104 protein-coding genes and 1 pseudogene (1 of these 105 cut by a window edge) are annotated in these 111377 nt (G+C 73.9%); 52 read left to right on the top strand and 53 right to left on the bottom strand.

Annotation, left to right across the window (positions count from 1 at the left end):
* Positions 1–1050: the 5' portion of an ATP-binding protein gene (locus ACZ58X_RS04275; RefSeq protein ID WP_470332150.1), read on the bottom strand. It extends 699 nt beyond the left edge of the window; the window shows 1050 of its 1749 coding nt (coding positions 1–1050); the start codon lies at positions 1048–1050; its stop codon lies beyond the left edge, outside the window.
* A gap of 174 nt (positions 1051–1224) precedes the next feature.
* On the opposite strand from ACZ58X_RS04275, the gene ACZ58X_RS04270 reads away from it, so the two are divergent.
* Complete coding sequence (locus ACZ58X_RS04270; RefSeq protein WP_470332149.1) at positions 1225–2631, top strand: cation:dicarboxylate symporter family transporter; 1407 nt, start codon at positions 1225–1227, stop codon at positions 2629–2631.
* A 186-nt stretch (positions 2632–2817) separates the two neighbouring features.
* Here the strand turns inward: ACZ58X_RS04270 and ACZ58X_RS04265 are convergent, their stop codons facing one another.
* Both ACZ58X_RS04265 and ACZ58X_RS04260 read right to left on the bottom strand, forming a co-directional pair.
* Positions 2818–3783, bottom strand: coding sequence for a hypothetical protein (locus tag ACZ58X_RS04265; RefSeq protein WP_470332148.1), 966 nt, complete (start codon positions 3781–3783; stop codon positions 2818–2820).
* Positions 3784–3970: 187 nt separating this feature from the next.
* Entirely contained in the window at positions 3971–4567 is a 597-nt protein-coding gene (locus tag ACZ58X_RS04260) for an RNA polymerase sigma factor (protein ID WP_470332147.1), read from the bottom strand.
* A 227-nt stretch (positions 4568–4794) separates the two neighbouring features.
* Between ACZ58X_RS04260 and ACZ58X_RS04255 the strand changes: the two genes are divergently transcribed.
* Positions 4795–5163, top strand: a complete 369-nt coding sequence (locus ACZ58X_RS04255; protein WP_470332146.1) for a hypothetical protein — start codon at positions 4795–4797, stop codon at positions 5161–5163.
* Between the two features lie 134 nt (positions 5164–5297).
* Here ACZ58X_RS04255 and ACZ58X_RS04250 read toward each other — a convergent pair whose 3' ends face one another.
* The 7 genes from ACZ58X_RS04250 to ACZ58X_RS04220 form a co-directional block, all read right to left on the bottom strand.
* Positions 5298–5900 (bottom strand): GTP-binding protein, encoded by a 603-nt coding sequence (locus tag ACZ58X_RS04250; protein WP_470332145.1) that lies wholly within the window; start codon positions 5898–5900, stop codon positions 5298–5300.
* A gap of 76 nt (positions 5901–5976) precedes the next feature.
* The gene (locus ACZ58X_RS04245; RefSeq protein ID WP_470332331.1) at positions 5977–6306 is read right to left on the bottom strand and encodes a DUF742 domain-containing protein; all 330 of its coding nucleotides are present in this window, start codon (positions 6304–6306) and stop codon (positions 5977–5979) included.
* Positions 6307–6488: 182 nt separating this feature from the next.
* Positions 6489–6899, bottom strand: a complete 411-nt coding sequence (locus tag ACZ58X_RS04240; protein ID WP_470332144.1) for a roadblock/LC7 domain-containing protein — start codon at positions 6897–6899, stop codon at positions 6489–6491.
* A complete protein-coding gene (locus ACZ58X_RS04235; RefSeq protein ID WP_470332143.1) occupies positions 6896–9865 on the bottom strand; it encodes a sensor histidine kinase in 2970 nt (989 codons plus the stop codon). Before ACZ58X_RS04235 ends, ACZ58X_RS04240 begins: the two co-directional genes overlap by 4 nt.
* Positions 9866–9935: 70 nt before the next feature.
* The gene (locus ACZ58X_RS04230) at positions 9936–10856 is read right to left on the bottom strand and encodes an MHYT domain-containing protein (protein WP_470332142.1); all 921 of its coding nucleotides are present in this window, start codon (positions 10854–10856) and stop codon (positions 9936–9938) included.
* Between the two features lie 352 nt (positions 10857–11208).
* Positions 11209–12573 carry a cytochrome P450 gene (locus tag ACZ58X_RS04225; RefSeq protein ID WP_470332141.1) on the bottom strand — a complete coding sequence of 455 codons (1365 nt, stop codon included), beginning with the start codon at positions 12571–12573 and terminating at the stop codon, positions 11209–11211.
* Between the two features lie 116 nt (positions 12574–12689).
* Positions 12690–13757, bottom strand: a complete 1068-nt coding sequence (locus ACZ58X_RS04220) for an RNA ligase (ATP) (RefSeq protein ID WP_470332140.1) — start codon at positions 13755–13757, stop codon at positions 12690–12692.
* A gap of 415 nt (positions 13758–14172) precedes the next feature.
* On the opposite strand from ACZ58X_RS04220, the gene modA reads away from it, so the two are divergent.
* From modA to ACZ58X_RS04205, 3 genes are read left to right on the top strand one after another with little or no spacing between them, the layout of a single operon-like run.
* Positions 14173–15039 (top strand): molybdate ABC transporter substrate-binding protein, encoded by an 867-nt coding sequence (gene modA / locus ACZ58X_RS04215; protein WP_470332139.1) that lies wholly within the window; start codon positions 14173–14175, stop codon positions 15037–15039.
* A 56-nt stretch (positions 15040–15095) separates the two neighbouring features.
* On the top strand, positions 15096–15911 hold the full coding sequence (locus ACZ58X_RS04210; protein ID WP_470332330.1) for an ABC transporter permease: 816 nt from the start codon (positions 15096–15098) through the stop codon (positions 15909–15911).
* A 56-nt stretch (positions 15912–15967) separates the two neighbouring features.
* Positions 15968–17083, top strand: coding sequence for an ABC transporter ATP-binding protein (locus ACZ58X_RS04205; RefSeq protein ID WP_470332138.1), 1116 nt, complete (start codon positions 15968–15970; stop codon positions 17081–17083).
* A gap of 75 nt (positions 17084–17158) precedes the next feature.
* Here ACZ58X_RS04205 and ACZ58X_RS04200 read toward each other — a convergent pair whose 3' ends face one another.
* Both ACZ58X_RS04200 and ACZ58X_RS04195 read right to left on the bottom strand, forming a co-directional pair.
* Positions 17159–17818: a response regulator transcription factor gene (locus ACZ58X_RS04200; RefSeq protein WP_470332329.1), complete on the bottom strand. Its 660-nt coding sequence runs from the start codon at positions 17816–17818 to the stop codon at positions 17159–17161.
* A gap of 62 nt (positions 17819–17880) precedes the next feature.
* Positions 17881–19152: a sensor histidine kinase gene (locus ACZ58X_RS04195; RefSeq protein ID WP_470332137.1), complete on the bottom strand. Its 1272-nt coding sequence runs from the start codon at positions 19150–19152 to the stop codon at positions 17881–17883.
* A gap of 180 nt (positions 19153–19332) precedes the next feature.
* Between ACZ58X_RS04195 and ACZ58X_RS04190 the strand changes: the two genes are divergently transcribed.
* From ACZ58X_RS04190 to ACZ58X_RS04180, 3 genes are read left to right on the top strand one after another with little or no spacing between them, the layout of a single operon-like run.
* Positions 19333–20250 carry an ABC transporter ATP-binding protein gene (locus tag ACZ58X_RS04190; protein WP_470332136.1) on the top strand — a complete coding sequence of 306 codons (918 nt, stop codon included), beginning with the start codon at positions 19333–19335 and terminating at the stop codon, positions 20248–20250.
* Positions 20247–20981 (top strand): hypothetical protein, encoded by a 735-nt coding sequence (locus tag ACZ58X_RS04185; protein ID WP_470332135.1) that lies wholly within the window; start codon positions 20247–20249, stop codon positions 20979–20981. The genes ACZ58X_RS04190 and ACZ58X_RS04185 overlap by 4 nt, the downstream gene beginning before the upstream one ends.
* 44 nt (positions 20982–21025) lie before the next feature.
* Positions 21026–21772, top strand: a complete 747-nt coding sequence (locus tag ACZ58X_RS04180; protein ID WP_470332134.1) for a hypothetical protein — start codon at positions 21026–21028, stop codon at positions 21770–21772.
* A gap of 173 nt (positions 21773–21945) precedes the next feature.
* On the opposite strand, the gene ACZ58X_RS04175 is transcribed toward ACZ58X_RS04180, so the two are convergent.
* The 3 genes from ACZ58X_RS04175 to ACZ58X_RS04165 all read right to left on the bottom strand — a co-directional run bounded on the left by ACZ58X_RS04175 (position 21946) and on the right by ACZ58X_RS04165 (position 24329).
* Entirely contained in the window at positions 21946–22674 is a 729-nt protein-coding gene (locus ACZ58X_RS04175) for an aminoacyl-tRNA hydrolase (RefSeq protein WP_470332133.1), read from the bottom strand.
* Positions 22675–22772: 98 nt separating this feature from the next.
* Positions 22773–23330: a hypothetical protein gene (locus ACZ58X_RS04170; RefSeq protein WP_470332132.1), complete on the bottom strand. Its 558-nt coding sequence runs from the start codon at positions 23328–23330 to the stop codon at positions 22773–22775.
* Between the two features lie 69 nt (positions 23331–23399).
* On the bottom strand, positions 23400–24329 hold the full coding sequence (locus ACZ58X_RS04165) for a beta/alpha barrel domain-containing protein (RefSeq protein WP_470332131.1): 930 nt from the start codon (positions 24327–24329) through the stop codon (positions 23400–23402).
* A 124-nt stretch (positions 24330–24453) separates the two neighbouring features.
* Between ACZ58X_RS04165 and ACZ58X_RS04160 the strand changes: the two genes are divergently transcribed.
* The gene (locus ACZ58X_RS04160; RefSeq protein ID WP_470332130.1) at positions 24454–24825 is read left to right on the top strand and encodes a YbjQ family protein; all 372 of its coding nucleotides are present in this window, start codon (positions 24454–24456) and stop codon (positions 24823–24825) included.
* Positions 24826–24959: 134 nt separating this feature from the next.
* Complete coding sequence (locus ACZ58X_RS04155) at positions 24960–26117, top strand: NAD(P)-binding domain-containing protein (RefSeq protein ID WP_470332129.1); 1158 nt, start codon at positions 24960–24962, stop codon at positions 26115–26117.
* 9 nt (positions 26118–26126) lie between these two features.
* Here the strand turns inward: ACZ58X_RS04155 and paaE are convergent, their stop codons facing one another.
* From paaE to ACZ58X_RS04115, 8 genes are all read right to left on the bottom strand, one after another.
* Entirely contained in the window at positions 26127–27251 is a 1125-nt protein-coding gene (paaE, locus tag ACZ58X_RS04150; RefSeq protein ID WP_470332128.1) for a 1,2-phenylacetyl-CoA epoxidase subunit PaaE, read from the bottom strand.
* A complete protein-coding gene (gene paaD / locus ACZ58X_RS04145) occupies positions 27252–27800 on the bottom strand; it encodes a 1,2-phenylacetyl-CoA epoxidase subunit PaaD (protein ID WP_470332127.1) in 549 nt (182 codons plus the stop codon). It abuts the gene before it with no gap.
* The gene (paaC, locus tag ACZ58X_RS04140; protein ID WP_470332126.1) at positions 27794–28729 is read right to left on the bottom strand and encodes a 1,2-phenylacetyl-CoA epoxidase subunit PaaC; all 936 of its coding nucleotides are present in this window, start codon (positions 28727–28729) and stop codon (positions 27794–27796) included. Before paaC ends, paaD begins: the two co-directional genes overlap by 7 nt.
* Positions 28713–29018 carry a 1,2-phenylacetyl-CoA epoxidase subunit PaaB gene (paaB, locus tag ACZ58X_RS04135; RefSeq protein WP_360229852.1) on the bottom strand — a complete coding sequence of 102 codons (306 nt, stop codon included), beginning with the start codon at positions 29016–29018 and terminating at the stop codon, positions 28713–28715. Before paaB ends, paaC begins: the two co-directional genes overlap by 17 nt.
* A complete protein-coding gene (paaA, locus tag ACZ58X_RS04130; protein WP_470332125.1) occupies positions 29015–30025 on the bottom strand; it encodes a 1,2-phenylacetyl-CoA epoxidase subunit PaaA in 1011 nt (336 codons plus the stop codon). Before paaA ends, paaB begins: the two co-directional genes overlap by 4 nt.
* Positions 30026–30344: 319 nt before the next feature.
* Positions 30345–31808, bottom strand: a complete 1464-nt coding sequence (locus ACZ58X_RS04125) for a M20 family metallopeptidase (RefSeq protein WP_470332124.1) — start codon at positions 31806–31808, stop codon at positions 30345–30347.
* 719 nt (positions 31809–32527) lie between these two features.
* The gene (locus tag ACZ58X_RS04120; RefSeq protein WP_470332123.1) at positions 32528–33187 is read right to left on the bottom strand and encodes a response regulator; all 660 of its coding nucleotides are present in this window, start codon (positions 33185–33187) and stop codon (positions 32528–32530) included.
* A complete protein-coding gene (locus ACZ58X_RS04115) occupies positions 33184–34593 on the bottom strand; it encodes a sensor histidine kinase (protein WP_470332122.1) in 1410 nt (469 codons plus the stop codon). The genes ACZ58X_RS04120 and ACZ58X_RS04115 overlap by 4 nt, the downstream gene beginning before the upstream one ends.
* 163 nt (positions 34594–34756) lie before the next feature.
* Here ACZ58X_RS04115 and ACZ58X_RS04110 point away from each other — a divergent pair, with 163 nt between their 5' ends.
* The 4 genes from ACZ58X_RS04110 (at position 34757) to ACZ58X_RS04095 (ending at position 38499) form a co-directional block, all read left to right on the top strand.
* Positions 34757–35614 carry a class I SAM-dependent methyltransferase gene (locus ACZ58X_RS04110; protein WP_470332121.1) on the top strand — a complete coding sequence of 286 codons (858 nt, stop codon included), beginning with the start codon at positions 34757–34759 and terminating at the stop codon, positions 35612–35614.
* Between the two features lie 130 nt (positions 35615–35744).
* Positions 35745–36758 (top strand): aldo/keto reductase, encoded by a 1014-nt coding sequence (locus ACZ58X_RS04105; protein WP_470332120.1) that lies wholly within the window; start codon positions 35745–35747, stop codon positions 36756–36758.
* A gap of 66 nt (positions 36759–36824) precedes the next feature.
* On the top strand, positions 36825–37445 hold the full coding sequence (locus ACZ58X_RS04100) for a TetR/AcrR family transcriptional regulator (protein ID WP_470332119.1): 621 nt from the start codon (positions 36825–36827) through the stop codon (positions 37443–37445).
* Between the two features lie 148 nt (positions 37446–37593).
* Positions 37594–38499, top strand: coding sequence for an ADP-ribosylglycohydrolase family protein (locus tag ACZ58X_RS04095; RefSeq protein ID WP_470332118.1), 906 nt, complete (start codon positions 37594–37596; stop codon positions 38497–38499).
* A gap of 56 nt (positions 38500–38555) precedes the next feature.
* Here ACZ58X_RS04095 and ACZ58X_RS04090 read toward each other — a convergent pair whose 3' ends face one another.
* Entirely contained in the window at positions 38556–38819 is a 264-nt protein-coding gene (locus tag ACZ58X_RS04090; RefSeq protein WP_470332117.1) for a GlsB/YeaQ/YmgE family stress response membrane protein, read from the bottom strand.
* A gap of 51 nt (positions 38820–38870) precedes the next feature.
* Positions 38871–39137, bottom strand: coding sequence for a GlsB/YeaQ/YmgE family stress response membrane protein (locus tag ACZ58X_RS04085; protein WP_350504148.1), 267 nt, complete (start codon positions 39135–39137; stop codon positions 38871–38873).
* Positions 39138–39322: 185 nt separating this feature from the next.
* Here ACZ58X_RS04085 and ACZ58X_RS04080 point away from each other — a divergent pair, with 185 nt between their 5' ends.
* On the top strand, positions 39323–40564 hold the full coding sequence (locus ACZ58X_RS04080; protein ID WP_470332116.1) for a glycosyltransferase: 1242 nt from the start codon (positions 39323–39325) through the stop codon (positions 40562–40564).
* A 72-nt stretch (positions 40565–40636) separates the two neighbouring features.
* Here the strand turns inward: ACZ58X_RS04080 and ACZ58X_RS04075 are convergent, their stop codons facing one another.
* The 4 genes from ACZ58X_RS04075 to ACZ58X_RS04060 form a co-directional block, all read right to left on the bottom strand.
* Positions 40637–42238 (bottom strand): NCS1 family nucleobase:cation symporter-1, encoded by a 1602-nt coding sequence (locus ACZ58X_RS04075; RefSeq protein WP_470332115.1) that lies wholly within the window; start codon positions 42236–42238, stop codon positions 40637–40639.
* Between the two features lie 104 nt (positions 42239–42342).
* A complete protein-coding gene (locus ACZ58X_RS04070) occupies positions 42343–43356 on the bottom strand; it encodes a TIGR03842 family LLM class F420-dependent oxidoreductase (RefSeq protein ID WP_470332114.1) in 1014 nt (337 codons plus the stop codon).
* Positions 43357–43529: 173 nt separating this feature from the next.
* Positions 43530–44960, bottom strand: a complete 1431-nt coding sequence (hydA, locus tag ACZ58X_RS04065) for a dihydropyrimidinase (protein WP_470332113.1) — start codon at positions 44958–44960, stop codon at positions 43530–43532.
* Positions 44961–44971: 11 nt separating this feature from the next.
* On the bottom strand, positions 44972–45814 hold the full coding sequence (locus tag ACZ58X_RS04060) for a nitrilase-related carbon-nitrogen hydrolase (protein ID WP_470332112.1): 843 nt from the start codon (positions 45812–45814) through the stop codon (positions 44972–44974).
* A gap of 484 nt (positions 45815–46298) precedes the next feature.
* Here ACZ58X_RS04060 and ACZ58X_RS04055 point away from each other — a divergent pair, with 484 nt between their 5' ends.
* From ACZ58X_RS04055 to ACZ58X_RS04010, 10 genes are all read left to right on the top strand, one after another.
* Positions 46299–49535: a hypothetical protein gene (locus ACZ58X_RS04055; RefSeq protein ID WP_470332111.1), complete on the top strand. Its 3237-nt coding sequence runs from the start codon at positions 46299–46301 to the stop codon at positions 49533–49535.
* 123 nt (positions 49536–49658) lie between these two features.
* Positions 49659–49736: a putative leader peptide gene (locus tag ACZ58X_RS04050; RefSeq protein ID WP_101948289.1), complete on the top strand. Its 78-nt coding sequence runs from the start codon at positions 49659–49661 to the stop codon at positions 49734–49736.
* A 260-nt stretch (positions 49737–49996) separates the two neighbouring features.
* Positions 49997–50572, top strand: coding sequence for a cysteine dioxygenase (locus tag ACZ58X_RS04045; protein ID WP_470332110.1), 576 nt, complete (start codon positions 49997–49999; stop codon positions 50570–50572).
* Positions 50566–50952, top strand: a complete 387-nt coding sequence (locus ACZ58X_RS04040; RefSeq protein ID WP_465651786.1) for a rhodanese-like domain-containing protein — start codon at positions 50566–50568, stop codon at positions 50950–50952. Before ACZ58X_RS04045 ends, ACZ58X_RS04040 begins: the two co-directional genes overlap by 7 nt.
* A 278-nt stretch (positions 50953–51230) precedes the next feature.
* The gene (locus tag ACZ58X_RS04035; RefSeq protein ID WP_470332109.1) at positions 51231–52385 is read left to right on the top strand and encodes an ABC transporter ATP-binding protein; all 1155 of its coding nucleotides are present in this window, start codon (positions 51231–51233) and stop codon (positions 52383–52385) included.
* Positions 52375–53043: an ABC transporter permease gene (locus ACZ58X_RS04030; protein ID WP_188303439.1), complete on the top strand. Its 669-nt coding sequence runs from the start codon at positions 52375–52377 to the stop codon at positions 53041–53043. The genes ACZ58X_RS04035 and ACZ58X_RS04030 overlap by 11 nt, the downstream gene beginning before the upstream one ends.
* The gene (locus tag ACZ58X_RS04025; protein ID WP_470332108.1) at positions 53040–53717 is read left to right on the top strand and encodes an ABC transporter permease; all 678 of its coding nucleotides are present in this window, start codon (positions 53040–53042) and stop codon (positions 53715–53717) included. Before ACZ58X_RS04030 ends, ACZ58X_RS04025 begins: the two co-directional genes overlap by 4 nt.
* A 51-nt stretch (positions 53718–53768) precedes the next feature.
* Positions 53769–54737: an ABC transporter substrate-binding protein gene (locus ACZ58X_RS04020; RefSeq protein ID WP_470332107.1), complete on the top strand. Its 969-nt coding sequence runs from the start codon at positions 53769–53771 to the stop codon at positions 54735–54737.
* Between the two features lie 277 nt (positions 54738–55014).
* Positions 55015–55572, top strand: a complete 558-nt coding sequence (locus ACZ58X_RS04015) for a hypothetical protein (RefSeq protein ID WP_470332106.1) — start codon at positions 55015–55017, stop codon at positions 55570–55572.
* 461 nt (positions 55573–56033) lie between these two features.
* A complete protein-coding gene (locus tag ACZ58X_RS04010) occupies positions 56034–58088 on the top strand; it encodes a glycosyl hydrolase family 18 protein (RefSeq protein WP_470332105.1) in 2055 nt (684 codons plus the stop codon).
* Positions 58089–58230: 142 nt separating this feature from the next.
* Here the strand turns inward: ACZ58X_RS04010 and ACZ58X_RS04005 are convergent, their stop codons facing one another.
* The 6 genes from ACZ58X_RS04005 to ACZ58X_RS03980 all read right to left on the bottom strand — a co-directional run bounded on the left by ACZ58X_RS04005 (position 58231) and on the right by ACZ58X_RS03980 (position 64250).
* A complete protein-coding gene (locus tag ACZ58X_RS04005) occupies positions 58231–59541 on the bottom strand; it encodes a multidrug effflux MFS transporter (RefSeq protein ID WP_470332104.1) in 1311 nt (436 codons plus the stop codon).
* 220 nt (positions 59542–59761) lie between these two features.
* A complete protein-coding gene (locus tag ACZ58X_RS04000; protein WP_470332103.1) occupies positions 59762–60232 on the bottom strand; it encodes a hypothetical protein in 471 nt (156 codons plus the stop codon).
* Positions 60233–60693: 461 nt separating this feature from the next.
* The gene (locus tag ACZ58X_RS03995) at positions 60694–61572 is read right to left on the bottom strand and encodes an alkaline phosphatase family protein (protein WP_470332102.1); all 879 of its coding nucleotides are present in this window, start codon (positions 61570–61572) and stop codon (positions 60694–60696) included.
* A 194-nt stretch (positions 61573–61766) separates the two neighbouring features.
* Entirely contained in the window at positions 61767–62588 is an 822-nt protein-coding gene (locus tag ACZ58X_RS03990) for an ATP-grasp domain-containing protein (RefSeq protein ID WP_470332101.1), read from the bottom strand.
* Between the two features lie 5 nt (positions 62589–62593).
* Positions 62594–62971, bottom strand: coding sequence for a hypothetical protein (locus ACZ58X_RS03985; protein WP_470332100.1), 378 nt, complete (start codon positions 62969–62971; stop codon positions 62594–62596).
* Between the two features lie 73 nt (positions 62972–63044).
* A complete protein-coding gene (locus ACZ58X_RS03980) occupies positions 63045–64250 on the bottom strand; it encodes an acyl-CoA dehydrogenase family protein (protein WP_470332099.1) in 1206 nt (401 codons plus the stop codon).
* 89 nt (positions 64251–64339) lie between these two features.
* Here ACZ58X_RS03980 and ACZ58X_RS03975 point away from each other — a divergent pair, with 89 nt between their 5' ends.
* Both ACZ58X_RS03975 and ACZ58X_RS03970 read left to right on the top strand, forming a co-directional pair.
* Positions 64340–64879, top strand: a complete 540-nt coding sequence (locus ACZ58X_RS03975) for a GNAT family N-acetyltransferase (protein ID WP_470332098.1) — start codon at positions 64340–64342, stop codon at positions 64877–64879.
* Between the two features lie 59 nt (positions 64880–64938).
* Entirely contained in the window at positions 64939–65253 is a 315-nt protein-coding gene (locus ACZ58X_RS03970; RefSeq protein WP_470332097.1) for a hypothetical protein, read from the top strand.
* Positions 65254–65339: 86 nt separating this feature from the next.
* Here ACZ58X_RS03970 and ACZ58X_RS03965 read toward each other — a convergent pair whose 3' ends face one another.
* Together ACZ58X_RS03965 and ACZ58X_RS03960 are read right to left on the bottom strand one after the other, a co-directional pair.
* The gene (locus ACZ58X_RS03965; protein ID WP_470332328.1) at positions 65340–65648 is read right to left on the bottom strand and encodes an AzlD domain-containing protein; all 309 of its coding nucleotides are present in this window, start codon (positions 65646–65648) and stop codon (positions 65340–65342) included.
* Positions 65648–66394: an AzlC family ABC transporter permease gene (locus ACZ58X_RS03960; protein WP_470332096.1), complete on the bottom strand. Its 747-nt coding sequence runs from the start codon at positions 66392–66394 to the stop codon at positions 65648–65650. Before ACZ58X_RS03960 ends, ACZ58X_RS03965 begins: the two co-directional genes overlap by 1 nt.
* A gap of 176 nt (positions 66395–66570) precedes the next feature.
* Here ACZ58X_RS03960 and ACZ58X_RS03955 point away from each other — a divergent pair, with 176 nt between their 5' ends.
* Positions 66571–67161: a helix-turn-helix domain-containing protein gene (locus ACZ58X_RS03955; RefSeq protein WP_375890687.1), complete on the top strand. Its 591-nt coding sequence runs from the start codon at positions 66571–66573 to the stop codon at positions 67159–67161.
* Between the two features lie 217 nt (positions 67162–67378).
* On the opposite strand, the gene ACZ58X_RS03950 is transcribed toward ACZ58X_RS03955, so the two are convergent.
* The gene (locus ACZ58X_RS03950) at positions 67379–69247 is read right to left on the bottom strand and encodes a cholesterol oxidase substrate-binding domain-containing protein (RefSeq protein WP_470332095.1); all 1869 of its coding nucleotides are present in this window, start codon (positions 69245–69247) and stop codon (positions 67379–67381) included.
* Positions 69248–69542: 295 nt separating this feature from the next.
* Between ACZ58X_RS03950 and ACZ58X_RS03945 the strand changes: the two genes are divergently transcribed.
* A complete protein-coding gene (locus ACZ58X_RS03945) occupies positions 69543–70322 on the top strand; it encodes a carbon-nitrogen hydrolase family protein (RefSeq protein WP_470332094.1) in 780 nt (259 codons plus the stop codon).
* Between the two features lie 203 nt (positions 70323–70525).
* Positions 70526–71932 carry a class II fumarate hydratase gene (locus ACZ58X_RS03940; protein ID WP_470332093.1) on the top strand — a complete coding sequence of 469 codons (1407 nt, stop codon included), beginning with the start codon at positions 70526–70528 and terminating at the stop codon, positions 71930–71932.
* A gap of 87 nt (positions 71933–72019) precedes the next feature.
* Here the strand turns inward: ACZ58X_RS03940 and ACZ58X_RS03935 are convergent, their stop codons facing one another.
* Positions 72020–72466 carry an SPW repeat protein gene (locus ACZ58X_RS03935; protein WP_470332092.1) on the bottom strand — a complete coding sequence of 149 codons (447 nt, stop codon included), beginning with the start codon at positions 72464–72466 and terminating at the stop codon, positions 72020–72022.
* 211 nt (positions 72467–72677) lie between these two features.
* Here ACZ58X_RS03935 and ACZ58X_RS03930 point away from each other — a divergent pair, with 211 nt between their 5' ends.
* Entirely contained in the window at positions 72678–73244 is a 567-nt protein-coding gene (locus tag ACZ58X_RS03930; RefSeq protein WP_470332091.1) for a PadR family transcriptional regulator, read from the top strand.
* Positions 73245–73464: 220 nt separating this feature from the next.
* Positions 73465–75165 carry an acyl-CoA dehydrogenase family protein gene (locus ACZ58X_RS03925; protein WP_470332090.1) on the top strand — a complete coding sequence of 567 codons (1701 nt, stop codon included), beginning with the start codon at positions 73465–73467 and terminating at the stop codon, positions 75163–75165.
* A gap of 122 nt (positions 75166–75287) precedes the next feature.
* On the opposite strand, the gene ACZ58X_RS03920 is transcribed toward ACZ58X_RS03925, so the two are convergent.
* Entirely contained in the window at positions 75288–75983 is a 696-nt protein-coding gene (locus ACZ58X_RS03920) for a response regulator (protein WP_470332089.1), read from the bottom strand.
* A 226-nt stretch (positions 75984–76209) separates the two neighbouring features.
* On the opposite strand from ACZ58X_RS03920, the gene ACZ58X_RS03915 reads away from it, so the two are divergent.
* A complete protein-coding gene (locus ACZ58X_RS03915; protein ID WP_470332088.1) occupies positions 76210–78309 on the top strand; it encodes a sensor histidine kinase in 2100 nt (699 codons plus the stop codon).
* A 157-nt stretch (positions 78310–78466) separates the two neighbouring features.
* On the opposite strand, the gene ACZ58X_RS03910 is transcribed toward ACZ58X_RS03915, so the two are convergent.
* Genes ACZ58X_RS03910 through ACZ58X_RS03895 form a run of 4 tightly spaced genes read right to left on the bottom strand, consistent with a single transcriptional unit; the run spans position 78467 to position 80300 of the window.
* Positions 78467–78670, bottom strand: coding sequence for a hypothetical protein (locus tag ACZ58X_RS03910; protein WP_470332087.1), 204 nt, complete (start codon positions 78668–78670; stop codon positions 78467–78469).
* Positions 78671–78712: 42 nt separating this feature from the next.
* Positions 78713–79399 (bottom strand): hypothetical protein, encoded by a 687-nt coding sequence (locus ACZ58X_RS03905; RefSeq protein ID WP_470332086.1) that lies wholly within the window; start codon positions 79397–79399, stop codon positions 78713–78715.
* 26 nt (positions 79400–79425) lie between these two features.
* A complete protein-coding gene (locus tag ACZ58X_RS03900) occupies positions 79426–79836 on the bottom strand; it encodes a hypothetical protein (protein ID WP_470332085.1) in 411 nt (136 codons plus the stop codon).
* Entirely contained in the window at positions 79833–80300 is a 468-nt protein-coding gene (locus ACZ58X_RS03895; RefSeq protein WP_470332084.1) for a hypothetical protein, read from the bottom strand. The genes ACZ58X_RS03900 and ACZ58X_RS03895 overlap by 4 nt, the downstream gene beginning before the upstream one ends.
* A 378-nt stretch (positions 80301–80678) precedes the next feature.
* Here ACZ58X_RS03895 and ACZ58X_RS03890 point away from each other — a divergent pair, with 378 nt between their 5' ends.
* The 5 genes from ACZ58X_RS03890 (at position 80679) to fahA (ending at position 86867) form a co-directional block, all read left to right on the top strand.
* Positions 80679–82046 carry a phosphoribosyltransferase family protein gene (locus tag ACZ58X_RS03890; RefSeq protein WP_470332083.1) on the top strand — a complete coding sequence of 456 codons (1368 nt, stop codon included), beginning with the start codon at positions 80679–80681 and terminating at the stop codon, positions 82044–82046.
* Between the two features lie 269 nt (positions 82047–82315).
* A complete protein-coding gene (gene hppD, locus ACZ58X_RS03885; RefSeq protein ID WP_375890714.1) occupies positions 82316–83530 on the top strand; it encodes a 4-hydroxyphenylpyruvate dioxygenase in 1215 nt (404 codons plus the stop codon).
* Positions 83531–83596: 66 nt separating this feature from the next.
* Positions 83597–84799 carry a cupin domain-containing protein gene (locus ACZ58X_RS03880; protein WP_470332082.1) on the top strand — a complete coding sequence of 401 codons (1203 nt, stop codon included), beginning with the start codon at positions 83597–83599 and terminating at the stop codon, positions 84797–84799.
* Positions 84796–85650 (top strand): hypothetical protein, encoded by an 855-nt coding sequence (locus tag ACZ58X_RS03875; protein ID WP_470332081.1) that lies wholly within the window; start codon positions 84796–84798, stop codon positions 85648–85650. The genes ACZ58X_RS03880 and ACZ58X_RS03875 overlap by 4 nt, the downstream gene beginning before the upstream one ends.
* Positions 85647–86867: a fumarylacetoacetase gene (gene fahA, locus ACZ58X_RS03870; protein ID WP_470332080.1), complete on the top strand. Its 1221-nt coding sequence runs from the start codon at positions 85647–85649 to the stop codon at positions 86865–86867. The genes ACZ58X_RS03875 and fahA overlap by 4 nt, the downstream gene beginning before the upstream one ends.
* A gap of 170 nt (positions 86868–87037) precedes the next feature.
* Here fahA and ACZ58X_RS03865 read toward each other — a convergent pair whose 3' ends face one another.
* A complete protein-coding gene (locus ACZ58X_RS03865; RefSeq protein ID WP_470332079.1) occupies positions 87038–87811 on the bottom strand; it encodes an SDR family oxidoreductase in 774 nt (257 codons plus the stop codon).
* 96 nt (positions 87812–87907) lie between these two features.
* Between ACZ58X_RS03865 and ACZ58X_RS03860 the strand changes: the two genes are divergently transcribed.
* The 5 genes and pseudogenes from ACZ58X_RS03860 to ACZ58X_RS03840 all read left to right on the top strand — a co-directional run bounded on the left by ACZ58X_RS03860 (position 87908) and on the right by ACZ58X_RS03840 (position 92164).
* The gene (locus ACZ58X_RS03860; protein ID WP_470332078.1) at positions 87908–88552 is read left to right on the top strand and encodes a TetR/AcrR family transcriptional regulator; all 645 of its coding nucleotides are present in this window, start codon (positions 87908–87910) and stop codon (positions 88550–88552) included.
* A 180-nt stretch (positions 88553–88732) separates the two neighbouring features.
* Positions 88733–89857, top strand: coding sequence for an enoyl-CoA hydratase/isomerase family protein (locus tag ACZ58X_RS03855; RefSeq protein WP_470332077.1), 1125 nt, complete (start codon positions 88733–88735; stop codon positions 89855–89857).
* 104 nt (positions 89858–89961) lie between these two features.
* Positions 89962–90075: pseudogene (locus tag ACZ58X_RS03850) on the top strand (GntR family transcriptional regulator); the annotation flags it as partial.
* Between the two features lie 72 nt (positions 90076–90147).
* A complete protein-coding gene (locus ACZ58X_RS03845) occupies positions 90148–91230 on the top strand; it encodes a transketolase-like TK C-terminal-containing protein (RefSeq protein WP_470332076.1) in 1083 nt (360 codons plus the stop codon).
* A 142-nt stretch (positions 91231–91372) separates the two neighbouring features.
* Positions 91373–92164, top strand: a complete 792-nt coding sequence (locus ACZ58X_RS03840; protein WP_470332075.1) for an enoyl-CoA hydratase — start codon at positions 91373–91375, stop codon at positions 92162–92164.
* Positions 92165–92288: 124 nt separating this feature from the next.
* Here the strand turns inward: ACZ58X_RS03840 and ACZ58X_RS03835 are convergent, their stop codons facing one another.
* Positions 92289–94175, bottom strand: coding sequence for an NAD-binding protein (locus ACZ58X_RS03835; protein ID WP_470332074.1), 1887 nt, complete (start codon positions 94173–94175; stop codon positions 92289–92291).
* A gap of 149 nt (positions 94176–94324) precedes the next feature.
* On the opposite strand from ACZ58X_RS03835, the gene ACZ58X_RS03830 reads away from it, so the two are divergent.
* On the top strand, positions 94325–94924 hold the full coding sequence (locus ACZ58X_RS03830; protein WP_470332073.1) for an HdeD family acid-resistance protein: 600 nt from the start codon (positions 94325–94327) through the stop codon (positions 94922–94924).
* A 30-nt stretch (positions 94925–94954) separates the two neighbouring features.
* On the opposite strand, the gene ACZ58X_RS03825 is transcribed toward ACZ58X_RS03830, so the two are convergent.
* A complete protein-coding gene (locus tag ACZ58X_RS03825) occupies positions 94955–95593 on the bottom strand; it encodes a DUF6461 domain-containing protein (protein ID WP_470332072.1) in 639 nt (212 codons plus the stop codon).
* A 98-nt stretch (positions 95594–95691) separates the two neighbouring features.
* Positions 95692–97185 (bottom strand): CoA transferase, encoded by a 1494-nt coding sequence (locus ACZ58X_RS03820; protein WP_470332071.1) that lies wholly within the window; start codon positions 97183–97185, stop codon positions 95692–95694.
* A 222-nt stretch (positions 97186–97407) separates the two neighbouring features.
* On the opposite strand from ACZ58X_RS03820, the gene ACZ58X_RS03815 reads away from it, so the two are divergent.
* Positions 97408–98103: an N-acyl homoserine lactonase family protein gene (locus ACZ58X_RS03815; protein WP_470332070.1), complete on the top strand. Its 696-nt coding sequence runs from the start codon at positions 97408–97410 to the stop codon at positions 98101–98103.
* A 30-nt stretch (positions 98104–98133) separates the two neighbouring features.
* On the opposite strand, the gene ACZ58X_RS03810 is transcribed toward ACZ58X_RS03815, so the two are convergent.
* A complete protein-coding gene (locus ACZ58X_RS03810; RefSeq protein WP_470332069.1) occupies positions 98134–99393 on the bottom strand; it encodes a cytochrome P450 in 1260 nt (419 codons plus the stop codon).
* Positions 99394–99667: 274 nt separating this feature from the next.
* On the opposite strand from ACZ58X_RS03810, the gene ACZ58X_RS03805 reads away from it, so the two are divergent.
* On the top strand, positions 99668–100630 hold the full coding sequence (locus tag ACZ58X_RS03805; protein WP_470332068.1) for a hypothetical protein: 963 nt from the start codon (positions 99668–99670) through the stop codon (positions 100628–100630).
* Positions 100631–100967: 337 nt separating this feature from the next.
* Here the strand turns inward: ACZ58X_RS03805 and ACZ58X_RS03800 are convergent, their stop codons facing one another.
* Positions 100968–101234: a zf-HC2 domain-containing protein gene (locus ACZ58X_RS03800; RefSeq protein ID WP_470332067.1), complete on the bottom strand. Its 267-nt coding sequence runs from the start codon at positions 101232–101234 to the stop codon at positions 100968–100970.
* A 115-nt stretch (positions 101235–101349) separates the two neighbouring features.
* Here ACZ58X_RS03800 and ACZ58X_RS03795 point away from each other — a divergent pair, with 115 nt between their 5' ends.
* The 4 genes from ACZ58X_RS03795 (at position 101350) to ACZ58X_RS03780 (ending at position 106070) form a co-directional block, all read left to right on the top strand.
* A complete protein-coding gene (locus ACZ58X_RS03795; RefSeq protein WP_470332066.1) occupies positions 101350–101913 on the top strand; it encodes a sigma-70 family RNA polymerase sigma factor in 564 nt (187 codons plus the stop codon).
* 252 nt (positions 101914–102165) lie between these two features.
* Positions 102166–103542 (top strand): MFS transporter, encoded by a 1377-nt coding sequence (locus tag ACZ58X_RS03790; RefSeq protein WP_470332065.1) that lies wholly within the window; start codon positions 102166–102168, stop codon positions 103540–103542.
* 114 nt (positions 103543–103656) lie between these two features.
* Entirely contained in the window at positions 103657–105009 is a 1353-nt protein-coding gene (locus ACZ58X_RS03785) for a cytochrome P450 family protein (RefSeq protein ID WP_470332064.1), read from the top strand.
* A gap of 89 nt (positions 105010–105098) precedes the next feature.
* Positions 105099–106070, top strand: coding sequence for an L-tyrosine/L-tryptophan isonitrile synthase family protein (locus tag ACZ58X_RS03780; protein WP_470332063.1), 972 nt, complete (start codon positions 105099–105101; stop codon positions 106068–106070).
* Here ACZ58X_RS03780 and ACZ58X_RS03775 read toward each other — a convergent pair.
* The 3 genes from ACZ58X_RS03775 to ACZ58X_RS03765 are packed head-to-tail and all read right to left on the bottom strand — an operon-like array spanning position 106052 to position 109158.
* Positions 106052–106975: an ABC transporter ATP-binding protein gene (locus tag ACZ58X_RS03775; protein WP_470332062.1), complete on the bottom strand. Its 924-nt coding sequence runs from the start codon at positions 106973–106975 to the stop codon at positions 106052–106054. The genes ACZ58X_RS03780 and ACZ58X_RS03775 overlap by 19 nt on opposite strands.
* Positions 106972–108060: a FecCD family ABC transporter permease gene (locus ACZ58X_RS03770; protein WP_470332061.1), complete on the bottom strand. Its 1089-nt coding sequence runs from the start codon at positions 108058–108060 to the stop codon at positions 106972–106974. The genes ACZ58X_RS03775 and ACZ58X_RS03770 overlap by 4 nt, the downstream gene beginning before the upstream one ends.
* 3 nt (positions 108061–108063) lie before the next feature.
* Entirely contained in the window at positions 108064–109158 is a 1095-nt protein-coding gene (locus ACZ58X_RS03765; protein WP_470332060.1) for an ABC transporter substrate-binding protein, read from the bottom strand.
* Positions 109159–109387: 229 nt separating this feature from the next.
* On the opposite strand from ACZ58X_RS03765, the gene ACZ58X_RS03760 reads away from it, so the two are divergent.
* Together ACZ58X_RS03760 and ACZ58X_RS03755 are read left to right on the top strand one after the other, a co-directional pair.
* The gene (locus ACZ58X_RS03760; RefSeq protein ID WP_470332327.1) at positions 109388–110140 is read left to right on the top strand and encodes a helical backbone metal receptor; all 753 of its coding nucleotides are present in this window, start codon (positions 109388–109390) and stop codon (positions 110138–110140) included.
* 57 nt (positions 110141–110197) lie between these two features.
* Positions 110198–111226, top strand: coding sequence for a transglycosylase SLT domain-containing protein (locus ACZ58X_RS03755; protein ID WP_470332059.1), 1029 nt, complete (start codon positions 110198–110200; stop codon positions 111224–111226).
* Positions 111227–111377: the final 151 nt, after the last annotated feature.

Raw genomic sequence — 111377 nt, 5'->3', positions numbered from 1 at the left:
CTCGTGCGCCTGCGCCCCGAGCGCCTCGGTGAAGCCGCGTACGGAGTCCAACTCTCCGCTCAGCGACTGCAGTTCGGTGTGGTCGCGGAGGGTCACCACCCGGCCGAGACCGGTGCCGATGGTGGAGGTGTTGAGCACCACGACCCGCTCGGCGGTCAGGTGCACCTCGTCCCGGACCGGCTCCTCGCCGAGCACGGCGGTCACCAGTGCCTCCGGCAGCCCCAGCTCCGCCACCGGGCGACCGTCCAACTCGCCTTCCAGTCCGAGCAGTTCACGGGCTGCATCGTTGCACAGCACCACCCGGTGCGCCCGGTCGAGCAGGATCAGCCCCTCCCGCACCGAGCGCAGGGTCGCCTGATGGTACTCGTAGAGGTGGCTGAGCTCGTCCGGTCGCATGCCGTGAGTGTGCCGCCGCAGCCGGGAGTTGGCGAGATAGGTGCCGACCCCGCCGAGCGCCAGCGCGGCCACCGCGACCCCGACCAGGGCGAGCAGCGGTCCGCTCAGCTGCGCGGAGATCGACTCCAGCGTCAGCCCCACGCTGACCAGCGCGACCACCCGGTGCTGGTCGTCCCACACCGGGGTGACCACCCGGACGGACGGGCCGAGCGTGCCGGTGTAGGTCTCGCTGCGGGTCTGCCCGGCCAGCGCCCAGTCGATGTGCCCGAGGTAGGGCTTGCCGATCTGCTCGGGCAGCGGGTGGGTCCAGCGCACCCCGTCGGTGTCCATGACGGTGATGAAGGAGACCCGGACGTCCTGGCGCACCTGCTCGACGTACGGCTGGAGCACCGCGGTCGGATCCGGTCCGGCGACAGCGGAGCGGACGGACGGGGAGTCGGCGACGGCGTGGGCGACCGAGGTGACCTCACGGCGGGCCGCGTCCTCGGTGCGCTCGGCGGTGAACAGGTACGCCAGCACCGCGCCGCCCGCCACCACGGCGGCGACGATGACCACCTGGACGACGAACAGCTGCCCGGCCAGGCTGCGGACCAGCCGGCGCGGCAGCGGGAGCCAGCGGCGACGCGAGCGGGTGGGGGCGGTGCTCACGGACATGCCTGCCAGTGTGCACCACGGCCCCGCGCACCCCAGGGCCCCGGGCGCCCCGGGCCGTTCCCGCCCCGCCGTGAACTCTATGAACGCAAACGTGACCTCCGTCACTCCCGGACCTCATAGTCGGATCGGCCCACCACCCGGGGCCGCCAGGACTGCAGGGCGAAGGAGCCGCAGATGTCGACCACCGAGACCGCCACGGCGGGGGGACCCAGACGCAAGGACCGGACCCACTACCTCTACCTCGCCGTGATCGCCGCGGTGGTCGCGGGCGTGGTGGTCGGGCTGGCCGCCCCCGGCTTCGCCGTCGGGTTGAAGCCGATCGGCACCGGGTTCGTCAACCTGATCAAGATGATGATCAGCCCCGTGATCTTCTGCACCATCGTGCTGGGCATCGGCTCGGTCACCAAGGCGGCGAAGGTCGGCAAGGTCGGCGGCCTCGCCATCGGCTACTTCCTCGCCATGTCGACCGTCGCCCTGGCCATCGGCATGGTCGTCGGCAACCTGCTGGAGCCCGGCGGCGGCCTGCACCTGACCGCCGCACTCGCCAAGTCCGGCCACGCCCAGGCGACCGCCGGCGGCGCCCAGTCGACCACCGACTTCCTGCTCGGGATGATCCCCGACACCCTGTTCTCGGCCCTCACCCAGGGCAAGGTGCTGCAGACCCTGCTGGTCGCGCTGCTGGCCGGCTTCGCCCTGCAGGCGCTGGGACCGGTCGGCGCCCCGGTGCTGCGCGGCGTCGAGCACCTGCAGCGGCTGGTGTTCCGGATCATGTCGATGATCATGTGGGTCGCGCCGATCGGCGCCTTCGGGGCGATGGCGGCGGTGGTCGGGGCGACCGGCGTCGACGCGCTGAAGAGCCTCGCAGTGATCATGATCGGCTTCTACGTCACCTGCGCGCTGTTCGTCGTCGTGGTGCTCGGGGCCCTGCTGCGCCTGGTCGCCGGGGTCAACGTGTTCGCGCTGCTCAAGTACCTCGGTCGCGAGTTCCTGCTGATCCTCTCGACCTCCTCCTCCGAGAGCGCGCTGCCCCGCCTGATCGCCAAGATGGAGCACCTGGGCGTCAGCCGCCCGGTCGTCGGCATCACCGTGCCGACCGGCTACAGCTTCAACCTCGACGGCACCGCGATCTACCTCACCATGTCCTCGATCTTCATCTCCGAGGCGATGGACAAGCCGATGTCGATCGGCGAGCAGCTCTCGCTCCTGGTCTTCATGGTGATCGCCAGCAAGGGCGCGGCCGGGGTCACCGGCGCCGGGCTGGCCACCCTCGCGGGCGGACTGCAGTCGCACAAGCCCGCGCTGGTGGACGGGGTCGGCCTGATCGTCGGCATCGACCGGTTCATGTCGGAGGCCCGCGCCCTCACCAACTTCGCGGGCAACGCCGTCGCGACCGTGCTGATCGGGCACTGGACCGGCGAACTGGACGCCGAGCGCGCCCGCCTCGTCCTGGACGGCGAGCTGCCGTTCGACGAGCTGACCCTGGTCGACGGCCACGGCGGCGCCGCCCCCGAGCCGGAGGCCGTCCCCGCAGCGCCCGCGACGGCGGGCACGACGGCGGGCACTACGGCGGCCACCGTCTGAGCGCTCCCACGACTCCCCCGGTCCGGCGCCACCCACCATCCCCCGGAAACGGCGCCGGGCCGGGGGCCTCCCGTTCCCGGCGCCGCCCGCGCCGGGTCGGCGCTCGCGGATGCGCTCGGAACACCTGACAGGCCTCCGGTCAGGACTTCCGCCGGAACCCCGGTCAGAACTCCTGCACAACGCCGGTCAGAACTCCTGCGAGCCGCTGACCGCCCAGGCCACCCCGCTGGCCGGATCCTCCAGCGCCACGTGCAGGTGCCGCAGCCCAGCGGCCGGCTCCTGCCAGGTGAAGCAGCGCATCCGGGCCACCAGGGCGTCCACCTCGCGGCGGTTCGGCCCATCCGCCCCGGCCATCGCGCCCAGCGCCCGCCAGAGCCTCAGCCGCCCGTGCGCGCCACCGTGCGTCCGGCCCACCGCAGCGGCCTGCACGAGCGCCGGGTAGGCGAGCGCGAACGGCAGGAACCCGCCGACCACGCGCCGGGCCCGGGCCAGCACGGCGGCCGCCGACGGGGCCGGACCGCGGACACAGACCACCTCCGCCCAGGGCACCAGCGCGGCCAGCTCCGTCAGGCCCCGGGTGACCCGCTGACCGCCCGGCCGGGCCGTCGACTGCGGCAGGTCGACCTGGCCCAGGCCCTCCCGGCTGGCCGGCAGGGTCAGCACCGCGCTGCGCGCTCCCCCACCGGGCAGGTACTCGCGCACCCGGGCGGCCTCGTCCCAGCCCGCCTTCTCCCAGGGCTCCAGGCGCAGCGGCACGCCGTCGGGGTCGGGCTCGGCACCGTAGGAGAGGTCCTCGCCGAGCAGCACCCGGGTGTGCGCCACCAGGCGGCGCACCGGGGCCGGACCGAGCAGCGGAGCCAGCCGCAGCCAGGAGTGGCGGGTCGCCAGCACCTCCCACAGCGGACCGGCGTCGTGGTCCGCCACCCCGGCGAAGGTCCCCGCACCGCCGTCCGCGTCGAACAGCCGGACGGCCAGCTCGGGCGGCGCCGCGTAGGCGATCAGATGGCCGAGCGGCGCGGTCAGGGCCGCCGCGGCCCGCTCACCGGCCTGCACGACGGCGGCCGCCCGGCCCTGCCGGTAGGCGGCGAGCAGCTCGGGCCAGCGACCGTCCTCGGCCAGGGCGCGGACGCTGTGGTCCTCGTACGTGATCACGATTTTCAGCGTACGGGCCGGGGTGGCGCATCAGCCGACTTGCCGTCGGCTCGGTGCGTCGGAGCCGCTACGGCACGTCGGCGGGCGGCCTCGGCGGGCGGCCTCGGCTGGGGGACTCGGCTGGGGGACTCGGCTGGGGGTCTCGGCGTTCAGGCCCCGCGCTCGGCCCCGGCTGGGGGTCGGGCCCTCAGGAGTCATGACGGCGCTCGTGCTCCAGGACGGCGCGCAGGCGGCCGTGGGCGCGGCGGCGGGTGACGGCCAGGGTACTGCGGTGCAGGCCGAGCAACTCGGCGGCCTCGTCGACGGAGTAGCCGTCGAGGTCCACCAGCACCACGGCGCGGGCCTGCTTGACGGTCAGGAAGCCGAGCAGCCGGACCACCTCCCAGCGCGCCTGCAGCTCGGCCATCCCGCCGGGCGACGGGCCGAACGCCGCCGCGCGGCCGTGCCCCGCGGTCTCGGCCGACTCCGGGAGCTCGCGCAGCGCCGCCCGCCGGCGTTCCCGGCGCCACTGGTCACGCAGGATGTTCGTCATCGTGGTGAACACGTAGGCGTACGGCTGCGGGTGGCTGAGGAAGCGCTCCGGGCTGCGGGCGATCCGCAGGTACGCGTCGTGGACGACGTCACCGGCGGCGAGCGGGCTCCCGGCGAGCATCGCGGCCGCCTGCTGGAGTCTGGGCAGCAGTTCGGTGAACAACCGGTTGAAGTCCGCCGATTGGCGCTCCGTCGGCCCCGGGCCGAAGTCCTTGCGCGGTCCGCCCGCACACCGCTCGTTGCATTCCGCCATGCCGTTCTCCCCGGAAATCGGCACCCCGAACGCCCAGTTGGGGCCGTTTCCCACCCCTACCGGACATGTTGTGACACAGGTCACATCATAAGCCGTCCTCTCACTCTGCGCAGTCATTCGTGTGCAACTCGTCATCGGCCGCACGGGGGCGGGAGTTCACCTCCCCCACCACCGTTGCCGGCCGGGGCACTCCACCCGATCGGAATCGCCGAACGAGGAGCACCATCATGCGAGGCTGCATCGCCAGGAAGATCGCCGCGTTCGGGGTGGCCGGCGCGGCCGCCCTGGGCACGCTCGGGGCCACCACCACGCCGGCCGCCGCGGCGACCATCGACCAGATCGTCACCCCCGGAGAGGCCGAGGCCTCGCCGCACATCACCGCCACCGGCTACCACTGCGTCATCACGGCGAACTACGGCTGGCGCTGGGAGGGTTACTGCAACGTCTACTCCGGCCGACTGCGCACCATCACCTACTGCGCGAACGGCACCTCCTCCGTCGGCCTGTGGATCGGCGCCCGCCCGGAGGCGTGGGACGTCTGGGGCAACTGTCCCGGATCGACCTGGACCAAGGTCGTCTTCCAGTGGCACAGCTGAGCGGGTAGCGGTCACGGAGGCGGGTGACCACTGACAGCTGACGGATGACAGATTTCAAAATCTGTCATCCGTCAGCTGTCATCTGTTCTCTGTCATCTGCTCGCCGTCGTCCGTCTGCCGCCGTCCCCCGTCCGTCAGCCGCCGGCCGCCGCCGCCGGCGAGACCTCCGCCAGCAACCGGGCGGCGTGCACCCGACCGGCGTGCTCGACCAGGTTGATCAGCACCTCCTTTCCGGAGGCGCGCTGCCGGGCGTCGCAGAGCAGCACCGGGGTGCCGGAGTCCAGGTCCAGCGCGCGGGCGACCTCCTCCGAGCCGTACTCGCGCGTCCCGGCGAACCGGTTCACCGCGACGACGAAGGGGATGCCGCGGTGCTCGAAGAAGTCCACGGCCGGGAAGCAGTCGGTCAACCGACGGGTGTCGGCGAGCACCACCGCGCCGAGCGCCCCCTGGGCCAACTCGTCCCAGAGGAACCAGAACCGGTCCTGCCCCGGGGTTCCGAACAGGTAGACGGCCAGGCCCTCGCGGATGGTGATCCGGCCGAAGTCCATCGCCACCGTGGTGCTGGACTTGCGCTCCACACCGTCCAGGTCGTCCACCCCGCGCCCGGCCTCGGTGAGCCGCTCCTCGGTGCGCAGTGGGCGGATCTCGCTGACCGCGCCGACCAGCGTCGTCTTGCCGACCCCGAACCCGCCCGCCACCAGGATCTTGAGCGCGAGCACGGAGTCGGACTGGTCCACCGGACCCACCGGGGCGGACGGCCACCTGCTGATCGGGCGGCCCGGGCCGGCGGGGTGGTGACGACCGGACGGCTGGTCAGAGTGCGCGGAGCCCATGGATGACCTCCTGGAGGATGCGTTCGTCGGGGAGCAGGGCGGGCGGGACGGGGCGGTTGACCCGGATGAGCCCGGCCGCCAGCAGATCGCCGAGCAGCACCCGCACGACGCCCACCGGCAGGTCGAGGTCGGCGGCGAGCTCGGCCACGGACAGCGGCGTGCCCAGGCACCGGCGGAGGATCTGCGCCTGCTCCGGACCGACCGGCAGCTCGGGCGCGCCCGGTGCGAGTGCCGGGTCGGGCAGTTCGGACACCACCACGGCGATCAGGTCGAACTGCTGCTCGCCGCTCCCGGTCCGGCCCCTGGTCATGGTGTACGGGCGGACCAGCGGCCCGGCCTCGTCGTCGTACCAGTGGGCCCGGTGGGCGGCGGCCAGTGGGTTCCGGGGCGGCCGGTCGGGGTCGACCTGCGGGTGCTCCGGATGTCGCTGGTGGTACGGGTGGAAGGCGTGCTCCGCCCGGTGGTGCGGGCGGTCCGGCTGGGGCACCGAGCTCACCCGCCGCGCACCGTGCGGGGCATGGCGCTCAGGTGCTCACCGACCCGGCGGACCAGTCTGGCCATCTCGTAGGCGACCAGCCCGAGATCGGCCCGCGCGGTGGCGAACACGGCCAGGCAGGTACCCTCCCCGGCCGCCGCGACCAGCAGATACCCGCCCTCCAACTCGACCATGGTCTGCCGGACTTCACCCGCACCGAAGTGCCGACCGGCGCCCTTGGCGAGGCTGTGGAACCCGGCCGCGACGGCCGCCAGGTGCTCGCCGTCCTCCCGGGCCAGACCGGCCGAACTGCCCATGGCCAGGCCGTCGGCGGAGAGCATCACGGTGAAGCGGACCTCGGGGGCACGCTGGACCAACTCGTCGAGGAGCCAGTTCAGTTCCCCCGTGCGGTGGGTGGTGCCGATCAAGGCCGGTCTCCTTCGGTTCGGGTGTCTGGTCTCGCTCCGGGCCGGGCTTCCGGCCGGGCGTCGGGCGAGGTGCCGGTCGGGGTGCCGGGACGGACCTCGGGCCGAACATCGGGCCGCAGGCCGCGGGCCCAGCCGTGCTGGAAGGCCGCCATCGCCGCCCGTGCCTCCTCCGGACTGCGGGCCACCGGCCCCGTGCCGGTTCCGAATCCGCCTCCGACTCCGAGTCCGCCTGTGGTTCCAGGTCCGGCACCGGCTACGGCACCGGATCCAGCTCCGCCACCGGCTCCGGTGGTGACTCCGCGGCTGCCGGCGGCGGCCGGCGCCTCCCGCAGCTGCGGGGCGAGACTCGCCCGGCGCACCCGGCGCGGCAACTCCTCCGGTCCGTCCACCGATCCGCGCGCGCCCGGCACCTCACCCGGCACCTCAGCCAGTGGCCCGCCCGGCAACACGTCGGCCGACGGCGCGGTCGCACCGTGCCGGGGCCGCGGCGGACCGGACTGCGGACGGGAGGCCGCACCGGAGCCCCCGTCCGCAGCCGGTCCGGCCGTCCGGGCGCCGGAGGCCCGGAAGGGGGTGCGGCGCGTCGGCCCGGGGTCGACGCCCCGGACTCCGAACGCCAGCAGCGCCCCGCCCTCCGGAACCCGCCCACCCGCCGCCGGAAGCTCTGTCTCCGCCATCCCGCCGCCCGGGAGGGCGGGTTCCGCTCCGACCCCGGCCGGATCCGGACCTGCGGACGGCCACCACGCGGACCCGGCGCCGGGGGCCGCCGCCCGCTCCGGCGCCGGCTCCCATTTCGACGCCGCCTCCCACTTCGACCCCGCCTCCCATTCCGGCAGCGGCTCCCACGCGGGCGCCGGCTCCGTCGTGATGTCCAACTCCGGTACCGGCTCGTAGCCGTGCCCCGGGCCCTCCCGCTCGTCGGCCAGCAGCCCGGTGGGCAGCAGCACCACCGCGGTGGTGCCGCCGTACGCGGAGGTCACCAGGGAGACCCGGACGTCGTGCCGCCGGGCGAGCCGGCTGACCACGAACAGGCCGAGCCGGTCGCTGTCGAACAGGTCGGCCTGTTCGGCCGCGGCGATCCGTCGGTTGGCGGCGGCCAGCGCGGCCGGACCCATCCCGAGGCCGCGGTCCTCGATCTCCAACGCGTAGCCGTTGCCGACCTGTTCACCGCGGATGTGGACCCTGGTGTGCGGCGGGGAGAACCCGGTGGCGTTCTCGACCAGTTCGGCCACCAGGTGGGTGAGGTCGGCGACGGCGTGGCCGACGACGGCGGCGCGCGGCAGCGGGTGCACCTCGACCCGGGCGTACTCCTCGACCTCCGAGACGGCCGCCCGCACCACGTCCACCAGGGGGACGGACCGCCGCCAGGCCCGGCCGGGAGCCGCACCTGAGAGGATGATCAGGCCCTCGGCGTGGCGGCGCATCCGGGTGGTCAGGTGGTCCAGCCGGAACAGGTCGGCGAGCTCGGACGGGTCCTCGGTGCGGCGCTCCATCGTGTCCAGCAGGGTGAGTTGGCGGTGCACCAGGACCTGGCTGCGGCGCGCAAGGTTGACGAACACCCCGGACACCCCGGACAGCACCTCGGCCCGTTCCACCGCCGCCGCGACGGCCGCCCGCTGCACGGCGCCGAGCGCCCGGTGCACCTGGCCGATCTCGTCGTCGCGGCCCACCGTCCTGGGCGCCTCGGCTTCGATGTCCACCTCCTCTCCTGCGCGCAACTTCCGCATTGTGGAAGGGAGTTTGCGACCGGCGAGATCAAGTGCCGTGTTGCGCAGGCCGGCCAGCTCGGTGACCAGGCTGCGGCCGATCCGGACCGAGATCACCAGCGAGGCGACCACCCCGAGCAGCCCGAGCAGTACGGCGATCCCGGCCGGGGTGAACAGGCCCATCGCATAAGGGTTCTGCTGCTCGGCGGCGAGCCGGCCGGCGCGGTCCCCGACGTCGCGCAGCCCGGCGGCGACACTCCCGGCCACCGTCGCCCACCGGTCCGCCGGCACCGCGGCGACGGCCGACCGGCCGTCGGCGGCGGTACGGACCTCCTCCTCGTAACCGACCAGTTCCCGGTGGTCCGGGCCGCCGGTGACGGCGAGCAGTGCTTCCCGGTCGGCGGAGACCAGACCCGCGGCCGCACCCTGCTCGAACGCACGGCGGGCGAAGGCCGTACCGGAGAACTCCCGCAGCCGGTCGTCACCGAGCCCACCGGAGAGCTCGGCGGACCGCAGCAACGCGTCCTCGCGGGACAGGAGTTCGCGGGAGCGGTCCAGCTCCGGCAGCACCCGCGCCTCCGCCCCGGAGCGGCCGTCGCGCGACGCGGCGACGGCACCGGACACGGCCAGCGCCCGGTCCACGGCCGCCCCGTACGCGGCGTACGCCTCGGACCAGCCCACGCTCCGGGTGAGCACCCTGCCGCGCAGTTCGGGCAGGGCGGCGAGCGCGGCGCCGAGGTCGTCCAGGCGGTCGGCGGCGTCGGCTCCGAGGCCCTGGGCGTCGGCCCGGTTGTAGCCCTGGCCGGGGTGGCGCGGGTCGGGGAACAGCGGGGTGAGCGCCCGGTCGGTGGCGGCGGCGGCCTCGCGCAGGGCACTCTCCCGCCCTGCGGCGGGCACCGTCCCCGGGACGAGGCCCGGACCGGCCAACAGCTGCCCGGCGGCGGCGCGTTCGGCCTGCAGGCCGGCGACCGTGTCGGCGACGGGGGTGAGCAGGCTGCGCTGGGCGTCGCGCAGGCGCAGCAGGTCCCAGACGCCCTGGGCGGTGGTGACGGTGGCGAAGCTCCAGAGGGCGATGACGGAGACGACCGGGACCATCAGCAGGGCGACGATCCGGGCGCGCACGCTCCGGGGCCGCAGCCCGTGCAGTCCGAGTAGCCCGTGCAGCCCGCGCAGGCGGGGCCCGGGGCGCGACGAGCGGGCGGGCGGTCCGGCGTGGGCACCCCGGCGGGTACCGGAAGCGGTGCCACGGTCTTCTCGCATGGACGGGGGCCTTTCGGGCGGCGACGACGGGGCTCGGGCGGCGCGGACGGCGCGGACGGCGCGGACGGGCTCAGGCTGCACGGTCCCGGCCGAACGGACCCCGCCCGGCCGGGGCAGGGGCGGCCGGGTCGAAGCCGTCCACCGCCGGGCCGTACGGACTGGTCGGCGCGGGGCCCGAGGGCACGGCGCCCGGGTCGGCGGCCGGCCGGGCGGCGGGGTCGGCGAACTCCTCGATCGCCAGCTCCCCCACCGCCAGGTCGCCGGTCCGCTCCTGGGTGGTCGGGGAGAGCGCGACGAAGGCGGAGGCCAGGAAGAGGAACGAGCCGAGGCCGACGGCGAGCGGGAAGACGAACTCCATCGGGCTGACCCCGCCCAGGCCGGTCCGGGCGGGATCCAGCTGGACGTGGACGGCGGCCATGCCGGTGTAGTGCATGCAGCTGACGGCGAGCCCCATGCCCAGCGAGGCGGCGGCCGCGGCGTACCCGTTGCGGACGGTGACGGCGGCCCAGAGCGCAGCGGTGGCGGCACCGACCGCGACCAGGACGGAGAGTGCGACCGTCCCGCCGTCGTAGCGCAGCCCGCCGTGCATCCGGACGGCGGCCATGCCGAGGTAGTGCATCGCGGCGACGCCGACGCCGGTGGTGCAGCCGCCGCCCAGCAGGGCGAGGCCGCGGTGCCGGCCGTAGCAGACCACGGTCAGGCCGAGGCCGGTGACCAGTACGGCGACCAGCAGGCTCAGCACCGTGAGCGGCACGCTGTAGCGCAGTTCGGTGCCGTCGACGGCGAAGCCGAACATGGCGACGAAGTGCATGGTCCAGATCCCGGAGCCGATCGCGGCGGCCGCGGTGAGCAGCCAGTTCCGGCGGGCGGTGCCGGTGGCGGCCAGGCCGCGCAGGGTGCAGCGCAGCCCGAGGGCGGCACCGGCGCAGGCCATCGCGTAGGAGAGGACGGGGGTCAGCCAGCCGAAGCTGAACTGGTTGAGGGCGCCCATGGGACCTCCGGTCGACCGGTCGGGCCCGGGGCGGAAAGCGGTGCCCCCGGGCACCCCCGGCCGGGCGGACTGCATCCGACAGCATGTAGGCATATGCCTGCCGCATGTGCGCTTCCGGCCTGGGGTGCGTGGGACGCTATCGAGCGGCCGGAATCGGCCAGACGAAGATCTGAAAAGCTGCACGCGCGGCGCGGAGGCTGTGTTCGAATGGCCCGGTCCTGTGCCCGGCGGCGCCCGGACGACTGACAGCGAACAAAAGACAGATGACAGATAACAGATGTTGAAATCTGTTATCTGTCATCTGAAAGTTGAACTCTGAAACCCGTCCGCCCTACCCGTCCACCCTGCGCCGTCAGCCCTGCGCCGTGACCCGCACCCGCATCGCGCTCGCCGCCCGGAGCGTGATCCCCTGCGCGAGCGCCACCCGCCGGTCCACCACCTCCAGGTCGAAGTCCCGCATCAGCACCCCGAGGGTCAGCACCGACTCCAGCATCGAGAAGTGCTGCCCGATGCAGGCCCGCGGCCCGCCGCCGAACGGGAACCACGCGTAGCGGTGCCGCGCCTTCTCCTCCTCCGGCAGGAACCGGTCCGGGTCAAAGCGCTCGGGCTCGGCCCAGTGGTCCGGGTGCCGCTGGGTGACCAGCGGCGCGACCACGACCTGCGCCCCCGCCGGGATCACGTACCCGTCGATGACCGTCTCCTCGACGGCCCGCCGCCCGATCAGCGCCGCCGCCGGGTAGAGCCGCATCGCCTCCTTGATCACCCGGGTGAGGTACGGCAGCCGCTCCAGGTCCGCCGCGGTCGGCGCCCGCCCGGCCAGGACGGTCCGCGCCTCCTCCTGGGCGAGCTTGCGCTGCTCCGGGTGCTTGGCCAGCAGGTGCAGCGCGAAGGCCAGCGAGGTGGCCGTGGTCTCGTGCCCGGCGAGCAGGAACACCAGGACCTGGTCCCGGAGTTCGGCCGGGTCCAGCCGTTCGCCGTCCTCGCCGCGCGCCCGGCCGAGCAGGGTGAGCAGGTCGTCCGCCTCCTCGTCGCCGCCCCCACGCGCGGCCCGCTCCGCGATGATCCGGTCGCAGACCTCGTAGAGCGCCCGCTGCGCCTCCAGCCCGCGCCGGTTGCCCGGCGTCGGCCAGGTGCGCGGGAACCGGACCGGCGCGAAGCCGCGCTCCTTGACGTACTCACCGAGGACCGGGAAGCTGCGGTTCACCACCTCCACCGCCTCCTCCACGTCGGCGCCGAAGAGGATCCGGGCGACGGCCCGCAGCGCGAACCGGGACATCTCCTCCGCCGCGTCCACCACCCCGCCCGGCACCGCCCGCCAGCGCTCGGCGAGCGCCTGCGCCTCCTGGGCGAGCGCCTGCGCGTAGCCGTCGACCCGGCGCCGGGTGAACAGCGGCTGGACCAGCCGGCGTTGGCGCTGGTAGACCTCGTCCTGGCTGGTCAGCAACCCGTTGCCGACACTGGTCCGCAGCTCGTCGTAGAAGCTGTTCTCCTTGCGGAAGTTCGCCGCCTCGCTGCCCAGCACCTGGTGGACGCCCTCCGGCGAGAACACCCCGTAGAACTCGACGCGCACCCCGGGCGGCCCGGCCACCACGCGCACCACGTCGCCGTGGTCCCGCCGGGCCGCGAGGTAGGTGCGCAGCGGACGGCGGGTGAGGTCGAAGAGCGACCCGACCAGGGGGTTCCCGGCCGGTCCGGGTATGGCGGCTGCGGTGGCCATCGGCACTCCTTCTGGACTTCCTCGGCGCTGACGCGCGCTCGGTGACCCTTCAACCTTACTGACGGGTATTCAGCCGAGGAAGCCACGCGGAAGGACCGGCCGCCGCCCCGGTCCGCTCACTCATACTCGGTGCCGCCCTTGCGGGTCAGGTAGGCGTCGCTGACCACCTTGGCGATCGCCCGCCCGCCGAGCACCGGACTCCAGCGCTCGACCACCGGCCGGACCACCACGCCCTCACGCAGGTGGAGTTCGCGCCCGGAGTGGGCCTCCTTACCCTGCGCGTGGGCCAGCACCGTCGCGATGTCGAACGGCCCGCGCCACAGTTCGGTCACCAACGGCAGTTCGCCGTCCAGGAGTTCGGCGGCCGGCAGCCAGGTCAGCTGCCCGTCCACGACGGCCGACACGTCGAAGGCCGCGTACCCGGGGCGCTCGGTGCGCGCGGAGGCGCCGTACGTCAGGTCCTGCACGCCCTCGCCGAACACCTCGCCGAAGATGCCGATCCGCTCGGCACCCAGCCGCTCGGCCAGCCGGGCCGCCACCGCCGGGATGTCGTACGCGCGCACCGCCCGCCAGTACAGGTTGCGCTCGTCCTCGGCGAGCGCCAGCCCCTGTGCGCCGATCCCCTTTGACGAGACGTGCACCTCGCCGGTGGCGGCGGTGTACGTGACCAGGCAGCAGCTGCCGTGCAGCTTCTCGGTCAGCACCACGGGCTCGCCGGGCTCGAAGATGTCCGGGTGGCGCTTGAGGTTCTCGATGTCCACCCAGGGCAGCAGGTCGGGCGCGCCGAGGACGTCACCGTTCATCGAGGTCGGCACCGGCGGCTGCCACTTGACGATCCCGAGCTGTTCGGCGAAGTCCTCGCCCCGCTCGGCCGCCCCGGCCAGGTCGGTTCCGGCCAGCGCGCCGGGCCGGCAGACGATGCCCTGGGACAGCTCCCCGCGCAGCCGTACCGCCTTCACCCGGTTCGCCGCACTGCCCGCCAGCTTGCCGGTCAGCCCCAGCTCCTCGATCAACTCCTCGGGCAGGACGGCCTGTTCGGGGATGTAGACGGCGTGGTCGCCGGTCCGGTAGGAGCCCTTGGCCACCACCGCGCGATAGAGGCCGACCTGGGCCAACTCCAGTGCGTCGGCGTTCGGGTGCTCCAGGATGACCAGCTTCTCGGCGGTGACGCGCAGCGTGGACATGGGCGGACTCCTCCCCGTGGATCCGTTCGGATCGACCTTCGGGCCCGGGCGGCCGACGGTCGGCCGCGCCTACGGGCTGCCGCCCACTCTGACCGCTCCACCTGCCCGGATGCGAAGGGTTTTCCACCGGCCGGCCGTCCACCAACCGCGCGCCGACCACACGGCAGCCGTACGACAGCCGCAACCGCACGGCGGCCGCGCACCGGCCACCGGACCGGCCCGCCCTTTCGGGCCGAACCGTCCGTGCACGTTTGAGCCTTCGCACAGCAGCCCCGAGACCGTCACCCCACTCCCGCTGTGCGATGTGACAGGGGATTTATCGCTCGCATCTGCGGCACTATGATCGCCGTAATGGCCGCACCTGCGGCCACACCTCCGCGCCCCTCCCGGCGCGAACCCTGGAGGGGAAGCACCGATGAGCACCCGCACCACCCCGACCCGCAGACTCGCCGTCGCCGCCGCGGCGGCCCTCGTCCTCAGCCTCGGGGTCACCGCCTGCGGCAGCGACGGCGGCACGTCCTCCGGCTCCGCTTCCTCGGCCGCGACCGCCGCCGCCACCGGCGCCACCGGCTCGGCGGGCACCGCCGGCGCCACCGCCCCGAAGGCCAAGGGCGCCATCACCGTGTTCGCCGCCGCCTCCCTCAAGGAGACCTTCACCGAGCTCGGCAAGAAGTTCGAGGCCGCCAACCCGGGCACCAAGGTCACCTTCAACTTCGGCGGCAGCTCCGCCCTCGCCACCAGCATCAACTCCGGTGCGCCGGCGGACGTCTTCGCCGCGGCCAGCCCGGCCACCATGAAGACGGTCACCGACGCGGGCGGCGCGAGCGGCCAGCCGACGACCTTCGTCAAGAACACCCTCGCCATCGCCGTGCCCAAGGGCAACCCCAAGCACCTCGCGGGGCTCAAGGACCTCACCGGATCCGGCGTGAAGGTCGCGCTCTGCGCGAAGGAGGTGCCCTGTGGCGCCGCCGCCCTCACCGCGTTGAAGGCGGCCGGCGTCGACCTCACCCCGGTCACCCTGGAGCAGGACGTCAAGGGCGCGCTCACCAAGGTCGAGCTCGGCGAGGTCGACGCCTCGCTGGTGTACAGGACCGATGTGCAGGCCGATGCTGCGAAGATCGACGGCGTGGACTTCCCCGAGGCCGCCAAGGCCGTGAACGACTACCCGATCGCCGCGCTCGCCAAGGCGCCGAACAAGGACGGCGCGGCCGCCTTCGTCGCCTACGTCCAGTCGCCCGAGGCCAAGCAGGTGCTGACCGCGGCGGGCTTCCAGGCGCCGTGACGGACCGCACCACCCGGGACGACGCGGCCCCGGCACCGACAGGATCCGCGCACGCCCTGCCGGGCCGCCGCCGGGGCGCACGCCGCCCCGGCGCCCAGCGCGTCCCGGTCACGCTGCTGCTCCCGGCGCTGCTCGGCCTGGCGTTCCTGATCCTCCCGCTGGTCGGGCTGCTCGTCCGGGCGCCATGGAGCGGCCTGTCCGACCAGCTGACCAGCGCCGCCGTCTGGGACGCCCTGCGGCTCTCGCTGATCTGCGCGACGGCCGCCACGGCGGTGTCGCTGGTGCTCGGGGTCCCGCTGGCCTGGCTGCTCGCGCGCACCGAGCTGCCCGGCCGGCGGGTGATCCGGGCGCTGGTCACCCTGCCGCTGGTGCTGCCACCGGTGGTGGGCGGTGTGGCGCTGCTGCTGGTGCTCGGCCGACGCGGCATCGTCGGCTCCTGGCTGGACTCGGCGTTCGGCATCACCCTGCCCTTCACCACCACCGGGGTGGTGATCGCCGAGGCCTTCGTGGCGATGCCCTTCCTGGTGATCAGCGTGGAGGGCGCGCTGCGGGCGGCCGATCCCCGCTTCGAGGAGGCGGCCGCGACCCTGGGCGCCTCCCGGCTGACCGCGTTCCGCCGGGTCACCCTGCCGATGATCGCCCCGGGGATCGCCGCCGGCGCCGTCCTGGCCTGGGCCAGGGCACTCGGCGAGTTCGGCGCGACGATCACCTTCGCCGGCAACTTCCCGGGCCGCACCCAGACCATGCCGCTGGCCGTCTACCTGGCCATGGAGTCCGACCCGGAGGCGGCGATCGCGCTGTCGCTGGTGCTGCTGGTGGTCTCCGTCGCCGTCCTGGTCGGCCTGCGCGACCGCTGGATGTCGACCCCGTGACCCCGGCCCCGGACGGACGCCCCCGCCCCCAGGACGCCGACAGGACGGCCGAACCGATGACCCCCGCACCGCCCGCCGCCGCCACGCCCGCCCCCGCACCGGGGGTCGGAGCCGCGCCCGCCGCCCTCGACGCCCACCTGCGGGTCGACCGCGCCGCGTTCGCCCTCGACCTCGGGCTGACCGCCGCCCCCGGCGAGGTGATCGCCCTGCTCGGCCCGAACGGCGCCGGCAAGTCCACCGCGCTGCGCGCCCTCGCCGGCCTGCTCCCGCTCACCGGCGGCCACCTGCGCCTGGACGGCCACGTCCTGGAGGAACCGGCCCGGCGCCTGCACACCCCCGCCGAGCAGCGGCCGGTCGGCGTGGTGTTCCAGGACTACCTGCTGTTCCCGCACCTCAGCGCGCTCGACAACGTCGCCTTCGGCCCGCGCTGCCAGGGCCGCCCCAAGCGCGAGGCCAGGGCCGAGGCGGCGGCCTGGCTGGAACGGATGGGCCTGACCGGCCACGCCTCGGTGCGCCCCGGGCGGCTCTCCGGCGGCCAGGCCCAGCGGGTGGCGCTGGCCCGGGCGCTGGCCGTCCGCCCCCGGCTGCTCCTGCTGGACGAGCCGCTGGCCGCCCTGGATGCCCGCACCCGGCTCGACGTACGGTCCCAACTGCGCCGCCATCTGGCCGAGTTCGAGGCCGTGGCGGTGCTGGTGACGCACGACCCGCTGGACGCGATGGTGCTGGCCGACCGGCTGGTGGTGATCGAGGACGGCCACGAGGTGCAGTCCGGCAGCCCGGCGGAGGTCGCCCGGCGGCCGCGCACCGACTACATCGCCCGCCTGGTCGGCCTCAACCTGTACCAGGGACGGGCCGAGGGCACCCTGGTCACCCTCCCGGACGGCACCGTCCTGACCACCGCCGAGGAGCTGTCCGGACCGGCGTTCGTGGCCTTCCCGCCCGCCGCCGTCACCCTGTACCGGGAGCGGCCGCAGTCCAGCGCCCGCAACCTGTGGCAGGCCGAGGTCACCGGCCTGGACCTGCACGGCGACCAGGTGCGCGCCGAACTCGCCGGAGCCCTGCCGATGGCCGCCGACCTCACCCCGGCCGCTGTCGCCGAACTGGGGCTGGCACCGGGAACACCGGTCTGGGCCTCGGTCAAGGCCACCCAGACCCACGCCTACCCGGCCTGACCGGGCCCGACCCCGTCGCGGGACCGCCCCGGACCGCCCCGAACTGCACCGCGCCACCGGGCACGACCCCGCCGGCTACTCCGCCGGCTCGACGAACCCCGACTCGTACGCGGCGATCACCGCCTGGGTGCGGTCCCGCGCCCCGAGCTTCGCCAGCACGCTGCTGACGTGCGTCTTCACCGTCTGCACCCCGAGCACCAGCTGCTCGGCGATCTCCCCGTTGCTGAGCCCGCGCGCCATCATCCGCAGCACCTCGGCCTCGCGCCCGGTCAGCGCCGCCCGGTCCATGGCCGCGCGCGCGGCGGGGTTGCCGTGCCCGGCGGCCAGCCGCCGGATCGCGACCGGGAAGAGCAGCGACTCGCCGGCCGCCGCCAGCCGTACCGCGTGGACGATCTCGGCCGGACGGCTGCGCTTGAGCAGGAAGCCGTCGGCGCCCGCGCGCAGCGCCTGGTAGACGTAGTCGTCGTTCTCGAAGGTGGTGACGACCAGGATCCGCGGCGGCAACTCCCCCGGCGGGCCGGGGCGCAGCAGTTCGCGGGTGGCCGCCAGGCCGTCCAGGACGGGCATCCGGACGTCCATCAGCACCACCCGCGGGCGCAGCGCGCGGGCCAGGGCCACCGCCTCCGCGCCGTCGCCCGCCTCCCCGACCACCCGCAGGTCGCCCTGGGCCTCCAGGACGGCCCGCAGCCCGGCCCGGACCAGTTCCTCGTCGTCGGCGAGCAGGACGTCGGTCATCCCGGCCGCACCGGCAGCCGCACCGGAGCCGACGCCTCCGCCTCCACTCGCAAGATCATTCGTCACGAGCCCAAGCGTAGGGGCAGCCGGACGTCGAGCACCCACTCCGCTCCGCCGTCGCCGCCCGCCCCGACCGTGGCCTCGCCGCCGAGCAGCGCGGCCCGCTCCCGGATGCCGCGCAGCCCCTTGCCGCCCTTGCGCGAGCCGACCCGGCCGGGGCCGCCCCGGCCCGGCGCCGCCAGCCGGTTGGCGCAGCGCAGCTCCAACCGCCCGTCCCGAACGGCGATCCGGACGCCGACCGGCTCACCCGGTGCGTACTTGAGCGCGTTGGTGACGCCCTCCTGGACGATCCGGTAGGACTCGCGCGAGAGCACCCCGGGCAGCACCCCGGGCGGCACGTCGATCCGCGCGTCGACCGGGCTGCCCGCCGCGCGGGCGGTGTCGAAGAGCGCGGACAGCTGGTCGATCCCGGGCTGTTCGGTGGCCGTACCGTTGCCCGTCGTCGTACCGTTCCCCGCCCCGCCCCCCGCTGCCCCGCCCCCCGCCGGTGTCTCGCGCAGCAGCACCAGGGTGCGTTCGAGGTCCTCCATCGCCCGCCGCCCGGTCTCCTCGATGACTTCGAGCGCCTTGGCGACGAAGGCCGGGTCCCCGACCTCGCGCGCCGCACCCGCCTGGAGGACCGTCACCGTCAGGGCGTGGCCGATGGAGTCGTGCAGCTCGCGGGCCAACCGGTTGCGCTCCAGCAGCCGCTCGGCCCGCAGTTCGGCCTCGGCCAGCCGCTCCGCCGGGGAGGGTCCCAACAGCCCTTTGGCCATGGCCAGTTGGAGCCGTCCCGCGCCGATCACCAGCCAGCCGTAGCCGAGCACCACCAGCGGCGCGGACAGCAGGTACCGGGCGGCGTCCGAACCGGTCAGCAGGTCGTACGCACCGGTGAGCCCGAAGACCGTCACGAAGCCGATCGCCGAGCCGAGCGCCACCCGGCCGATCAGCCAGCCGGCCATCCGCCGCCGGTCGGCCCAGTTGCCGGAGGGCTCGACCCCGATGTCCTCCTCGCGGTCGGGCACCAGCAGCAGCCGGGCCTGCACGCCCTCGGCCCGCCGCGCCGCCGGGACGAGCGCGACCAGCGCCAGCAGCACCACATCCGTCGCGGTGGCCTGCAGCACGATCGTGCCGAGGGTCTTGTGGTAGGTCCCCGGATAGACCAGCAGGACGACGCCCGCGAAGATCCACCCGACCAGCAGGTGCAAGAGCCGGGCGTACGTGACGCCGGCCACCAGCGGGGCGAGGATCGCGGTCGCTCCGTCCCTGAGCCGGGACGCGGTCGTTCGTGGCATCCGGCCATCCTGCCAGCCCGGTGGCCGCCCCGGCTCCCCCGCCGGGCCGCCGCACCCCTCCCTCCCGGGAGGGAGGCGGATCCCCGCTGCGGCGGGATCCGCCCGGCCCACCCGCTCCGGTCGAATGGGACCACCGTCCGGGGAGAGCGACGGTGAGCACCTGCGAGGAGGGAGACGGCCGTGATCGAGATCCAGGGCCTGACCAAGGAGTACGACGGCCGGCGGGTCGTCGACGAGTTGTCCTTCGAGGTCCGGCCCGGCGTGGTGACCGGCTTCCTCGGCCCGAACGGCGCCGGGAAGAGCACCACCATGCGGCTGATCCTCGGCCTGGACCGCCCCACCGCCGGGCGCGCCCTGGTCGGCGGCCACCCGTACGCCGAACTCGCCCAGCCGCTGCGGCAGGTGGGCGCGCTGCTGGACGCCCAGGCCCTGCACGGCGGCCGCACGGCGCAGGGCCACCTGCGCTGGCTCGCCGCGAGCAACGGCCTGTCGGAGCGGCGGGTCGGCGAGGTGCTCGCCCAGGTCGGGCTGGCCGAGGCCGCGCGGCGGCGGATCCGGGGGTTCTCGCTCGGCATGCGCCAGCGCCTCGGGGTGGCCGCCGCGCTGCTCGGCGACCCGCCGGTACTGCTGCTGGACGAGCCGGTCAACGGCCTGGACCCGGAGGGCATCCGCTGGATCCGCACCCTGCTGCGCGATCTGGCCGCCGAGGGCCGGGCGGTGCTGGTCTCCTCCCACCTGATGACCGAAATGGCGCTCACCGCCGACCACTTGGTGGTGATCGGTCGCGGCCGACTGCTCGCGGACGCCGCCACCGCCGAGTTCATCGACCGGCACGGCCGTCCCCGGATCCGGGTGCGGGCCGTCGACCCGACCAAGCTGGCCGCCCTGCTCCGCACCGGCGACCACGGCCTCGACGCGACCGAAGTCGCCGACGGGGCCTGGGAGGTGACCGGCGCCGAGCCCGAGCGGATCGCCGCGCTCGCCGCCGCCAACGGCGTGGTGCTGTACGAGATCGCGGTCCAACAGGACTCCCTGGAGGAGGCGTTCATGCGGATGACCGCCGACAGCGTCGAGTACCGCGCCGAGGCCGCCGCATGAACCTCACCGTCCTGCGCGCCGAGCGGATCAAGCTCACCACCCTCCGCTCGCTCTGGCTCCCGCCATTGATCGCCGTCCTGCTCATCGCCGGTGTCACCACGGCCGTCGGCGCGGCGCTCGGCAACGCCGACCACAACATCATCGACGACCCGGGCGTCGGCGTCTTCTACGGGCTCAACTTCGGCCAGGCCGCGCTGGTCTCCTTCGGAGTCCTGCTGATCGGCCAGGAGTTCAACACCCGGATGCTCGACGTCTCGCTCACCGCCGTCCCCCGGCGCGGCCGACTGTACGGCGCCAAGCTGGCGTTGGGCGCGCTGGTCGGCCTCGGCGTGGGAGCGGTCGGCACAGCGGGCGCCTTCGCCGGGTACGCGGCCACCGTCCCCGCCGAGTGGCACGGACCGGGCTTCGCCCGCGCGGCCACGGCCGGAGTGCTCTACCCGGCACTGCTGGTGGTGTTCTGCCTCGGGGTCACCGCCCAACTCGGCAACCTCACAGCCGCCTTGGGCCTGCTGACCCCGACCGTCTTCCTGCTCTCGCCCCTGCTCTCCGGGGTGCCGGGGGTGCGGAGCGTCGTCCAGTTCCTGCCCGACCGGGCCGGCCAGTACGCGCTGCGCTACGCCGACGACCCGCAGACCGTGTACGGCCACTGGACCGGGCTGCTCATCATGGCGCTCTGGACGGCCCTGGCCGCCTACGGCGGACTGCGCGCCCTGCAACGCACCGGCCGGTGAACCGGGCACCGGCTCAAGTACCCCTGGACGAAGGAGAGAAGGCGATGGCCTTCGGCAACGCCCTACGGGCCGAACGCATCAAGTTCACCACCCTGCCCTCACAGTGGGCGGCACCGCTCACCGCGCTGGCGCTGACCGTCGGCATCACCACGGTCGTCGGCGCCGGCGAGGGCCCCCCGGCACCGGGCTCCGGCAAGGACCCGGCTGACATGATCTACTTCGGGCTGCTGTTCGGCCACGTCGCCGTGGCCTGCCTCGGAATCCTGCTGATCGGGCAGGAGTTCAACACCCGGATGCTCGGCACCTCGCTCACGGCGGTGCCCCGGCGCGGGCGGCTGTACGGCGCCAAGCTCGCGCTCGGCGCCGGGCTGGGCCTGCTGCTCGGCCTGGTGTCGACGACGAGTTGCTTCCTCGCCGTCCGCGCCACCGCGGACCTGGACCTCTCGACCCCGGGCCTGGCCCGCAGCTTCCTGGCGGGAGTGCTCTACCACCCGCTGATGGTGCTGCTCTGCCTCGGACTGACCGCGATGCTCGGCAACTTCAGCGCGGCCCTCGGCCTGCTCACCCCGATGGTGTTCCTCGGCACCACCTGGCTGGCGGCGATCCCCGGCGTCCGCGAGATCGGCCAGTTCCTGCCCGACCGGGGCGGCCTGTACGCGATGCGCACCCGGACCGAACCCGGCATCCACTACGGGCACTGGACGGGGCTGCTGATCATGGCACTCTGGACGGCCGCGGCCGTCTACGGCGGACTACGGGCGATGCAGCGGCACCAGGCCTCGGACGGGTAGTGGGCGAGAGCAGGAGGCGGGGACGGCAGGCGGGGGCAGGGCAGGGCAGGCGACGGGTAACAGATGACAACAAACAGATGACAGATAACAGCGAACAGATTTCGAAATCTGTTCGCTGTTATCTGTCATCTGTTACCCGCCATCCGCCATCCGTCCGCCGCCGGCCCGCGCCGTCACCGCAGCGCCGGATGCTCCGCGATCACCGTGCAGCTCCCCGGGGCGATCTCCGTGAAGCCCGCGTCCCTGACCACCGGCAGCCCGCTGCCGACCAGTTCCTCCCACGACGCCGGCTCCGCCGTGCGGACGGCGAGCGCGAAGCCCGACTCCGCCCACTCCTTGCGCTGCGCCTCGTCCAGCCGCCACCAGGCGAGCTGCGCCGCGTGGCCGGTCTGGGCCATGGTCTTGCCCGCGCTCATCTCCAGCTCCGGGTTGAGCCACAGCACCGGCACCCCCGGCCCGGGCGCGCCGACCTCGGCGGTCTCCTCCAGGTCCGTACCGGAGACCTGCAGCTTCGCGAGGTCCTTCGGCCAACCGTCCAGGGGGATCGGCGGGAACACCCGCACCTCCGCCTCCCGCCCCTGCACCGTGATCCCCGGCAGCTCCCCGGCCCGGCGCCACTCCCCACCCCGGGCCCGCCGGACCACCTTGCGGATCCGGGCGTCCTCCCAGGCCTCGACCCGCTCCGCCCACTCCCCGTCCGGCCCGGTCGCCCGGGGGTCGGCGAGCAGCGTCAGCACCGCCCGCGCCGAGGTCTCCAGCGCGTCCGTCCGCCCGGGCGGCGTGGCCTTCTCCAGTCGGACGACCAGCGGCAGCACGTACTGCGGCCGCGCGTCACGGTCCTCGGGGTCGGGAAGGTCGCCGGGGGCGGGAGCGGGAGCCGGGGCATCGAACGGAGAAGTCACCCATCCAGCATGCCAGCCCCGCCAGCACCGCCCCGGCCCGCCCCCGTGCCCTCGCACCGCGCCCCGATCCGGCCGGCCCGCCGCCCGGCCGACTCAGCTCAGCGCAGCCGCTGCCGCAGTTCGTCCACCGCCGCCCGGATCCCCGCGCTGTAGGCGTCCTCCGGCAGCGCGTCCAGGCTCCGGACCGCCCGTTCCAGCTGTTCGCGCGCGAGATCGGGCTCCCCGAGCTTGAGGTGGTCGGAGGCCAGGTTGAGGTGCAGCGACGGGTAGAAGGCCCGCACTTGGAGCGCGGACTCGTAGGTCTGGGCACGCTCGGCGGTCAGCGAGTCGGCGGCCGCGAGGGCCCGCCGGTCCCACTCCAGTTCGTCCCGGGGGTCGTCCTGCAGGTCGGCCAGATAGTGCGCCAGGACGCAGCGGTGGAAGACGTCCCGCTCGCCCAGTTCGTCCCAGAGGGCCTCGAAGCTGGCCCGTGCCTCGGCGGTCTGCCCGCGCTGCGCCGCCCGGACACCGTCCAGTCCGAGCGCGATCCGGCCGAGCGCCGACTCGTCCGCACCCGTAGCACCCGTAGCACCCGCACCGAACCCGCCCCCGGCACCGCCCCCGTCCGGGCCGGACTCCGCCGAGGACACACCGCACACACCAGACACATCGGACATGCCCGCAGCCTAGGGCCAGTCCGCCGGATCCCGCCCGGCAAGGTCCGCCGGACAGGCCCGGCCGCCCGCTCAGCGCCGGTAGCCGCGCTGCGGGTCCCGCTCCTCGGCGTCCTCGTACATCAGGAACCAGCCCTCGGGGTGCGTCGCGGCCAGCAGCAGTTCGGTGCGCTGCTCCGCGCCGAGCTCCGGGTCGCCGTCGTCCGGCCCGTACACGCCGAACAGTTCGTCGTGGCAGCCGTCCCAGTCGTAGTCGTACAGGTCGGCGGGCAGGTCGCCCATCATGTCGGCCACCGACTCGGGCTGTGAGCCCAGCAGGGTCCGGCCGTCCACCAGTGCCATCCGCAGCGCGAGCTCCTCGGCGAGGCAGCGCGGCAGCGGCCATTCGCCGAGCGCGAGGTCGTCGGCCAGGTCGTCGAAGGCCCGGGCCATGGTGCGCCGCCAGCCTCGGTGGAGCCGCCAAGTGCGCTGGGGCAGCCGGGCGAAGACCGTCCAGTCGACGTCCTCGCCGTCGACCACCGGGTCGTCCCCGTGCTCGTCGAGGTCGTCGTAGGCGGCGTCGGCCAGGCCGAGCAGCTGGGCGTGCAGCAGGCAGGCGGTGCGCGGGGTGAGGGTCCAGTCGGCGCCCGCGCCGGCCTCCTCGTCCTCGCCGTCCAGCGGGAACAGTTCGGCGAAGTCCGGGGTGAAGTCCTCGGTGACGCTGATCTCCAGCGTGCCGCCGATCGCCTCGACGCCGGGGATGGCGGCCACCAGCCGGTCCGGGTGGAGCAGCGCGCCGAGCGCCGCGTTGGCGTCCTCGGCCACCTCGCGCAGCAGTTCACGGCGCTGGCCGGCCGGGTCGATGCCGTCGAAGTCCAGCTCCTCGACGGCCCTGATCGCGGCCGCGCGCAGCGCCGGCCAGTCGTTGATCCGCAGGCCCAGCACCACCGTCGCCTCGATCTCCGGTGCGCCGGAGTACTCTGCCGCGCCCGGCCCCTGCGGATGATCGCTTCGCTCGCCCATGGGGCTACGGTACGGCTTTTCGGCCGCCCGATCACCGGTCCGGACCAGCTTCCGGAGAGCTTCTCGGCCACCGCCCGGCCGCGCCTCTGTCACTCGGACGCACGACACGGGCAGGATGGCCCCCATGGCTGACATCAACGAGTACGGCGGCGGGCAGGGCCCGAACGCCGACGTCATGGTCGTGACCACGAACGACATCCCCGGCTTCCGGGTCGACCACGTGATCGGCGAGGTCTTCGGATTGACCGTGCGCAGCCGCCACATCGGCAGCCAGATCGGTGCCGGACTCAAGTCGCTGATCGGCGGCGAGCTGCGGGGTCTGACGAAGACCCTGGTCGAGAGCCGCAACGAGGCGATGCAGCGGCTGATCGAGCAGACCAAGGCACGCGGCGGCAACGCCGTCCTGATGATGCGCTTCGACGTGACGGAGGCGGCGGACGTCGGCACCGAGGTCTGCGCGTACGGCACCGCCGTGGTGATCTCGCCGATCGGCTGAGGCCCCGCCACGCCCCGCGTCGCTCCGCGCGGGAACAGCCACCGACCCCCCGATGTTTCACGTGCGTGACTGTTTACGGTGCAACAGGTGCAGCGGCTGCAACGGGTGCGACGGGCGAGGCCGGCGCGCGGCGCGTGGACGTCCTGGTGGTGGGTGCCGGACAGGCCGGACTGTCCGCCGCCTACCACCTCGGCCGCCGCGGCTTCGCCCGCTACCGGGCGGGAGTCGACGGCGGCCTCGTCGTGCTCGACGCCAACCCCGCCCCCGGCGGCGCCTGGGCCCACCGCTCGCCGTCCCTGCGGATGGCCACCGTGCACGGCTTCCACGACCTCCCGGACGCCGAGCTCCCCGCGCCCGACCCGGAGGCCCGCGCGCGGGAGGTGGTGCCGGGGTACTTCACGGCGTACGAGGACCGGCACGCGCTCCCGGTCGTGCGCCCGGTCGCGGTGCGCACCGTACGCGCCGAGTCCGAGCGCCCCGACTCCCGGCTGCTGGTCGAGACCGACCGCGGCACCTGGTCCACCCGCGCGCTGATCAACGCCACCGGCACCTGGACCCGCCCCTTCCTCCCCCACTACCCCGGCCACTTCGCGGGCCGTCAGCTGCACTACGCCGAGTACCGCGGCCCCGAGGAGTTCGCCGGCCGGCGCGTCCTGGTGGTGGGCGGCGGCGCCTCGGCGATCCAGGTGCTGTCCGAGGTGGCCGCGGTCGGCGAGACGGTCTGGGTCACCCGCTCCGAACCCGTCTTCCACCAGGGCCCGTTCACCCCCGAGTACGGGCGGGCGGTGGTCGCCAAGGTCGAGGAGCGGGTGCGCCAGGGCCTACCGGTGCGCAGCGTGGTGAGCGTGACCGGCCTCGGCCCGTCCGTCGCCTACCGCCGTGCCGAGGAGCTGGGCGCGCTGCACCGCCGCCCGATGTTCGACCGGCTCACCGAGCACGGAGTCGCCTGGGGCGACGAGGAGTTGGCGGTGGACGCGATCGTCTGGGCGACCGGCTTCCGCCCCGAGGTCGGCCACCTCGCCCCGCTCGGCCTGCGCTCCCCCGGCGGCGGCATCGCGCTCACCGGCACCCGCGCCACCGCCGACCCGCGCGTCCACCTGGTCGGCTACGGACCGTCCGCCAGCACCATCGGCGCCAACCGGGCGGGCCGCGCCGCCGTCAACGACCTGGTCGAGCTGCTCGGGGACCCGACCGGGCGGGCCGGGCAGGCCGGGCAGGCCGGGCACGGGACCGAACCCGTCGCCGACCTTGTCCCCGCAGCCGCAGCCGCAGCCGCCCCTGTCCCGGTCTGACAGCCCGGGTCAGCGGTCGTAGTCGACGGTGACCCGGTCGGTGACCGGCCGGGCCTGGCAGGTGAGGACGTAGCCGGCCGCCAGCTCCTTCTCCTCCAGCGCGAAGTTGCGGCGCATCTCCACCTCTCCCTCGGTGACCAGGGCCCGGCAGGTACCGCAGACCCCGCCCTTGCAGGCGAAGGGCAGGTCGGGACGAGAGCGCTGGGCGCCGTCCAGGATCGAGCGGTCGCGCGGGAGGGTGAGGGTGCTGCCGCGGCCGTCGAGGACGACGGTGACTTCGCTGCGCTCACCGGGCCCGGCCGCGACCGCACCGTCGGGGCCGTCCAGGTCCTCGTCCCGCTCGACGAGCGGCTCGTCCTCGGCGTGGAACAGCTCCTGGTGCACCCGCTCCCCGGGCACGGCCAGTTCGGCGAGCAGCTCCTTGGCCCCGGCGACCATGCCGAACGGCCCGCACAGCCACCAGTGCCCGACGGCACCGACGTCCACCAGCGCCGCCAGCAGCGCCCGGACCCGTTCCGGGTCCAGTCGGCCGCTGAGCAGTTCGGCGTCCCTGGTCTCCCGGGAGAGCACGTGGACCAGCTGGAACCGGCCGAGGTAGCGGTCCTTGAGGTCGGCCAGCTCGTCCGCGAACATCACGGTGTCGCTGCGCCGGTTGCCGTAGAGCAGGGTGACGGTGGAGCGGCGGTCGGCGGCCAGCACGGAGGCGGCGATCGACAGCATCGGGGTGATGCCGGATCCCGCCGCGAGCAGCACGTGGTCGGCGGGGACACCGAGTTCGGGGGTGAACAGGCCGGAGGGGGTCAGCACCTCGACCTCCTCGCCGGGCCGGGCCTCGCGCACCAGCCAGCGCGAGAACAGCCCACCGGGCACCTCGCGGACGGCGATCCGCAGCGGGCCGCCGACGGGCGCGCAGATCGAGTACGAGCGGCGCTCGTCGGTGCCGTCCACCAGCTTGCGCAGGGTCAGGGTCTGGCCGGGACGGAACGCGAACTCGGCCGCCAGGGCGTCCGGCACCGCGAAGGTCACCGCCACGGCGTCCTCGCAGAGCCGCTCCACCCGGTCGATCCGCAGCCGGTGGAAGCTCGGCCGGCGGGCCGGGCGGACGGGGTCCGTCACAGGGGTCGCGGCGGGCATTCAGATCTCCTTGACGCGTTCGAACGGCTCGCGGCAGGCGCGGCAGCGCCAGAGCGCCTTGCAGGCGGTGGAGCCGAAGCGGGACAGCTCCTCCGTGTCGGCGTCGCCGCAGTGCGGGCAGGGCACGGGGGCGGGGGCCGCGGCGCCCGCACGGGTGGGGCCGAGGGTGAGCGGAACCGGCCCGGGCGCGGGCGCGAGGGCCGAGGCCGGGCGCGGCGGGGCGATGCCCGCCTCGGCGAGCTTGCGGCGGCCGTCGGCGGTGATCAGGTCGGTGGACCACGGCGGGTCCAGCCGCAGCCGCACCCGGACGTCCGGGTACCCGGCGGCGCGCAGCCGGCGGTCGACGTCGGCGGCCATCTCGGCGACGGCCGGGCAGCCCGAGTAGGTCGGCGTCAGCCAGGCGGTCACCGTGCCGCTGCCGTCGTCCACCTCGACCCCGGCGAGCACGCCCAGGTCGGCCAGGGTGAGCATGGGCAGCTCCGGGTCCGGGACGGCCGCGGCGACCGACCAGGCCGTCGCGCGGACGGTGCCCGCGGTGCCCGTCACCACGTCGCCCCCGGGTGGGCGCGGGCCACCACCTGGAGCTCGGCGAGCAGCGGGCCGAGCGCCTCGGTGTGCACCCCGTCGCGGCCGGCCCGGCCCAGGACGGTGGCCAGCGGCGGAAGGTCCGGCACGGTCAGCCCGGCCTCGGCGACGACGGCGGCGAGCTCGCGCAGCACCGGTTCGCGCAGGGCGTCCGGGTCGACGCCGACCCGCAGCTCCACCGGGTGCGCCGTGAACAGCTCCTCCAGCAGCGGCCAGACCGCGTCCAGAGCGGCCTGCATCCGCTCCGCCGAGTACGGCGTGCCGTCGCCGAGCCGCAGCGTCCAGGCGGTGGCGTACTCACGGTGGTACGCCAGTTCCTTGACGCCCCGGGCCGCGACCGCGGCCAGCACCGGGTCCGGGTGGGCGCTCAGCGCCTCGTAGAGCGCGCCACGGACGGTGGCGAACAGCAGCAGCCGGGCGATCGTGTACGCGAAGTCGCCGTTCGGGGTCTCCACCAGACGGACGTTGCGGAACTCGTGCTCCTCCCGCCAGTAGGCCAGGTCGTCCTCGGTGCGGCCGGAACCGTCCGCCTGGCCGGCCCGGGTGAGCAGCAGCCGGGCCTGGCCGAGCAGGTCGAGGCCCAGGTTGGCGAGCGCGACCTCCTCCTCCAGCTCGGGCGCCCGGGTGCACCACTCGATCAGCCGCTGGGAGAGCACCAGGGCGTCGTCGCCGAGCATCTGGCAGTAGGCGGCGAGGTCGGCGCCGTCCAGGCCGGCGGGCAGGGCGGTGTCCACGCCGAGCAGCGGGTCGGCGAAGCCCGTCCCGTACGCCCAGCGGCCCTCGCCCTCGGGGCCGGGGGTGGCCCCGGCGAGGCTGAGGTAGACGTGGTCGTCCTCGGTGGCGGACGTGGTGTGGTCGTGCACGGTGGCTCCCCCGTCAGATGTGCGGGACATCCTCGGGGATGTCGTAGAAGGTCGGGTGGCGGTAGACCTTGTCGCCGCTGGGCTCGAAGAACGGGTCGCGCTCGTCCGGGGTGGAGGCGGTGATCGCGTCCGAGCGGACCACCCAGAGGCTGACACCCTCGTTGCGGCGGGTGTACAGGTCGCGGGCGGCGAGCAGCGCCATCCGGTCGTCGGAGGCGTGCAGCGAGCCGACGTGGACGTGGTTCAGGCCGCGCCGGGGGCGCACGAACACCTCGTACAGCGGCCAGCCGGCCTTGGGCCCTGCCTCGGACTCGGTCACTTCTGGTTCTCCTGTTCGGGGGTGGGCCGCTCGGCGGCCGCGGCGTGTTCGGCGTCGGCGGCACGCTTGGCGGCGTAGGCGACGGCCGCCTCGCGTACCCAGGCACCCTCCTCGTGCGCGGCCCGGCGGCGGTCGACCCGCTGGGCGTTGCACGGGCCCTGACCGTGGATGACCCTGGTCAGCTCGGACCAGTCCGGCTCGCCGAAGTCCCAGCCGCCGCGCTCCTCGTTCCAGCGCAGCTCGGGGTCGGGGAGGGTGACGCCCAGGTGCTCGGCCTGCGGGAGGGTCATGTCGACGAAGCGCTGCCGGAGCTCGTCGTTGGTGTGGCGCTTGATCCGCCAGGCCATCGAGCGGGCGGTGTTCGGCGAGTCGGCGTCCGGCGGGCCGAACATCATCAGCGACGGCCACCACCAGCGGTCGACCGCGTCCTGGACCATCCGGCGCTGGCCCTCGGTGCCGCGCATCAGGGTCATCAGGAGCTCGTAGCCCTGGCGCTGGTGGAAGGACTCCTCCTTGCAGATCCGCACCATCGCGCGGGCGTACGGACCGTAGCTGCAGCGGCAGAGCGGGACCTGGTTGCAGATCGCGGCACCGTCCACCAGCCAGCCGATCACGCCGACGTCGGCGAAGGTGAGGGTGGGGTAGTTGAAGATCGAGGAGTACTTCTGGCGGCCGCTGATCAGCTTCTCGGTGAGCTCGGCGCGGTCGACGCCGAGGGTCTCGGCGGCAGCGTAGAGGTAGAGGCCGTGACCCGCCTCGTCCTGGGCCTTGGCCAGCAGGATCGCCTTGCGGCGCAGCGAGGGGGCACGGGTGAGCCAGTTGCCCTCGGGCTGCATGCCGATGATCTCGGAGTGGGCGTGCTGGGCGATCTGGCGGATCAGGGTGGCCCGGTAGGCGTCGGGCATCCAGTCCCGGGGCTCGATCCGCTGCTCGGCGGCGATCACCGCGTCGAACCGGTCCTCCGGCGTCTGCGCGGGGACCGCCTCTGCCACCTCTGTTGTCACCACGGTCCCCTCTCGTGTTCCCTGCTCCGGCGTCCGGGGCTCCGGCACCTCGGCTTCGCGGCCCTGGCACCGGCGCACCAACCGACTGACCGTTCGGTCGGTACCATTCTGCGCGGCGGGACGGAGGGATGGCAAGGGAGGTCGACGAATGGGTGGGCGCGCGGGGCGGGGAGTGGGCAGCGGCGAACAGAAAACAGATAACAGCTGACAGATTCTGAAATCTGTCAGCTGTTATCTGTTCGCTGTTGCCTGTCCGTCGTCAGCCGTCAGCCGTCAGCCGCCAGCCGCCAGCCGCCAGCCGCCAGCCGCCAGCCGCCGAGGATCACCCTTCCGCGCGGTCCCGCAGCCGCGGCAACGGCACCGCGAGCAGCGCCGCCAGCAGGGCGATCCGCGGTGCGAGCTGGTCCAGCCTGATGTACTCGTGCCGGGCGTGGGCGCCGGCGCCGACCGCGCCGAAACCGTCCAGCGTCGGCAGTCCGCGCGAGCCGGGCAGGTTGGTGTCCCCGGCACCGCCGGCCGGGGCGCCGTCGAGCTGCTGCCCGAGCACCGCGGCGAGCGAACGCACGTGCCTGAGCAGCGGGTTACCGGTGCGCTCGGGCCAGGCCGGCCGGCTGGACAGCACCTCCGTCCGCACCCGCGCCCCCGGCCGCAAGGCGGTCAGCCGGGCGAGGTTGTCGAGCGTGCGGCGCTGCGCCTCGGTGGTGGAGAAGCGCAGCCCGAGCTCCGCCTCGGCCCGTCCGGCGATCACGTTGGCCCGTGAACCCCCGCTGATCCGACCGGTGTTGAGCTCCGTACCGGGCTGGCCCGCGAGGCCGCGGACGAGCACCAGCTGGTCGACCAGCTCGTCCACCGCCGACACCCCGTCGTGGGCGTCGTTGCCCGCGTGGGCCTCCCGGCCGGTGACCGTGAGTCGCACCCGGGTACTGCCGCGCCGCGCGGTCTTCAACCGCCCGTCCGGATGCGGCGGTTCCAGCCCCAGAACGGCCGCCGCGCCCCGCAGTTGGCGCTCGACCAGGCCCCGCCCGTCCGGACTGCCGACCTCCTCGTCGGACACCACGACCAGCCGTACGGTGCGGTGCGGCCGCTGCCCCAGGTCGGCGAGCAGCGCCAAGGCGCCCTCCAGGACGGCGAGTCCGCCCTTCATGTCGACCACGCCGGGGCCGGTGAGCCGCCCGTCCTGCTCGGTCACCGGCCAGTCGGCCAGGGTGCCGGCGGGCCAGACGGTGTCGTGGTGCCCCACGATCAGCAGGTGGGGCAGGGTCTCGTCCCGCCCCTCCCACTCCAGCACCAGGTGGTCACCGGCCGGTCCGGGTTCGCGGCGGGCGGTCGCCCCGGTGGCCCGGAATCCGGACTCCAATTCCTCGGCGAGCGCGTCGAGTCGGGGCGCGTCACCACTGGGCGATTCGATCCGGGCCAGGTCCGCGCACCGCCGCCGGACGGCACCGGCGAGGGTACGGGCCCGGGCGCTGAGCGCCTGCGGGAGTCCGGGCAGTGCTGCGGCGATGCCCGTCGCAGCGGTACCGGCAGTGGCGGATCCGACCGCCGCGGCAGCGGACTTCACCACCACACCGGACTTCGCCGTGGCACCGAGCTTCATCGCGGCCACCGACGCGGCCGCGGCGCCGGACTTGACCGTGGCACCGGTCGTGGACGTAGCCGCCGGGGGGCTCTCGACGGCGGAACCAACGGTGGAACCGACGGCGGAACCGATGGTGGACGAACCGGCCTTGGCGGGGAGGCCCAGGGCGACCAGGGCCTCACCGTCGGCCGCGGTGGGAACGGTCACGGGTACGCGGTCGGGTTCCGCGGCGCTGCCCGGTGCGGCCGGCGCCCCGACGATCTGGGGACTCAACGCTCGCCTCCGCGGCCGCAGCCGGTATTCAGCGGCCGCACCGGCCGACCGCTCCCGCCCGGGTGCCAGCCCCGGCCGGAGCGCACCGGTCGGCCGGGGGGTCGGACGGCCCGTCGGAACGGCCCGTCTGGCCCAAGTGCGGTGGAACGGTTGGGCGGCGTGCTTGGCATCTGCGTCCTCCTCGCTCGATCCGGTGGCCCCGGTTCCGCCCGGAGCCCCGTGGACGGCGGCTTCCTGGTGGCGGGCGCAAGGGCCGGACCGCCGCAGGGAAGCCGAGATGTGAGCCTAGAAGAACCGTTCGGTTTCCTGCGAGGTGGCCCTGCTCCCAGCGTGCCGGTACGGGCCCCGGGGGCCGGGCACCCGTCGGCGGAAGCGGCGGGCGCTCGGCGGGCGGGCCCGGATCGACGCGCGGGCGCGGTCGCCGGATCGCGCCCATCTCCACCATGGACCCGCCGCCCGGGTTCGGCAGCGCAAACCGCCAAGGCACGGCATTTCCACGCCGGATGGGTGACAGCGGCTCAGCGGGCGGTACCAACCGGAGGCACGCGACGGCTCAGGGAAGCCCGTGGCGAAGCCCGGACCGACGCCCGGGGAACATCCGTGTGAACACCGTCCGACGCTGCGCCCCGCCCTGCCCTCGCGAGCGCCCGTGGTCAGGCGCCGTCCCCGACCAGCCCCGCATCGCGTGCGAGCAGCGCCGCCTGGACCCGGTTGGCCACGCCGAGCGCGGTCAGGATCCGACTGACGTGCGCCTTGACGGTGCTCTCCCGCATCCCCAGGACGCCCGCGATCTCGGCGTTGGACAGCCCGTCGGCGAGCTCCCGCAGCACGTCGGACTCGCGCGGGGTGAGCCCGGCGATCCGGCTCCGGGCGGCGACGGAGCGCGGCGCGCCGACCCGGTGGTACCGGTCGATCAGCCGTCGCGCGGCGGCGGGGTGCAGCATCCCCTGCCCGGCGGCGACCACGTGGACGGCGCGGGCGATCTCGGCGGGCGGGGTGTCCTTGAGCAGGAAGCCGTCCGCCCCGGCGGCGAGCGCCTGGTACACGTACTCGTCCAGGTCGAAGGTGGTGAGCGCGATGACGCGCGGGGCATCGGGGAGTTGGCGCAGTCGCCGGGTCGCGGCGATCCCGTCGAGCCGGGGCATCCGGATGTCCATCAGCGCGACGTCGATCCGGCGGCCGCGGGCGAACTCGACGGCCTGCAGCCCGTCGGCGGCCTCGGCGACCACGGTCAGGGCCGGGTCCTGGGCGAGGAGGTCGACCAGGCCGAGGCGTACCAGCGCGTCGTCGTCGACCACCATCGTGCGGATCATGCGGCGTCCTTCGGCAGCGGGGGCTTCTTCCGGTACTGGCTCCTCGGCGACGGGACCTCCGTAGGGTCTGCGGACTCCGACGGGTCTGCGGGCTCCGACGGGGCCACGGAGTCCGGCGGGGCCACGGAGTCCGGCGACATCGCGGACTTCGCCGGCCGGTCCGGCGCGGGCAGCCGGGCGGAGAGCCGGAAGCCGCCGGCGCCGTCCGGCCCGGCGTCCAGGTGGCCGCCCAGCGCGCCGACCCGTTCGCCGAGGCCAACCAGCCCGTACCCGCCGACGGTGACCGGCCCGTTCGGCGTCGACGCGCCCGGGCCGTTGCGGACCTCGACGGTGGTCGTCGGCGCCCCGTAGCCGACCCGGACGGTGACGGGCGCGGCGTGGGCGTGCTTGCGGGCGTTGGTCAGCGCCTCCTGGACCACCCGGTGCACGGCGAGCCGGTGGGTGGTGGGCACGGCCTCCGGGTCTCCCGCCAGGGCGAGTTCGACCTGCTGCCCGGCCTGGTTCGCCTCGTCGATCAGGTCGGTGAGGTCGCGCAGGGCGGGCGCCGGGACGGGCGGCGGGGCGGGCGCCGGGGCGGGCGACGGCCCTTCCCGCGATCCGGACGACGCGCTGCCCCGCGACCCGGACGGTACGGGCGCGTCGGCCTGGGCGGCGGGCCGCTCCGCCGGGTCGGCGCGCAGGGCGCCCAGGACGTCACGCAGGTCGTCGAGCGAGCGGGCGGCGGTGGTGCGCAGGAGTTCGAGGCGATGGGTGAGCCGGTCCGGGTCGGCGGCGACCGTACCGGCCCGGGCCTGGTCGCGGAGCACTCCGGCGTGCAGCACCAGCAGGCTCAGCCGGTGGGCCAGCACGTCGTGCATCTCCCGGGCGATCCGGGCGCGTTCGGCGGATCGGGCCTGCTCGGCGCGCAACTCCCGCTCCCGCCGCAGGGTTTCGACCTGGGCGTGCAGCGCCCGGATCAGCACCCGGCGGCCGTGCAGCCACAACCCGAAGGACAAGGTGGCCGCCTGGAGGAGGAGTTGGGAACCGGTCGTACCGGCCCAGTCGACCAGCGAGTCCGCGGCGATCGCGCTGCCCACGGCGATCACCGCGCCGCCGGCCGCCGCCGGACCGACCCGGCCGAGGGAGGCCAGGTAGTAGACGCTGATCAAGCCCGGGAAGGCCCGGTTGAGCAGACCGCCGGTGAGCACCGGCAGGACGGCCGAGGCTATGGGGTGACGGCGGGCGAGCACCAGCGAGAGCGCGGCGAGTACGGCCGCCGCCGCCCGGGGCAGGCGCAGCGGACCGTCGACGTGCAGCCACTGGAAGACGCCCTCCTCGACGGCGAGGCCGAGGATCCCGAACAGCAACAGGCTGTCGGTCCAGGGCCGGTGGTCCGGGCCGTACCACCCGAGCAGGCCTGTGCGCATGGAGCTCCTCCCACCCGGGGTCCCGTCCGCCTGCTCGATGCTACGGGCGGACGGCGGCGCGCCACCCCCTCCTCCCGGACGTCGGCACCCTCGACTTTCGTCGGGGGTCGGCGCCGCTCACCGGCCGATCCGCGGCGCTCCCGCGCTCCCTAGCGTCGTCGGCATGACGACCGAACAGCTCCACCCGAGCCCCGATTCCCCGCCACAGCACCGCAGTTCGCCCGACACCCGCGACCAGCGCCGCGCGCACGGTTCTCCGCACGGCGGGGACCACCTGCTGTTCCTCGCCGAGGCCCTGCGCACCTTCCACGACACCGGCGCGCTGGCGCCGAGCGGGCCCGCACTGGTGAACGCCCTGGTGGTACCGGCCACCAGTCGCCCGAACCGGCCGATCTCGGTGCTGGAGGTCGGCGCCGGCACGGGCGTGGTGACCCGCCGGCTGGCCCAGGTGCTGCGCCCCGGCGACCGGCTGCACGTGGTCGAGGCGAACCCGCGGTTCGCCGACCGGCTGCGGGAGGACCCGGTCCTGGCCGCGCGCCGGCCGGGGGTGGGGCTGCGCCTGTCGAGCTGCCGGGTGGAGGAGCTGCCGGAGGCATCCGCCCCGGCAGGGCCCGAGAACGGGGGCGGCGCCGCAACCGACACCGGGGCCGGCGCCGAACCCGGGGCCAAACCCGGGCCCGGGTCCGAAGCCGAGGCCAAGGCGGGGCCCGCGGGCGAGCGGTACGACGTGATCGTGTCCGGGCTGCCGTTCACCAACTTCGAGCCGGCCCTGGTCCGGCGCATCCTCGACCTCTACCTGCGCCTGCTGACCCCGGGCGGCGAGCTGACCTACTTCGGGTACCTCGGCACCACGACGGCCCGCACCCTCACCTCGGGCCCCCGTCGGGGCGCCCGGCACCGGGCGGTGGTGCGGCTGCTGCGGCGCTTCGAGGCGACGTACGGGCTGGGTGAGCGCACGGTGTGGCGCAATCTGCCGCCCGCCCGGGCCCACCTGCTGCGCTCGCCGGGGCCGTACTCCTAGCGGAGTATCGCTACGAACAAATGACAAAAGACAGCTAACAGATTTTGAAATCTGTTAGCTGTCGTGCCATAGTGAGATCCGGGTCACACTGCCCTCGCCCTCCGGCGCCGCACTCGCCCCTGGAGCTCCCATGGCCTCGACCACCCGCCCCGCCCAGCGTCCGCTCGGCGCCTCCGGTCTCGTCACCTCCGCCCTCGGCCTCGGCTGCATGGGCATGTCCGACCTCTACGGCCCGGCCGACGAGGCCGAGAGCATCGCCACCATCCACGCCGCCGTGGACGCCGGGATCACCCTCCTCGACACCGGCGACTTCTACGGCATGGGCCACAACGAGTTGCTGATCCACGAAGCCCTGCGCGGCCGCGATCGCGACAGAGTCCAGATCAGCGTCAAGTTCGGCGCCCAGCGCGGCCCCGACGGCCAGTGGCTCGGCTACGACACCAGCCCGGCCGCCACCAAGACCGCGCTGACGTACACCCTGCGCCGGCTGCGCACCGACCACATCGACGTCTACCGCCCCGCCCGGCTCGACCCGAAGGTCCCGATCGAGGAGACCGTCGGCGCCATCGCGGACCTGGTGAAGGGCGGCTACGTCCGCCACATCGGCCTGTCCGAGGTCGGCGCCGACACCCTGCGCCGCGCCGCCGCCGTCCACCCGATCAGCGACCTGCAGATCGAGTACTCGCTGCTCAGCCGCTCCATCGAGGCGGCCGTCCTGCCCACCGCCCGCGAGCTCGGCATCGGCATCACCGCGTACGGCGTGCTCTCCCGCGGCCTGCTCAGCGGTCACTGGAACCCGGACCGCTCGCTCGCCGGCACCGACTTCCGCACCGACAGCCCCCGCTTCCAGGGCGACAACCTGGCCCACAACCTCTCCCTGGTCGAGGCGCTGCGCGCGGTCGCCGACGCCAAGGGAGCCAGCGTCGCCCAGATCGCCATCGCCTGGGTGGCCTCGCGCGGCGAGGACGTCGTCACGCTGGTCGGCGCCCGCCGCCGCGACCGGCTGACCGAGGCGCTCGGCTCGCTGGACGTCACCCTCACCCCGACCGACCTGGCCGCCATCGAGGCCGCGGTCCCCGCCGGGGCCGCCGCCGGCGACCGGTACGCTGCCGCGCAGATGGCGCGCCTGGACAGCGAGCGCTGATCGAGCCCGCGCTGACCAGCGAGAACCCTCCGCACCACCCGACCGCACGACCCTAAGGACGGCCCCGTGACCACGGACACCGCACTCACCGCCGAGCAGATCCTGATCGCGGCGGAGGAAGCCCTCCGGCGGTTCGGGCCGGCCAAGGCCACCGTCGTGGACGTCGCCCGGGAACTCGGCGTCAGCCACAGCAGCGTCTACCGCCACTTCACCAGCAAGGCGGCGCTGCGGGAGGCGGTCACCCAACGCTGGCTGAACCAGGCGCACTACGACCTGGAGATGGTCGCGAACGACATCGGCGGCGCCGTCGAGCGCCTCCACCGCTGGCTGACCACGCTGCTCGAGGCCAAGCGGAAGAAGGCACTGGACGACCCGGAGCTGTTCGCCACCTACCTGGTGCTGGCCGAGGAGAACAGCACGGTCGTCGACGCGCACGTCGAGACCCTGGTCAAGCAGATCGCCCAGATCGTCCACGACGGCATGGACGCCAGGGAGTTCCAGCTCGCCCACGTCCCCTCCACCGCCCGCGCGGTCTTCGACGCCACGGCCCCCTTCCACAACCCGGTCTTCGCCCACACCTGGTCCGAGCCGACCGCGGACGAGCGCTTCGCGGCGGTCTGGAAGCTCGTGCTCGGCGGCTTGAAGGGCCAGCCCGTCAAGCCGGTCCCCGAGTCGGCTGCGTCCTGAACGGCGCGCGCCCTGAGCGGAGCGCGCCCTGAGCGGAGCGCCCCGCGCGAGGGCGTGAGGCGTCGGCAGCCGGAGCGAAATCCGGTCGTCGGCGCCTCACTCTTTCCGGCAGACTGTCGCACCCAGTTGATCTCACTCGGAGGATGACATGCGTGCGGCCGGTCCGGTCCTGAACAGCCTGCGAGGACTCGCGCTCGGCGACGCCTTCGGCGACCGCTGGTTCTCCGTCCCGGTGGACGAGGCACCCGCCGCCCTGGCGGCCCGCCTGGTCCGCCCGGCGCCCTGGCACTGGACCGACGACACGGCGATGGCGCTCGTCCTGGACCGCCACCTCACCGCCCACGGCGAGGTCCGGCAGGACGCGCTGGCCGCCGAGTTCGCGGCCGAGTACGCCCGCGAGTACCAGCGCAAGTACGGCCCGTCGATGCACCGGGTGCTGCGCGGGATCGGCGCCGGCGGGCACTGGCGCGCCATCACCTCGGGCCAGTTCGAGGGCCAGGGCTCGTACGGGAACGGCGCCGCGATGCGGGTCGCCCCGCTGGGCGCCAGATTCGCCGAGGACCTCGACGAGGTCGCCCGGCAGGCCGAACTCCAGGCGCTCACCACCCACTTCCACCCCGAGGCGGTCACCGGGGCGGTGGCGGTGGCACTCGCCGCGGCGCTCGCCGTCCGCAGCCGGGGCCGCCGGGCGCCGGGCCGGACCGAGCTGCTCACCGAGGTCGCCGACCGGCTGCCGGAGAGCGACGTCCGCTCCGGCCTGCGGATCGCCGCCCGGCTGCCGGAGCACACCAGCGTCCGGCACGCCGCCAACGTGCTGGGCTCGGGGCTGATGATCTCCGCCCCGGACACCGTCCCGTTCGCCCTCTGGTCCGCCGCCGGGCACCTGGACTCGCTGCCCGACGCGATCTGGCACACCCTGGAGGGCTGGGGCGACATGGACACCACCTGCGCCATCGCCGCCGGCGTGGTGGCCGCCCGCACCGGGCTCGCGGACGTACCGGCCGACTGGCTCGCGGCCTGCGAGGAGCTGCCGGACCAGGCCACCGACCGGTGACCGGCGCCCGACAGCCATCGCCCGACAGCCAGCACCCGGCGGTCAACGCCCGGCAGTCAGCGCCGCGCGAGGAAGCGGAGCACCCGGTAGGCGATGAGCAGGACCATCGCACCGCCGATCGCCGACACCCAGGTCGTGACGTCGAGCAGGCCCACCCGCACCGTCCCGTGCATCCAGTGCAGGACGATCCAGGTGCCGATGTAGGAGCCGGTGATCCCGATCAAGGTACTGCCGATCAGACCGCGCTCCCCCCTCGACATCGCCATCCGGGCCAGCGTCCCCGACACCAGGCCCAGCACGATCCACTCCAGCCAGCTCATCCGCCGCCCCCTTGCGTCATCGGTGTGACGAGCCCCCGTCGAGCCCGTCCGTCAGCGGCGGGAGTTGCCGAACAGCAGCCGGTAGACGATCAGCAGCACCAACGCGCCGCCGATCGCCGCCACCCAGGTCGGCCCGTCGAAGAAGCGCGCCGTGATCGACCGGTGCAGGAAGTGCGACGCGATCCAGCCGCCGACGAAGGAGCCGGCGATCCCGATCAGGGTGGTCACGATCAGACCGCCCGGGTCCCTCCCGGGCAGCAGCAGCTTGGCCAGGGCTCCGGCCACCAGGCCCAGCACGATCCACGCGATGACGCTCATCCGAACCCGTCCCTCCCGTCCATGGCGCGACGGCCCCGTTCCGCGCGCTCTGCCGCAGAGGACGCCGACGCCCGGCCGGGTGGTTCCGGCCGACCCCGGCGGGCGGCGGGATCCGGCCACCCGGAGCCGACCGGTCCGCGCGTGGCGTCCTTCCGGTCGGTCGTGCCCGCCGAAATACTGCGGCCATGCGCATCCTGATCGCCACCGCCGGCTCCCGGGGCGACGTCGCACCCTTCACCGGGCTCGGCGTCCGCCTGCGGGCGGCCGGACATCAGGTGGCCGTCGCCACCCACGCCACCTTCGCCGACTCGGTACGGGCCGCCGGACTGGAGTTCCGTCCGCTGCCCGTCGACCCGCGGACCGAACTCGCCTCCGCCGAGGGCCGGCGACTGCTGCGGGCCGGCAGCGGGCCCGGCGTAGTCCTGCAACTCCTGCGCCTGGGGCGGAGGTTCATGCCCGCGCTCGGCGACGGCATCGCGGACGCGACGGCACTCGGCACCGACCTGCTGCTCACCACCAGCACCACCAGTGCGCTCGGCCAGGTCGCGGCCGAGGCGGCCGGCATCCCCACCATCGGGCTGTACCTCCAACCCCTCTCCCCCACCCGCGAGTTCGCCCCGGCGGTGACCGGCGCACGCTCGCTCGGACGGCCCGGCAACCTGCTCGCCGGCCACGCCGTCCAGGCGGCCACCGACCAGCTGTTCGTCCCGGCCGTCCGCGGACTGCGCCGCCGGCTCGGGCTGCCGCGGCTGGGCATCGCCCGCGCCCGGCACGACCACCCCGTCCTGCACGGCTTCTCGCCGCGAGTCGTCCCCCGGCCGACGGACTGGCACCCCCGACTGGACGTGGCCGGGTACTGGTGGCCCGCCGAGCACGCGGACTGGCAGCCCCCGCAGCGGCTGCTCGACTTCCTGGCCGCCGGGCCGCCCCCGGTCTTCGTCGGCTTCGGCAGCCTGGTCGTGCCCGATCCCGACCGGCTCACCGCGACCGTCCTCGCCGCCGCCCGCGCCGCCCGGGTCCGCCTCCTGCTGCAGTCCGGCTGGAGCGGCCTGGCCGCCGAGGACTCGGAGACCGTACTGACCATCGGCGACACCCCGCACGACTGGCTGTTCCCGCGCACCGCGGCCGTCGTCCACCACGCGGGCGCGGGCACCACGGCGGCCACCCTGCGCTCCGGCACCCCCGCCGTCCCGGTGCCCGCCCAGCTGGACGCCCCGTTCTGGTCCGCCCGGCTGACCGCGCTCGGCGTCTCGCCCGGCCCGGTACCCCTGCGCGCCCTGTCAGCCGCCCACCTCGCCGCCTCCATCCGCCAAGCCCTGGACGACCCCCACTACCGCACCCGCGCCCGGTCGGTCGCAGCCGCCCTCGCCACCGAGGACGGCGCCGCCAAGGTCCTGGCCGCGGTGGAGGCGACGGGTGACAGATGACGGGTAACAGATGTCAGCGAACAGATTTCAAAATCTGTTCGCTGACATCTGTTATCTGTTCGCTGACATCTGTTACCCGCCAGTCGTCCCCCGTCCGATGCTCCCGACCCCCTCCGTCCCGCCCCGAGCCTTCGCGCTCCCCTTCCCGCCGCGCCCCGCGCTCAGCACCAGGTACACCACCGCCGACGACGCGAGCCCCACGGCCCACCCGTAGTCCGCCAGCGGCTGGAGGAACGGCACCAACCCGTCCACCGGGAATGGCCCCTGCTTCACCCCGTGCGCGTCCACCGTCGAGTACGACCCCCCGACCGCCAGCAGACCGCCGACCAGCAGCGCGGCAACGGCCCGCCAGTTCCATCCGCCCACGTACCAGTAGGCGCCGAACGGCCGGTAGAGATCGGCGAGTTGCAGCCTGGTGCGGCGCAGCAGCCAGTAGTCGGCGATCAACACCCCGGCAACCGTCCCGAGCAAGCCGCCGACCACGCCCAGCCAGACGTAGATGTAGACGTGCGGGTCGGCGGTCAGCCTCCACGGGAAGATGGCGATCCCGAGCACGCCGGTGATCAGCGCCCCGGTGCGGAAGTCGACGAACCGGGGCACCAGGTTGGCCAGGTCGTAGGCCGGGGATACGACGTTGGCCGCGACGTTCACCGACAGCGTCGCGATCAGGACGGTCAGCAGCGCGAACAGGAGCGCCACCGGACTCTCCATCTTCGCGGCGAGCTTGATCGGGTCCCACACCGGTTCGCCGTACACCGCCGCGGAGCCCGAGGTGACCAGCACCGACAGCAGCGCGAAGAGCGTCATCGTCGTCGGCAGGCCGAGGGCCTGGCCGCGGATCTGGGCCCGCTGGCTGCCGCCGAAGCGGGTGAAGTCGGGGATGTTGAGCGCCAGCGTGGACCAGAAGCCGATCATCCCCATCAGCGACGGGAAGAAGACCTTCCAGAACCCGCCGCCCCAGCCCAGTGCGGACGGCTGGTCGAGCAGCGGCCCCAGCCCGCCGGCCTTGACGCCGATCCAGACCAGCAGGGCGAGCGCGCCGACGATGACGAACGGCGCCGCCCAGTTCTCGAAGCGCCGCAGCGCGTCCATCCCCCGGGCGATGATGACCAGCTCGAGCAGCCAGAACAGCAGGAAGGAGACCCACTGCGTCCACGGGTAGCCGCCGAACTCCGTTGCGGTCCGCCAGGATTCGCCGAGGAGCCGACCGGCCAGCAGGAAGATCCCCTCGCCCCCGATCCAGGTCTGGATGCCGAACCAGGCGCAGGCCACCGCCGCTCGGATGAGCGCGGGCAGGTTGGCGCCGCGCAGCCCGAACGAGGCCCGCGCGAACACCGGGAAGGGGATGCCGTACTTCGTCCCGGCGTGCCCGGTGAGGAGCATCGGTGCGAGCACGATCAGGTTGGCGAGCGCGATGGTGAGCACCGCCTGCTTCCAGTCCATCCCGAGCGCGACCAGGCCCGAAGCCAGGGTCCAGGAGGGGATGTTGTGGGCCATGCCGACCCAGAGCGCGAGGAAGTTGTAGGTGGTCCAGGTGCGCCGCCGCACCGGGACCGGCCGGAGGTCGTCACTGGTGAAGCCGTTGGGAGGCAACAGCCCTTCGACCGGGTCGAGTTCGACCCGGCCGTCGGAATGCTGCCACTGTCCGCCGCCGCCGGTCGCGGTGTCGGCCATGGGCAACTCCCTTCTGCCACAAGCGGGGCCAGGGGATCACGGGTGCAGGGACCACGGAGTCAGGGATCACGGGCGCAGGGACCACGGATGCAGGGACCACGGGATCAGAGGTGCGGGATGACGTCCGCCCCGTAGGCGTCGATGGTGGCCTCGACCGCGTCGTGCATGGCGTAGACGGCGAACTGGTCGACGCCGAGCGAGCGGAGCTCGGCGAGCCGGGCGCGCTGGGCCTCGACCGGTCCGATCAGGCAGAAGCGGTCGACGATCGCGTCCGGGACGAAGGCGGTGTCGGGGTTCCCGGCCCGGCCGTGGTGACTGTAGTCGTAGCCCTGGCGGTCCTTGATGTACTCGGTGAGGGCGTCAGGCACCAGGTCGGAGTGTTCGCCGTAGTGGCTGACCAGGTCGGCGACGTGGTTGCCGACCATCCCGCCGAACCAGCGGCACTGCTCCCGGGCATGGGCGAGCGCGGCGGGCGAGTCGTCGGCGGTGACGTACGCGGGCGCGGCGACGCAGATGGTGACGTCGGCCGGGTCCCGCCCCGCCTCGACGGCGGCCGCCCGGACGGCCTTGATCATGTACTCGGTGAGGTAGGGGTCGGCCAACTGGAGGATGAAGCCATCCGCCTGACGACCGGTCAGCGCGAGTGCCTTGGGCCCGTAAGCGCCCATCCAGATCGGCAGCGAGGCGCCGGGGCCGACCCACGGCAGGTGCATCTCGGTGCCGTCCACCTCGGCGGTGCGCCCCTCGGCCAACTCCTTGACGGCGTGCATGGCTTGGGAGAGCCGGTCGAGGGTGGCGGGGCGGCGGCCGGCGACCCGCATGGCGGAGTCGCCGCGGCCGATGCCGCACACGGTCCGGTTGCCGAACATGTCGTTGAGGGTGGCGAACAGGGAGGCGGTGACCTCCCAGGTGCGGGTGGAGGGGTTGGTGACCATCGGGCCGACGGTGAGGCGCTCGGTCTCGGCCAGGATGCGGCTGTAGATCACGAAGGGCTCCTGCCACAGCACGCAGGAGTCGAAGGTCCAGCCGTGGCTGAACCCGGCCTGTTCGGCGCGGATCATCCGGTCGATGAGCAGGCGGGCCGGCGGGTCGGTCTGCAGGACGAGGCCGATGTCCATGGGGTGCTCCGGGAGGGGTGGGAGGGCGGCCCGGGGCCGAGGCGCTCGGCGCGGGCCCCGGGCGACGGAGGAAGGACGAAGGAAAGACGGACGAAGGACGGAGGGAGGGCAACCGGCAGGCGAGGGGGAAGACGGAGGAGAACGGAGGGAGGGCGAAGGGAGAACGAAGCGGATCAGGTCAGGTACTGACAGGTGTCACGGCGCAGGAAGGCGCCGTGTCCGGCCCGGCCGAGCCAGCGGCCGTCGTCCAGCACCACGGTGCCGCGCGAGAGCACCGTCCGGGCCCGGCCGGTGAGCCTGCGGCCCTCGTAGGCCGAGTAGTCCACGTTCATGTGGTGGGTGGCGGCGGAGACGGTCTGGACGGCGGTGGGGTCGTAGACCACGAGGTCGGCGTCGGCGCCGGGCGCGATGGTGCCCTTGCGCGGGTGCAGCCCGAACATTCGGGCCGGGGTGGTGCAGGCGATCTCGATCCAGCGGCGCCGGCTGATCCGCCCGTCCACCACGGCCTGGTGCAGCAGGTCCATCCGGTTCTCCACGCCCGGGAGGCCGTTGGGGATCTTCGAGAAGTCGCCGCGGCCGAGTTCCTTCTGTCCGACGTAGCAGAACGGGCAGTGGTCGGTGGAGACCACCTGGAGGTCGTTGGTGCGCAGCCCGCGCCAGAGCGCCTCCTGGTGCTCGCGCGGCCGCAGCGGCGTGCTGCACACGTACTTGGCGCCCTCGAAGCCGTCCGCGCCCTCCTCGGCGAGGTTGTCGGTGGAGAGGAAGAGGTACTGGGGGCAGGTCTCGCCGAAGACGGGGAGCCCGGCGTCGCGGGCCCGGGCGAGTTCGTCGAGGGCCGAGGCGGCGGAGACGTGCACCACGTAGAGCGGGCTGCCGGCCACCTGGGCGAGCTTGATCGCCCGGTGGGTGGCCTCGGCCTCCAGGAGTTCGCGCCGGACCTCGCCGTGGTAGCGGGGGGCGGTGCGCCCGGCGGCGAGGGCCTGTTCGACCAGGACGTCGATGGCGATGCCGTTCTCGGCGTGCATCATGATCAGCCCGCCGTTGGCCGCACCGCGCTGCATGGCGCGCAGGATGCGGCCGTCGTCGCTGTAGAAGACGCCGGGGTAGGCCATGAAGAGCTTGAAGGAGGTGGACTCGCCGGAGTCGACCAGCGCGTCCATCTCCTTGAGGACGGCGTCGTTGACGTCCGAGACGATGGTGTGGAAGGCGTAGTCGATCGCGCAGTTGCCCTCGACTTTGGCGTGCCAGGCGTCCAGGCCCTCGCGCAGCGCCCCGCCGACGGGTTGGACGGCGAAGTCGACGATGGTGGTGGTGCCGCCCCAGGCGGCTGCGCGGGTGCCGGTCTCGAAGGTGTCGGAGGCGGCGGTGCCGCCGAACGGCAGCTCCATGTGGGTGTGGGCGTCGACGCCGCCCGGGATGACGTAGTGGCCGGTGGCGTCGATGACGGTGTCGGCGGTCCAGGCCTCGGCGGCGGCGCTGCCGGTGAGGGCCAGGGCGGCGACGCGCTCGCCCTCGATCAGGACGTCGGCGTGGAGTTCGTCGGTGGCGGTGATGACGAGGCCGCCGCGGACGACGGTGCGCTGCTGCGGGTCACGGGTGGTCATCGTGGTGCTCCTCAGGCCTCGGCGAGCGGTCCGTAGGCGTCGGGCCGGCGGTCGCGGTAGAACGCCCACTGCTGGCGGACCTCTTCGATCAGGCCGAGGTCGAGGTCGCGGACGACCAGTTCCTCCTCCTTGTCGGAGGCGACCTCGCCGACGAACTGGCCGCGCGGGTCGACGAAGTAGGAGGTGCCGTAGAAGTCGTTGTCGCCGTACTCCTCGGTGCCGACCCGGTTGATGGCGGCGACGAAGTACTCGTTGGCGACGGCGGCGGCGGGCTGTTCGAGCTGCCAGAGGTAGGCGGACAGGCCGCGGCTGGTGGCGGAGGGGTTGTAGACGATCTGCGCGCCGGCCAGGCCCAGGGCGCGCCAGCCCTCGGGGAAGTGCCGGTCGTAGCAGATGTAGACGCCGACCTTGCCGACGGCGGTGTCGAAGACGGGCCAGCCGAGGTTGCCGGGCTTGAAGTAGTACTTCTCCCAGAAGCCCTTGACCTGCGGGATGTGGTGCTTGCGGTACTTGCCGAGGTAGCTGCCGTCCGCGTCGATCACCGCGGCGGTGTTGTAGTAGACGCCGGCCTGCTCCTCCTCGTAGACCGGTACGACGATCACCATGCCGAGTTCGCGGGCGAGGTCCTGCATCCGGCGCACGGTCGGCCCGTCCGGGACGGCCTCGGCCCAGCGGTAGTGCTCGGGTTCCTGGACCTGACAGAAGTACGGGGAGTTGAACACCTCCTGGAAGCCGATGATCTTCGCGCCCCGGGCGGCGGCCTCGCGGGCGTAGCGCTCGTGGAGCGCGATCATGCTCTCCTGGTCGCCGGTCCAGCGGGTCTGGACGAGCGCGGCACGGACGATCTGCGACATGGGTACCTCCGCAACTCCGCGTCCCGGCCGTGCGGTCGGGCCCGCGGTCTGAGGGTTGACGGGGCGGGTCTCGCCTGCGGCTCCGCTCGGGGGCCGCGGGGGTCTACGGGAAGGGTCTACGTGCGTAGAAAGCGATCTGTAGACGGTAGGCCGGGCTTTGGTCGCCTGACAATACGTCGGCGGTAACGCCTAAGGGGCGATCTTGTTACGCGGACACGCGGATGGCTCTGGGTGGGATGAAATGCTCATCTACCCCATTGGTGGCCTCCTTACTCATTCGAGTGAAAGCGGGCACCGGGGGTGCGGACTCGGCCACGGCAGGGTAGAACGCGCCTTGACGGTGCGACGGATCGTCATCCGGCGCACGTACGGGGCGACTTCGGTGATCATGCGCTGATCGTCCGAGGCCGGATGCGGTGACCGGACACCGGGTTCGGACACGGGGATCGACGGTCGGCAGGGGGCCGAACGGGGGGTGGCACTGATGACAGCGACGGACGAGCGCGCGGAGCGCGCGACGGGTACGTCGGCGCCGGCGGGGCGGCCGCCCGCCCTGCCCGCCTGGGCGGGCCTGCTGCTCGCCCTCGGAGCCCTGCTGCCGCTCGCCGTCGGCCTCCTCCTCGCCCCCGGGCAGGTGCCGCGCGCCGGGCTGACGGCCCTGCGCCTGGCGGGCTCCCGGGCCGCCGCCGAGGCGGTGGTCGGCGGGAGCTCCGCAGCGTACCGGGCCGCCCTGGGCGGCGAGCCCTGGCCGATCGCCGGCTACGGGCTGACGCTGACGGCCGCGGCCCTGCTGGGCGGGTACGTGCTCGGGCGGCGCCGTCGGCTCGGGCCGGCCCTGGTGGTCGGGGTCGCCGGGCTGCTCGCCGCCGGCTGCGACCTCGCCGCCGACGTCCTGCTGCGCCTGGGGCTCGACCACGCCGACTCCGACACCCCCTTCGCGGTGGCGGCGGCGCTCACCACCGTCAGCCGGCTGCTGCTCCTGCCCGCCGGGGTGACGGCCGCGGCGCTGGTCGCGGTGACGGCCGCCAGGGCCGCCCGCGGGCTGCGCGCCACCGCGGGGAAACCCGGTGACGACACCGACCCGGACCGCCCGGCGCTGATACCGCCCTGGCCCGTCCTCACCCGGCACGGCCACCCGCTGCACGGCCACCCGCTGCACGGGCCCCGGCACGTGCCCCGGCCCGAACCACCACCCGAGGCACCACCCGAGTCACCGCACTCGTCGCCGCACTCGTCGCCGCAGGGCTCCCGGTCCGGGCCCCCGCGGCAGGCGGCAGCCACGCAGCCCGACGCTCCCGGCGCCCACGCCCACTGGCGGGACGCCGGCCGGGTGCCGCCCGGTCGCGAGCCCGCCGAGCTGGGCTTCTGCGCCTCGGGCGGCGGCATCCGCTCGGCCTGCGTCACGCTCGGCGCGCTCCAGGCCCTGCGCCCGTGGCTGAAACGGGCCCGCTACCTGGTCTCCGTCTCCGGCGGCGGGTACACCGTGGGCGCGCTGCAACTCGCGCTCAGCGACGCCGCGCCCGGCAGCCCGGTGCGCGCCGTCTCGGGCCTGACGGCCGACACGGTACTGGAGCCCGGCTCCCCGGAGGAGGACCACCTCCGCCGCCACAGCAAGTACATCGCCGACGGCACCGGCGAGTGGCTGGTCGCCCTCGGCACCCTGCTGCGCGGCGTGCTCTCGGCGCTCACCCTGCTGCTGGCCGCCGTCCTGGCGCTCGGCCTCGGCCTCAGCCGCTTCTACCACGCCGTCCCGCTGACCGACCTGGACGCACTGGCCGCCGCCGGCCTGCGCCACCCGGGCGCCGTGCCGGGCGGGTTGGAGTTCCGCGCCCCCGCGCTGGCCGCCCTCGGCGTGGTGCTGGGCGCGGCGGCCTGCTGCTGGCTGCTGTGGCTGCTGGCCTTCCCGCCGCTCGGCTGGCACGCGCTGCTGCCGCGCGCGCTGCGCCGGCTCAACTACGCCGCTCTCGCGCTGGCCGGGCTGCTGGCCCTCGGAGTGCTGGCGTTGCCGGGCCTGGCCTGGGGCGCGGTCCGGCTCCAGCAGGCGCTGGCGGCCGGCCCGCAACTGACCGGCGCGGGGCTCAGCCTGACCGTGGTCCTCAGCTACCTCGCCCTGCTGCTCGGCATACTCTGGCGCGACCGCCGGGCGATCGGTAGCGGCGTTCACGCGGCCGCCGGAGCCCTGCGCGGCGCCGGCCGGCTCGGCGGCGGGCTGACCGCCAACCTCCCGCAGTACCTGGTGGTCTGGGCCGCCCTCAGCACCCTGGCGGCCGGCGCGCTGCTGGCCCTCGGCTGGGCGGTCGCCACCGGGTACGCCTGGCCGACGGCGGTCCAGGTGCTGCTGCCGCTGGTGCTCGGCGCGGTCGGGCTCAACCTCGACCAGACCTGGATGAGCCTGCACCCGTTCTACCGGCTGCGCCTGGCCTCCGCCTTCGCCGTCCGCCGGGTCACCGAGGGCGGCCGCTCGCTCGCCCGCCGGTACGACTTCCACCGGGAGCAGACCTGGCTGAGCCACTACGGCGCCCGGCACCCCGACTTCCCCCAGGTGATCTTCTCGGCGGCGGCCAACCTGTCCGGCAACTCCCGTACCCCGCCCGGCCGTCGGGCGGTCTCCTTCACCCTCTCGTACGACTACGTCGGTGGCCCGGACATCGGCTACGCGCGCACCGACCTGCTGGAGCGGCGGACGCGGCGGCACATCGCCCGGGACCTCACCGTGCAGTCCGCGATGGCCGTCTCCGGCGCCGCCTTCTCCTCCGCGATGGGCCGCCAGTCCCGCGTCTACCAGGGCCTGTTCGCGGTCACCAACGCCCGGCTCGGGACGTGGCTGCCCAACCCGGCGGAGCTCGGCCCGGCCTGGTCCGGCACGCCCGACTGGCGCCGCGCCGGGCAGCCCGCCGTGCGCCGACTGCCCTACCAACTCCGCGAGCTGACCGGCCGGTTCCCGGCGGACGACCGCTTCCTGCTCACCACCGACGGCGGGCACTACGAGAACCTCGGGCTGGTCGAACTGCTGCGGCACCGGGTCCGGACGGCGGTGAGCATCGACGCCAGCGGGGACTCCGGCTACGCCGCCAACCTGGCCGCCGCGATCACCCTGGCCCGCGAGGAGCTCGGCATCGTCATCACCCTGCACCGGCCGGAGCTGCTGATCCCGGGCAGCGCCACCACCGGCCGCGCCCCTGAGGGGGGCCACGACGGTGACCACGGCAATGACCACGGCAATGACCACGACGGGGCCGGCGCCGATGGCGGCACTCCCCTGCGCGGGCTGGCGGCCCAGCTCGCCGAGCGGCTCTCGGCCCGGGGCGTGATCACCGGGGACGTCCACTACCCTGCCATCGCCGGCGAGCCCGACTCCGAACGGCTCGGCACGCTGATCGTCCTCCAGGCGGTGCTGACCGCCGACATGCCGTACGAGCTGCAGTCGTACGCGGTGGCCCACCCGGCCTTCCCGAACGACGGCACCAGCGACCAGTGGTTCGACCACCAGCAGTTCGACGCCTACCAGACGCTCGGCCGCTACCTGGGCGAGCGGGCCGACCCGGTGATCGAACAGGCGCTGTCCGCCGCTGCGGCCGCCACCGCACCCGTGCCCGCACCCGTGCCCGCGCAGCCGCGCGGCGGACCGCCCGCAGCACCCGAGCTGCCCGCCGAGGACCGGACCGACGGCCAGGCCGACGAGCAGGCCGATGACCAGGCCGCGGACCGGACCGAGAGCTGAGGCGGAGGGCTGAGCCGGCGCCCCTGGCGGGCGTCGCGCCGCCCGTTCACGGGGCGCAACAGGCCGCAACAAACGGGCGTCCCGGCTTGACTTCGTCCGACCGGCTCGGAAAGGATCCGGGGCATGGACTCCGGCACCACTCTGGTTTGCCGCCTGCACGTCGATCTGCGACGCCAGGCGAGTTCCATCTGTGCCTGTTGACCCTGCTCCACTTCGCCGGTTCCGCCCTGTGACCACTGCCGGGGCCCGCGCCGCGCACCCGTACCCGCAGTCCTGAAACCCGCCCGCCCGGCGGCACCGCACGTGCCGTGCCCGGCCGGGCACGGGCCGCTCCGCCGGTCCGCGCCCGTCACCGCCACGTCCCAGCAGCCGCAAGCACAGCCGCGACAGCCGCACCCCGCGGTCCCGCCGCCGGATCCGAGCGCCCCTCCCGACGTTCCCGCCGCACCCGAGGACGCCCCATGAGCCTGGACCTCGCAACCGAGAACCCGACCCGCAGCCCCGAGCAACCCCCAGCCTCCGCCCCAGCCACCGGCCCCACCGCCGCCCCGGCCGCCCACCCCGCCGCCGACCCCGCACGGCCCCCGCTCAGCCCGAGCACCCTGCGCACCGTGGTCCGCGAGTTGGCCGAGCGGCCCGACCAGTGGATCCACCTGGTCCGGCTCTCCACCGAGGAGCGCTGGTACCAACGGCTGGTCGCCGACGACGACCACGAGGTCTGGCTGATCAGCTGGCTGCCCGGCCAGTCGACCGGCTTCCACGACCACGGCGGCTCGCGCGGCGCGTTCACCGTCGCGCTCGGCGAGCTGGAGGAGCTGTCCCTGGGCGGCCCGGACCAGGGCCTGCTGATCCGCAGGGTCCCGGCCGGCACGGCCCGCGCCTTCGGCCCGGAGTACGTGCACGACGTGCGGAACACCGCCTCGGGCCCGGCCGTCACCCTGCACGCCTACTCGCCCCCGCTGAGTTCGATGGCGCACTACGACCTGCGGGCCGGCGGGCTCGTCCGCACCTCTGAGGAAGGACCGGAGCAATGGTGACCACGATCGACGACCTGGTGGAGCGGGCCCGCGAGGGCGTCCACCGCCCGCGCGCCCGGGAGGCGTACCAGGCCCAGCTGGACGGCGCGCTGCTGGTGGACATCCGTCCAGCGGCGCAGCGGGCCGCCGAGGGCGGGATCCCGGGCGCGCTGGTGATCGAGCGCAATGTGCTGGAGTGGCGGCTGGACCCTACGGGCAGTCACCGGATCCCCGAGGCCTCGGGCTATGACGTCGAGGTGATCGTGGTCTGCTCCGAGGGCTACGCCTCCAGCCTGGCCGCGGCCTCGCTGCGCGAGCTCGGGCTGCACCGGGCGACCGACCTCGACGGCGGTTTCGTCGGCTGGGCGGCGTCCGGGCTGCCGACCCGTCCGGGCGACTGAACCCGAGGTCACGCGGGGTGTTCCCGGGCGGCTGAGCCCGGGTCACCTCACTGGGCACCGGGCCGCCGGGTCGGGGGTCACACCGCGTGCCGGGCGGTAAATCAGGGACAGGAGATGATGCAGGTCATAGTCTGATCAGAGTTTCCGCCGGTCCGAAGCTGGGCAGCCAGGCGGGCGGAAGAACGCCCGGGCGGTGCGACCACCGCCAACCGAACGACCCGAAAGACCGACCGACACAGGCGCCGCCTCCCCGGGGCGCCCTGACGAGGAAACACTCCGTGATCAGATTCGAGGGCGCCGGCAAGCGCCACCCAGACGGCACCATCGCGGTCGAGGGACTGGACCTGGAAGTCCCGACCGGTCGGATAACCGTCCTGGTCGGGCCCTCCGGGTGCGGCAAGACCACCCTTCTGCGCATGGTCAACCGGATGGTCGAGCCCACCTCGGGCCGGGTGCTGCTGGACGGCACCGACGTCGCCGAACTGGAACCCGCCAAGCTGCGCCGAGGCATCGGGTACGTGATCCAGCAGGCGGGGCTGTTCCCGCACCGCAAGGTGATCGACAACATCGCCACCGTCCCCTACCTGCTCGGCTGGGACCGCAAGAAGGCCCGGGCCCGCGCCGCCGAACTGCTGGAGCTGGTCGGTCTCGCCCCCGAGACCGCCAAGCGCTACCCGTTCCAGCTGTCCGGCGGCCAGCAGCAGCGGGTCGGCGTGGCCCGGGCGCTGGCCGCCGACCCGCCGGTGCTGCTGATGGACGAACCGTTCAGCGCCGTCGACCCGGTGGTGCGGGCCGGGCTCCAGGAGGAGCTGCTGCGCCTGCAGTCCGAGCTGCACAAGACCGTGCTGTTCGTCACCCACGACATCGAGGAGGCCGTCCGGCTCGGCGACCAGGTCGTGGTGCTGCGCGAGCACGGCCGGATCGCCCAGCTGGCCGACCCGCACACCCTGCTGACCGCCCCCGCGGACGACGGCGTGGCCGCCTTCCTCGGCCGCGACCGGGGCCTGCGCGGCCTGGGCCTGCGGCCCGCGAAGGCCGTCGAGCTCCGCCCGATCCAGGACGGACTCCACCACGGGGGCTGGGAGTTGGCCCTGGACGACGAGCGCCGCCCGATCGGCTGGATCGACCGCGCCGCCGGCGCCACCGAACTGCGGCCAGCCGCCGGCTACCGCCCGGACACCGACACCCTGCGCGCCGCCCTGGACGCCGCCGTACTCTCCCCCGCCGGGGTCGCGGTCGCGCTGGACGCCGACGGCCGGGCGATCGGCACCGCGGGCCGGGAGGCCGTCCTGGCCGCGCTCACGCCGGTCGCCCTCACCAAGGCGGACCGGGCGCACCGGGCAGCCGTGGCAGGCGAGACCGACGAGACGGACGAGACGCTCCCGCAGCCACCCACGCAGGCCCCGGCGGACGGAGCCGACGGTGGACGATGAACCGATCGTCCGCTGGTACTGGATCGGCGACCACCTCGGCTACCTCGGCAACCTGCTCGCCGACCACGCCGTGATCGCCCTGGTCCCGGTGCTCATCGGCCTGCTGCTGGCGGTCCCGCTCGGCCTGGCCTGCGCCCGCTTCCCCCGGCTGTACCAGCCGCTGTCCGCCGTCTTCAACATCGTCTACGCGCTGCCCTCGCTGGCGGTCTTCGTGGTGCTGATCCCGTACACCGGGCTCGCCACCCAGGCGACCGTGATGATCCCGCTCACCTTCTACGCCCTCGCCGTCCTGCTGCCGACCACGGTGGACGGACTGCGCGCCGTCCCGGACTCCGTCCGGCAGGCCGCCACCGCGATGGGGTACGGGCCCTGGCACCGGCTGACCGCCGTCGAGCTGCCCGCCGCCGTGCCGTACCTGATCGCCGGGCTGCGGGTCGCGGCAGTGTCCAGCATCTCGCTGGCCAGCGTCGGCGCGCTGATCGGCCGCGGCGGGCTGGGCTACCTGTTCATCGACGGCTTCCAGCGGACCTTCCCGACCCCGATCGTGGCCGGGATCGTGCTGATCGCCGTACTGGCGCTGGCCGTCGACCTGCTGCTGGTGGCCGCCCGCCGGCTGCTCGCGCCGTGGGCCGTCCGGGAACAGGGGGCGGGCTCGTGAACTGGCTGAACTGGCTGGGCGACTTCTTCTCCGCCCCGGACCGCCGCAGCGGCCCGGACTCGATCGTGCACCGGGTCTCCGAGCACCTGCTGCTCTCCGGCGAGGCCCTGCTCTTCGCGGCCCTGCTGGCCGTCCCGCTCGGGCTGCTGATCGGCTACACCGGACGCGGCGTCACGGTGGTCACCGCGCTGGCGGGGGCCGCCCGCGCCCTGCCCACCCTGGGCCTGGTCACGCTCGCGGTGCTGCTCGCCGGGGTCGGCGACACCGCCGTCCTGTTCCCGCTGGTCGCCCTGGCCGCACCACCACTGCTGGTGGCGGCCGTCGAGGGGGTGCGCGGCACCGACCCGGACGTCCGGGACGCCGCGCGCGGGATCGGCCTGACCCACCCGCAGGTGCTGTTCCAGGTCTGCCTGCCCTCCGCAGCGCCGACCCTGCTGGCGGGCTTCCGGACCGCGACCGTCCAGGTGATCGCGACCGCCACGGTGGCCGCCTACGTCGGGCTGGGCGGCCTGGGCCGCTACGTCATCGACGGGCTGGCCACCCGGCAGTACGCGGTGACCGTGGGCGGCGCACTGCTGGTGGTGCTGCTCGCGGTCGGCGCCCAACTGTTCTTCGCCCTGCTCGCCCGGTTCGCGCTCCCGCCCGGGGTGCGCGCCCAGCGCCGGACCCGCTGAGGCCCCTCCCTACTTCTCTCTCCCATTCGCTCCGGAAGGACAACTGTCACCATGTCGACATTCAACGGAAGCCGTCGCGCCGTACTCCTCGGCACCCTCGCCGCTCTCGCCCTGGGCGCCACCGCCTGCGGCTCCTCGGGCAGCAGCGACCCGCTCGGCGGCGGGTCGAGCGCCTCCTCCGGCGCCACGGCCTCCGGCAGCGGTGCCGCCTCGGGCGGCTCCGGCGGTTCCGGCGGGACCGTGGTGGTCGGCTCGGCGAACTTCCCGGAGAACGTGCTGCTCGGCTCGATCTACTCGCAGGCCCTCAAGGCCAAGGGCGTCAAGGTCCAGGAGAAGTTCAACATCGGCAGCCGCGAGGTGCTCTACGGGCAGCTGCAGAGCGGCAACCTGACCGTCCTGCCCGAGTACAACGGCGCACTGCTCGCCTACCTCGACGCCAAGAACACCGCCGTCACCACCCCGGACGTGAACGCGGCCCTGACCAAGGCGCTGCCCGCCTCGCTGGCGATCCTCGACTCCTCCCCCGCGGAGGACAAGGACTCGCTCAGCGTCACCCAGGAGACCGCCGACAAGTACGGCCTCAAGAGCATCGCGGACCTCGCGGCCAAGGCCGGCGAGTTCACCATCGGCGGCCCGCCGGAGTTCAAGACCCGCCGCGAGCAGCAGTTCAAGGACGTCTACGGGCTGACCTTCAAGGAGTGGAAGCCCACCGCCGACACCACCGCGAACGCGCTCAAGGACGGCAGCATCCAGGTCGGCAACGTGTTCACCACCGACCCGAAGATCGTCCAGTACAAGCTGGTGCCGCTGAGCGACCCGAAGAACGTCTTCGGTGCGCAGAACGTCACCCCGCTGGTCAACAAGGCGGGCGTGGACGCCAACGCGACGGCGGCGCTCAACGCGGTGTCGGCCAAGCTCGACACGGCCGGGCTGACGGCGCTGATGAAGCGGGTCTCGGTCGACAAGGAGGACCCGTCGGCGGTGGCCAAGGACTGGTTGAAGAGCAACGGTCTCGGCTGACGGTCCGACCCCGACCCCGGCCCGAACCGACCCCGGCCCGAACCGACCCCGGCCCGACCCGGCCCGGGAATCGACGGGCAGCGGACGGAAGCACGGCGGAGCGCGGCACCGCGGACAGCAGCATGGCGAACGGCGGCATCGCGGACGGCGGCACGGAGGGGCTCCCTCCGGGGCCGTCGTTCGCCGTTTCCGCACCGTTTCCGCGCCGCTTCCGCGCCCTTCGCGGCCTTCCCCCGGGACCTTCCCTTCTACGCCGCGAACATGACAGTGTGGCGCCATGCGCACTCGTCTCCTCGCCGCCTCCCTCACGGCACTCACCGCGGTGAGCCTCGCTGCCTGCTCCAGCTCCGGTTCGGGCTCGGGCTCCGGCTCGAGCTCGGCCAAGGCCACCGTCGCGGCCGGCTCCCCCACCGCCGCCGCCACCACCGCCGACGCCACGGCCTCGGCAGGCGCCCCGGCACCCAGCACGGCCGCACCGTCCGCACCCGCCGACCCCGGCTCCACGCCCGGCGCGGACGGCTCGGCCCCGGCCAAGCCCGCACCGCCCGCCGACGCCGGCCTGCCCGCCAAGCCGGACGCCGACCTGACCGGCAAGGTGGTCGCCGCACTGAACGCGATCGACCCGGCGATCGTCGGCGGCAAGCCCGACCAGGTGGTGGACCAGGCCCGCAAGCAGTGCCAGGCGCTGTACCAGTTCCCCAAGGACAAGGCGAAGCTGGCCCAACTGGCCGACCAGCACTTCACCTCGCCCGAGCATCCGCAGGGCTTCGGACCGGACACCGCCGCGAAGATCGACGACGCGCTGCGCGCCACCCTCTGCCCGGCGGCGCGCTGACGTCGCCCGCACCACCCCCGAACCGCCCGGCGTCCTGAGCTCCGGGCAGCCGTGGCCGCGCCCCGCCCGCCGGGTGCGCGGCCATCGGCGTCTCCGCCCTTCGGCAACCAGGGCCGTCCGCTGACGAACTGTTAGGTCTCTTGACAGACCAGTGGTCTAGTCCAAACATAAGCATGTCGATCCGACCGGGATGCACTGTGGGGGTGTGACCACCGGCGGCTGAGGCACTGCCCTGCCCTGCTCCGCTCCACCCCCGCTCCGTACGGCGTGCACAGCGTCGCGCCACCGCCCGCCTCCACGCGAGGCGGTGGGCTCCGCGCGCCCTTGTGTCCGCATCGAACGCCCCCCCGCACCCGACCACCGGCCCCGGACGTCCGCACGGTCGACCCCACGCGACCACTGGACGCCCCATGGCCCGCACGCCCCCAACGTCCTGCCCCACCAAGTCTGTTGGAGAATCCATGCGTCTTCGCAGAACCGTCCAGGCCGCGCTGACGGCCTGCGCCACACTGGCCGCATCGGCCGGTCTGGTCGCCGCCGGGACGGGCTCCGCCCAGGCCGCCACCCCGCTCCCCACCCGGGTCTTCGCGCCCTACTTCGAGTCCTGGACCGGCCAGAGCCCCGCCACCCTGGCCGCCCAGTCCGGCGCCAAGTACCTGACGATGGCCTTCCTCCAGGCCGCCACCAAGGGCTCCTGCACCCCGTACTGGAACGGCGACACCTCGAAGCCGGTGTCCTCCTCCACCTTCGGCGCCGACATCGCCACCATCCGCGCCAACGGCGGGGACGTGATCCCCTCCTTCGGCGGCTACACCGCCGACAACACCGGCACCGAACTGGCCGACAGCTGCACCGACGTCAACCAGATCGCGGCCGCCTACGAGAACCTGATCACCACCTACGACATCAGCCGGATCGACCTCGACATCGAGGACAACTCGCTGACCAACACGGCCGGCATCGACCGCCGCAACAAGGCGATCAAGGTCGTGCAGGACTGGGCCACCGCCAACGGGCGCACCGTCCAGTTCTCCTACACGCTGCCGACCACCACCAGCGGGCTGGCCGACAACGGCCTCGCGGTACTGCGCAACGCCGTCAGCAACAAGGCGCGGATCGACGTCGTCAACATGATGACCTTCGACTACTACGACAACGCCACCCACGACATGGCGGCGGACACCCAGACCTCGGCACAGGGCCTGTACAACCAGCTGGCCCAGCTCTACCCGGCCAAGTCCCCCTCCCAGCTGTGGGGTTCGATCGGGATCACCGAGATGCCCGGCATCGACGACTTCGGCGCGGCCGAGACCTTCACGGTCGCCAACGCCACCACCGTGTACAACTGGGCGGTGTCGAAGGGCATCAACACCCTGTCCTTCTGGGCGCTCCAGCGCGACAACGGCAGCTGCCCGGGCAAGGGCGGGGACGACTCCTGCTCCGGGATCAACCAGAACACCTGGGACTTCACCCACATCTTCGCGCCCTTCACCAGCGGCTCGACGGTGACGAACGACTTCTCGGTCGCGGTGAACCCGAACTCCGCCACGGTGAAGGCGGGTTCGTCGACCTCGGCGGCGATCGCGACGGCGGTCACGGCGGGCTCCGCACAGAGCGTCAACCTCTCGGTCAGCGGCGCCCCGGCCGGCGTCACCGCCTCCGTCACCCCCGGCAGCGTCACCGCCGGCAACAGCGCCACCCTGAACGTCACCACCACCTCGTCGGTGGCGCCCGGGAGTTACCCGCTGACGGTCACCGGCAGCGCGGCCTCCGGCAGCCACACCGGCGTCTTCACGCTGAACGTCACGGGCAACCAGCCGGGCAATGACTTCTCGGTGGCGGTGAACCCGAACTCCGGTACCGTTGCGGCCGGTTCGTCCGCCTCGGCGGCGATCGCGACGGCGGTCACGGCGGGCTCGACACAGAGCGTCAACCTCTCGGTCAGCGGCGCCCCGGCCGGCGTCACCGCCACCGTCACCCCCGGCAGCGTCACCGCCGGCAACAGCGCCACCCTGAACATCGCCACCACCTCGGCCGCGGCGGCGGGCACCTACCCGCTGACCGTGACGGCCACCGCGCCCTCCGGCAGCCACACGGCGACCTACTCGCTGACCGTCACCGGCACAACCCCGTCGACCGGCCTGGTCAACGGAGACCTGGAGACCGGCAAGGCGGCCCCCTGGACCTGCCAGAGCGGTGGCGGCATCGTGACCACTCCGGTCCACTCCGGCTCGTACGCGCTGCAGGCCGCGGCCTCAGCAAGCCAGACCGGCGACTGCACCCAGACCGTGAAGCTCAAGCCCAACACCAGCTACACGCTGAGCGGTTGGGTGCAGGGCAACTACGCGTACCTGGGTGTCAGCGGTGGCGCCAACGCCAGCACCTGGACCATCTCCTCGGGCTGGACCAAGCTCTCCGTGCCCTTCACCACCGACGCCTCCGGCAGCGTCACGGTGTACCTGCACGGCTGGTACGGGCAGGGCAGCGTGTACGGGGACGACTTCTCGATCACCTGAGCGACGGACGACCGACAGCTGGCGGACGACGGACGACGGCTGACAGCTGACAAGTAACAGATAACGGATAACAGCTGACAGATTTCAACATCTGTCAGCTGTTATCCGTTTGTTGTCATATGTCAGGCCCGCTCAGGCCCGCTCAGACCCCCTTCGGCACCTCCGCCGCCTCCCGCAGCTGCCCCGGCCGGCACAGCATCGCGTACGCCGCCAGCGCCAGCACACCGCAGCCCAGCACCACCAGCGCCAGCAGGGTCGACGACGGTCGCCCGCCGAGGCTGCTCAACGGCGCGACCACCGCGCCGCACAGGAAGTTGCCCGTCCCCAGCAGCGCCGAGGCCGTCCCGGCCGCCTGCGGCTCCACCAGGCTCAGTGCCTGCGCCGCCGTGTTCGGCAGCACCACCCCGAGGCTGCCCATCAGCACGAACAACGGCGGGCAGAACCCGGCCAGCCCGAAGTCCCACACCGTGGTCAGCAGGACGAGCGCCGCCCCGGCCGCAACCGCCGTCCCGAGCCCGGCCAGCATCAGCGACCGCGCGGCGAAGCGCGGCGCCAGCACCCGCCCGTTCAGCTGGGTCATCACCACGATGGAGAGCGAGTTCAGCCCGAACAGCAGGCTGTAGGTCTGCGGCGACACCTGGTAGACGTGCTGGAGCACCGTCGACGACCCGCTGATGTACCCGAACAGCGCGCCGAACGCCAGCGAGCTGGTCAACGCCAGCCCCAGGAAGGGCAGGTGGCGCAGCAGCCGCGCCATCGTGCGCAGCGTCGCGCCCACCCCGCCACCGTCCCGGGCCTGCGCTGGCAGGCTCTCGCGCAGCGCGCCGAAGGCGGCCAGGGTGAGCAGCAGCCCGAGCGCCGTGAGCGCCCCGAAGGTGCCGCGCCAGGAGGTGAAGCGCATCAGCTGCGCCCCGATGATCGGGGCGAGGATCGGTGCCAGCCCGGAGATCAGCGCGATCGAGGCGAGGAAGCGCAGCATCGCCACGCCCTGGAAGCGGTCCCGGGCGACGGCCCGGCCGATGACCAGTCCGGCCGACCCGGCCGCGCCCTGGACGAAGCGGGCCGCGATCAGCACGGACAGGTTCGGCGCGAACACGCACACCACGCTGGACAGGGTGTAGACGACCAGACCGGCGAGCAGGGGCGGTCGGCGCCCGAAGCGGTCGCTGAGCGGCCCGAACAGCAGTTGCCCGGCCGCGACCCCGATCATCGAGAAGGTGAGGGTGAGCTGGACGGCCGCCGGTTCGGCGACCAGGTCGTCGGCGATCGCGGGCAGGCCGGGCAGGTAGAGGTCGGTGGTGAGCGGGCCGAGCGCGGTGAGGCCGCCGAGGACGACGACGGTGGCCCGGCCGGCGGCTGCCGACCTGCCGGACGTCGGGTCCGGGACTGGGGCTGGGGCTGGGGCTGGATCGGTCGACGTGTCGTCGGTGGGACCGACGGTCGGGCCGGGCATGGCTCTCCTAACGGACGCGGTGACGTGGGGTTCGTTCGCGATCCGTCCTATCGCAGCCCCGCTGGCGCGACGACGGCAGGGGTGCACCGGGACGGATCCGCCCACCGGCCGATCCACAGCACGCGCACGACGAAGGCCCGCCCGCACCTTCCGGTGCCCGGCGGGCCGTTCGTTCCCTGGTCAGGACGGCTGATCCGGGATCAGCGCCCGGTCAGCACCCTCAGTGCTTGGCGACGTGCTCGGCGCGAAGGGCCGCCTGCAGCGTCGCGCCGTCCTGCCACGCGTAGAGCTGGTTGCCGGTGAGCGTCACATTGTAGTGCCCGCAGGTGCCGCTGGCCTTGGCCGCGATGCCCTCCGGGAACCAGCCCGCCTTGAGCGAGACCGGCACCGGGTGCGGCCCCTTGCCCGGCACCCCGGTGTTGCAGCCGGCGGGCAGCCGGCCCTCGGGGAGGGTGGCCCGCAGCAACCGGTCGTCGCCGGTGGTGGACATCAGGTACCTGACCGAGGAGGCGTTGTCGGGCAGCCAGGTCGGCATCGAGCGACGCTCGGCCTTGGCCTGCGAGCCGCTGTCGAACGCCGCCTGCTCCTGGTGGCGCCCGTCGTACCACTCGGACACCCGCGGGCCGATTGCCACCGCTGCCACGGCGACGGCCATGCCGGTGCCCGCGACTCCCAGCGCGACCTTGCTCACGATGCCCTTCATACCTGGCTGCCCTCTCCGTGTGCGGTGCCGATGCGTCCGGTACGTCCGGTACGTCCGATGCCTGTGCTGCGTGCGGTGCCTGTGCGGCGTCCGGTGCGGCCGGGGCCGTTGCCGGACCGTCCGCGATCCGTCCGGGCTGAACGGTCCGCCGTCCGGGTGTATCCATGGTGGCGCGGGCCGACCTTCCGGATCGTCACCACCAGGTCGCGATCGTGCATCCAACCCACGGGGTACCGTCTCCACCTTCTGGCGTATGTCCGTGGGGCCGGCCCCGGAGGTAGGTCCCGCTCCGGCGCTCGGGCCGCCACGCCGAGCCCGGGTACGTCCCGAGCCCCGATCGAGCCTGACGCAGCCGGGGCCCCGCCGCAGCCCGGCGTGCTGCACCCGGGGCACCGGGCCTCGGCGGGCCTGCGCCGGGCGGGCTGGCGGACGGGGGGCGGGGCGCCGGGTCAGACGGTCGCGGGGACCGGCCGGGCGACGGGGAAGGGGCGGCCGTCCAGGGTCCAGTGCGGGTCGATCGGGCGCAGCAGTGAGGCGTACACCTGGGCGGCGACGTCGGGGTGGCGGATCTCGCCGGTGGGCGGGCCGGCCGGGATGTCGTGCCCGGCACAGGCGACCCAGGCGGTCCGCTCCTCGACGGTGCGGCCGCCGTGGCCGCCCGCGTCGACGTGCCCGTGGTCGGTGACCACGATGACGGTCCACTGCTCCTGCGGGTAGCCCTCCCGGCCGCGGACCGCGTCGAGCAGACGGCCGAGGCGCTCGTCGGCGGTGCGCATCGAGGCGCGGTACTCCTCGCCGCAGCCGAGGAAGTGGGCGGTCTCGTCGACGGCGCCCAGGTAGACGAAGGAGGCCTCGGGGTCGGCGGTGGCGAGGACGTGGACGGCCTCCCGGGTGACCTCCTCGTCGACGGCTTCCCAGGCCTCGGGGGTGTCCTCGGCGGGGGCCACGTAGGAGAGCCGGCCGGGGGCGCGGAACAGCGGGCCGCCGGCCTCGTTGATCATCAGCGGGTCCCAGCCGGCCGCGACGAAGGTGCGGCGGCGGTCACCGCGGTTGAGGCGGGTGGCGAAGTCGGGGAAGACGTCCAGCCGGTTGCCGCCGAGGTGGTTGCCCCAGACGCCGTGCTTGGCGGGCTCGACGCCGGTCACGATGGTGGCCCAGCACGGTCCGGACATGGTCGGGGTGGAGTCCGCGACGGTGACCGGCACCAGGAACCCGGCCTCGGCGACCTCCTGGAGGCGCGGCATCGGCACCTGGGCGAGGTAGTCGTGGCGGACTCCGTCGATCCCGACCACGAGGACGCGGGGGCGGGGCCACTGAGCTGCGGACATGGTGGGGCTTCCTTTCGGTCGTGCGCACCCGGCCGCGCCCGCCGAGGGCGCCGCCGACCGCGCCATGCTTCACGGCCGGCCGTACCGGTCGGCGACGGGGTGCCGAACGGCGGGTGTCCGTGAGGTGTCGGGAGGTGTCCCGAGGTGTCGGGAGGTGTCGGGAGGTCGACCCTCCGCGGGCGCCCGGCCGACCCTCAGCCCGCCGGTCGTCCGTGGCACCGACCCGCCGCCCGGACGAAGCGGCGGTCGGGCTCGGCGAGGTCGGCGGCCGGTCCGGCCGCGCGCAGGACGACGTCCAGGACGCGGTCCGGGTCGGCTGCGTAGCAGTTCGCGAACCAGGGCAGGTCGGCCTCGACCACGGCCCAGTGCTCGGCCGGGTCGTACGGGTCGGCGATCGGGCCGACGTCCAGCGCGACGGCGCTGGGCAGGACCAGCGGCCCGGTGTCCCCGACGGCGGCGAGCAGTCGGCGGGCGAAGGCGGTGGCCTCGGCGGTGAGCGGAGCCGGGTCGAGCCGGCCGAAGCGGGCGTAGCGGCTGCCGGTGCGCACCTCCCCGTCGAGCAGGAACAGCCGGTACTCGGCCGCGAAGGTGACCGGCTCGCTGACCAGGACGGGCGTGTCCGGGCCGATCCGCTCGCCGGTGCGGGGCAGCCGGGAGCCGTCCGGGTGGACGGCGGGTGGGAAGGACTTGTCGGCGGGCGGTTTGACGAAGGCCGGGTGGCGCAGCGTCCAGGCCTCGGAGAGGGTGGTGAGTTCGATCCGGCGGCGGGTGAACTCCTCGGGGAGGCGGGCCAGCCAGTCGTCCTCGGGTTCGAGCAGGGCGAGCCCGAGTGGCCCCGCGATCCGGGCGGCCGCGAGCGGCCCGCCGTACCAGTGGACGGGCCGTCCGGCGAGCCGCCCGACGGTGTCCGGCCCGGCCAGTACGGCGGTGGCCAGGCCTCGGCGGGCGGCGGCCGCAGTGAGCAGGCCGGTGGTACCGGTCGGCTGGGCGGAGGTGAGCAGGACGGGCGCGCGCACGGCCGTCAGCCCTCCGGCCGGAACTCGTGGACGACCTCGATCCGGCCGACGATATGCCGGTTGAACTCGTCCAACTCCTCTGCCGGAACCCAGAGTTCGAGGATCGTCCGGCCGCCGGCCCGCTGCACCGGGTAGCGGGCGAGGAAGTCCGTCTCCACCTCGAAGCGGGTGACGTAGCCGACGCCGGAGGCGGGCACGTTCCAGTCGCGGGCGATCCGGACCGCGTAGTCCTCGTTCAGCACGGGATAGAAGATCGGCTGCTCGGGCAGCCGGGGCGGCCAGGCGCGCCGGTCGGCGGCCTCGACCAGGGCCAGCTCCTGCGGGCCGGTGGGGCGCCAGAGGGTGGTGGTCGGGGGCTGCTGCCGGGCGGGCTGACTGGTCATGGCGGGACGGTAGCCGGGCCGTGAGGGACCCGGCCACCGGTTATCGGCCGCTCGGGGCGGGGCGGACGGTTCGTCAGCGGTAGGCGGACTCGCCGGTGATGGCCTCGCCGAGGACCAGGGTGTGGATCTCGCTGGTGCCCTCGTAGGTGAGCACCGACTCCAAGTTGTTGGCGTGCCGCAGCACCGGGTACTCGGTGGTGATGCCGTTGGCACCGAGGACGGTCCGGGCGCTGCGGGCGATCTCCAGCGCGGTGCGCACGTTGTTGAGCTTGCCGAAGCTGACGTGCGGCGGGCGGGCCGCGCCCTCCTCCTTGAGCCGGCCGATCCGCAGGGCCACCAGGTACGCCTTCTCGACCTCCAGCATCATCTCGACCAGCTTCTGCTGGGTCAGCTGGAAGCCCGCGATCGGACGGTCGAACTGGATCCGGGTCTTCGCGTAGTCCAGGGCGGCGGTGTAGCAGTCGCGGGCGGCGCCGACGGTGCCCCAGAGGATGCCGTAGCGGGCCTCGTTGAGGGAGGAGAGCGGGCCGCGCAGGCCGATGACGCCGGGCAGCGCGGCGTCGGCGGGCAGCACCACCTCGTCGAAGGCCAGCTCGCTGGTGACGGAGGCACGCAGGGAGAGCTTGCCGTGCACGTCGGTCGCGGTCAGGCCGCGGGTGCCGCGCTCGACCAGGAAGCCGCGTACGCCCTCCTCGGTCTGCGCCCAGACCACGGCGACGTCGGCGATGCTGCCGTTGGTGATCCACATCTTGCTGCCGGACAGCACCCAGTCGCCGCCCTCGCCGCCGTTGCCTCCCGTGCCGCCCTTGCGGACCGCCCGGGTGCGCATGTTCGCCGGGTCCGAGCCGAAGTCGGGCTCGGTGAGGCCGAAGCAGCCGATCAGCTCACCGGCCGCCATCCCGGGCAGCCAGCGCTGCTTCTGCTCCTCCGAGCCGAAGGCGTGGATCGAGCGCATCGCCAGCGAGCCCTGGACCGAGACGAAGCTGCGCAGCCCCGAGTCGGCCGCCTCCAGCTCCATGCAGGCGACCCCGTACGCCACCGCGTCGGCGCCCGCGCAGCCGTAGCCGTCGAGGTGCATGCCGAGCACGCCCAGCGCGCCGAGTTCGGGGGCGAGTTCGCGGGCCGGGAAGACACCGCGCTCGAACCAGTCGCCGATGTGGGGGCGGATCCGCTCCTCGGTGAACCGGCGGACGGTGTCACGGACCAGCCGCTCCTCGTCGGTGAGGAGGTCGCCGACCGCGAGCAGGTCGGACGGGTCGATCCGGGTCGGCTTCGGCATGGAAGCTCCTTGTAGTCTCGGCGGGACATCGGCGAGTATTCCGCAACCCGCCCGGTCAGGGACCGACGGGAGCGAGTGAGGAAGGCGACATGTCCGGCACCGGGTACGTGGTCGACGAGGTGACGGCCGAGGAACTGGAGTCCTCGGTGGCCGAGTTCGCCGGGCTGCTGACGGCGACCGTCGACGGCGGTGCCTCGGTCGGCTTCCTCGCCCCGCTGGAGCCGGGCGAGTCCGCGGCGTGGTGGCGGGCACTGGTCCCGGAGCTCACGGCCGGACGGCTGGTGCTGTGGACCGCCCGGGCGGCGGCCGACGGGCGGCTCGCCGGGACGGTGCAGCTGCGGCCGGCCACGACGGCGAACGGGCGGCACCGGGGCGAGGTGGCCAAGCTGATGGTGCACCCGGCGGATCGCGGGCAGCGGCTGGCCGGGCGGCTGCTGGGGGCACTGGAGGAGCGGGCGGCGGGGTCGGGGATCCGGCTGCTGGTACTGGACACCGTGACGGGCAGCCCGGCCGAGCGGATGTACGAGGCACAGGGCTGGACCCGGGTCGGCTCGGTGCCCGACTACGCGGCCGACACGGCCGGCGCACTGCAGCCGACCACCATCTTCTTCAAGTCGCTGGTGCGCTGACGGGAACGGCCTGGCGCGACGGGCACAGTCGGTACGGAACACGGAAGGGGAGGCGGGACATGGCGCGTTGGGCGCTGGTCGTCGAGGAGACGGTGGGCATCGGCAAGGACCGGACCTGGGGCAGCAAGGTGCTCGGCGAGGTCGAGGGCACCCGGGAGGAGGCCGTCGCGGAACTGCGCCGGATCGTCCCCACCTACACCCCGGAGCACCCCATGAGCAGTCGGCAGCAGACACTGCTGCGGGACGGGGACACCTACCTGCTGATCTCTCGGGGGAGCATGCGGGACTACCACTGCGTGTTCAAGGTGTGGGAGCTGCTGTGGGACAGCAAGCGGCCCGAGGTGCAGGCGGAGCGGTTGACGAGTGACGACTGACAGATGACAGCGAACAGATAACAGATAACAGATTTCGACATCTGTCATCTGTTCGCTGAACGCTGCCCGCCGCCCGCCGCCCGCCGTCACCCCACCCCGCACAGCCTCAGCACCGCCGCCGTCGCCGCCCCGGCCACGACCACCACCGGGAACGGTGCCCGGCGCCAGGCGAGCACGCCCGCGACCAGCACCCCCGCCGGACGGGCCCACCCGGCGAAGCCGTGCCCCTGGGTCAGCGCACCGGTCGCCACCAGTGCGACCAGCAGCACCGCCGCCGCGACGGCCAGCAGGTGCCGGATCCGCGCCGAGAGCGCGAGTCGATGCCCGAGCAGTGGACCGGCCACCCGGTAGGCGTACGTCCCGGCGGCCAGCAGCAGGATCGCGTACAGCGGCATCATCGGACCTCCTCCTTCGCGGCCACCGGGACGGCCTCCCGCTCCCCCGGTTCACCCGGCTCCCCCGACCCGGGCCCCGATCCGGGCCGCCCGGCGAACAGCAGCCCGACCAGAGCCAGCAGCACCGGCAGCCCGCCCGGCACGAAGGGCGTGGCCGCGACGGCCACCACCGCGCCCACCACTGCGGCCGTACGAGTCGCCCGGTCGGCGAGCGAGGGCAGCACCAGCGCGAGCAACACGGCCGGAAAGGCCGCGTCCAGCCCGAGCGCGTCGGTGTTCCCGATCAGCCCGCCGGCGAGGCCTCCGAGCAGCACCGCCACGTTCCACACCACGAACAGCGAGACCCCGCAGACCCAGAACGCCGCCCGGCGGCGGCGCGGTTCGTGCTGCTGCAGCGCGAAGGCGGCACTCTCGTCGGTGAGCATCTGCGCCCCGAACAGCCGTTGCCACCAGGGGCCCTGGAGCACGTCGGCGACCGCGAACCCGAACGGCAGCAGCCGGGCATTGAGCACCAGCCCGGTGGCGACGGCCGCGAGCACGCCGCCCCCGGACAGCACCACGCCGACGGCCGCGAACTGCGAGCCGCCCGCGAAGACCAGGACGGACAGGGCTGTCGGCACCCAGAGCGGCAGGCCGCCGGACACGCTGATCGCACCGAAGGAGGCGCCGACGAGCGCGTCGGCGAGACAGACCAGGGCGATGTCGCGGAGGGTCGCATGTTCGAGTGTTCGGAGTAGCGAACGCATGTTCATCAGAGTGAACCCGAGAGCCGGTGTTCGTCAAGGCGAACAGAAGGACCGATGCGACGAACGCTACCGAGCCCCGCAGCCCCGACCGCCCCGAGGGCCGGCCATGGCAGCATGAACGGCACCACCAGCGGGAAGCCGACCGAAGGAGCCTGGAGAAAGCGTGAGTGGCGAGCATGAGTGACCGGACCACCCGGCCCGAGGGCGCCAACGGCTCCGGCGCGGAGCTGATCGGCCAGATCGCCGCGTCCATCCGGCGCGAACGCGAACGCAGCGGACTGTCGATGGCCGAGCTGGCCCGCCGCGCCGGCATCGCCAAGTCGACGCTCTCGCAGCTGGAGTCGGGCGCGGGCAACCCCAGCGTGGAAACACTCTGGGCCCTGGGGGTCGCGCTGAACGTGCCGTTCAGCCGACTGGTCGACCCGCCGCGCCCCACCGTCAAGGTGCTCCGGGCCGGCGAGGGGCCGGTGACCCACTCCGAGCAGGCCAACTACGCGGCCACGGTGCTCTCCTCCTGCCCGCCGAACGCCCGGCGCGACATCTACCGGATCGAGGCCCAGCCGGGCGACACCCGGGCTTCCGAGCCCCACATGCCCGGCACCGTCGAGCACGTGTTGATCGGCTCGGGCCGGGCCCTGGTCGGCCCGACCGAGACGCCGGTCGAACTCGGCCCGGGCGACTACATCAGCTATCCCGGGGACGCCCCCCACGTCTTCCGCGCGCTGGCCCCGGACACCCTCGCGGTGATCGTGATGGAGCACATCTGACGCACCACCGCCGGGCTGCGGCAGCCAGTCGCCGACGAGCGGCAGGTAGCGAGTGGCGGACGACGAGCGGCGGACGGCTGCTGGCTTCCGGCCATCGCGAACAGATGACAGCAAACAGATAACAGCTGACAGATTTCGAAATCTGTCAGCTGTTATCTGTTATCCGTCACCCTTCAGCGTCAGCCGCCCACCGCCGCCTCCCGACCCCGGGACCGCCCTACTTCAACAGCCCGTCCAGGAAAGGGTTCCCGAACACCCGGTACGGGTCGTACCGGTCGAGCGTGGCGACCGCCTCGTCCCAGCCGGGCCCGCCCCCGGCGCGCAGGCTGTCGGGAATGACCCGGCCGAGCAGGTCCTGGTCGGACCAGGCCGCGTCCGCCGTGTACGCCCACCCCTTGGACCACTCGACCCGCATCCCGGCCCGGGTGCCGTCGAAGGTGCGCAGCAGCCACTGCTCCAAGTCCCGGGCGAAGCGCTCCAGTCCGGGCGTACCGGGGAAGGCGAGGACGTCGAGCCAGACCGCGGTGTCCCAGTCCGGGCGGTCCGCCCGGGGGCGCAGCGCGGACAGCAGCGGGGGCCGGGCGCCGGGGACGCCGGAGTAGGACGGGTCGTCCAGGCCGGTGACCCGGATCTCCACCGCGCCGTTCACCGGGAACTCGCCCCTGGCCTGGTACTCGCCGAGCAACTGCCGGTAGTAGGCGGCGAATTCGCTGACCACCCACTGCAGGTCGGCGCGCTTGGTCAGGATTGCGTAGCCGTTCGCGGTGACCCGTAGCGTGGTGGGCCGGACGTACTGCAGCAGGGCGCGCGAGGGGCCCCAGAGGTCGGAGCGCAGGCCGCCGGCGAGCAGGTGGGTGATCAGGTCGCCGGTGAGCAGGTCACGCAGCAGTCCGCCGGAGAGCAGGACGTCGGTGAGGTCGCCGGTGAGCGCCACCTTGGCGACCAGGTACTGGAGTTGACCGAACAGCGGGGCCGATCCCCAGGCGCCGGAGACGATTTGGCCGGCCAGTCGGGCGACCGGTTCCGGAATGCTGTCCGAGAAGGGGTAGTTGTAGGGCTGGTCGACGGCACGGGAGGCGATCGGCTTGCTCGGGGCGACGGTCCAGGTCTTGAGCCACGGGTAGTCGGTGTAGGCGAACCAGATCGCCTCGACCCGGCCGTCGCGCTCGACGAAGTCGGCGAGGGTGCGCGGGCCTCCGCCGCCGCCCAGCAGTCCGCCGAGCAGCCCGCCGCCCCCGGTGGCGGTGCCGGGGCGGGCAAACAAGTCGCTCGCCGGGATGTCCAGCCGGCTGACGCAGCGCAGCGGGCGGTCGGCTCCGACGCGCAGCACGACCTCGGTGAGGAAGGCGCGGCCGAGGTGCACCAGGAACGCGGCGCTGTCGGCCTCGGCGCGGTCGAAGGTGCGCAGCGCGTAGCGGCCGGTCGCCGGGTCGAGGACGACGGCGGTGAGCTTGACCACCTGGTTGCTGACCGAGCCGTAGCCGTGCCCGTCCGGGCGCAGTTCGCCGCCGGCGCCGGTGGCGGTGCCGTGGCCGCCGATGGCGAGCACTCCGCCGACGGTGAGGTCGCCCGGCGCCGGGCAGGCCGTCAGGCCGAGGCCCCGGTCGGACAGGTGGGCGAGCAGCGCCTCCATGCTCGCGCCGGTCTGTGCCCGCACGGTGGTGGGCGAGTCGGCGGTGACGGCGGTGAGGTACCGGTTGGTGTCCACGAGCAGGACGCGGGCGTCGGCCGGGGTGCCGTTGGCGACGGTGAGCGGTGCCCAGGTGTGCCGGTAGCCGGTGGCGCGCAGTCGCCAGCCGTTGGCGTGCGCCCAGTCGGCGAGGGCCGGGACCTCCTCGGGGGTGCGCGGCGCGCAGGTCCACAGCTGGTCGGTGCGGATCTCGCCGGACCAGTTCTGGAACACCCGCTGGTACAGCTCGGTGCCGGCGGGAAGGCCGGGCGGTGCGGGTGTGGCCGCCTCGGCGCTGTCCGGGCCGATGGTGCCGCGCAGCAGCCAGGCGGCGCCGCCGAGCGCCGCGGAGGCGCCGAGCAGTTGCCGCCTGGTCAGGCCGCGGTGGGTGTCGTTGCCGTCGTGTTCTGTGGTCATCCGGTCCGCCCCCTGCGTCGGTTCCCCGGGCCGGATCGCGGCGCTCCGGGGCGGTCGGCATCCGCCCGACCCGGTCAGGAGCGTACGAAGTGGCGTACGACCGTTTGAAGCGTTCCGGCCGGGATCTCACTCGTTCGAGTGATCATGGCGCGAACGGCCGAGGGCCGTCCACCCGATGAGGCGGGCGGGGCGGGGGCGGCGCGGTTTCGGCGGTCGCCGAACTGTTGCCCGGCCGTCCGGCCGCCGCATAGGTTGATCTTGCCCACCGACTCCCACCCCTGCCGGAGGCTCCGCCGTGCCCTCGTCCGCGCCGTCGGCCGACGCCGTCACCACGCCCGCCGCCCCCGCCGTCCCGCCCGCCGTCACGGTCACCGTCGCCCAGCCCGTCTGCGCCGCCCCCGGCCGTCCGGACACCCTGGCCGTCAACGCCGAACGGCACGCCGCGGCCGTCCGGGAGGCGGGGACGCGACTGGTGGTGTTCCCCGAGCTGTCCCTGACCGGCTACGACCTGACCGCCCCCGCCGTCGACCCGGCGGACACCCGGCTCGCCCCGCTGGTCGAGGCCTGCGGCGCCACCGGTGCCCTGGCGCTGGTCGGCGCGCCGATCGCGGAGGCCGACGGGCGCGAGTCCATCGCCACCCTGGCGGTCACCGGCGGGGGTGCCACGGTCGTCTACCGCAAGATGCGCCTGCACGGGCCGGAGCTCGACCGGTTCAGCCCCGGCGAGAAGCCCGTCGTGCTGGAGCTGGACGGCCTGCGGCTCGGCCTGGCGGTGTGCGCCGACGCCGCCGACCCGGCCCACGCCGAGGAGACCGCCGCCCTCGGCATCGACGCCTACGTCGCCTCCACCCTGTACGGCCCCGGCCCCGCGCAGGCCGAGCGGCTGTCCGGGCACCTGCGGGCGCGGACCGGCGCGCACGGGGTCTGGGGCGTACTGTCCACCAGTGCCGGGGCCAGCGGTGAGTTCCCGGAGACTTCGGGCCGCTCCGGCGTGTGGGCCCCGGACGGCTCGGTCGTCGGACAGCTCGGCGCCGAACCGGGCGGGCTGCTGCGCGCCGAGCTGTCCCGCCGGTAGCCGGGGACCTCGTCGCCCGCTGCGGTCTGCGTGTGCGCCTGCGTCTGTGCCTGAGCCTGGGCCTGGGCCTGCGAGACGGACCCGCGGATCGGCGGATCGGATCAACGGCCGCGGGTGGAAATACCCGGGGCCCGCGAGCGGCTGTGGTGATCGGAAGTCCCGTGACCGGGCCGGACCGGCCCGTACAGGAGGTGCAGCGCGCGATGGGTGACGAGCGGGAGAAGCCGCAGGAGTACCGGATCGAGCACGACTCGATGGGCGAGGTGCGGGTGCCGGCCGCCGCGAAGTGGCAGGCGCAGACGCAGCGGGCGGTGGAGAACTTCCCGGTGTCCGGCCAACGGCTGGAGCGCGCGCACATCGCCGCGCTGGCCCGGGTCAAGGCGGCCGCGGCGCGGGTGAACGCCCGGCTCGGGGTCCTGGACGAGGAGACGGCCGGGGCGATCGCGGCGGCCGCCGAGGAGGTCGCGGAGGGCCGCTGGGACGACGAGTTCCCGGTGGACGTGTTCCAGACCGGTTCGGGCACCTCGTCCAACATGAACGCCAACGAGGTGATCGCCACCCTGGCCGGTGAACGGCTGGGGCGGCCGGTGCACCCGAACGACCAGGTGAACGCCAGCCAGTCGTCCAACGACGTGTTCCCGTCCTCGATCCACATCGCCGCCACCGCCGCCGTCACCCACGACCTGATCCCGGCGCTGGAGCACCTGGCAGAGGCGCTGGAGCGCAAGTCGGTCGAGTTCACGCAGGTGGTCAAGTCCGGCCGCACGCATCTGATGGACGCCACGCCCGTCACCCTCGGCCAGGAGTTCGGCGGCTACGCGGCCCAGGTGCGGCACGGGCGGGAGCGGCTGCTGGCAACCCTCCCCCGGGTCGCCGAACTGCCGCTCGGCGGAACGGCGGTGGGCACCGGCATCAACACCCCGCCCGGGTTCCCGGCGGCCGTGATCGAGGAGGTCGCCCGGGCCACCGGGCTGCCGCTGACCGAGGCCCGCGACCACTTCGAGGCGCAGGGCGCGCGGGACGCGCTGGTCGAGCTCAGCGGCCAACTGCGCACGGTGGCGGTCGGGTTCACGAAGATCGCGAACGACCTGCGGTGGATGGGCTCCGGTCCGCGCACCGGCCTGGGCGAGATCAACCTGCCGGACCTGCAGCCCGGTTCGTCCATCATGCCGGGCAAGGTGAACCCGGTGCTGCCCGAGGTGGTGCTGATGGTCGCCGCCCAGGTGGTGGGCAACGACGCGACGGTGACGCTGGCCGGCGCGAGCGGCAACTTCGAGCTGAACGTGATGCTCCCGGTGATCGCCCGCAACGTGCTGGAGTCGGTGCGGCTGCTGGCCAACAGCGCCCGGCTGCTGGCGGACCGGACGGTGGACGGCATCACCGCGAACGTCGAGCGGGCCCGCGAGTACGCGGAGTCCTCGCCCTCGGTGGTGACGCCGCTGAACCGGTACATCGGCTACGAGGAGGCGGCGAAGGTCGCCAAGCAGGCGCTGGCCGAACGGAAGACCATCCGCCAGGTGGTGCTGGAACGCGGGTACGTGGAGCGGGGCGCGCTCACCGAGGAGGAACTGGACCGGGCGCTGGACGTGCTGCGGATGACGCACCCGTAACCGGTCGGTGCGCCGGGTGCAGTCGGTGCGCCGGGGCGCGGCGGGCACGAGTGCCCTCCGTGCCCCGGACGCGGGCTGCGGGGAAGGTCAGCCCTTGGCGCGGCCGGCCCGGCCGAGCCGCATCGATGCTCCGTTCGACGTGATCGTGGCCATCGAGATCGCCGCGAGTCCGAGCAGGAACATCACGGCACCGACGATGACGCAGGTGACGATGTTCTTGCCGTGCGCGACGGACCCGGAGACGGCCCAGGGAGAGATGATCGTCCAGATGCCGAGCGCGGCGGCGGCCCAGGCCCTCGCGTGGGTGCGCTCGTAGGCCGAGCCGTAGCCGGCCATCAGGGCCGTGTAGGCCAGCCCGACGATCAGGCAGGTCACGGTCAGGGTGCTGAACGCGGTGAAGCCGACGATCCACGGCGATGCCGCGAGGAACAGGCCGGCCAGGACGGCCAGGGCTTCGACGCCCTGGGCGCGGGGGGTCGAGGTGACCCGCTCGTAGTGTTCCCGGAGTTCGACGATGTCCGGGTGGTGCTCCATGCCTGTCGGCATATGGGTTGCCACCGATACCACCTCCTGTGGTTCGGACCATGAAAAGGGGCAAGCCCCGTACCTATTCTGGCGCTTCTCCAAGGTTTTGCACCTGATAGTCCGGAATGACCGATAACCATCTGATCACGCCGGTGACCTGCGTCTCAACACTCCGAGGGCCCATTGCCTATGCAACTCGTTGCATAGCAGGATGCGGGGCATGGCACTGGAGCACGCGATCCTCGTCTCGCTGCTGGAGCAGCCCGGTTCCGGGTACGAACTGGCCCGGCGCTTCGACCGCTCCATCGGACGCTTCTGGACCGCCACCCACCAGCAGATCTACCGGGTGCTGCGGCGGATGGAGGCGGACGGCTGGGTCGCCGCCGAGGAGGTCGCGCAGGACGCCCGCCCGGACAAGAAGGTCTACTCGGCGGCCGGTCCCGGACGGGCCGCGCTGGCCGACTGGCTGCGCGAACCGGTCGAACCGGAGACCGTGCGGCACGAGCTCGCGGTCAAGATCCGGGCCGCCGCCTTCGACGACCCGGCCGCGCTGATCTCCGAGGTCGAGCGGCACCGCGAGAGCCACGCCGCCCTCCTCGCCCGCTACCTGCACGGCGAGCAGCGGGACTTCCCCGACCTCACCGCGCTGGACAGCCGGCAGGAGCTCCAGCACGTCGTGCTGCGCGGCGGCATCGAGTTCGAACGGATGACCCTCGCCTGGCTGGACGACGTGCTCGCCACCCTGCGCCGGCTCGCGGAGGACGGACGGGGAAGAGCGGACGAATGACGGCGGACGGACGACCGGCGGCGGAGACGGACGACAGACGACGGATAACAGATCACGGATAACAGATGACAGAGTTTGAAATCTGAAATCTGTTCGCTGAAATCTGTCATCTGAACTCTGTTCGCCGCCATCCGCTCGCCCGCCCGCCCGCCCCGGCCCTCCGCCCCGCCGCACCCCGCCCCGCCGAGTCCTCACACCCTCGACACCCTGGGAGCCCCCGATGCTCTTCAACCCGCGCACCTACGACCCCGCACAGTTCGACGAGCCGACCCGCCGGCTGCTGCGCGCGACCGTCGACTGGTTCGAGTCCCGCGGCAAGAAGGCGCTCATCGACACCTACATCGACCGCGCCTGGTACGGCGACTTCCTCGAATTCGCCGCTCAGGAAGGCCTGTTCGCGGAGTTCCTGACCCCGTCCGCGGCCGATGCCGACAAGCGCTGGGACACCGCGCGGATCGCCGAGCTGAACGAGATCCTCGGCTTCTACGGCCTCGGCTACTGGTACACCTGGCAGGTCACCATCCTGGGCCTCGGCCCGGTCTGGCAGAGCGAGAACGAGGCCGTCCGGGCCCGCGCCGCCAAGCTCCTCGCCGAGGGCCACGTGATGGCCTTCGGCCTGTCCGAGCGCACCCACGGCGCCGACATCTACTCCACCGACATGGTCCTCACCCCGGACGGCGAGGGCGGCTTCACCGCGACCGGCCCCAAGTACTACATCGGCAACGGCAACGTGGCCGGCCTGGTCTCGGTGTTCGGCCGCCGCTCGGACGTCGAGGGCCCCGAGGGCTACGTCTTCTTCGCCGCCGACAGTCGCCACGACGCGTACCACCTGGTCAAGAACGTGGTGAACGCGCAGATGTACGTCAGCGAGTTCCGCCTGGAGGACTACCCGGTCCGGGCCGAGGACGTGCTGCACACCGGGCAGGCCGCCTTCGACGCCGCGCTGAACACCGTCAACGTCGGCAAGTTCAACCTCTGCACCGCCTCGGTCGGCATCTGCGAGCACGCGATGTACGAGGCCGTCACGCACGCCCAGAACCGGGTGCTGTACGGCCGCAAGGTCACCGACTTCCCGCACGTGCGCCGGGAGTTGACCGACGCGTACGCCCGCCTGGTGGCGATGAAGCTGTTCAGCGCGCGGGCCGTGGACTACTTCCGCACCGCCTCCGCCGAGGACCGCCGCTACCTGCTCTTCAACCCGATGACCAAGATGAAGGTCACCACCGAGGGCGAGAAGGTCATCGACCTGATGTGGGACGTCATCGCGGCCAAGGGCTTCGAGGCGGACACCTACTTCGACAAGGCCGCCAAGGACATCCGCGGCCTGCCGAAGCTGGAGGGCACGGTCCACGTCAACCTGGCGCTGATCCTCAAGTTCATGGGCAACTACCTGTTCGCGCCCGCCGAGTACGCGCCGGTGCCGACCCGGCTGGACGCCGCGGACGACGCCTTCCTGTTCCACCAGGGCCCGGCCCGCGGCCTCGGCGCGATCCGCTTCCACGACTGGCGCGCCGCCTACGACCGGCACGCCCAGCTGCCGAACGTCGCCCGTTTCCGCGAGCAGGCCGACGGCTTCTGCGAGCTGCTGCTCAAGCACGCGCCGAGCAAGGAGCAGCAGGCCGACCTGGACTTCCTGCTGGAGATCGGCCAGCTGTTCGCGCTGATCGTCTACGGCCAGCTGGTGCTGGAGCAGGCCGAGCTGACCGGCCTCGACGCCGACGTCCTGGACCAGGTTTTCGACGCGCTGGTCCGCGACTTCTCCGCGCACGCGACCGAGCTGCACGGCAAGGCCTCCGCCACCGAGGAGCAGGCCGCCTGGGCGCTGGCCAACGTGCGCCGCCCGGTGGCGGACGCCGAGCGCGCCGCGAAGGTGTGGGCGCGGGTCGAGGCGCTCTCGGGCGCGTACGAGATGCAGCCGTGACGCAGCCGTAGGTCCGGCCGGACCAGTACGACTCCGGGGGTGCCGGTCGGCGGACCGGCGCCCCCGGACACTTCCGGAGCCCCCTCCGGCCCGTGGAGCTCCCCCGCGCCGGGGCGGCGGGTTCAGCTGTCGCCGAGGCCCATGTCGCGGGCCCGGGCGACCGCCTCCGCGCGGGTGGCGACGTGCAGCTTCTCGAAGATGTGGGTCACGTGGTTGCGGACGGTCTTCTCCGCGACCACCAGCTCCCGGGCGATCCGCCGGTTGTCGTGTCCGCGCGCGACCAGGTCCAGCACCTCGGCCTCGCGGGCGGTGAGGTCGGGGAAGAGCTGCCCGGCCTCACGCATCTTCGCCCCGGCCAGGAGGGCGGTGATCCGCCCGGCGACCTCGCCGCCGAACACCGCGCCGCCCGCGGCGACCGTCCGGACGGCGTGCAGCACCTCCTCGCGCCCCGCGCCCTTGACCAGGTAGCCGCGGGCGCCCGCCTGGAGCGCGGCGAGCAGGTTGCCGTCGTCGTCCGACATGGTCAGCATCAGCACCGGCGGGGACTGGTCCTGGGTGGAGAGCCGGCGGACGGCCTCCAGTCCGGAGCCGTCGGGCAGGGACAGGTCCATGATCACCACGTTCGGGCTGTGCCGGGCGACCGCGTCCGGGACGTCGGCGACCCGCTCGGCCTCGGCCACCACGGTGACGCCCTCGGCACTCTCCAGCGCCGCCTTGAGCCCCTCGCGGAAGAGGGGATGGTCATCGACGATCAGTACCCGAACGGGCGCGGCCCCGCCCGCCGGGCCGGAGGGTGCGACCAGCTGGTGTTCATCCACCCGGCCGACACTAGCAGCGGCCATCACGTGACTCTCCGTGACATGCCCGGAGGTCGTCCGCACGGCGGCGGCGCCCACGGCCGTCCCACCCGGAATGCGTGACCGCTGCCTCAGGCGACCGGGACACCGGGCCGACCAAACTGGGAGCGTACGCCCTGGGGACGAGGCGCCGGCGGACCACGTCGCGGCCGGCGGAACACCCGCTGTCGAGAACCGAGGTGGTGCCATGATCACGGTCTCCTCTCCCCCGCACCGCACCCGGGCCGAGCGGCAACTGACCGCCGCCGCGGTCGTCACCGCGCTCTGCTTCGTCTCCGCGACGGTGTGGATCTGCTACGTGCTCGTCCACCTCGGCGAACCGGGCGTCTCCCACCCCCGCGACGAACTCGCCATCCTGGTCTACGCCCTGCCGACCGCCGGAGCGGGCATGCTGCTGCACGCGCACCGCCCGGGCAGTCCGCTCGGCTGGGTGATGCTCGTCTACGCGCTCACCAACATCCTTCCCCGGGTGGCGGCCGCACCGCTGTGGGTCGAGGTCCGCGACCCGGGCATCGCCGGCGCCGTGCTGGCCTTCGACACACTGCTCAGCGCGGTCAGGACGACGCTCATCTACGCGCTGCCGCTCTGGCTGCCGGGCGGACGGCTGACGACGCGGCGATGGTGGTGGTTCATCGGGGCCGTCGGCGTGTGGGTGACCGCCGAGGTGGCCCAGGGCCTCGCCCACCCGACGACCTACGGGCGGACCAATCCGCTGGCCGACAGCCCGCCGGCGCACCTCGCCGTGACCGTGGTCGACGGACTGGGCGGCCACGACCTGCTGATCAGCGAGTGCGTGCTCGGGTTCGTCACGCTGGTCCTGCTGTCCCGGCTGCTGCGGCCGGCGGCCGTCCCGGGGCGCGACGCGGACGGAACCCGTCGGCACCGGCTGCGGGTGGCGGGCATGCTCGGGGCGTACGTGCTCTGGGTCGCGCTGCAGGACTTCTACATGCGCAACCGCGCCGACCACTACTGGCTCAGCTACTGGCTGTTCACCGCGGCGGGGGCGGTCTGGGCCGTCGCGATCGGCTTCCTGGTGATCCGGGACCACGGCTGGCGGCTCGACCGGGCGGCCCGCAGCGTCCTGATCGGGCTGTTGCTGGGCACCGGCGTCACCGGACTGTTCGTGGTGGCCGCCGCCGTACTGTCCAACTCGCTGCTACCGGGGCGCGGTGGGGCCGCCCTGCTGCTGATCGCCCTGGTGTACGCACTCGGCGCCACCCTGCCGAAGGCGGCGCGACGGGCCGTCGCCGTGGTGGACCGGCTGTACTACGGCGAACGGGCGCAGCCGTACCAGGTGCTGCGCACGCTCGCGGGGCGGGTACGGCAGGTCGTCGACCCGGAGCAGCTGCCGGCGGCGCTGTGCGCGACGGTCGCCGAGGAACTCAAGCTGCCCGGCGTCACGCTGGCCGTCGCCACCCGGGCCGGACGGCGCACACTGGCCACCGCCGGGCGGCTGAACGGCCGCAGCCAGGGCTTCGCGCTCGTCCACAACGGGCTGCCGATCGGCGAGTTGACCGTCGGACTGCGGACCGGCGAGGAGCGGCTGGCGGCGACCGACGTCGACATCCTGCGCTCGCTCGCCGACCAGGCCTCGCCCGCCGTCGCCTCCCTCCAGCTCCAGGAGGACCTGCTGGCCAGCCGCGAGCAGATCATCGCCGCCCGGGAGGAGGAACGACGGTGGCTACGGCGGGACATCCACGACGGGCTCGGGCCGGCCCTGGCCGGCCTGCGACTGCGGGTGGACAACGCGGCCTCGACGGCGGACGGCGGGCTCGCGGATCCGCTGCACACCGTCTCCGAGGGGCTGGGGATGGCGATCCAGGAGGTCCGCCGGATCACCGACCGGCTCGGGCCGGCGCCGCTGGGCGAACTCGGACTGGCCCGGGCGGTTCGGCAGCTGGCGGACAACTTCAGCGGGGCGGGGCTGGCCGTGACGGTGGAGGTCTCGCCGGAACCGCTGCCGGAACTGGCGGCGGCGGTGGAGGTCGCGGCCTACCGCATCACCGCGGAGGCGCTCAACAACGTGCTGCGGCACGCCCGGGCCCGGACCGTGCGGGTGACGCTCCGGGTGGACGACGAGGCGCTGACCCTGACCGTGCAGGACGACGGGGTCGGGTACCGGGAGGCGGAGACCACCGAAGAACCGCAGGGCGGCGGGGTCGGCCTGCGGTCGATGGCCGACCGGGCGGCGGAGATCGGCGGCCGCTGCACCGTCGGACCGCTGCCCCAGCAGCACGGCACGCAGGTGCTGGCGGTGCTGCCGCGCTCGGCGGCGGCCAACCGGTAGCGGGCTCGGGGGGCGGCGGGCGCGGCGGTGGCGGGCGAGCGGGCGACAGCTGACGGGTAGCAGTTGACAACTGACAGCGAACAGCTGACAGATGTTGAAATCTGTCAGCTGTTCGCTGTCAGTTGTCAGTAGGGAGGAGGGTGGCGGCGGAGGTGAACTACTGGCCGGGCCCGCATCCGAACGGGCAATCCTTCGGCGTGACCGTGCCGGGCTTCGACTCGGAACGCCCGATCGACTCCGCGACGGAGCCGGAACAGGCCTTGCGCAGTGCCAGGGCTGCCGCGATCACGCCCGCCAGCGCTCCGGCCGTACAGATCACCTTGGTCGCAGTCGTCGAGGCAGTCGCGGTGTTCGTGGACATGAGGTGGTACTCCTGATTCTTCCGAGCGGCCGATCCGATCGATCAATCGCTCTGCCCACCACTGTGCGGACGGACCTGCCCCGTTTGCATGGGTTCGAGGTCCTGTTCAGGTCCCAGAACCGCGCCGACCCGGCCGCGCACGGCGGTCACCGGCCCGCCCCCACCGGCCCGCAGGACGTACCGCTCACCGGCTCGGAGGTAGACCAAGTCACCTGGGAATAGCAGCACTTCACGTTCATCGAGAACGAGGCGGGCGTCGGCGCCGGAGAGCACCACCAGGAACGCGTCCACCGCTGCCACGGCGTACGGCCCGTGCTGCTGCCCGCCGGGGGCGAGGAGCAGGGTGTCGACGGCGATCCGCCGGGCGGACCGGACCGGACCGAGGAGTCGCGAACCGGCGCGCTGGGCGGGGATGTTGGCGGCGGGCGGGACGGGTCGGACGGTGAGCACGGCGGTCGGTGCGCCACGGACGGCGGTGAGCCGGTGACCGATGCCGGGCGGGTGGTGCAGCGCCTCGCCCGGGGACAGGATCCGGCCGGCCGCGGACAGCCGTCCGGCCAGCACCACGGTGACCGATTCGGCCGACTCGCAAGGGAGTTGCTCGAACCGGACGCCGGGCGGCAGGGTCTCGACGGTCAGCGCGGCACGGACGGACGGGCGGCGCTCGGGGTCGATCAGCCGCTGGAAGACGGGCGCGGTGCGCGGGACGGCAGCGGGGACGAGGATCACAAGTGACTCCCGGAGAACGGTGAAGGTCAGGGCCGGTCGCAGCGTTCGGCACGGCGGCGGGCGAAGGAGGCCCGGGTGCGGGCACGATGGCGGGGCACGGCCAGGGTGAGGCAGAGCAGCTCGGCGCCGAGCGGGCCGGCCTCGATCCGCAGGGTGCGGCCCTTGCGGGCCAGCAGCAGGTCGCCGTCCGAGGCCAAGTGGTCCGGCTGGCCGGCGAGTTGCCCGATGACGGCGGCACCGCGCAGCACGTGCAGCACGGTCTCGGCGTCGGGCCGCCCGGGCAGGACGTGGTGGGCGCCCGGGCTCAGCCGCAGGTGGTCGAAGGCCTCGCAGGCACTGGCGAGCATGGCGCGACGGGCCAGTGATCGGATCCGGATCCGCTCCCCGTTCGGGCCGATCAGGACCATCGCGGAGCCGGTGTCGGTGGTGACGATCACCACTGGTCACCTTCTTCGGGTTGTTCGGGCTGTTCGGGTTCTTCGACGGAGGTCTCGGCTTCTCCGGCGGCCGGTTCGGCGAACGGCTCTGCGGCTGGCTCGGCGAACGGCTCTGCGGCCGGGGGAACCGCCAGGACGGCGTGGAAGTACTCCAGTCCAGCCGTTCCGGCGGTCAGGACGGTCCGCGCGCCGAGCGGCAGCACGACGGCGGTGCCCTCGACCAGCGGCAGGCCGGTGTCGGCGCGCTCGGGGTGGTCGGGGTGCACGACGTCCTCGGGCAGGGTGGCGAGGCCGGAGCCCGCGGTGACGTACAGCGCGTGCTCGACGCCCTCGGCGGTCACCTCGGCGCTCCGTCCCGGTTCGAGCCACTGCAGGCCGACGGCGCGCAGTGGTCCCGCGAGCAGGCGTCCGGGGTCGACGGCGGAGCCGCGGCGGCGCAGGTCGGTGATGACGGTGCCCGGCATGTCGGACGCTCCTTCGGTGCTGGGCGGGCTCTGCGGACCGCCTCTGCGCACCACGTTCCGCCGCCTGCCGTCCCGGTCGCACGGGGGTGACGTCCCGTCCCGGGCCCGGCCGCGCGGCCGTACCGTCCCGGGCCCCGTGCCCGCGAAGTCCCGGGCGGCGCCCGTCGCGGTCCCGGGCGCGTGGCCGCCCCGGTCCCGCCCCGGTCCCGTCCTGGTCCCGCCCTGTCCCACCGGCCCCCACCCAGAGCCCCGTACGGGCCCCGCCCGGGCCTCGGCAGGCGGTCGCCGGACAGCCCCACCCGACCCGGGGCGACGCCCGGAGGGACGCCCGGGACCGGTGCACCGGACCGGCGTACGGTGGAACCCGGAGGCCGTGGAATGCACGTCACCGGAACCCCCTTCACCGACCGCACCGAGGCGGGCCGCCGCCTGGCCGGCCGGCTGGGCCACCTCGCCGGCCCCGGCACCGTGGTGGTCGCCCTGCCCCGGGGCGGCGTACCGGTGGCGGCCGAGGTGGCGGCGGCGCTCGGTGCGCCGCTGGACATCTGCGTGATCCGCAAGCTGGGCGTGCCGTACCAGCCCGAGCTGGGCATGGGGGCGATCGGCGAGGACGGCGTCCGGGTGCTGAACGAGCAGGTCATCCGGCTCGCCGGGGTGGGTGACGGGCAGCTGGCGCAGGTGGAGCGGCGTGAGCGCGCCGAGTTGGAGCGCCGGGCGCGGCGCTACCGGGGCGACCGCCCGGCGGCCGATCTGCGAGGGCGCACGGTGGTCGTGGTGGACGACGGCGTCGCCACCGGCTCGACCGCCCGGGCCGCCTGCCGGATCGTCCGGGCACGCGGGGCGGCGCGGGTGGTGCTGGCCGTCCCGGTGGCGCCACGGGACTGGACGGAGCGGCTGTCCGAGGTCGCCGACGAGCTGGTCTGCGTCGACACGCCGTCGCCGTTCTTCGCGATCGGCGAGTTCTACGCCGACTTCACGCAGACCGGCGACGACGAGGTGCTGCGGCTGCTGGCCGAGGCCCGGCACGAACCGCCCGCCGGGGAACCGCCCGTCGGGGAGCCGCTCGCCGGGGCGCCGACCGGCATCGACCGCGAGCTGCCGCTGGCCGTCGCCGGGGTACGGCTGACCGGTCGGCTGACCGTGCCGGCCGGGGCGCGCGCGGCGGTGGTCTTCGCGCACGGCAGCGGCAGCGGCCGGCGCAGTCCGCGCAACCGGCACCTCGCCCGCCACCTGAACCGCCGCGGGCTGGGCACCCTGCTGTTCGACCTGCTCACCGAGGCCGAGGAGCCGGACCGGCGCAAGGTGTTCGACGTCGCCCTGCTCGGTTCGCGGCTGACCGCCGTGGCCGAGGAGCTGGGGCGCACCGAGGGGGCCCGCGGGCTGCCGCTGGGGCTGTTCGGTGCCAGCACCGGCGCGGCCGCCGCGCTGTACACGGCCGCCGATCTGGGCTCCGCGGTACGCGCCGTGGTCTCCCGGGGCGGGCGGCCGGACCTCGCCGGGCCGGACGTGCTGGCCCGGGTGGAGGCGCCGACGCTGCTCGTGGTCGGCGCGCTGGACACCACCGTGCTGGACCTCAACCGGCGGGCCCTGGCCCGGCTGGGCGGCGCGGGCGAGCTGGTGGTGGTGCCGCGCGCGAGCCATCTGTTCGAGGAGCCCGGCACCCTCGACCAGGCCGCTGAGCTGGCCGGGGACTGGTTCCTGCGCCACCTCCCGCCCGCCGACGGGCCCGGTCCCGAGGGCCGGTAGGTGCGGCTGCACAGAATTCGGGCGATGACCGCCCGGAGGCAGCGCATTTTGCGCAGCCGAAGCCGGGATTTCCTGGCCAGCTTGTACACATTGAGCAGTGAAAAACCGACCTGTTGCCCAACCCCCAGGACAGGAGCAAGCTCTCCGCAACCGCACCGCCCACCCGTCGCCGTGCGGCCGCGATCCACGCGATCCGACCCGGCGGGCCGTAAGGCCCCCGAACACCCCCGGAAGCCTCAACGCCGAGGCCCTGACTGGAGGAACGAGCGATGACCCCGCAGTCCCACGCCCTTGAGCTGACCCCCGAGGAGCGCGAGGCCGGCCTCGACGCCGACCAGCTGCGCCGCCTCGTCGGCCTCGTCGAGCACGACCAGGCCTCCGACCCGTTCCCGGTCACCGCCCAGGACGCGGTCGTCTTCGTGGTCGGCAACGCCACCCAGACGGCCCAGTTCTACCAGGTCGTGTTCGGCATGGAGCTGGTCGCCTACTCCGGCCCGGAGACCGGCCGCCGCGACCGCAAGGCCTACGTGCTGCGCTCCGGCTCCTGCCGCTTCGTGATCAAGGGCGGCGTCCAGCCGGACAGCGCGCTGCTGGACCACCACCGCCGGCACGGCGACGGCGTGGTCGACCTCGCCCTGGAGGTCCCGGACGTCGACAAGTGCATCGAGCACGCCCGGGCCAGCGGCGCCACCGTCCTGGAGGAGCCGAACGACGTCTCGGACGAGAACGGCACCGTGCGCCGCGCGGCCATCGCCACCTACGGCGAGACCCGCCACACCCTGATCGACCGCTCCCGCTACCAGGGCCCGTACCTGCCGGGCTACGTCGTGGCGAAGAGCAGCGTCACCCGCCCGGAGGGCACCCCCAAGCGGCTGTTCCAGGCCCTCGACCACGCCGTCGGCAACGTCGAGCTGGGCCGGATGGACGAGTGGGTCCAGTTCTACAACCGGGTCATGGGCTTCGTGAACATGGCCGAGTTCGTCGGCGACGACATCGCCACCGAGTACTCCGCCCTGATGTCCAAGGTCGTCGCCAGCGGCAACCACCGGGTGAAGTTCCCGCTCAACGAGCCGGCCATCGCCAAGAAGAAGTCCCAGATCGACGAGTACCTGGAGTTCTACACCGGCCCCGGCTGCCAGCACATGGCGCTCGCCACCAACGACATCCTCACCACCGTCGACGTGCTGCGCTCGCGCGGCGTCGAGTTCCTCAACACCCCGGACGCCTACTACGACGACCCGGAGCTGCGGGAGCGGATCGGCAAGGTGCGGGTCCCGATCGAGGAGTTGAAGAAGCGCGGCATCCTGGTCGACCGCGACGAGGACGGCTACCTGCTGCAGATCTTCACCAAGCCGATCGGCGACCGCCCGACCGTCTTCTACGAGTTCATCGAGCGGCACGGTTCGCTGGGCTTCGGCAAGGGCAACTTCAAGGCGCTGTTCGAGTCCATCGAGCGCGAGCAGGACCGTCGCGGCAACCTGTGAGCGTCGGCCTACCCTGATTGACGGCGGCCCTGACGGACGTTCGAGGCGTCGAGGAGGAGCACGGAGATGGCGTACTACCGGCAGCTGGGCAGCATCCCGCCCAAGCGGCACACCCAGCACCGCACACCCGAAGGCGGGCTGTACTACGAGGAGTTGATGGGTGAGGAGGGATTCTCCTCCGATTCCTCGCTGCTCTACCACCGGGGCATCCCCTCGGCGGTGGTCAACGCGGTGCCGTGGGAGCTGCCCGACCAGTCCACGGTGCCCAACCATCCCCTGCTCCCCCGCCACCTCAAGCTGCACGAGCTGTTCGCGGACCAGGAGTGGAAGTCCGCGGACGTCGTCGGCAGCCGCCGGCTCGTCCTCGGCAACGGCGACGTGCGGATCTCGTACGTCGCCGCCGGGGCCCCGAGCGAGCTGTACCGCAACGGGCTCGGCGACGAGTGCGTGTACGTGGAGTCCGGCGCGGGCACGGTCGAGACGGTGTTCGGTTCGATCGAGGTCGGCCAGGGCGACTACGTGATCATCCCGCGTGCCACCACCCACCGCTGGGTGCCGACCGGGGACGAACCCCTGCGCGCCTACTGCATCGAGGCCAACAGCCACATCACCCCGGTCAAGCGCTACCTCTCCAAGTACGGGCAGCTGCTGGAGCACGCGCCGTACTGCGAGCGGGACTTCCGCGGACCGGTCGGGCCGCTGGTGGTCGACGCCGACGGCGACGTCGACGTGCTGGTCAAGCACCGCGGCCCGAACGGGATCTCGGGCACCCGCTACACCGTGCCGCACCACCCCTTCGACGTGGTCGGCTGGGACGGCTGCCTGTACCCGTACGCCTTCAACATCCGGGACTTCGAGCCGATCACCGGGCGGATCCACCAGCCGCCGCCGGCCCACCAGGTGTTCGAGGGCAACAACTTCGTGATCTGCAACTTCGTTCCCCGCAAGGTGGACTACCACCCGCTGTCGATCCCGGTGCCGTACTACCACGCCAACGTCGACAGCGACGAGGTGATGTTCTACTGCGGCGGCGACTACGCGGCCCGCAAGGGCTCCGGCATCGCCCAGGGCTCGATCTCGCTGCACCCGGGCGGGCACACCCACGGACCGCAGCCGGGCGCCTACGAGCGCAGCATCGGCGCGGAGTTCTTCGACGAACTGGCCGTCATGGTGGACACCTTCCGCCCGCTGGAGCTCGGCGAGGGCGGGCGGGCCAGCGAGGACGCCAACTACGCCTGGACCTGGGCGGGTCGGGGGCCCGCGCGATGAGCGCCGACGGCTCGCCGGTCCCGGAGCTGTTCCGCGGACTGTTCGACGACGCGGCGGTGTTCCCCCCGGGGAACCTGCCGGTCGTCGAGGCGGTGCCCGCGCACCGCGTCCACCGCACGGCCTGGTACGCCGACGCGGTCGGCCCGTTCCTGTGCGGGGCGGGCCGGTTGGGCGAACTGGCCGCGGCGGTGGCGGGCACCGGGCCGCTCAGGGTCGGGCTCGTGCTGCCGGGGGGCAGCGCCGAGCTCGGGCCGGCGCTCACCGCCGCCGCGCCGTTCGAGCTCGCGGGCGTCGAACTCGCCACCCGGGACGTGCAGGAGGCTGTGACCGAACTGGACCGGCTGCTGCCGCCGGACGTGCCGGCCGCCGTCGAGCTGCCGCGCGAACTCCTGCGCGGGGACGGCCTGGACGAAACTCTGGACGCCCTCGTCGACAGCGCCTACCGGGCCAAGTTCCGCACCGGCGGGGTCGTGGCGGAGGCCTTCCCGGACGAGGACGAACTGGCCGCCTTCCTCACCGGCTGCGCCCGCCGCGGCCTGCCGTACAAGTGCACGGCCGGACTGCACAACGCCGTCCGGCACACCGACCCGGTGACCGGCTTCGAGCACCACGGCTTCCTCAACGTGCTGCTGGCCGCCCAGGAGACGGACCGCGCGGCGGCGGCCGAGGTGCTGGCCGAACGCGACGGCGAGGCGCTGGCCAAGGCCGTCCGCGCCCTGACCGGGCACCAGGTTACGGTGATCCGCAACTCGTTCACCGCGTTCGGCACCTGCAGCGTCGCCGAACCCCTGGACGACCTGGCCGCGCTCGGCCTGCTGTCGCCCAGTCCACTCCTCCAGGAGGACCGTTGAGCACCCCCCGCAGCTGGCTGGCCAGCGCCCAGGACTCGCCGTTCGGCGTGCACAACCTGCCGTACGGCGTCTTCACCGCGGCCGACCGGCCCGGGCGGCGCCGAATCGGCGTGCGCGTCGGGGACTTCGTGCTGGACGCCGGGGCCGCCGCCCGCGCGGCCGGGGCGCCGTCCGTCCTCCTGGACGCGGACTCGCTCAACCCGCTGATGGCGGCCGGGCGTTCGGTCTGGACGCAGGTGCGCGCCGACCTCACCACCTGGCTGACCGACGAGTCCTTCCGGGAGGCGCTGTCCCCGGCCCTGCTGCCGGCCGACGAGGTCGAACTGCACCTGCCGTTCGAGGTCGCGGACTACGTCGACTTCTACGCCTCCGAGCACCACGCCACCAACCTGGGCCGGATCTTCCGCCCGGGCTCGGAGCCGCTCACGCCCAACTGGAAGCACCTGCCCATCGGTTACCACGGGCGGGCGGGCACGGTCGTGGTCTCCGGCACGCCGGTGCTGCGTCCGCACGGGCAGCGCAAGGCGCCCGCCGACGCCGCGCCCAGCTTCGGGCCGACCCGGCGGCTGGACATCGAGGCCGAGGTCGGCTTCGTCGTCGGCACGCCGTCCGAGCTGGGCCGACCGGTGGTACTGGACGACTTCCGCGAGCACGTCTTCGGCGTCTGCCTGCTCAACGACTGGTCGGCGCGCGACATCCAGGCCTGGGAGTACGTGCCGCTCGGCCCCTTCCTGGGCAAGTCCTTCGCGACCTCGGTCTCGCCGTGGATCGTGCCGCTGGACGCCCTCCAGCACGCCCGGGTCACGCCGCCGGAGCGCGACGTCGAGCCGCTGGCGTACCTGGACGACCGCGGCCGCGAGCCGTGGGGCCTGGACCTGGCCATGGAGGTCCGGCTGAACGGGCACCTGGTGTCGCGGCCGCCGTTCGCCTCCATGTACTGGACGGCGCAGCAGCAGCTGACCCACATGACCGTCAACGGCGCCTCGCTGCGCACCGGCGACCTGTTCGCCTCGGGGACGGTCAGCGGGCCGGAGCCGGACACCCGCGGCGCGCTGATCGAGCTCACCTGGAACGGCGAGGAACCGCTCAAGCTGCCGGACGGCACCACCCGGACCTTCCTGGAGGACGGCGACGAGGTCGTCATCACGGCGACGGCCCCGGGGCCGGACGGCGTGGTGGTCGGCTTCGGCGAGGTCTCGGGGCGGGTGCGGGGCTGACGGCCGACCGCTGACGGCTGACCGCTGACCGCTGACGGGCAACGGCGGGCAGGTAACAGGTAACAGACGACGGATAACAGCTGACAGATTTCATCATCTGAAATCTGTCAGCTGTTCGTCGTTCGCCCACCCCCGTCTCGCCCGCCCCGCCCCGCCCGGCTCCGTCCCGCCTACAGCCCGGCGCCGCCCGTGGCGTCGATGACCCGCCCGGTGACCCAGCGCGCATCGTCCGAGGCCAGGAAGGAGACGATGTCCGCGATGTCCTCCGGCTGCCCGACCCGGCCGAGCGCGGCGAGCGAGGCCGCGTGCGCCTGTGCCTCCGGGTTGCCGCGCAGCCAGCCCGCGTTGACGTCGGTGTCCACCACTCCGGGTGCGACCGAGTTCGCCGTGATCCCGCGCGGGCCCAGTTGCTTGGCCAGGTTGAGCGTGAAGGTGTCGAGCGCGCCCTTGGTCGCGCCGTAGGCGATGATCTCCGGCATCGCGAGCCGGGCGGCCCCGCTGGAGATGTTGATGATCCGGCCGCCGTCCCGCATCCGCTCCAGCCCGTGCCGGACCACGAAGAACGGTGCCCGGACGTTCACCGCGAACACCTCGTCGAAACCCTCCTCGGTCAGTGCCGCGAGGTCCGAACTGCGCCCGATCCCGGCGTTGTTCACGATGATGTCGACCCCGCCGCCGGGCGCGTGCGCCCCGACCTCCGCGTCGAAGGCCGTCCAGAGCGCGGCCGCGTCCCCGTGCCGCCCGAGTTCGGCGCGCAGCGCGAAGGCCCGCCCGCCGTCGGCCCGGATCCCGTCGACCACCTCCCGTGCCGCCGTCTCGTCCCGGGCGTAGCCGACCGCGACGACGGCGCCGTCCCGTCCGAGCCGGCGGGCGATCGCCCGACCGATCCCCCTGCTGCCGCCGGTGACCAGCGCCACCTTGCCCTCGAGTCCGTACGTACCCATGACCGAGCCCCTCCTGCTGCGTCCACATTTCTTGAGCGATCGCTCAATAAAGAACCTAGCACACACTTCTTGAGTGACTGCTCTAAAATTCGATCCATGACCGAGGCAGCGACACCCGACAGCGCGCCGGCGGCCGGCCCGGCCCCCCGCCCCCGACGCGGACGGCCACCCGCCTTCGACCGGGACGAGGCCCTGTCCGCCGCGACCCGGCTGTTCTGGGAACGCGGCTACGAGGCCACCTCCGTCACCGACCTGACCACCGCCATGGGCATCCGCCCCGGCAGCCTCTACGCCGCCTTCGGCGACAAGCGCTCGCTCTTCGAGGAGGTCGTCCGCCGGTACGGACACTCCCCGGTCGGCGCGTTCGTCGGCGTCGCGCTGGCCGAGGAGACCGGCGCCCGGGCCGCCTTCGCCCGGATCCTGCGCGAGGCCGCCGCGATCTACCCGGACCCGTCCCACCCGGCGGGCTGCCTGGTGATCAGCGCCGCCACCAACGTCACCCCGCAGGACGCCGGGGTCCAGGCCCTCCTGCGCGACCTGCGCAACCGGAACCGGCAGGTCTTCGAGGACCGGTTGCTCGCCGCCCGGCAGGACGGCGAACTGCCGCCCGGGTCCGACCCGAAGGCGCTGGCCGGGTACCTCGCCACGGTCATCCAAGGGATGTCCCAGCAGGCCCGCGACGGCGCCACCGCCGAGGAGCTCGGCCGCGTCGCCGAACTCGCCCTGCGCGCCTGGCCCTAGCCACCCGCCGCCGTCGCCCGCCGCAGCCGTCCGCCACGACCGCGGCCACAACCGCCACCCCTGCCACCCCGCTCCCGAGGCCCCGGCGGGCCCGGGCGGCCTCGTGATCACAACGGCCCGACCGCCCCGGTACGGTGGACCGCGGCAGGCGAGATCACCGAGGGAACGGGAGCGGTTCCGATGAGCGCAGCGGCGGCAGAGGCGGCGGCGGTCCAGAAGACCCAGGAGGTCCAGGAGGTCCAGGCCGTCCTGGACGGCGACGGCGGCCTCGGGCGGATCGTGCTGAACCGCCCGCGGGCCCTCAACTCCCTGACCCACGGCATGATCACCGCCATCCGGGCGACGCTGGACGACTGGGCCGCCGACGACCGGGTTCGCGCTGTCGTCCTGACCGGTGCCGGTGAGCGCGGCCTGTGCGCGGGGGCGGACCTGCGCGCGATGCACGCCGACGTCACGGCCGGCGGCGCCGGCACCCGCGCCTTCTTCCGCGACGAGTACCGGGTGAACGCGCTGATCGCCCGCTACCCGAAGCCCTTCGTCGCGATCATGGACGGCATCACCATGGGCGGCGGCATCGGCCTGTCCGCCCACGCCGCACTGCGGATCGTCACCGAGCGCTCCGTGATCGCGATGCCCGAGACCCGGATCGGGCTCGTCCCGGACGTCGGTGGCAGCCTCCTGCTCGCCCGCACCCCGGGCGAGTTCGGCACCCACCTCGGGCTCACCTCGGCCTCGATCGGCCCCGCCGACGCGCTGCTGTGCGGTTTCGCGGACCACTACGTCCCGTCCTCCCGCCTACCCGAGCTGCTCGACGCCCTCGCCGGTGGCGCCGACCCGGCCGCGACCGTCGCCGCCCACGCCGAGCCCGCGCCGACCGCCGGAACCACCGGGGCCGCAGGAACCGCAGGCCCCGCCGGATTGGCCGCTCAGCGGGAGTGGATCGACGCCTGCTACGCGGCCGACACCGTCGAGGAGATCGTCCGGCGCCTGCTCGACTCCGGCGTGCCGGAGGCGAAGGAGGCCGCCGAGCTGCTCCTCGGGAACTCCCCCACCGCCGTCAAGGTCACCCTGGCCGCGCTGCGCCGCGCCCGTACGCTGCCGACGCTGGAGGCCGCGCTCGACCAGGAGTACCGCATCTCCTGTGCCGCACTGGACCGGCCGGACCTCGCCGAGGGCATCCGCGCCCAGGTGATCAACAAGGACCGCGATCCGCAGTGGTCGCCGCGCACACTCGCCGAGGTGACGGAGGCCTCGGTCGCGAGCTTCCTCGCCCCGCGCGAGGGCGACGAGTTGGGCCTCGCCTGAGCGGCCACCCCCGCCGAACGCCTGGCCCTCGGAACACCCGCCCACGGAACGTCTGGAGAACGCCATGACCGCGGGCTGCTGCTGGAGGGGTCGGCGGTCGGTAGCAGCCCGGTGACCGGATCGTCGAGCGGCGCCTGGCGGCCGAGTTGAACGTCAGCCAGGCGCCGGTGCGCGAGGCGCTGCGCTCGCTGCAGACCCTCGGACTCTTCCCGACGGCCGGAATCCACTCCCCGCTCGGGCAGACCTACGACCCGGTCGACCGCGACCAACTCCTGCACTAGAAGGAGTCGGTGAGCGGACAGATTCTCAACGATGGCATCACCGAAGCCGGTTCGATGGCCTCGTTGACCGCTGCGGCCACCTCGTACGCCACCCACGGCGAGCCGGTCGTCCCCTTCTACATCTTCTACTCGATGTTCGGCTGGCAGCGCACCGCCGACCAGATGTGGGCCCTGGCCGACCAGTTGGGCCGCGGCTTCCTGATCGGCGCCACCGCCGGGCGCACCACCATGACCGGCGAGGGCCTGCAACACGCCGACGGGCACTCCCCGTTGATCGCCTCCACCAACCCGGCCGCGCTCTCCTACGACCCGGCCTTCGGCTACGAGCTCGCCGTGATCGTCCGCGAGGGACTGCGCCGGATGTACGGCCGCAGCGAGCAACACCCGGACGGCGAGGACGTGTTCTACTACCTGACCGTCTACAACGAGCCACTGCCCCAGCCCGCGCTCCCGGGCGGCCCGGCGGCCGGGGGCGAGGTCGTCGGGGGCGAGGTCGTCGGGGAGGGAGCGACCAGGAAGGGCGTGGCCGGGGAGGCAGTGGTCGACGGCATCCTGCGCGGGCTCTACCGCTACCGCGCGGCCGACCCCGGCGCCCTGCCCGCCGACGCGCCACGGCTCCAACTCCTCGCCTCCGGCACCGCCGTGCACTGGGCGCTCGCCGCACAGCGGCTGCTCGGTGAGGAGTGGGGCATGGCGGCCGACGTCTGGTCCGCACCGTCCTGGACGGAGCTGCGCCGGGAGGCGCTCGACTGCGACGCCGCCAACCTGGCCCGGGCCGCGGCCGGCACCGGCGCGGCGGACCGCGTCCCGTACGTCACCCGGGCACTGGCCGGGGCGCCCGGCCCGGTGCTGGCGGTCAGCGACTGGATGCGCGCGGTGCCGGACCAGATCCGCCCCTGGGTCGAGCAGGACTGGACCTCCCTGGGCACCGACGGCTTCGGCCTCTCGGACAGCCGGGCGGCCACCCGGCGGCGCTTCGGGGTCGACGCCGAGTCGGTCACCGTCGCCGCGCTGGCCGCGCTCGCCCGCCGGGGCGAGGTCAAGGCCGAAACCGTACAGCAGGCCGCGAAACGGTACGGCGTCCGGTTCTGAACCCCCCGCTGCCCTGGTGACCGGCGTCTCGCATACCAAGACTGGCGCGGGACGGGGCGCGTCGTAGATCGTTGGGTGGTCAGGGCGCGCCCCTACGGCGGCGAGCAGTGGAATGGCCGAGCAGCGGATTGGAAGTACGGCGATGACCGAGAGCGAGACCGAGACCTACGAGACGATCCTGGTCGAGCGCAAGGGCCGGGTCGGGCTGATCACGCTCAACCGGCCGAAGGCTCTGAACGCGCTGAACACCCAGCTGATGAACGAGGTCGTGGCGGCCGCCACCGCGTTCGACCGGGACCCGGAGATCGGCTGTCTGGTGATCACCGGCTCGGAGAAGGCCTTCGCGGCCGGCGCCGACATCAAGGAGATGCAGGGAAACCGGTTCCCGGACGTCTACCTCGACGATTGGCTGGGCCCGTGGGACCGCTTCGGCGCGCTGCGCAAGCCCGTGGTCGCGGCGGTCGCCGGGTTCGCGCTGGGCGGCGGCTGCGAGCTGGCGATGATGTGCGACATCCTGCTGGCCGCGGACACCGCGAAGTTCGGCCAGCCGGAGATCAAGCTCGGCGTCCTCCCGGGCATCGGCGGCTCGCAGCGCCTCACCCGCGCCATCGGCAAGGCCAAGGCGATGGACCTCTGCCTCACCGGCCGGATGATGGGCGCCGAGGAGGCCGAGCGGGCCGGCCTGGTCGCCCGGATCGTCCCGGCCGACCAGCTGCTCACCGAGGCGCTGGCCACCGCCGAGACCGTCGCGGCGATGTCCACCCCGGCGGCGGTCATGCTCAAGGAGAGCGTCAACCGCTCCTTCGAGACGACGCTCGCCGAGGGCGTCCGCTTCGAGCGCCGGCTGTTCCACTCGGTGTTCGCCACGGCGGACCAGAAGGAGGGCATGGCCGCCTTCGCCGAGAAGCGGGCGCCGAAGTTCGAGAACCGCTGACGACCGGCCGCAGCTGACGGGTGACGGCGAACAGATGACAGATGACAGCGAACAGATTTCATCATCTGAAATCTGTTCGCTGTCATCTGTTTGTTGTCATCTGTTTGTTGTCAGCTGATCGCCGTCAGCCCTCCTCCACCAGCACCGTGTTCAGCCGCGCCAGCCCGCTGCGGGTGGCGGCGACCACGATGCGGTCGCCCGGGGCCAGTCGCCGGGTGCGGTCGGCGAAGCCCCAGTGCAGCTGGTCGCTGCGGGCGAAGCGGACCGCGATGATCCGGACGCCGCCCGGATCCTCCAGGTCGTGCCGGTTCAGGCCGATCAGCCCGCTGCCGTCCTCCACCGTCAGCTCGGCGATCAGTAGCGCGTGCCGGAACACCGAGAGCGTCCCGCGCACCTCACTGCCCATCAGCGCGGCAGCGAAGGCGGGCGCGGCCAGGTAGGAGACCGAGCGGGAGGCCGCGTTGTCCAGCGTCTTGTAGAAGTGGCCGGCGAAGTTGTCGTCGAACAGCCGGACCACCACCCGGACCTCGGGGTTGCCGTGGCGCGCCTCCAGCGCCGCCTCCAGGTTGGTGGCGTCGTCCCCGCTGACCGCGACCACCGCCCGGCTGTGCTTCAACCGGGCCCGGCGCAGCTGCTCCTCGAACGGCCCGTCCCCCAGCACGACCGGGATGCCGAGCGCCCGGGCGGCGGCGATGCCGCGGGCCTGCGGGTCGCGCTCCAGGCAGACCACCGGCACCCCCATCTCGTGCAGCTGGGTCGCGACCCGGGTGCCGACGTTGCCGAGCCCGACGACGATCACGTGGTCCCTGGTGCCGGCGCTCGGGTTGCGCGGCAGTCCGCGCCGTCCGGAGCCGAGCACCTCGACGACGATGGCGGTGGCGACCGGTGCGAAGGTGATCCCGCAGAGGGTGATCACCACCTGGGCGCCCCGCTGCCAAGCCCCGCCCGTACCCGTCCCGGCGGCGATGTCGGCCTGCTGGTCGGGCTGGGCGGCGCCGGCCAGGTCGAGCAGGGAGATGTAGACCGTCCAGCCGAAGTCCCGGCTGAGGTACCAGAGCACACTGAACGCCAGCAGCACGGCGGCGAGCGCGGTGAGCAGCACCAGCCGCATCCGGGCGCTGGTGAAGAAGCGCATGGTGTCGAGCACCCGCCAGCGCAGCCGCCGCGCCCAGCTGATCGGCTCCCCGGGCTCCATCCGCAGCGCCTGGAGGGCGGCGATCCCGCCCGGCGACTCCCCGGCCCCGGGCTCGGGCTCGGGCTCGGGCTCGGGCGCAACGCCAGGTCCCGGCCCCGGCTCGGGCCCCGGCTCGGGCCCAGGCCCAAGCACCGTCTCGCGGTGGACCCCGCCGGGCCGGACCGGTCCGTCGTCACCGAACTCCCTGGCGAGCCGGACGAACTCGGCCGAGTCGCCCTCCTGTTCCGGCAGTAGGCGGATCTTGCTGAGGTCCTGCCGGTCGATGTGGTCGGCGACCACACAGATCCGGTCCGTGGTGATGGCGTCGTCGAACGCGATGTGCAGGTAACGGCCGCCGATCTCCACCGAGTTGGGCCGGCCGAGCGCCGCTGCGGCGAAGGCCGGTGCGGCGGTGGCGGAGCCGGAGAGCGCGGCGCCGTTCCTGAGCAGCCGTTCGATGTTCTCGCCGAGGCGCTGGTTGAACATCCGGAAGACGATCCGGATGTCCGGGTTGTGGCCCTGGGCGCTGAGCGCGGCGTGGATGTTCTCCTGGTCGCTCCCCTCGACCAGGGCCAGGCCGCGGGCGGTGTCGACGGAGACCGCGCGCAGCGCTTCCTCGGTGATGTTCGGGTATTCGACGACGGCGGCGACGCCGGCGATCTCTTCGATCCGCGGTGCGTGGTCACGGGTGCGGTCGGTGACCAGGACGACGACCGGGACTTCGTAGTGCTCGACGAGTTCCAGGACCAGCCGGTGGGCCAGGGCGTTGCCCCCGCACACGATGTAGTGCTGGCTGATCGGCTCGACCGGAGGGGTCCCCCACCCTTCAGAAGTCATACCGACGGATGGTATCGATGGCAGGTGGCCGGTGGGTGTCGGTTCGGAGACCGTGGTGACTCGAACGGACGTACCCGGCGGGCGGTACGGTGACGGTGCGCGGAGGCTGGGGTTCGTTCTCCGCCCCCGACCACGAGGAGTACGCCGCCGTGGCCCCTCCGATCATCACCCCCGACGGAACCCCGGTCCAGGGCCCGCTCGGCCTGCTCGCCAAGGCCGCCTGGCAGGTGCTGCTGGCCGCAGGAGTGGCCTCGCTCGGACTGGGGATCGTCGTCTTCGCCTGGCCACGGGAGACGCTGCTGGTGGTGGGCGTGCTGTTCGGCCTCTACCTGCTGGTCATCGGCGTCGTGCAACTGGTCGCCGCGTTCGGCACCCACGCCACCACCGCCCTGCGGGTGCTGGCCTTCATCAGCGGCGCGATCAGCGTGCTGCTCGGGCTGCTCTGCTTCCGCAGTGCGGTGCAGTCACTGCTGCTGCTCGCGCTCTGGATCGGGATCGGCTGGCTGTTCCGCGGCATCACCCAGCTCGCCGCCGCGATCTCCGACCCGCTGATGCCCGCCCGCGGCTGGCAGGCCTTCGCGGGCGTGGCCAACACCCTGGCCGGCGTGCTGCTGATGGTCTGGCCGGTCGGCTCGATCGCGGCGCTGACCGTGCTGGCCGGGTGCTGGCTGGTGATCCTGGGCGTGGTCGAGATCGCGACCGCCGTCCAGGTGCGCGGCCGGGCCAAGCGGATCCCCTCCGGGGTCTGACCCGCCGCCACCGCCGGGGAGGCCGCGGCCTTACGGTCGGCGCGCGTAGCCGAGCCGGAAGGTGGCGGCCTCCAGCCGTTCGGGGGTGAGCCGCACGTCGGTGAGCCGCTCGGCGAGCGCGAACGCGGCCTCGGTGTGCAGTTCGCCGCGCTCGCCGTCCAGCCGGAAGCCGCAGGCCGTCAGCAGTTCGGGGATGCCGGGGGCGTCGGCGTCGTCGCCGTGCCGCTGGTCCGGGAAGAGCGGCTCGAACTGCAGGCGGCAGTCGGCGCGTTCCCACCAGTTGAAGTGGTCCGCCGCGTTGACGTTGCGGAAGTGCGAGACCAATCGGGTGCCCTCGGTGAGCCGGGAGATGACCTCGGGCAGGCTGCCGAGGTAGCCGTACGGTTCGATCGCGAGGGCCCAGCCGTCGAGCTCGGTGACGGCGACGAGCAGCCGGTCCTCGTCCGGGCCGAGGAGCTGCTCGGCCTCCTCGTCCTCGCCGTCGTCGAAGGTCTCCCAGGCGGCGACGACCGCGTTCAGCCCGGTCACCTCCCGGCCGGTCAGGGCGTCGAAGCGGGGCAGCAGTTCCTCACCGGTCATCGCCTGGACGTGGGTGAGGCAGTAGGCCTCGCCCAGGACGGGGTAGCGCTGTTCGAACCAGGTGAAATCGGTGGCGTGTGAGGCGGTCATGCGGTGATGCTGTCAGACCGCACCGACACCGCTCACCCCGGCCCAGCCCACCGCCCCGGATCGCTCCGCCCCGCCCCGCCCGTCACGGACGGCCCCGCTCAGCGCCAGACCGGCGCGTCCGTCCCCCAACGCCCGGGCGGGCCGGCCCAGTCCGTGGGGGCGCCGACATAGCCGATCGGCGGCAGGGCGTACCGCAGCCGCCCGTACGCCGAGTCGGTCTCGGTGAGCCAGCGTGCCGGGTCGTACGGCTCGGTGCCCGCGAGCCCCGGTTCGGCCGGGCCGACCGGCGCGGCCGGGCCAGCCGGTTCGGCCGGGATGCCGTGCATCAGCCAGGAGGCCGAGCCGGCGAGGGAGAAGCGCAGGTGGCGGCCGCCGGGGCGGTGGGTGCGCTGCTCGGTGAGGGCGCGCAGGACGGCGGCGGCGAGGAGGTAGCCGGTGCCGTGGTCGAGTGCCTGGGCGGGCAGCGCGCCGGGCCGGCCGTCGGGTCCCGCCTCGTGGGCGGCGATCCCGACACCGGCCTGGACCAGGCTGTCGAAGCCGCGGCGTCCGGCCCACGGGCCGGTCCAGCCCCAGGCGCTGATCCGGGCGAGGATCAGGTCGGGCCGGCGGGCGAACAGCGTCTCGGGGGCGAGGCCGTGGGCGTCGAGGGAGCCGGGCCGGTAGGCGTTGACGACGACGTCGGCGGTGTCGAGCAGGCCCTCGAACGTGGCGCGGTCGGCCGGGTCGGCGAGGTCGAGGCGGGTGGAGCGCTTGCCGAAACCGGTGTCGGTGTGGGCGTCCTCGGCCTCGGGCAGCCGGGGCGAGTCGATCCGCAGCACGTCGGCGCCGAGCAGGGCAAGGGTGCGGGTGGCGACCGGTCCGGAGATCACCCGGCTGAGGTCGAGGACGCGGATCCCGGCGGCGGGCTGGTCCACCGGGGCCGGGGCGAGCGGGCGCACGGGCGCGGCGCCGATCTCCCGGCACTCCACCAGGGGGTGCGCGGCCGTGCTCACCGGCGCGACCGCCACGGCGAGCGCCCCGGCCGCGTAGGCGCGCTCCTGCACCTGCTCACCCGGCATCCTGCTGAGCGTCTCGGCGAGTTGCTCGGGCCCGGCGTCGGGGGCGAGTCCGAGGACGGCGAGCAGCCGGTCCCGGTGGTGCGGGTAGTTGGCGTGGGTGCGGATCCAGCCGTCGGCGGTGCGCCAGAAGCCGGAGAGTGGGGCGAAGCCGACCGGCTTGCGGCCGTCGATCTCCAGGTGCCGCTCACTGACGAAGGAGGTGGCGACCGCCCCCTCGTCCACCCGGACCGCGGGGACCGGCCCGCCACTGCGGAGCGCGCCGAGTTCGGCGGCGGCCAGTGAGCAGGCGGCCACCGTGGCCCGGGCGAACCGGCTCACCGGCAGGCCCGACGGCAGGCCGCCCTGCGGGCCGTGGAAGGCCACCCGGTCGAGGAGCTCGGCCGGCCCGCCGAGGGCGGCCCAGACCTCCGCGGTGGGGCGGTCGGCGGTGGGGCTGCCTGCGGCCCGGGACTCGGGCCGGGCCCCGAGCCGGGCCCCGGGCTGCTGGGACCCGCGCCCGGGCACGGACTCGGGCGGTGTCGGACGATCGGTCATGCCGCGCATTGTGCTCCGTATCCGGACCGCCCGCCGTGACGCACGCCACCGCAGCCACCCGGCCGTCCGCCCGGCCGCCCACGCCGCCCCGCATTCCCGCTGGCCGGAGCAGGCCTGACGGACAAGCAGGCGAAGTCCCGCCGGCGGCTTCCGGGCGCCGGGTAGGGTGCGAACGGCGGCCACCACGGCCGACACACGGGGGCTGAGCGACAAGGGGGACGCATGCACACGATCCGCCGTCTGGACCTGGGCCACATCGTCCGGCCGGCCGCCGAGGTGGGCGGCCCCGAACCGCGGGTGGAGCCGGTGCTCGCGTACCTGGTCCGCGGCCCGGGGTCGCTGCTGCTGTTCGACACCGGGATCGGCGCGGGCTCGCCGGAGACCGAGGCGCACTACCGCCCGTCCCGCCGCCCGCTGCCGGAGGCGCTCGCGGCCGCCGGCGTCGCGGTCTCGGACATCGACCTGGTGGTCAACTGCCACCTGCACTTCGACCACTGCGGCGGCAATCCGCTGTTCGCCGGGACGCCGGTGCTCGTCCAGGCCGAGGAACTGGCCACCGCCCAGCGCGGCGGTTACACCATCGACGCCCTGGTCGACTTCCCCGGCGCCGTCTACCAGGAGCTCGACGGCGAGACCGAACTCTGGCCCGGCGTCCGGGTGCTGCCCACGCCCGGCCACACCGCGGGGCACCAGTCCCTGCTGGTCGAGCGCTTGGACGGTTCCCGGGTGCTGCTGGCCGGGCAGGCGTACGACTTCGCCTCCGAGTACGGGCAGGCGGTGCTGGCCCGGCAGGCCGCGCGCGACGGGGTGGCGGCGCCGCTGCCCGGCTACCGGGCCTGGCTGGACCGGGTCGCGGAGCACCGGCCGTGCCATGCGATGTTCGCGCACGACCATGCGGTGTGGGAGCTGTCCGTCTGAGCGACGTGGAGCGGTGCGGGTTCAGAAGGTTCAGAAGGTGAAGCCCAGTGCGCGCACCCGGTGGTCGAAGCTGGACGGGACGAGCACCGGCTCGCCGACCGACCGCGCCCCGGGCAGCCGGGTGAACAGCTCGCGGAACAGCGCCGTCATCTCCTGCCGGGCCAGGTGCGCGCCCAGGCAGTAGTGCGGCCCGCCGCCGCCGTAGCCGAGGTGGGGGTTGGGGGTGCGGGTGATGTCGAAGGCCTCCGGATCGGGGAAGACCGTCTCGTCCCGGTTCGCCGAGCCGTAGTACAGCGTGACCTTCTCCCCCGCCCGCAACAGCGGGCCGCCGGGGCCACCGAGCTCGTGGTCGACGGCGACGGTCCGGCGGAACTGGACGATCGGGGTGGCGTGGCGGACCATCTCGTCCACCGCCCCTGGGAGCCGGCCGTCCAGGTCGGCGAGCAGCAGCGCGCGCTGCTCGGGGTGGACGGTCAGCAGGTGCAGCCCGTGGGCGAGCGCGTTGCGGGTGGTCTCGACCCCGGCGACCAGCAGCAGCGAGAAGAAGGCGCCCAGCTCGCGACCGGTGAGCCGACGGCCGTCCACGTCGGCGGCGACCAGCGCGGAGATCAGGTCCTCGGCGGGACGGCGCCGGCGCTCGCGGCCGACCGCGGCCACGATGCCCTGCATCCGGGCGAGCGCCGCCAGGCCGCGCCCGGGCACCCGGAACCGTCGGCGCAGCGGCCGCGCCACGCCGACGTCCGCGGAGTTGCGGTCGACCAGCTCGAGGATCGTGCGGCGGGGCTGCTCGGGGATGCCCATCATGGTGCAGATCACCTGGAACGGGAGCTGGGCGGCGACCGGGCGGACGAAGTCCTCGGGCCGGTCGCGCTCGACCGCGTCCACCAGGGCGGCGCAGACGCGCCGGACGTCCTCCTCGACCCGGCCGAGCAGACGCGGGGAGAAGGCCCGGGAGACGATCCGGCGCAGCTGGGCGTGCCGGGGGTCGTCGAGGTTGACCATCGAGTCGCCGAACAGCAGGCGGACCCAGCGGGCCGGTTCGGGGGTGGTCACGCCGGGGGCGGAGCGGAAGACCGCGGGGTTGCGGCTCGCCTCGACCACGTCGGCGTGCCGGACCAGGGCGTGGAAGCCCCGGCCGGTGGCGCGGTCGCCGAAGTAGACGGGGGCGGGGCGGCGGCGCAGTTCGGCGAAGGCGGCGGCGCGGGCGGGGGCGGGTAGCTGCCAGAAGCGGGGGTCGGTGAGGTCGGGGGTGCCTGCCGCCGGGGCGGGGACCTCCGTCGGGGTGTCCATGGCCGTGCCTCCTGCTTCCGGTCGGGTTCGCTCCGACTCGTGCCGGTTCGGTCAGGGTTCAGTCCGACCAGGATTCAGTCCGACACGCACGCTCCGTGCCGGAGTGTGCACATTTAGTGAGCGAAGGGTGTGCTTGTCAAGCCGGTTGGACCGTGGCGCGAACCGGTGCTAGGAGCGGCTGACCGCTCGGCCCGACGGGCCGGGCATGGTCTCACGGACCGGAACCGGCCATCACCGGAGGGTGCGGTACGGGCGGGGCGTGGCGAGTGCGACGATGAGTGCCATCGTGATGACCGACCGGATCCGCCTGCTGCGCGCCGCGGTCTTCGCCGCGCTGTGCGTGGCGATGGCCGCCGCGGCGCACGTCGCCATGGCCGGGGCCGGGGTCTCGGCGCCGGTCCTGCTCGGCGCGTTCGGGGCGGTCCTCGGACTGACCTGGCTGCTGGCCGGGAAGCGGCGCGGGCTCGCGGTCATCAGCGCCTGGATGGTCTCGGCGCAGGCCGCCTTGCACCTGCTCTTCGAACACGCCGCGACGCTCGGCCGCGGGGGCGGGGGTCTGGGCCGGCTCGCCGACACGGACTGGGCCGCCCTGCTGCTCTGCAACCCGGACCGGACGGCCGGCGGGCTCTCACCCGCCGAGCTGGCCCGGATGGCGGGCATCGACCCGGGCGTCCCCCCGACCGCGGGCAGCCTGCGGCCGATGGCGGGCATGCACCACGGGGCGGCGGCGGGGACCGGAGTCGGGACCGGGAGCGGGATGGCCGACGGCGCGGCCATGGACGTGGGAATGCCCGGGATGCCGGGGATGCCCGGGGTGGCGGGCTCGCCGGGGACGGCGGGCATGCCCGGGACCGTGGACATGCCCGGGACCACGGACATGCCGGGGATGTCGCACCCGCTGCCGACGGGCCCGGCCCACGGGATGGCCCATGACATGGCGCACGGCATGTCGCCCGGGATGGCCCTCGCCCACGTCCTGGCGGCACTGGCCTGCGCGCTGCTGCTCTGGCGCGGTGACGCCGCGCTGGTCCGGGTCTTCGAGCTGCTCGCCGCCCTCGGGGCGGTCGTCGCCGGGGCGCTGCTGCTCCCGCTGCTGACGCTGTTCGCCCGCCCCTTCGGGTACCGGCCGCCGGTCGTCACCCGGCCCGCCGACCGGCCGGACGGCCTGGCCCGGTCGGTGCTGCTCACCCATGCCGTCGTCCGGCGCGGCCCACCGGCGTTCGCCCTCGCCTGCTGACGCGCCCGACGCACTCCTCCCCATCCGGCCGATGACCGGCCGATGACCGGCCCGCTGCCGGAACCTCCGGGAGCTCGACGTCGGGCAGGTCGCCCTGCCGCCCCGCCGCGCCCTGCGCCGACACGTCCCGTGTCGTCGCGCCCCGCGCCGCGCGGGCCGTCGGGGCCCGGGCCCGCATCCGCGACCGCCGACGCCTCCACGGGAGGTGCGGAGCGCCGCGCGGCCGGCCCATGGACGCCTGCGGTGCCGCTGCGCGCGGCGCCGCTCCCTGCCTTCCCCTCGGGACCTTCCCATGCCTCACTTCGACGGCGCACCGGTTCGCACCGGCGCCACCGTCCTACCGTTTCGTGGCCCGCGGCGCCTCCGGCGCGGGGCCGACCGGGCCCTCCAGTCCCAGCCGGGCGGACAGTCCGGCCGCCCACTCCGGCGCCGGCCCGTCGGCGGCGGCCGCCCGCACCTGGGCGCGCAGTCGCTCGGCCCGGTCCAGCCAGTCCCGGCAGCCGGCACAGCGCGCCAGGTGCTTGTCCAGGCGGGTGCCGGTCAGGCCGCTCGGTTCGCCGTCGAGCCGGGCGGACAGAGCGGTACGGAACTGCGCGCATCTCATATGACCATCGTCCCGCACGGCGACCAGGGCGGTACCGGCCGGGGCGGTACCGGCCCGGCCGGCGGAGGCTGGGCCAGCGGAGGCCGGGCCGACGCGGGCCGGATCGGGGGCCGCCGTGGATGACGACCAGCTCACCGCACTCGCGCTGACCGCCCGCTCGGGCCGGGCGGCGGACGTCGAGGCCTTCGTCCGGGCGACCCAGCGGGACGTCTGGCGATTCGTCGCCCACCTGACCGACGTACAGTCCGCCGACGACCTCGCCCAGGAGACCTTCCTACGGGCCCTGCGCGGCCTACCCGCCTTCGCCGGCCGCTCCTCGGCCCGCACCTGGCTGCTGTCGATCGCCCGGCGCACGGTCATCGACCGGTACCGGATGGCCGCCGCCCGGCCGCGCTGCGCGGCGCTGCCGGACTGGCAGGAGGCAGCGGAACGGCAGGGCGGCACCCCGGCGGCCGGGTTCGAGGACGGCATCGCCCTCGGGGACCTGCTCGAACGGGTGCCCGCCCAGCGACGGGAGGCCTTCGTCCTGACCCAGGTGGTCGGCCTGAGCTACGCGGAGGCGGCCGAGGTCGCCGGATGCCCGGTCGGCACCGTCCGCTCCCGGGTCGCCCGGGCACGGGAGGAACTGGTCGCGCGCCTGCGGGCCGCCGAGGCGGGGGAACTCGCGACGGCCTGCTGATAGGCGGGCGGGCGACCTCCGATCTCCGACGGCTGACGACTGACAGATAACAGCGAACAGATAACGGATAACAGATGACAGATTTCGAAATCTGTCATCTGTTATCTGTCTGTTGTCATCTGTTCGCCGCCACCGGCCCCCGCCGAAAAATCCCCCAAGTGTTCGGAACTGGAGCCCTCCCGCCTCCGACTGCTGTACCGGACGCCGCCGCCGCGGCGGTGCCGGTACAGCAGCGGGGAACGGAGGACCTTCATGCGAGCGCAACGCTCCTCGACCACGAATGACCTGACGGACCATCAGGTCGAACCGGTGGACCGGTGGAGCCTGGTCGTGGCCGCAGGGATGCTCTCGTTCGTCGCGATGCTCGACATGAACGTGGTCAACCTGGCGCTCACCGACCTGGCCTCCGGCCTGCACGTCTCCGCCGGGGTCGCGCAGTGGGCCGCTCTCGGCTACCAACTCCCCCTCGTGGCACTGCTGTTGCCTGCCGGTCGATGGCTGGACCAGGTCGGCACCCGGTCCGCGCTGCTGCTCGCCGTCAGCTGCTTCGCGGCCTGCAGCGTGCTGGCCGCCCTTGCCCCGTGGGCGAGTTGGCTGATAGCCGCACGGCTGCTGCAAGGCGCCTTCGGGGCCGTCCTGTTCGTCCTGATGCCGGTCCTGGCGGCGACCTCCGTCCGGCCCGAGCTGCGCGGGCGGGCGATGAGCGTCCCCGCGACGCTGGGGCCGCTCGGCGCCGTCACCGGGCCGGTGGTGGGCGGCCTGCTGCTGGACCACTTCGGGTGGCGGGCGGTCTTCCTGGTGAAGCTGCCGGTCTGCCTGGCAGCCGTGCTGATCGTGCACCGCCACGCCCCGCGGCGCGGTGGGCTCCGCCTGCCCGACCGGGGCTCGCTCGGCGACGCCGCCCTGATCGGCGCGGCCGTGGCCGCCGTGCTGCTCGGCCTCACCCTGGCACCGACGGCCCCGGCGTGGCTTCTGCTCACGCTGCCCGCCGTCCCCCTGGCACTGCGGTGGCTGCGCCGCCCGGGCGGGCGCCCGGTCGCCGAGGTGCTGCGGGCCGCCCGAACCACCGGGGTGAACGCCTCGGTACTGGCGCTCGCCGCCGGTTTCGCGGCCTGCCAGTACCTGCTGGTCCAGCAGCTGCGCGGCCCCCGGGGCGAGAGCGCCACCGCCACCGCGCTGACCATGCTGGCCTTCCCGCTCGGCATGGTGCTGGCCGGCCGGGTCGGCGGGCGGCTGGCCGACCGCTGGGGCGCCCGGCCGACGGCACTCACCGGCGCCGTCGTCACCACCTTCGGCCTGGCCTCGCTCATCCCGGTGAGCGGAGACTGGCCCGCCCTCGACATCGCCGTCCGGCTGGCCGTCGCGGGCGCCGGCATGGGCCTCAACGGCGGTCCGACCCAGGCCCTGGTGATGACCGCCGCCCCGCCCGGGAAGCTCGCCACCGCCGGGTCCGCCGTCCAACTCTCCCGCAGCCTGGGCTTCGCCCTCGGCCCGGCCCTGGCCACCGCCGCCGCCCTGGCGGGCGACCGCGCCACCACCGGCACCCACGCGGGCATCGCCCTGGCCACCGTGGCCGCGGCCACCGCCGTACTGCTGCTCGCCCTGCACGGTCACCGCCCGCGGCCGTAGGGCCCTGCGGAGGCCGAACACGGGACCGCTGAACACCGGAACACCGAACACCGGGACGCCGGAACGCCGAGCACCGGACACCGCACACATCCGCCCCTTCGGAGGAGCACACCCATGACCGACACCGCCCCCGCCCCTGCCCCCGCAGCACCCGAGGCCGAGCCCCCGGCCGAACCCGCGCGCTGCCCGTACGGGCACGACCGGCTCCCCAGCCCCGTCCCGCTGTACGGCGAGGCCTACAAGACCGACCCGTATCCGCTCTACGCCCGGATGCGCGAGGCCGGGCCGGTGCACCGGGTGGAGTTCCCGAGCGGCATCCACGCCTGGCTGGTCACCGGCCACCAGGCCGCCCACGCGACCCTCAACGACCCCCGGCTCGGCAAGAACCACAGCCTGGGCAACGAGAACTGGCGCCGGCTGGCCTCGATCATGCCGGAGCCGCAGCACTCCCAGCTCCAGGTCCACCTGTTGCACCAGGACCCGCCCCAGCACACCGTGATGCGCCGCCTGGTCCTGGACGCCTTCGCCCCGCGCCGGGTGGAGTCGCTGCGCCCCCGCCTGCGGGAGCTCGCCGACACGCTGGTGGACGGCCTGCCCGCGACCGGCGGCGCCGACCTGGTGGCGGGCTTCGCGGCCCACTACCCCTTCCGGGTGCTGGCCGAAGTCATCGGCCTGCCAGCCGAGTTGGCGGAGCGCTTCGACCGCGACTGGGGCAAGGTGGTCCAGCCGGTCGGCCCACAGGACCCGGGTCGGCCGGCGTACGAGGCGCGCCTGCGCGGGTTGCAGACGTACATCGCCGAGGTGGTCGCCCGCAAGCGCGCGGACTGCCGCGAGCCGGGCTGGACCGAGGCCGAGGACCTGCTGGGCCGGCTCGTCGCCGCCCACGACGCGGGCGAGTTGAGCCGCGAGGAGCTCGACTCGATCGTGTTCCAGCTGCTGGTCGCCGGCCAGGAGCCGGTCACCAACCAGATCACCACCATGCTGATCACCCTGCTGCGCCACCCCGAGCAGCTCGCCGCGCTGCGCGCCGGCCTCGACGAGCCCGGACGGCTGGCCCGGGCGGTGGAGGAACTGCTGCGCCACGACGCCGCGTTCGAGCTCACCACCTGGCGCTTCTTCGCCGAGGACAGCGACCTGTTCGGCACCACCGTGCCGGCCGGCGACTCGGTGATCGTCTCGCTCTGCGCCGCCAACCGGGACGACGCGCAGTTCCCGGAGGCCGACCGCCTCGACCTCGACCGCACGCCGAACGCCCACCTCGCCTTCGGCCACGGCATCCACTACTGCCCGGGCGCCGCCCTGGCCCGCGCCGAGCTCCAGATCGCCGTCCACACCCTGATCGGCCGACTGGACGGGCTGCGCCCGGCCGGTGCGCCCGGGGACGGCCTGGACGAACTCGCCTGGATCCCGGCCGTCCTGGCCCGCGGGGTGAACCGGCTGCCGGTCGCCTACGACCGGCGCCGCTGAGCGCCCCGCCCCGCACCCGACCTGGCCGCCACACCTACCCACCGGCCCCAGCCACCAGCCCTAGCCGCCGCCCCCGGAGGAGATCCATCATGCCGCCCGCCGGCACCGCCACCCTCGCCACCAGCGCCCCCGGGCAGCCGTCGACGGCGCAGCTCGCCGCCCGCGTCCTCGGTCTGCTGCTGCCGCACCGCCGCGCCTCCGACCCGGAGTTCGACGCCCGGCCCGAGCACTTCCCCTTCCAGCTGGCGCAGTTGGCGGACTTCATCGCGGCCGGTGAGCCGATCGTGTTCACCCTCCCGGGCTTCCCCTGCAAGTCGCCGAACCCGGCCAAGGTGCTCGGCCACCTGCCCGACGAGGGCGAGCGGCTGTCGCTGACCTTCCTGGACGAGCTCTGCGAGCGGATAGCCCGGATCCACCCGCCCGGGGCCCGGATCCTGATCTGCTCGGACGGCCACATCTTCGGCGACCTGATCGGTGTCCCGGACGACCACATCGACGAGTACTCCGACGAGTTGACCGCGATGATCGAGCGCGAGGGCCTGCGCCACCTGGACACCTTCGACCTGCGGGCGGTGCTCGGCGACCTGCCGTACGACGAGAAGCGCGCCCGGGTGCACGCGCGGTACGCGCCGAGCGTCGAGGAGTTGCGTGAGCAGGTGCTGGCCGAGCAGGAGACCCTGCGGCTCTACCGGGGCATCACCCGGTTCCTCACCGAGGACGCCGTGAACTTCCCCGGCACCAGGTCGGCCCTCCAGCGGGAGTGCCGTCGGCGCGCCTACGGGGTGATCCAACGCAGCCGAGCCTGGGGCGAGTTGATCGCCGAGGAGCATCCTCGGGCGGTACGGCTTTCGATCCATCCGCAGCCGGCCGGGGCACCCAAGTTCGGCATCCGGCTGCTGGCCGCCGCCGACGCCTGGATGACGCCATGGCACTCCGCGGTGCTCCACCGGCCGGACGGCGGATGGGAGTTGCGGCGCAACGAGGAGGCCGCACGGCTCGGCCGGCCGGTGCTGCGCGAGGGCCGGCCGAGCCACTACGAGGGCTACCCGGCCAGGCCCTGAGCCCCGTACCGCTGCGCCCCGACGGATCCGGCCGGGGCGGCCCCGGCCGGGTCGGCACCCACCAAGGCGGAACCCGCCGGGGCTGAACCCGCCGGGGCTGAACCCGCCGGGGTGGAACCGGCCGGGGCGGAGCCGGCCGGGGCGCGGTGGTCGAAGGCGATCAACGGGTCCCCGGTGAGCGGGTGTTCGACCACCGCGGCCCGGACGCCGAAGACCTCCGCCAGCAGCTCCGGGGTCAGCACCTCGCGCGGCGCCCCGGAGGCCACCAGGGCGCCGCGGTGCAGCACGTGCAGCCGGTCGCAGACCGAGGCGGCGGCGTTGAGGTCGTGCAGCGCGACCAGGGTGGTGCGGCGCTGCTCCCGCAGCAGGGCGAGGAGTTCGACCTGGTGGCGGACGTCCAGGTGGTTGGTCGGCTCGTCCAGCACCAGGACGTCCGGCTGCTGGGCGAGCGCGCGGGCGAGCAGCACCCGCTGCCGTTCGCCGCCGGAGAGCTGGGCGAAGCGACGGTCGGCGGCCCCGGCCATGCCGACCCGGTGCAGGGCCTCGGCGGTGATCCGGTGGTCCTCGGGGTCGTCGGCCGCGAAGGCCCGCTTGTACGGGGTGCGACCCATCGCGACCACCTCGCGCACGCTCAACTCGAAATCCCCGCCGCGCTCCTGGGGCAGTGCCCCGATGTGCCGGGCGGACTCGGCGGGCCGCAGTGCGGCCAGGTCCCGCCCGGCCAGCAGCACCCGGCCGGCGCTGGGCCGCAGGTGCCGGTAGACGGTGCGCAGCAGGCTGGACTTGCCGCTGCCGTTGGGCCCGACCAGTCCGGCGATCTCGCCCTCCTCGGCGACGAGGTGGACCCCGGCCACCACGGTGCGCCCGGCCAGGGCGACGCTCAGGTCCTCGACGGCGATCCTCAACTGCGCTCCAGTCGTCGGTCCAGCAGGTAGAGCAGGGTGGGGGCGCCGAGCACGGCGGTGACCACGCCGATCGGCAGTTCCTGACCGTCCAGGGCGGTGCGGGCCACGGTGTCGACGACGACCAGGAGCACTGCCCCGGTGAGGGCGGACAGCGGCAGCAGGCGCCGGTGGTCGCCGCCGACGAGCAGCCGGCAGACGTGCGGCACCATCAGCCCGACGAAGCCGATCGCCCCGGAGACGGCGACCAGAACTCCGGTGAGCACGCTGGTGACGACGAAGACCTCGCGGCGCAGCCGGGTGACGTCCACACCGAGTCCGGCGGCCGTCTCGTCGCCCATCAGCATCGCGTTGAGCCCGCGGGCCCGCGCCTGGAGCAGGGCCAGGCCGAGTGCCACGGCGGCCACGGGGACGGCGAGTTGGGCCCAGACGGCGCCGCCGAGGCTGCCCATCAGCCAGAACAGCACGCCCCTGGTCTGCTGTTCGTCGCTGGTCTGCAGGACGAGGTAGCTGGTGATGCCGCCGAGGAACTGGGCGATGCCGATGCCGGCCAGTACCAGGCGCAGCGGGGAGAACCCGCCGCCGCGCCGGGCCATCAGCCAGACCAGGGAGAACGCGGCGAGCGCCCCGGCGAAGGCGGCGAGTGAGACGGTGAGGCCGAGCCCGCTGCCGAGGGAGAGTTCGAGCCCGAAGGCGGTGCCGAGGACGAGGGTGGCGACCGCCCCGAGGGAGGCGCCGGAGGAGATGCCGAGCAGGTAGGGGTCGGCGAGCGGGTTGCGGACCAGGGCCTGGACGGCGGTGCCGACCAGGCCGAGGCCGGCGCCCACCACGGCCGCCAACAGGGCGCGCGGGACGCGCAGTTGCCAGACGATGAGGTCGCGGGTGCCGGGTTCCGGGGCGCGGCCGGTGAGGTGGTGGGCGACCACCGACCAGACCTCGCCGGGCGGGATGTCCACCGAGCCGAGCGAGACGGCGGTGGTCAGTGCGAGCACCAGGGCGGCGGCGAGGGCGGCGGCCAGCGGCCCGGCCCGCAGGGTGCGGGCCGGGCGCCGGGTGTCCGGGGCCTCGGCGAGGTTGGCCGTCGTCACGTCCTACTGCCCGTTCTTGACGAGGTCGGGGTGCAGGGTGGCGGCGATCTGCCGGACGGCGTCGGCGTTGCGCACGCCCGCGATGGTGGTCACCTCGGAGCCGAGCCGGACGAAGTGCCCTTCCTGGACGGCCTTGAGGCCCTGGGTCGCGGGGAATCCGCGCAGGAACGCCTCGGCGTCGTCGAAGGCCTTGCGGGTGGCCTCCTCGCTGCCGCGGTTGCGCACGGCGAGCTGGATCCAGTCGGGGTTCTTGGCCACCACGTCCTCCCAGGAGCCGGGCTTGAAGTCGGCGTCGCAGTCGGCGAAGACATTGCGGGCGCCGGCCTGGGTGATGACGGCGTTGGCCACCTGCCGGCCGCAGACCGCGACCGGCTGCTTGGTCCCGGCGTCGAAGTCGAAGACGAAGTAGCTGGGCCGCTTGTCCTCCGGGACGGCGGCGAGGGCGGTGCGGACCCCGCCGATCTGCTTCTCCATCCCGGTGACGAGTTCCTCGGCCCGGGCGCCGGTCCCGGTGACGGCGCCGAGGCGGCGGATGTCCTCCTCGATCCCGGCGAGGTCGGTGCGCGGCGCCTTGGCGGCCTTCGGGGTGCCGGCGCAGGCGCTGGAGAGCAGGTAGACGTGCTGGATGCCGGCCGCGGCGTACTCGGCCTCGCTGGGCCCGGTGGCGCCGCCGCCCATCATCGGCATCGCGCCGAAGGTGTCGACGTAGAGGTCGGCGCCGGAGCCGAGCAGCTTCTCCTTGGGGATGGTCTTGTCGCCGAGCACCGGCACCTTGGCGCCCTGCTCGGCGAGCGCAGCCGGCAGGGTGCCCTTGCCGGGCGGGAAGCCGGTGCCGATCACCCGGTCGCCCGCGCCGAGTTGGAGCAGCAGCTCCAGGCTCGCCGCGTTGCTGGTGACGATCTTCGTCGGGGCCTTGGCTATGGTCGTCTCCTTGCCCGCGCAGTCGGCGACCGTGACGGGGTAGGCGGCCCCGGCGGGGGTGGCCTGGGCGGTGAGGGCGGCGCTGCCACCGCCACCGTTCCCGCCACCGCCGCTTCCGCAGGCGGTGGCGAACAGGGCGACGGCGGCCGCGATACCGCAGACGACGCGAGGGCGCATGAGGACTCTCCTGGTCGGTGTTCGTGCTGGGGGCCCGCGCTGCGGACCCGGACCAGGTAGTCGGGCGGGGCCCGCGCCGGGTTCCCGGGACTTCCGGAGCATCCGGAGCATCCGGGACTTGCGGAGCTTCCGGAGGGCCCCGGGCGCGGCGGCCCGTGCGTAGGGTGGCCGGGTGGCAGACCTCACCGACCCGTACGACGACCTCGGCCTGCCCGTACGGCTCGGGCCGCTGCCGCCCCGCCGGGTGGTCTCGCTGGTGCCCTCGCTGACCGAGGCCGTCGCCGCCACCGCGCCCGGCCTGCTGGTCGGCGCCACCGACTGGTGCAGCCACCCCGCCGAGCTCTCCGTCACCCGGATCGGCGGCACCAAGAACCCGGACCTGCCCGGCGTCCTCGCGCTCGGCCCGGACCTCGTGATCGCCAACGACGAGGAGAACCGCCGCCCCGATCTGGAGGCGCTGCGGGCGGCCGGGGCACCGGTGTGGGTCACCGACATCCGCACCCTGGACGACGCCTTCCGCTCGCTGGACCGGCTGCTCACCGTCGCCTGCCGACTGCCGCGCCCGGCCTGGCTGGACGAGGCGCAGGAGGCCTGGCGGGACGTGCGGTCGGGCACCGCCCACGGCCCCCGGGCGGTCGTGCCGATCTGGCGCCGCCCGTGGATGGTGCTCGGCCGGGACACCTTCGCCGGTGACCTGCTGTGCCGCCTCGGCCTGCGGCTCGTCCACGCCGAACACCCCGAGCGCTACCCGGCCGTGCCGCTGCCCGAACTGCTCGCCGAGCGGCCGGACCTGGTGGTGCTGCCGGACGAGCCGTACCGCTTCACCGCCGAGGACGGCCCGGAGGCGTTCCCCGGCATCCCGGTCGCGCTGGTGGGCGGACGGCACCTGACCTGGTACGGGCCCTCGCTGGTGGAGGCCCCGGCCGTCCTCCGGCGGGCGATCGAGCACCCGTTCGTCCAGGGGGAGACGACCGCACCATAGGATGACCGCCACTCGCCGGGATCACGGGATCACCGGTGACGAGTGGGGGGACCACCAATGAAGTTGAGCACCACCCGGCGGGCCACCGTCCTGGTGTCCGCCGTCGCCGTGTCGACCGCAGTCCTGACGGGCTGCGGCACCGAGAGCGGTGACAAGCACCCGAGCGCCGGATCCGGCACCACCCTCACCGCGGCCTCCGCCACCCCGACCGACACGTCGAGCGCGAGCCCGTCCGCGAGCACCACCCCGACACCGAGCGCCTCCGCCTCCGCGAGCCCCGACGCCTCGCACAGCCCGAGCGCCGGCCCGAGCAAGGCCGCGAAGGCCTCGCCCACCCCCCAGAGCGGCAACGCCAAGGGCAGCGGCGGCGGCGCGGCCGGCGCACCCGCCACCCAGCCGCCGGTCGAGAAGCCCGCCATCCCGGCGCCCGTACCGACCGCCAAGCCCGGCGCCGTCGCCCTCCCCGCACCGCCCGCGCCGCCCGCAGGCCACGTGCCCCCGGCGCAGAGCGGCTGCCAGCCCAGCAAGCCCCAGCCGGACGAGCCCAAGCCGACGGTCGCCGCGGCGCTCACGGCGGCGGCCGGCCAGTCCCGGGTGCTCAACCTCAGCTCGGGCGGCACCGACAAGCTCCCGCCGCTGCCGCTCAACCTGGTCAAGGCGATCGCCTGGCAGGAGAGCGGCTGGCAGTCCGGCATCCTCGCCTGCGACGGCGGGATCGGCACCATGCAGGTCATGCCCAACACCGTCAGCTGGATGAACGGCAAGTACGGCACCAGCTCCGACCCCAAGACGCTCACCGGGAACGTCCAGCTCGGCACCCAGCTGATCGACTGGCTGGTCGCCTACTACGGCGACTCCTCCTTCGGCGGCAGGTACGACCTCTCCCCCGACCCGGCCACCGGCAAGACGCCGCTGCTCGACCTGGTCATCTCCGCGTACAACGCGGGCGCGGGCAACGTGCACTACACCACCGTCACCGACCCCGCCTCGGGCGAGGTCGTCGGCAGCCTCGACATACCGAACCCGAAGTACGTCGCCAACGTGAAGGCACTGATGGCGAGCCAGCCGTGGAACAAGGCCGGCTGACGGTCCCTTCGCAGCAGCACCGACACGGGACAGGGCCCGGGACGCGATCGCGTCCCGGGCCCCGTCCCGTGTCCGGATGGCGCCAGGGCATCAGCCAAGAGCAGAGGAGAAAGCTGCGACCAGCACCCCATCTAGCCGGGGGGAGAGGGAG

Source organism: Kitasatospora sp. NPDC040550, from assembly GCF_055594965.1.
The sequence above is the reverse complement of the archived record's forward strand: the minus strand, read 5'-3'. Positions and strand labels throughout refer to the sequence as shown.

Excerpts from the sequence above, each read along its gene's own strand:
- ACZ58X_RS04270 (WP_470332149.1), top strand. The coding sequence starts at position 1,225 with ATGTCGACCACCGAGACCGCCACGGCGGGGGGACCCAGACGCAAGGAC.
- ACZ58X_RS04260 (WP_470332147.1), bottom strand. The coding sequence starts at position 4,567 with ATGGCGGAATGCAACGAGCGGTGTGCGGGCGGACCGCGCAAGGACTTC.
- ACZ58X_RS04255 (WP_470332146.1), top strand. The coding sequence starts at position 4,795 with ATGCGAGGCTGCATCGCCAGGAAGATCGCCGCGTTCGGGGTGGCCGGC.
- ACZ58X_RS04245 (WP_470332331.1), bottom strand. The coding sequence starts at position 6,306 with ATGACCAGGGGCCGGACCGGGAGCGGCGAGCAGCAGTTCGACCTGATC.
- ACZ58X_RS04235 (WP_470332143.1), bottom strand. The coding sequence starts at position 9,865 with ATGCGAGAAGACCGTGGCACCGCTTCCGGTACCCGCCGGGGTGCCCAC.
- ACZ58X_RS04230 (WP_470332142.1), bottom strand. The coding sequence starts at position 10,856 with ATGGGCGCCCTCAACCAGTTCAGCTTCGGCTGGCTGACCCCCGTCCTC.
- ACZ58X_RS04225 (WP_470332141.1), bottom strand. The coding sequence starts at position 12,573 with ATGGCCACCGCAGCCGCCATACCCGGACCGGCCGGGAACCCCCTGGTC.
- ACZ58X_RS04220 (WP_470332140.1), bottom strand. The coding sequence starts at position 13,757 with ATGTCCACGCTGCGCGTCACCGCCGAGAAGCTGGTCATCCTGGAGCAC.
- modA (WP_470332139.1), top strand. The coding sequence starts at position 14,173 with ATGAGCACCCGCACCACCCCGACCCGCAGACTCGCCGTCGCCGCCGCG.
- ACZ58X_RS04205 (WP_470332138.1), top strand. The coding sequence starts at position 15,968 with ATGACCCCCGCACCGCCCGCCGCCGCCACGCCCGCCCCCGCACCGGGG.
- ACZ58X_RS04200 (WP_470332329.1), bottom strand. The coding sequence starts at position 17,818 with ATGACCGACGTCCTGCTCGCCGACGACGAGGAACTGGTCCGGGCCGGG.
- ACZ58X_RS04195 (WP_470332137.1), bottom strand. The coding sequence starts at position 19,152 with ATGCCACGAACGACCGCGTCCCGGCTCAGGGACGGAGCGACCGCGATC.
- ACZ58X_RS04185 (WP_470332135.1), top strand. The coding sequence starts at position 20,247 with ATGAACCTCACCGTCCTGCGCGCCGAGCGGATCAAGCTCACCACCCTC.
- ACZ58X_RS04180 (WP_470332134.1), top strand. The coding sequence starts at position 21,026 with ATGGCCTTCGGCAACGCCCTACGGGCCGAACGCATCAAGTTCACCACC.
- ACZ58X_RS04170 (WP_470332132.1), bottom strand. The coding sequence starts at position 23,330 with ATGTCCGATGTGTCTGGTGTGTGCGGTGTGTCCTCGGCGGAGTCCGGC.
- ACZ58X_RS04165 (WP_470332131.1), bottom strand. The coding sequence starts at position 24,329 with ATGGGCGAGCGAAGCGATCATCCGCAGGGGCCGGGCGCGGCAGAGTAC.
- ACZ58X_RS04160 (WP_470332130.1), top strand. The coding sequence starts at position 24,454 with ATGGCTGACATCAACGAGTACGGCGGCGGGCAGGGCCCGAACGCCGAC.
- paaE (WP_470332128.1), bottom strand. The coding sequence starts at position 27,251 with ATGCCCGCCGCGACCCCTGTGACGGACCCCGTCCGCCCGGCCCGCCGG.
- paaC (WP_470332126.1), bottom strand. The coding sequence starts at position 28,729 with ATGTCCCGCACATCTGACGGGGGAGCCACCGTGCACGACCACACCACG.
- ACZ58X_RS04120 (WP_470332123.1), bottom strand. The coding sequence starts at position 33,187 with ATGATCCGCACGATGGTGGTCGACGACGACGCGCTGGTACGCCTCGGC.
- ACZ58X_RS04115 (WP_470332122.1), bottom strand. The coding sequence starts at position 34,593 with ATGCGCACAGGCCTGCTCGGGTGGTACGGCCCGGACCACCGGCCCTGG.
- ACZ58X_RS04110 (WP_470332121.1), top strand. The coding sequence starts at position 34,757 with ATGACGACCGAACAGCTCCACCCGAGCCCCGATTCCCCGCCACAGCAC.
- ACZ58X_RS04105 (WP_470332120.1), top strand. The coding sequence starts at position 35,745 with ATGGCCTCGACCACCCGCCCCGCCCAGCGTCCGCTCGGCGCCTCCGGT.
- ACZ58X_RS04095 (WP_470332118.1), top strand. The coding sequence starts at position 37,594 with ATGCGTGCGGCCGGTCCGGTCCTGAACAGCCTGCGAGGACTCGCGCTC.
- ACZ58X_RS04090 (WP_470332117.1), bottom strand. The coding sequence starts at position 38,819 with ATGAGCTGGCTGGAGTGGATCGTGCTGGGCCTGGTGTCGGGGACGCTG.
- ACZ58X_RS04085 (WP_350504148.1), bottom strand. The coding sequence starts at position 39,137 with ATGAGCGTCATCGCGTGGATCGTGCTGGGCCTGGTGGCCGGAGCCCTG.
- ACZ58X_RS04080 (WP_470332116.1), top strand. The coding sequence starts at position 39,323 with ATGCGCATCCTGATCGCCACCGCCGGCTCCCGGGGCGACGTCGCACCC.
- ACZ58X_RS04075 (WP_470332115.1), bottom strand. The coding sequence starts at position 42,238 with ATGGCCGACACCGCGACCGGCGGCGGCGGACAGTGGCAGCATTCCGAC.
- ACZ58X_RS04070 (WP_470332114.1), bottom strand. The coding sequence starts at position 43,356 with ATGGACATCGGCCTCGTCCTGCAGACCGACCCGCCGGCCCGCCTGCTC.
- hydA (WP_470332113.1), bottom strand. The coding sequence starts at position 44,960 with ATGACCACCCGTGACCCGCAGCAGCGCACCGTCGTCCGCGGCGGCCTC.
- ACZ58X_RS04060 (WP_470332112.1), bottom strand. The coding sequence starts at position 45,814 with ATGTCGCAGATCGTCCGTGCCGCGCTCGTCCAGACCCGCTGGACCGGC.
- ACZ58X_RS04055 (WP_470332111.1), top strand. The coding sequence starts at position 46,299 with ATGACAGCGACGGACGAGCGCGCGGAGCGCGCGACGGGTACGTCGGCG.
- ACZ58X_RS04050 (WP_101948289.1), top strand. The coding sequence starts at position 49,659 with ATGGACTCCGGCACCACTCTGGTTTGCCGCCTGCACGTCGATCTGCGA.
- ACZ58X_RS04045 (WP_470332110.1), top strand. The coding sequence starts at position 49,997 with ATGAGCCTGGACCTCGCAACCGAGAACCCGACCCGCAGCCCCGAGCAA.
- ACZ58X_RS04040 (WP_465651786.1), top strand. The coding sequence starts at position 50,566 with ATGGTGACCACGATCGACGACCTGGTGGAGCGGGCCCGCGAGGGCGTC.
- ACZ58X_RS04020 (WP_470332107.1), top strand. The coding sequence starts at position 53,769 with ATGTCGACATTCAACGGAAGCCGTCGCGCCGTACTCCTCGGCACCCTC.
- ACZ58X_RS04015 (WP_470332106.1), top strand. The coding sequence starts at position 55,015 with ATGCGCACTCGTCTCCTCGCCGCCTCCCTCACGGCACTCACCGCGGTG.
- ACZ58X_RS04010 (WP_470332105.1), top strand. The coding sequence starts at position 56,034 with ATGCGTCTTCGCAGAACCGTCCAGGCCGCGCTGACGGCCTGCGCCACA.
- ACZ58X_RS04005 (WP_470332104.1), bottom strand. The coding sequence starts at position 59,541 with ATGCCCGGCCCGACCGTCGGTCCCACCGACGACACGTCGACCGATCCA.
- ACZ58X_RS03995 (WP_470332102.1), bottom strand. The coding sequence starts at position 61,572 with ATGTCCGCAGCTCAGTGGCCCCGCCCCCGCGTCCTCGTGGTCGGGATC.
- ACZ58X_RS03985 (WP_470332100.1), bottom strand. The coding sequence starts at position 62,971 with ATGACCAGTCAGCCCGCCCGGCAGCAGCCCCCGACCACCACCCTCTGG.
- ACZ58X_RS03980 (WP_470332099.1), bottom strand. The coding sequence starts at position 64,250 with ATGCCGAAGCCGACCCGGATCGACCCGTCCGACCTGCTCGCGGTCGGC.
- ACZ58X_RS03975 (WP_470332098.1), top strand. The coding sequence starts at position 64,340 with ATGTCCGGCACCGGGTACGTGGTCGACGAGGTGACGGCCGAGGAACTG.
- ACZ58X_RS03970 (WP_470332097.1), top strand. The coding sequence starts at position 64,939 with ATGGCGCGTTGGGCGCTGGTCGTCGAGGAGACGGTGGGCATCGGCAAG.
- ACZ58X_RS03965 (WP_470332328.1), bottom strand. The coding sequence starts at position 65,648 with ATGCCGCTGTACGCGATCCTGCTGCTGGCCGCCGGGACGTACGCCTAC.
- ACZ58X_RS03960 (WP_470332096.1), bottom strand. The coding sequence starts at position 66,394 with ATGCGTTCGCTACTCCGAACACTCGAACATGCGACCCTCCGCGACATC.
- ACZ58X_RS03955 (WP_375890687.1), top strand. The coding sequence starts at position 66,571 with ATGAGTGACCGGACCACCCGGCCCGAGGGCGCCAACGGCTCCGGCGCG.
- ACZ58X_RS03950 (WP_470332095.1), bottom strand. The coding sequence starts at position 69,247 with ATGACCACAGAACACGACGGCAACGACACCCACCGCGGCCTGACCAGG.
- ACZ58X_RS03940 (WP_470332093.1), top strand. The coding sequence starts at position 70,526 with ATGGGTGACGAGCGGGAGAAGCCGCAGGAGTACCGGATCGAGCACGAC.
- ACZ58X_RS03935 (WP_470332092.1), bottom strand. The coding sequence starts at position 72,466 with ATGGAGCACCACCCGGACATCGTCGAACTCCGGGAACACTACGAGCGG.
- ACZ58X_RS03930 (WP_470332091.1), top strand. The coding sequence starts at position 72,678 with ATGGCACTGGAGCACGCGATCCTCGTCTCGCTGCTGGAGCAGCCCGGT.
- ACZ58X_RS03925 (WP_470332090.1), top strand. The coding sequence starts at position 73,465 with ATGCTCTTCAACCCGCGCACCTACGACCCCGCACAGTTCGACGAGCCG.
- ACZ58X_RS03915 (WP_470332088.1), top strand. The coding sequence starts at position 76,210 with ATGATCACGGTCTCCTCTCCCCCGCACCGCACCCGGGCCGAGCGGCAA.
- ACZ58X_RS03910 (WP_470332087.1), bottom strand. The coding sequence starts at position 78,670 with ATGTCCACGAACACCGCGACTGCCTCGACGACTGCGACCAAGGTGATC.
- ACZ58X_RS03895 (WP_470332084.1), bottom strand. The coding sequence starts at position 80,300 with ATGCCGGGCACCGTCATCACCGACCTGCGCCGCCGCGGCTCCGCCGTC.
- ACZ58X_RS03890 (WP_470332083.1), top strand. The coding sequence starts at position 80,679 with ATGCACGTCACCGGAACCCCCTTCACCGACCGCACCGAGGCGGGCCGC.
- hppD (WP_375890714.1), top strand. The coding sequence starts at position 82,316 with ATGACCCCGCAGTCCCACGCCCTTGAGCTGACCCCCGAGGAGCGCGAG.
- ACZ58X_RS03880 (WP_470332082.1), top strand. The coding sequence starts at position 83,597 with ATGGCGTACTACCGGCAGCTGGGCAGCATCCCGCCCAAGCGGCACACC.
- ACZ58X_RS03875 (WP_470332081.1), top strand. The coding sequence starts at position 84,796 with ATGAGCGCCGACGGCTCGCCGGTCCCGGAGCTGTTCCGCGGACTGTTC.
- ACZ58X_RS03865 (WP_470332079.1), bottom strand. The coding sequence starts at position 87,811 with ATGGGTACGTACGGACTCGAGGGCAAGGTGGCGCTGGTCACCGGCGGC.
- ACZ58X_RS03860 (WP_470332078.1), top strand. The coding sequence starts at position 87,908 with ATGACCGAGGCAGCGACACCCGACAGCGCGCCGGCGGCCGGCCCGGCC.
- ACZ58X_RS03855 (WP_470332077.1), top strand. The coding sequence starts at position 88,733 with ATGAGCGCAGCGGCGGCAGAGGCGGCGGCGGTCCAGAAGACCCAGGAG.
- ACZ58X_RS03840 (WP_470332075.1), top strand. The coding sequence starts at position 91,373 with ATGACCGAGAGCGAGACCGAGACCTACGAGACGATCCTGGTCGAGCGC.
- ACZ58X_RS03835 (WP_470332074.1), bottom strand. The coding sequence starts at position 94,175 with ATGACTTCTGAAGGGTGGGGGACCCCTCCGGTCGAGCCGATCAGCCAG.
- ACZ58X_RS03825 (WP_470332072.1), bottom strand. The coding sequence starts at position 95,593 with ATGACCGCCTCACACGCCACCGATTTCACCTGGTTCGAACAGCGCTAC.
- ACZ58X_RS03820 (WP_470332071.1), bottom strand. The coding sequence starts at position 97,185 with ATGACCGATCGTCCGACACCGCCCGAGTCCGTGCCCGGGCGCGGGTCC.
- ACZ58X_RS03815 (WP_470332070.1), top strand. The coding sequence starts at position 97,408 with ATGCACACGATCCGCCGTCTGGACCTGGGCCACATCGTCCGGCCGGCC.
- ACZ58X_RS03810 (WP_470332069.1), bottom strand. The coding sequence starts at position 99,393 with ATGGACACCCCGACGGAGGTCCCCGCCCCGGCGGCAGGCACCCCCGAC.
- ACZ58X_RS03805 (WP_470332068.1), top strand. The coding sequence starts at position 99,668 with ATGAGTGCCATCGTGATGACCGACCGGATCCGCCTGCTGCGCGCCGCG.
- ACZ58X_RS03800 (WP_470332067.1), bottom strand. The coding sequence starts at position 101,234 with ATGAGATGCGCGCAGTTCCGTACCGCTCTGTCCGCCCGGCTCGACGGC.
- ACZ58X_RS03790 (WP_470332065.1), top strand. The coding sequence starts at position 102,166 with ATGCGAGCGCAACGCTCCTCGACCACGAATGACCTGACGGACCATCAG.
- ACZ58X_RS03785 (WP_470332064.1), top strand. The coding sequence starts at position 103,657 with ATGACCGACACCGCCCCCGCCCCTGCCCCCGCAGCACCCGAGGCCGAG.
- ACZ58X_RS03780 (WP_470332063.1), top strand. The coding sequence starts at position 105,099 with ATGCCGCCCGCCGGCACCGCCACCCTCGCCACCAGCGCCCCCGGGCAG.
- ACZ58X_RS03765 (WP_470332060.1), bottom strand. The coding sequence starts at position 109,158 with ATGCGCCCTCGCGTCGTCTGCGGTATCGCGGCCGCCGTCGCCCTGTTC.
- ACZ58X_RS03755 (WP_470332059.1), top strand. The coding sequence starts at position 110,198 with ATGAAGTTGAGCACCACCCGGCGGGCCACCGTCCTGGTGTCCGCCGTC.